This window comes from Streptomyces sp. MB09-01 (assembly GCF_033794505.1).
Taxonomy (GTDB): Bacteria; Actinomycetota; Actinomycetes; order Streptomycetales; family Streptomycetaceae; genus Streptomyces.
Genome location: NZ_JARAYQ010000001.1, coordinates 1 through 115,343, shown reverse-complemented (window position 1 = coordinate 115,343; position 115,343 = coordinate 1). Strand labels below are relative to the sequence as shown.

The following is a 115,343-nucleotide window of genomic DNA, read 5'->3' as shown; positions in this document are numbered from 1 at the left end:
GCCGGACGTCCTGGTCGTGGGCCACCCGTACATCGACGTCTGGCAGGCGGTGAAACCGTCCGCACTCGGCATCCGCGCGTGGCCGGTGGTCCCGCGGGGCCGCGACTGGAAGACGGGCGTCTGCCGGGCCCTGGGCTGGCCGGAGAACACGGGCGCCGCCTGGCAGCACGTCCTGTCCCGGGTGACGTCCTACAAGGACCTGGAGCCCACCCTGCTGGGCCGCGTCGAGGAGCTGATCGACTTCGTCACGGCCGGTGGTGCCGCCTGAGCACGGTCGTCTCAAGGGTCCCCCCACATCCGCCGCGCGCTGTCGGCGGCAGCCGCTCGGATGCACCCAGCCGAGAGCCGGGCGGCGATCAGTCCACCAGGTCCCGGACCACGGCGTCGGCCAGCAGCCGGCCCCGCAGGGTCAGGACGGCCCGCCCGGCCTCGTACGGCGCGGCGTCGAGCAGCCCGTCCGCGAGGGCCTTGCGGGAGGCCGCCAGCCCGGCCGGGGCGAGCAGGGACAGCGGGACGCCGTCCACGAGGCGCAGCTCCAGCAGGATCCGCTCGACCCGCCGGTCCTCCTCGGAGAGGAGCTCGCGCCCCGCGCCCGGGGAGCGGCCCTCGGCCAGGGCGGCCGCGTAGGCGCCCGGGTGCTTGACGTTCCACCACCGGACCCCGCCCACGTGCGAGTGCGCGCCGGGCCCCGCGCCCCACCAGTCGGCGCCGCGCCAGTACAGCTCGTTGTGCAGGCAGCGCCCGGCCTCCGAGGTGGCCCAGTTCGAGACCTCGTACCAGGAGTAGCCGGCCTCGGCCATGACCTCGTCCGCGATCAGATAGCGGTCGGCGTGCACGTCGTCGTCCGTCATGGGGACCTCGCCCCGGCGGATCCGGCGCGCCAGCTGCGTGCCCTCCTCCACGATGAGCGCGTACGCCGAGATGTGGTCCGGCCCGGCGCCGAGCGCGGCGGAGAGCGACGCCCGCCAGTCCTCGTCCGACTCCCCCGGCGTCCCGTAGATCAGGTCGAGGTTGACGTGCTCGAAGCCCGCGGCCCGCGCCTCCGCGACGCAGGCCTCCGGGCGGCCCGGGGTGTGGGTGCGGTCCAGCACCTTCAGGACGTGCTGCTTCGCGCTCTGCATGCCGAAGGAGATCCGGTTGAAGCCCCCGGCGCGCAGCTCGGCCAGATACTCCGGATTCACAGACTCCGGGTTGGCCTCGGTGGTGATCTCCGCGTCCTGCGCCAGGCCGAATTCGTCCCGGATCGCCGCGAGCATCCGTACGAGGTCCCCGGCCGGCAGCAGCGTGGGCGTACCGCCGCCCACGAAGACCGTCCGTACGGCCCTCGGGTCGCCCCCGAGGACCTTGCGCGCGAGGCGGACCTCGTCGATCAGGGTGTCGGCGTAGTTCTCCCGGGAGGCGAGCACGCCTCCGGTGCCCCGCAGCTCGGTGGCCGTGTAGGTGTTGAAGTCGCAGTACCCGCAGCGCGTGGCGCAGTACGGGACGTGCAGGTAGAACCCGAGCGGCCGCTCCCCCGCGCCCTCCAGGGCATGCGACGGCAGCGAGCCGTCTTCGGGCATGGGTTCACCGTCGGGCAGTGCGGAAGGCATGCCCCCATTCTCCCGCACCCCGGACACGCCTCAGCCCCGCCGCACGATCCCGACGCCCGGTCCGGCCCCGCCGGCACCATCCCGGCCCGGCCGGAGCCAATCCGGCCCGGCCGGAGCCAATCCGGCCCCACCGGCGTTCGAGGCGCGGGGACCGGGGCGGAGCCCCGGGAAGCAGCCCGCAGGGACGCACCTCCCAGCAGCCCCACTCCCGGCCCCGTCAGGCAGCGGCGAAGCTCCGCGGGGCGGCCCGGCCGCCTCGCCCCGCCGAGCCCGCGGCAGGCGTCACGCCTCGCGCGACCCCTCGTACATCTCCTCGATCAGGTGCTTGAACTCACGCTCGACCACCGGCCGCTTCAGCTTCAGGCTGGGCGTCAGGTCCCCGTGCTCGACGTCGAGGTCACGCGGCAGCAGTCGGAACTTCTTGACCGTCTGCCAGCGCTGGAGGCCCTCGTTCAGGGTCTGTACGTACGTCTCGATCAGGCGCTCCGTCTCCGGTGCGGCCAGGACCTGTCCGTACGTCTTGCCCTCCAGCCCGTTGTCGGCCGCCCAGGTGAGGATCGACGGCTCGTCGAGGGCGATCAGGGCCGAGCAGAAGTTCCGGTCGGCGCCGTGCACGACGATGGTCGACACGTACGGGCAGATCGCCTTGAACTGGCCCTCGATCTCCGCCGGGGCGACGTACTTGCCGCCCGAGGTCTTGATCAGGTCCTTCTTGCGGTCGGTGATGCGCAGGTAGCCGTCGGCCGACAGCTCGCCGATGTCGCCCGTGTGCAGCCAGCCGTCGGACTCCAGGACCTCCGCGGTCTTGTCCGGCTGCTGGTGGTAGCCCTGCATGATGCCGGGGCCGCGCAGCAGGACCTCGCCGTCGTCCGCGATGCGGACCTCGGTGCCGGGGAGCGGCTTGCCGACGGTGCCGGTGCGGTAGGCCTCGCCCGGGTTGACGAAGGAGGCCGCGCTGGACTCCGTCAGGCCGTAGCCCTCCAGGATGTGGATGCCCGCGCCGGAGAAGAAGTAGCCGATCTCGGGCGCCAGCGCGGAGGCGCCGGAGACGGCGGCGCGCAGGTTGCCGCCGAAGGCCTCGCGGAGCTTGGAGTAGACGAGCGCATCGGCGATCTTGTGCTTGGTGGTGAGGCCGAAGGGGGCGCTCGCCTGACCGGTGCGGCGGAAGTTGTCCTGGGTGACCTTGGCGTACTCGCGGGCGACGCCGGCCGACCACTGGAAGATCTTGTACTTGGCTCCGCCGGCGGCGCGGGCCTTGGCGGCCACGCCGTTGTAGACCTTCTCGAAGATGCGCGGAACGGCGGCCATGTACGTGGGCTGCACGATCGGCAGGTTCTCGATGATCTTGTCGATCCGGCCGTCGACGGCCGTCACGTGCCCGGCCTCGATCTGCCCGGAGGTCAGCACCTTGCCGAAGACGTGCGCCAGCGGCAGCCACAGGTACTGCACGTCCTCCCGGCCGATCAGGCCGGTGGCGACCATGGCCTTGGCCATGTACGACCAGTTGTCGTGCGGCAGCCGCACGCCCTTGGGGCGGCCGGTGGTGCCGGAGGTGTAGATGAGGGTGGCGAGCTGGTCGGAGGTGATGGCCGAGACCCGCTCCTTGACCGCCTCGGGGTGCTTGACGAGGTACTCCTTGCCGCGCGCCTCCAGTTCGGCGAGCGAGAGCACCCAGCCCTCGGGGTCGCCGTCGGCGGCGACCGCGTCCGCGGCCTCCAGGACCACGACGTGCGCCAGCTTCGGCAGGTCGGCGCGGCGCTCGCGCGCCTTCGCCAGCTGCTTGGCGTCCTCGGCGATGAGCACCCGGCTCTCGGAGTCGGCGAGGATGAAGGCCGACTCGTCCGCGTTGGTGCTGGGGTAGACGGTGGTGACCGCGCCGCCCGCGCACATCACGCCGAGGTCGGAGAGGATCCACTCGACCCGGGTGTTGGAGGCGAGCGCGACGCGCTCCTCCGTCTGCAGGCCGAGGGCGATCAGCCCGGCGGCGATGGCGAAGACCCGCTCGGCCGCTTGGCCCCAGCTGAGCGACTTCCAGTCGTCGGCGCCCTGGCCGCCGGCCGCGGGCACCGGGAACCGGTAGGCCTCCGCGTTCGGCGTCGCTGCGACGCGCTCAAGGAAGAGCACCGCCACGGTGGGCGGGCGGTTCTCGAGATAGGCCTGTGTGTCGCTCACGACATCCTCCGGACCGATCCACGCGGTAGTGCGTGGGCGTGGGGCGCTTGGGTGCGCTGGGGACTGGCGGGTTTGAGACGTACCAGCTAGTGACTGGCGAGTAACCATCGAGCAGTGATCAGACTAAAGCCCGTCCGGCGCCTGCGTAAGAGCTCGCGAGCGGCCGGTTCATAACGAAACAGGCCCCCACGCCGGTGCGTGGGGGCCTGATTCCGTCGAGTGGCGGGGCGGCGCTACTTCTTCTTGCCGCCGGACTCGTCGCTGGACAGGACGGCGATGAAGGCCTCCTGCGGGACCTCCACGGAGCCGACCATCTTCATCCGCTTCTTGCCTTCCTTCTGCTTCTCCAGCAGCTTCCGCTTACGGGAGATGTCACCGCCGTAGCACTTGGCGAGGACGTCCTTGCGGATGGCGCGGATGGTCTCGCGCGCGATGACGCGGGAGCCGATCGCGGCCTGGATCGGCACCTCGAAGGCCTGCCGCGGGATGAGCTCGCGCAGCTTGGCGACCAGGCGCACGCCGTAGGCGTAGGCGGCGTCCTTGTGCGTGACGGCGGAGAAGGCGTCGACCTTGTCGCCGTGCAGCAGGATGTCGACCTTGACCAGGCTGCCGGACTGCTCGCCGGTGGGTTCGTAGTCGAGGGAGGCGTAGCCGCGCGTCTTGGACTTCAGCTGGTCGAAGAAGTCGAAGACGATCTCCGCGAGCGGGAGGGTGTAGCGGATCTCGACCCGGTCCTCGGAGAGGTAGTCCATGCCGAGGAGGGTGCCGCGGCGCTGCTGGCACAGCTCCATGATCGCGCCGATGAACTCGGTCGGGGCGAGCACGGTGGCCCGTACGACCGGCTCGAACACGTCCGAGATCTTGCCCTCGGGGAACTCGCTCGGGTTGGTGACGGTGACTTCCTTGCCGTCCTCCATGACCACCCGGTAGACCACGTTGGGCGCGGTGGCGATCAGGTCGAGGCCGAACTCGCGCTCCAGGCGCTCGCGGACCACGTCCAGGTGGAGCAGGCCGAGGAAGCCGACGCGGAAGCCGAAGCCGAGCGCCGCCGAGGTCTCCGGCTCGTAGACGAGCGCGGCGTCGTTCAGCTGCAGCTTGTCGAGGGCTTCGCGCAGGTCCGGGTAGTCCGAGCCGTCGAGCGGGTACAGGCCCGAGAAGACCATCGGCCGCGGGTCCTTGTAGCCGCCGAGCGCCTCGGTGGCGCCGTTGTGCAGGCTGGTGATGGTGTCACCGACCTTGGACTGGCGGACGTCCTTCACGCCGGTGATGATGTAGCCCACCTCGCCGACGCCGATGCCGTCGGACGGGGTCATCTCCGGCGAGGAGACGCCGATCTCCAGCAGCTCGTGCGTGGCGCCGGTGGACATCATCCGGATGCGCTCGCGCTTGTTCAGCTGGCCGTCGACCACACGCACGTAGGTCACGACGCCGCGGTACGAGTCGTAGACCGAGTCGAAGATCATCGCGCGGGCCGGGGCGTCCTTGACGCCGACCGGGGCCGGGACGGTGGCGACGACCTTGTCGAGCAGCGCCTCGACGCCGAGACCGGTCTTCGCCGAGACGCGCAGTACGTCCTCGGGCTGGCAGCCGATGAGGTTCGCGAGCTCCTCCGCGAACTTCTCCGGCTGGGCCGCCGGCAGGTCGATCTTGTTCAGTACGGGAACGATCGCGAGGTCGTTCTCCATCGCCAGGTACAGGTTGGCGAGGGTCTGGGCCTCGATGCCCTGGGCGGCGTCCACCAGGAGGACCGTGCCCTCGCACGCGGCGAGGGAGCGCGAGACCTCGTAGGTGAAGTCGACGTGCCCGGGGGTGTCGATCATGTTGAGGATGTGGGTGTTGCCCTGACCCTCGCCCGTGGTGGGCGCCCAGGGCAGCCGGACCGCCTGGGACTTGATCGTGATGCCCCGCTCACGCTCGATGTCCATGCGGTCGAGGTACTGGGCGCGCATCTGCCGCTGGTCGACCACACCGGTGATCTGGAGCATCCGGTCGGCAAGCGTCGACTTGCCGTGGTCGATGTGCGCGATGATGCAGAAATTGCGGATCAACGCCGAGTCGGTACGGCTCGGCTCGGGCACGTGGCTGGGGATCGCGGGCACGCAGTGTCCTGATTCTCGGTCGCAGTCGGAACTCGGAACGGAGTCTGAGTCCTCCCATGGTCCCATGGACGGGGCAGTGCGCTCGGTTTGGGCCGCCAGGAGCGTGCCTGGTAGCCTGGGCAGCTGTGTCTCGTATGCCCTCTCAGCTGTCGAGGCACAATCCGAAGAACAAAACTCTGAACCTGAAAAGGCTCTTTCGTGGCGAACATCAAGTCCCAGATCAAGCGGAACAAGACGAACGAGAAGGCGCGCCTGCGTAACAAGGCCGTCAAGTCCTCGCTCAAGACCGCGATCCGCAAGGCCCGCGAGGCCGTCGTCGCCGGTGACGTCGAGAAGGCCACCGTGGCTTCTCGCGCCGCCGCGCGTGCGCTCGACAAGGCTGTCTCGAAGGGTGTCATCCACAAGAACGCCGCCGCCAACAAGAAGTCGGCGCTGGCGATCAAGGTTGCCTCCCTCCAGGGCTGAGCTCTCGATGTGAATCGCCGGTAAGGACCCAGCGGGCCCTCTCTTCCGCTCCTTCACCGGCACACCGCGCCGCACGCGGCCTGCGTTCGCCACGCGGGTGCGGCGCACCAATGCAGTGACCGAAGGCCCCGGCCTCCACCCTTCCCCAGGGTGGCGGCCGGGGCCTTCGCGTTGCCCGCGGACGGCGGCGGCACTTTGGTCGCGGTGCCCTCGTGCGGCGCCCTTCGCGCAGGGAAGCGGAGCGGCGCGGCGGGCTCTCGTGGGCCGCAATGTCGCTGGTCACGACGCTGGCGCTGTTCCCGAGCCCGGCCGCAGGCTCCCCGCCGGGCCGTCTGTTCGGGATCTAGTCCCAGAACTCGCCGTCGTGCGGCAGGGACGCGAAGTGACCGGGGTCGTGGGAGAGGAACACGGGGATGCCGGCCCGGGACAGCGCGCGCAGCCGGCCGTGGCTGAGCATCTTCTCCTCGATGTTCCAGTCGCTGGGCATGGGAACGTTCCGGTCCAGTCCCTCCTGCAGGTGCGCGGCGTCGCCCATCAGGCCGATCCGTCCGTAGTTCTCGAGATCCAGGACCACGCCCTGGTGACCGGGCGTGTGGCCGGCGGTGTGCAGGACGGTGAGCGTTCCGTCCTGGAACAGGTCCGTGTCGCCCCTGAGTTCCAGGAACTCGTAGTCCCGACTGCCCGCGTAGTCGTTGAACGCGTAGCCCCGGGCGGTCCAGCGGTCCGGCCACCAGGCGTGACGCAGCTCCTCGTGCTGGACCACGTGCACGGCGTGCGGGAAGTAGGTCATCCCTCCGGCGTGGTCGAGGTGCAGGTGGGAGTAGACGACGTACCTGACGTCTCCGAGCCGGTAGCCGAGGCGCTCCAGCTGCGCGTCGACGGCGTGCGCCCGGGTGAACCCCTCGGCCCCGTACGCCGCCCGCAGCCCCGGACCCCAGTGGGCCTCGGCGGCCTCGGGGTCCGCCACGCGGTGGTTGATCCCCGTGTCGAAGAGGACCAGCCCGTGGGTGGCGTGCTCCATGACGGCAACGGTCGAGGGCACGGTGACCATGCCGGCGGACCCGTACATGAGGCCGCTCTTCGGCATGGAGAAGGGCCCGGCGTCCACCGTCGTCACCCGCAGTCTGCCGGCCACGGCACCTTCCTCTCGCCCACCCGGACGCCGCTTCCGTCCCGTGGTGGAGGCGGCCTGACCGGCGGATTCCCCGTGTCCAGGCTAACCCTGGCGCGCCGGACCCACGCGCCGACGGCCGCGGGCCGGGAGGCCGTATCCGCGGCCCGACAGGATCCGGATGAGGAGCGACGGGCCTAGCGGCGCTGCGGGCGGGCCGCGCGGGCCACCGCGACGACCGCTTTCTCGAGGGCGTACTCGGGGTCGTCGCCGCCGCCTTTGACCCCCGCGTCGGCGGCGGCCACGGCGCGCAGCGCGTCCGCGACACCGTCCGCCGACCAGCCCCGCATCTGCTGGCGGACCCGGTCGATCTTCCACGGCGGCATGCCCAGGTCCCGGGCGAGGTCGCCGGGGCGGGCCCCGCGCGGGGCGGAGGCCAGCTTGCCGATCGCGCGCACCGCCTGGGCCAGGGCGCTGGTGATGAGGACCGGCGCCACCCCGGTGGACAGGGACCAGCGCAGGGCCTCCAGGGCCTCGGCCGCACGTCCCTCGACCGCCCGGTCGGCGACCGTGAAGCTGGAGGCCTCGGCTCGGCCGGTGTAGTAGCGGCCGACCACGGCCTCGTCGATGGTGCCCTCGACGTCCGCGCACAGCTGCGCCGCCGCACTCGCCAGCTCCCGTAGGTCGCTGCCGATCGCGTCGACCAGGGTCTGGCAGGCCTCCGGGGTCGCCGCCCGGCCCAGCGTGCGGAATTCGCCCCGTACGAACGAGAGCCGGTCGGCGGCCTTCGTCATCTTCGGGCAGGCGATCTCCCGCGCGCCGGCCTTCCGCGCCGCGTCCAGCAGGCCCTTGCCCTTGGCCCCGCCCGCGTGGAGGAGGACGAGGATGATCTCCTCGTAAGGCGCGTCGAGGTAGGCCTTGACCTCCTTGACCGAGTCCGCGGACAGGTCCTGCGCATCGCGCACGACCAGCACCTTGCGCTCGGAGAAGAGCGAGGGGCTCGTCAGCTCGGCCAGCGTGCCGGGCTGGAGCTGCTCGGAGGCGAGGTCGCGGACGTCCGTGTCGGCATCGGCGGCGCGGGCGGCCGCCACCACCTCCCGCACGGCGCGGTCGAGCAGCAGCTCCTCCTGTCCCACCGCGAGGGTGAGCGGGGCGAGCGGATCGTCGGTGGGGTTCTTCCTGGTGGCCATCGCCTCCAGCATCCCATGCCGCACTGACAGCCCCCCGCGCCACGGCCCCCCTCACCTCATACTCGAGAATGGTCGCGTGAACGTGCGACATGTACTCGTCCTGCCCGACCGCGACGCCGCCGAGGAAGTGGCGCAGGAGGCCGTGGACCGCTTCGGCCTCCCGGAGGAACCGCAGTTGGTCCGCGACGCGCTGGCGGGCGAGGACGACGCCGAGGACGCCCAGTGGCTGGTGGTCGTCGAGGATCCTCAGGAACGGCTCGACGCCACCTCGCTGGACGGCCTCGCCGCCGAGTACGAAGGCTGGCTGGAAGCCCCTTAGGGGAGCGTCCGGGATCAGGCCTTGTGCACGATCTGGACGTCCAGCGTCACGTCCACGCTCGGACCGATCGCCGCGATCCCGTGCGCCAGCACCGACTGCCAGTTCAAGGTGAAGTCCTCGCGGTTCAGTTCGGCGGTGGCCCGGCAGGCGGCCCGCGGCTCGCCCTCCAGGCCGGTGCCGAGACCCAGGTACTGCGTGTCCAGGGTGACGGAACGGCTGACCCCGTGGAGGGTCAGGGCGCCGGCCACGGCCCAGCGGCTGCCACTGCGGTGGATGAACCGTTCGCTGTAGAACTCCACCGTGGGGTACCGCACCGCGTCCAGGAAGTCCCCCGACCGCAAGTGGTCGTCGCGCAGCCGCACCCCGGTGTCGATGCTCGCCGCATCGATGATCACGTGCATGGAGGAGTCCTCCATGCGCTCGGCGATCCGTACCGCTCCGGCGAACGTGTTGAACCGGCCGCGGATCCGGGCCATCCCGATGTGCCGGGCCGTGAAGGCGATGGAGGAGTGCGTCGGGTCGAGCTCCCAGTGACCGGGCTGCGGCAGCAGCGGCGGCTCCACCGCGTCGAGGACGATCTCCCCCGTGCCCGGCTGCGCCGGGTCCCCCACGAGCGTCGCCCCGTGGAACGGCGTGTACCCCTCGGCGGTGACGGAGAGCCGGTACTCCCCCTCCGGCACGGCCGCCGTGAAACCGCCGAACGGATCGGTCTCGCCGCTGACGATCCGTCGCCCGATCGGGTCGGTCACCTCGAACGCGGCCTGCCGGATCGGCTGGTGGACCGTGTCGAGAACCCGGCAGCTGAGCAGACGTGCCGTCGGCGGCAGCGTCAGTGTCGCGGATGTGTGCGGGCTGGAACTTCCGGCCGTCTCCATCCCCCGCCTGCGACCGAACATGGCTGATGCACCCCCGTGCTGTGTGGACTTGGACCGTTCTGGCGAAGACGCATTCGATCATGCTGTCGGGTTGTGGGCAAACAGAGCGGTCGCGCCCGGTATGCCCGCGCCGGATCCGGCGCCGGTTGGCCGGAAACGCACGCATACGAACGCCGCTTCCGCTGACGGCGATCGCGCCGTCGGTGTCGGTGCGCAGCACCGTCGCCCTCACCGCCCGCAGGCGTGCGAGCGTACCCGGCGCGGGGTGCCCGTAGCGGTTTTTTGTGCCGACGGGAACAATCGCGAGGCGCGGCCGGACCCGGGCGGTCAGCTCGGGATCCTGGTGCGCGGAGCCGTGGTGGGCGACCTTGAGGACGTCCACCGGCCCCAACTGCGGATGCTCCCTCAGGAGCGCCTGCTGCGCGGGTGGTTCGAGGTCGCCGAGCAGGAGCAGGGTCAGGCCGGAACCGCGTACCAGCAGGGCGACGCTCGCGTCGTTGGGCCCCTCGGGCGGCGGCCCGGCCGCCGGCGGCCACAGCACCTGCCACTCCAGCGGGCCGGCCCGGCGGCGCTCCCCCTGGGCCGCCTGCACGACGGGCACACCTGCGGCCGCGGCCGTCCGGCGGACGAACTCCGCCTGCGCCGACGGCTCTTCCAGGGTGGTGGCCTGAATCACACCCACGGACCGCCCGCGCAGCACCCCGGACAGCCCTCCGACGTGGTCGGCGTGAAAGTGCGTCAGCAGCAGCATCGGCACCCGGTGCACACCCAGCGCGCGCAGGCACTGGTCCACCGGGCCGGGCTCCGGTCCGGCGTCCACCACCAGGGCCTCTCCCGGGCCGACCGCGAGGACGGCGGCGTCCCCCTGCCCCACCGCGCACTGGACGTAGCTCCAGTCCGGCGGAGGCCAGCCGGCGAGCGTACGGGTGAGCTGCGGCGGCCGCAGCACGGCGAGGAGCAGCAGCACCGCCAGCGCGGAGCAGAGCCACCGCCGGCGCCCGATCCTGCCCCCCACGGCAACGGCGGCCACGATGACCGCGGCCAGCAGCAGGCCGCCGGTGAGTCCGCCCGGCCAGGCCAGCTCCGCCCCCGGCACCCGCGCCCCCGTCCGGGCCACGGCCGCGATCCACCCGGCCGGCACGCCCGCACACCAGGCGAGCGCCTGCGCGGCGGGCATCCACAGCGGGGCCGCGGCGAGCGAGGCGAAGCCGAGGACCGTGGCCGGACCCGCCGCGAGCTCGGCCAGCAGGTTGCACGGCACCGCCACCAGGCTGACCCGGGCCGCGAGCACGGCCACCACCGGCGCGCACACCGCCTGGGCGGCCGCGGCGGCCCCGAGCGCGTCGGCGAGCCGGGGTCCCGTCCCGCGCCGCCGCAGGGCTTCGCTCCACCGGGGAGCGAGGGTGAGCAGCGCCCCGGTGGCCAGCACGGAGAGCAGGAAACCGTAACTGCGGGCCAGCCACGGGTCGTAGAGCACCAGCAGCAGTACGGCCGCGCCCAGGGCCGGGATCAGGGACCTGCGCCGCCCGGTGGCGATGGCCAGCAGGGTGACCGCCCCGCAGGCCGCGGCCCGCAGCACGCTGGGCTCCGGCCGGCACACCACCACGAACCCCAGCGTCAGGGCCGCCCCGCACAGGGCGGTCACCCGCAGCGAGAGCCCGAGCCGGGGCGCGAGCCCGCGCCGTTCGGCCTGCTGCGCGCGGGCCGGGGGCCCGATGAGCAGGAAGAGCACCACGGTCAGGTTGGACCCGGAGACGGCCAGCAGGTGCAGCAGGTCGGTGGCCCGGAAGGCCTCGTACAGATCGGGCGGCACCCTGGACGTGTCCCCGACGACCAGCCCCGGCAGCAGGGCCCTGGCGTCCGGTGCGAGCCCCTCGGTGGCCTCGCGCAGCCCGGCCCGCAGCTGCCCCGCGAGCCGCTGCGCGGTGTCCGGACCGCCGGTCACCCGGGGCGGGGTGTCAGCGGCCGGGCGGAGCAGCGCCACGGCCCGCTCCCCGTCCCGGGCCGGGGCCAGCCGGGCGACCACCGCCACCCGGGTCGACGGCTGCAGCCGGGCCCATGCCGCATGCCCTGCCAGCACCCGCACCGGGGTCTCGACCCGGGTGCTCGTACCGTCGGGCCCGGTCACCCGGGTCACCACCGCGTCCAGCGCCACCACCGGCGGCCCGCTCCCACCGCGGGCGGTCCGCGGATCGGAGCCGACGGTGAGCTCGGCGAGGACGCGGGCCTGCTCCCGCGCGAGCCCTGCGACCGGCCCGGCCCGCGCCTCGGCCCGCTGGAGCCCCGCCACCCCGGCCCCGGCCGCCGCACAGAGCAGGGCCGCCGCCACGGCCGGGGCGACCCTCCACCGCGGGCCCGGGCGCCGGCACCCGGCCAGGATCAGCAGGCCCGCGCAGACCACCCCCAGCCCCACCCCGAGGGCGGTCCGGCCGGCGGGCGCGTCCAGGGCGAGGGCGGCCGCCGCCCAAGCGGCCACGGCCGGCACCGCGAGGCGCAGATCCACCGGGCCCGGCGGCCCTTCGGAGCGGTTCACGGCCGCACCCGCGTACGCAGGTCGGCGAAGCGCCGCTCCCCGATGCCGTCGACCTGGCGGAGCTCTTCCACGGACCGGAAGCCGCCGCGGGCGGTGCGGAAGTCGACGATGTGCTGGGCCAGGACCGGCCCGACCCCCGGCAGACCGTCCAGCTGCGCGACCGTGGCCGAACCCAGACTGATCGGCCCCGGACCCGGACCCGGACCGGCGGCGGCCCCGGCCGGCGCGGGCTGCGCCGGGGCGCCCACCAGCACCTGCTCGCCGTCCACCAGCACCCGGGCCCGGTTCAGTCCGGTGGTGTCGGTACCCGGACGCACTCCCCCGGCGGCGGCCAGCGCGTCCTCCACCCGCGAACCGGCGGGCAGCCGGCGCACCCCGGGGTCCCGGACCTTGCCGCTGACGTCGACGACGATCCGCGCGCCGCCACCGGCGCCCCCGCCCCCACCCGCCGGCGGTGCGGCAGTCGGCGCCGTGGCCGCCGCCGGAACCACCCCGGGGGCGACCTGCGCCGGGACGGTCACCTCCCGCGGCCGGGCCGACCAGTACTGATGCCCGGCGAAGCCGACGGCGGCGGCCAGCACCACCGCGACGGCGGCCACCGTGCGCGGCTCCACCCCGCAGCGAGCCTGCAGCCACAGTGGCAGTCGCTCCCGCACGGCCAGCCTCCGCGCTGCCCCGGGAGGCAGCCCCGCCTCGAGCCCGGCGGCCCCGGACCCGGCGCCCTCGCCGGGCAGGGTCCCGGGATCCGCCTCGGCCGGCGGCGGTGCCTGCGGCGGACCGCTGCCACCGAGCAGGGCTTCGGCCCGCCGGCGCACCGCGCCGGGCTCCGCCTGGGAAACCCGGTGTCCCGGGCGCCCGGCGCGGCCACGGCGGTGGCGCAGACGACCGCCCGGGAAGCGACTGTCGGAGAGCCGGCCGTCAAAGACACGGCTGTCGGAAGGACGGGAGCGGCCCGGACCACTGGTGGCGCCGCCCGACGGATGCGAAGTACGCGTTCGAAGAGTCATGCCACGACGGTAGGGGCCCGCCCCGGCCCCCGTTCGGAGCCTTCAATTCCGGTGGATGGCCGGCCCGTTGTGGATAACCGGGCCACTCGTTCCGGTGACCAGCACGATGATGAGCGAGGGGAACGGCGAGGTGTTCAGCGAGGGGAGACGACCGCCGCCAGCAGCCCCGGCCCGGTGTGCGCGCCGATCACCGCACCGACCTCGCTGACGTGCAGCTCGACCAGTCCGGGGATGCGCTCACGGAGCCGCTGGGCGAGCTTCTCGGCCCGCTCCGGTGCCGCCAGGTGGTGCACGGCCACGTCGACGGCCGCGGACCCGGCCCGCTCTACGGCCAGCTCCTCCAGGCGGGCGATGGCCTTGGAGGCCGTACGCACCTTCTCCAGCGGCTCGATCCGCCCGCCCTCCAGCGTCAGCAGGGGCTTCACCGCCAGCGCCGAGCCGAGGAGGGCCTGCGCGGCCCCGATCCGGCCGCCACGACGCAGGTAGTCGAGGGTGTCGACGTAGAAGTACGCGGACATGTCCGCCGCCCGCTTCTCGGCGGCCGCCACGGCCTCGTCCACGGAACCGCCCGCCCCGGCAACCTCGGCGGCGGCCAGCGCGCAGAAGCCCAGGGCCATCGCGATCATGCCGGTGTCCACGACGCGCACCGGCACGGATGCGGTCTTCGCCGCGAGCACGGCGGCGTCGTACGTGCCGGACAGCTCGGCGGACAGGTGCAGGCTGACGATGCCGGTCGCCCCGGCGTCCGCGGCCGCCCGGTAGGCCCGGACGAACTCCTCCGGGCTGGGGCGCGACGTGGTCACCGACCGGCGCTTCTGCAGGGCCACGGCCAGGCTGCGCGCCGAGATCTCGGTGCCCTCCTCGAGCGCTTCGCCGCCGAGGACCACGGTCAGCGGGACGGAGGTGATTCCGTGCCGCGCCATGGCAGGTTGGGGCAGGTAGGCCGTGGAATCGGTGACGATGGCGACATGGCGGGACATGAGGCGGAGGTTACCGCCAGTGGGGGTGTGACGGCAGCCTGGGCCCCTTGCCGGGGCCTGCGTCCGGCTGTGCGGGGCTCGTCTCCCCGGCCCCTTCCGACATCGGGGCTCGCCCCAGACCCTGCGCCGCAAACGCCGGCGAGGCCGGATGCGTGCGGCGAGGCTCGAAGAACTGCCGGTCAGGTCGAGAACTGCCGATCAGGTCGTGCTCTCCGGTCGGCGTGTCTTCTGCCACGGGTATTCGGGCGCCGGAGCGGCAGGGTTCAGCGCCGCCTTCTGCGGCTGCTCACGCTGCTGCTGTGCCGGCTGCGGGTCCTGCGCCTGCTGCGCCGCGTCCCACTCCGCGGCCGCCGCCGCCAGGTGGTCCACCGACTCCCGCGACCAGTCCCGCAGCGCGCCGGACTCCATCTCGATCTGGGCCGACAGGGCGGACAGGTCGTCCTCCGCGAAACGGCTGGCACGGTCCCGCGCGGCCCAGCGCAGCGAATCCGCGGCCTGTGTGATCTTGGCCGTCCGCTCCCGCAGGTCGGGCATGCGCTCCGCGATCCGCGTGCGGTCCGGATCCTGCTCCAGCCGCTTCAGCTCGTCGTCCAGCTCGTGGCCGTGCGCGCTCAGCCGCTCGAACAGGGCGATCGACTCCCGCAGCGAGGCGTCGAGCCGGACCCCCTCGTGCAGCGCCTGCTGCGTGGACCGCATCGACGTCCGCAGGTCGAGCCGCAGCTGCGCCAGCGCTCCCGTGACCCCGACCTGGCCGAAGCTCTTGGCCCGCAGGGTGGTGTCCTCCACCGTCCGTCGCGCCTGGGTGATCGTCCGGTCCACTCCGCGCTTGGTCGCCTTCACCACCTTGACGGTCACGTACGCGCCCAAGCCCAGGAAGGCGAAAAGCACCATCAGCGCGAAGATGATCAACGCGGCCTCCATGAGTGTCCCTTCCCCAGTCCCCGCCGGCTTACTGCCGTCACCTCAACCGTAAACGCCACGGGCAGGCTGGGGGTTCCATTCGAACCCCCAACCTGCCCGTACGGGATCTCCCCCATACATGGGTGCCCCGTCCTACCGCGGTCAGATGACGATGTTCACCAGCTTCGGCGCACGCACGATCACCTTGCGGATCTCCGCGCCGCCCAGGGCCGCCACGACGCCCTCGTCGGTCACGGCCAGCTGCTCCAGCTCCGCCTCCGAGATCGCCGGCGACACCTCCAGCCGCGCCTTGACCTTGCCCTTGACCTGCACCACGCACGTCACGGTCTCGTCCACGACGTACGCCGGGTCCGCGACCGGGAAGTCCTGGTGGACCACCGATTCCCCGTGGCCCAGACGGCTCCACAGCTCCTCGGCGATGTGCGGCGCCAGCGGGGCGATCAGCAGCACCAGCCGCTCGGCGACCGAGCGCTCCAGCGGGCGGCCCGCCTTCGTCAGGGCGTTGTTCAGCTCGGTGATCTTCGCGATGGCGGTGTTGAAGCGCAGCCCGGCCATGTCCGCGCCGGCCCCGTCGATCGCCTTGTGCAGCGCGCGCAGGGTGTCCTCGGCCGGCTCCCCGTCCACGACGGTGACCAGGCCGGTCTCCTCGTCGACGATGTTGCGCCACAGGCGCTGCAGCAGGCGGTACTGGCCGACGACGGCACGGGTGTCCCACGGACGCGAGACGTCCAGCGGGCCCATCGCCATCTCGTACAGGCGCAGGGTGTCCGCGCCGTACTCCTCGCAGATCTCGTCGGGCGTGACGGCGTTCTTCAGGGACTTGCCCATCTTGCCGTGCTCACGCTTGACGGGCTGGCCCTGGTAGAAGTAGCCGCCGTCGCGCTCCTCGACCTCGGCCGCCGGGACGTAGACGCCGCGCGCGTCGGTGTACGCGTACGCCTGGATCATGCCCTGGTTGAACAGCTTGTGGAACGGCTCCGCCGAGGAGACGTAACCCAGGTCGAACAGCACCTTGGACCAGAAGCGCGCGTACAGCAGGTGCAGCACGGCGTGCTCGGCGCCGCCCACGTACAGGTCGACACCGCCGTGCGGCGCGCCCTCGCGCGGGCCCATCCAGTACTGCTCGATCTCCGGGTCCACCAGGGCCGACGCGTTGTTCGGGTCCAGGTAGCGCAGCTCGTACCAGCAGGAACCGGCCCAGTTCGGCATGGTGTTGGTCTCGCGCCGGAAGGAGCGGACACCACGGCCGTCGCCCAGGTCCAGCTGGACGTTGACCCATTCCTCGTTGCGCGACAGCGGGGTCTCCGGCTTGGAGGCCGCGTCGTCCGGCTCGAAGGTGCGCGGCGAGTAGTCCTCGACCTCCGGCAGCTCCAGGGGCAGCATCGACTCGGGCAGCGGGTGCGCGACGCCGTCCTCGTCGTAGACGATCGGGAAGGGCTCGCCCCAGTAGCGCTGCCGGCTGAACAGCCAGTCGCGCAGGCGGAAGTTGACGGTCCCCTCGCCGATGCCGCGCTCGGCCAGCCAGTCGGTGATCGCGGCCTTCGCCTCGACGACGCCCAGGCCGTCCAGGGAGATGCCCTCGCCCGTCGAGTTGACCAGCTTGGCGTCGTACGCGACGAAGGCGTCGTCCCACTCGGCCGGGTCGATGTCGCGCCCGTCGGTCGGCTCGACCACGCAGCGGACGGGCAGCTCGAAGGCGCGCGCGAACTCGAAGTCGCGGGCGTCGTGCGCCGGGACCGCCATGATCGCGCCGGTGCCGTAGCCCATCAGCACGTAGTCGGCGATGAAGACCGGGACCTTCTGACCGCTGACCGGGTTGACCGCGTACTCGCCGGTGAAGACACCGGTCTTGTCCTTGGCCTCGGCCTGCCGCTCGACGTCCGACTTGGCCGCGGCCTGCTTGCGGTACGCGGCGACGGCCTCGGCCGGGGTGGCGTATCCGCCGGTCCACACCGCGTGGGTGCCCTCGGGCCAGGCGGCCGGGATGAACTTCTCGACCAGCGGGTGCTCAGGCGCCAGCACCATGTAGGTGGCGCCGAACAGGGTGTCCGGGCGGGTGGTGAAGACGGTGATCGCCTCGTCGCCCAGCGCGAAGTCGACGCGCGCGCCCTCGCTGCGGCCGATCCAGTTGCGCTGCTGCAGCTTGATGGCCTCGGGCCAGTCCAGCGCGTCCAGGTCGTCCAGCAGCCGGTCCGCGTAGGCGGTGATCCGCATGTTCCACTGGCTCAGGCGCGACTTGAAGACAGGGAAGTTGCCTCGCTCGGACCGGCCGTCCGCGGTGACCTCTTCGTTGGCCAGTACGGTGCCCAGCCCGGGGCACCAGTTCACCGGCGCGTCGGAGGCGTAGGCCAGCCGGAAGCCGTTCAGCACGTCGGCGCGCTCGCCCGCGGTCAGCTCGGCCCAGGCACGGCCTCCGGGAACCTCACGGGAGCCGTCCTCGAAGGCGGCGACCAGCTCGGTGATCGGCCGGGCCTTGCCCGCGTCGGCGTCGTACCAGGAGTTGTAGATCTGCAGGAAGATCCACTGGGTCCACTTGTAGTAGTCCGGGTCGATGGTCGCGAAGGAGCGGCGCTTGTCGTGGCCCAGGCCCAGCCGGCGCAGCTGGACCTTCATGTTCTCGATGTTCGCCTCGGTCGACACCCGCGGGTGCGTGCCGGTCTGCACGGCGTACTGCTCGGCCGGCAGGCCGAAGGCGTCGAAGCCCAGGGTGTGCAGGACGTTGTGGCCGGTCATCCGCTGGTGGCGGGCGAAGACGTCGGTGGCGATGTACCCGAGCGGGTGACCGACGTGCAGCCCCGCCCCGGACGGGTACGGGAACATGTCCATGATGAACTTCTTGGGCCGTGCGACCACCGCGGGGTCCCCGGCCAGGTCACCGGTCGGGTTCGGGGCCTCGTACGTGCCCTGCGCGTCCCATACGTCCTGCCAGCGTGCCTCGATGTCGGCGGCCATGGCAGCCGTGTAGCGGTGCGCCTCGGCCGCCTCGGGGGCCGGGGTGTTCGTCTCGCTCATGATTTCTGAAGCTCCATCGATCGTCTTCGCCGTGTCTGCCTGCCCAAACGAAAAAACCCCTCACACAGGAGGGGACGCCGCGCCGATGCCGACCTTTCGAAGGTCGGCGCTGATCAGCGCGGCTCGGTAAGCAGAAGGCGTACGGCACGCATGGCGTCAGGGTACCGCAGCACCCGTGGCGCCCGCTCGGACGACCGCACAACGAGAAGCGGGCCACCCGATCCGGGTGGCCCGCTTCTTCACTGTGGAGCTAAGGAGAATTGAACTCCTGACCTCCTGCATGCCATGCAGGCGCTCTACCAACTGAGCTATAGCCCCTTGTTCTGCTTGCCGCTTCGGTGTCCCTTGCCGGTTCCCCTTGGCGACGTCCCAAACATTACACGGTCATGGCCCTGGTCCAAAAATCGGTTTCCACCGACCATGGGCCATGTCCGATTTAATCCAACTTGTCACGCTCTTGCGAACTGATAGAACCGCTTGAGCGTGCAGTGCTCGTCGAGCAGCCGGCCGTAGATCGGCTCCCCTTCCAGCTCGCGGTACGTCTCGATCGGGTCGCCTTTTATGATCAACGCCCGCGCGCATTCCTCGCACCAGTACTGGTAGTCGGGGTTGACCGGGTCCATGTCCCGCACGATCGGCGTGCCGTTGTTGCACCAGTCGCACCGGCGCCGGTGTGCACCCATCCGTCAGCGACTCCCTCCCGCGTCGGGCCGTCGTCTCCCCCCTCCGGCGGTCCGATTCTGCCATGCCGGTGCGGGCCAGGTCAGCAAACGCAAAGGGTACAAAAACAAGGATCCCGCCCCCTGTTGGGGACGGGATCCTGATTGTGGAGCTAAGGAGAATTGAACTCCTGACCTCCTGCATGCCATGCAGGCGCTCTACCAACTGAGCTATAGCCCCGCTCTCCGCCGCGCTCCCCCCGTCTCCGGTGTTCTGCGCTGCGAACAAGAAGAACTCTAGCCTGTGACCAGCCGGAAAGTGAAATCCGGATGGCAGCCCCGGCAGGGAGCGACAAGAAGCGGCAGGAAGCAGCTCAGTCGTCGTCGCCGAGCACCGGTTCCGGCAGGGTGCCGGCGTTGTGCTCCAACAGCCGCCAGCCGCGCGCGCCCTCGCCGAGGACGGACCAGCAGCAGTTGGAGAGCCCGCCCAGGCCCTCCCAGTCGTACGCGTTCAGGCCCAGTAGGCGCCCGATCGTCGTACGGATGGTGCCGCCGTGGCTGACCACGACCAGGGTGCCGCCCTGCGGCAGCCGGTCGGCGTGCGCCAGGACCACCGGCGCGGCGCGGTCGGCGACCTCGGTCTCCAGCTCACCGCCGCCGCGGCGGACCGGTTCGCCGCGCTTCCACGCGGCGTACTGCTCGCCGTACTTCTCGATGATCTCGTCGTGCGTGAGGCCCTGCCACTCGCCGGCGTACGTCTCGCGCAGCGCCGCGGTGTGTTGCACGGGCAGCCCCGTGACGGAGGCCAGTTCGGCCGCCGTGGCGGAGGCGCGCTGCAGGTCGGAGGCCACGATGGCATCCGGCTTCAGCGAGGCGAGCAGCCGTGCGGAGCGGCGCGCCTGCGCCACACCCGTCTCGGTCAGCTCGATGTCCGTGGAGCCCTGGAAGCGCCGCTCCAGGTTCCACGCGGTCTGGCCGTGCCGCCAGAGGACGATCTTGCGTCCGGACTTGCCCGAGGTGCTCGTGCTCAGAACAGATCACCGTCCAGGTCCTCGTCGCCCGCCGCCTCGCGCAGCTTGGCGTGCTCCTCGGCCTTGCCGATGGTGAGCTTGGCGTCCTCGGGCAGCTCGATCTCGGGGCAGTCCTTCCACAGGCGCTCCAGCGCGTAGAAGACACGCTCCTCGCTGTGCTGGACGTGGACGACGATGTCGACGTAGTCGAGCAGGATCCAGCGGGCGTCGCGGTCGCCCTCGCGGCGCACCGGCTTGGCGCCGAGCTCCTTGAGCAGGCGCTCCTCGATCTCGTCGACGATCGACTTGACCTGGCGGTCGTTGGGCGCCGAGGCGAGCAGGAAGGCGTCGGTGATCGACAGCACGTCGCTGACGTCGTACGCGATGATGTCGTGCGCGAGCCGGTCGGCCGCGGCCTGGGCGGCGGCGGTGATGAGCTCGATGGAGCGGTCCGTGGCGGTCACTGGCCATGCTTTCGGGTTGGCGGGCAGATCCTTACAAGGGTCTCATGTACCGCCGACACCGCCCGCGCGGAACGGCCCGCGCGGGCGAAAGCGCTCCTCGGGACCGGACCGGAGCCCCGTCAGGACGCCTTGTAGTCCTTGCCCAGGATCACCACGACCTCCGCGTTCACCACGTTCTCGGCCTTCTTCACTACCGTCTCGGGCAGCCCCAGCGTCTTGGCGACCTCGATCGCGCGGTCCCGCTGCGCGTCGTCCTGGTAGGTGATCTGGGAGGCGGCCGCGGTCTTGTCGGCCTTGCCGCCGTCCACGAAGGTGTAGCCGCCGTTCAACAGCGTCGCCTTGGCCGCGACCTGCGTCTTCTCGTCCCCTGTGGCGTCCTTGAGGCCGACGCGCGGGGAGGCGCCGGGCTGCGCCGCGGCGACGGAGCCGCCGAGCACCTCCTTGACGACCTTCTTGTTGGCCTCGTCCGTGAGGGTGCCGTCCGCCTTCACCGCGAGGAGGTCGGTGCGGTACGCGCCCACCTTGGCGTGCTCGCCGAGCCGGGCCAGCAGGGCGCCGAGGGTCTGCGCGTTCAGGGCGGGGTCGAGGATCTGGCCGATGCTCTCGACCGTCACGGCCGCGGCCTTCGGGTCGCTCGGAACCTTGCGCAGGACCGCCTGGAGCACCTTGCCCACGCGCTCGAGCTGCTTGGTCTCCGGTTCGCCCTGGCCGCGGTACGTGGCGTACGCGACGGCCATCGGGCCGCTCAGGCTCTGCTTCTGTCCCTGGGCCACGGCCGGGGTCTTGGCGGCGTCGTCGGCCGGGACCGCGGTGTCGGTGTCGACCTCGATGCCGCCGACCAGCTCGACCAGGTTCTCCAGGAAGGGGGTGTCCAGCCGCCAGGTGCCGCCGATCTGGGTGCCGAGCACCGAGTCGAGGGCCTCGCGCGTGCCGAGGCCGCCCTCCTCGACCGCCTTGCCGAGCGCCGTCGCGGAACCGTCCTGGTTGGTGACGCCGAGGGCGTTCGGGAGCAGGACGGTGGCGCCCTGCTTGGTGGTGACGTTGTCGACGAGCAGCGCCGAGGAGGTGCCGCCCTTCTTGGTGTTGTGCAGGTGGACGACGATCATGTCGCGCTTCTGCGCCCCGGCGGCGGCGGTCGCGCCGCTCTTGTCCTGGCCGGGTCGGTCGAGGAAGGGCAGCTTGCCCGCGTACCAGAGGTAGCCGAGGCCGCCGACGACGAACAGGGCGAGGACGACGATCAGCGCCACCACCCGGTTGCGGCCGCGGCGGCGGGCCTCCTCGCGGCGTTCGGTCCGGCTCTCGGTGAATTTGAGCCAGTCGATGACGTCCTCGGAGTCCTCGTCCGGCTGGTCGATGAAGGCGAACATCTCGGTGCGGTAGTCCCGGCCAGCCTCGGGCTCGCCGTCGGGGCGGCGCGGCTCGGGGACCTGGGCGGTCCGGCGCCCGGCCGGGGCCGGCGGCTCGGCGGCGGCCGGCTCCGGCGCGGCCTGCTCCGGGGCCTGCTGCGGGGCGACCTGCTGCGGGATCCACTGCTGGGTCTGCTGCGTGTCGTAGCCGTAGCCGGGGGCCTGCGCGTAGTCCTGCTGCCCGTACTCCTGGGCGGCCGGCTGCGGCGCGTAGTACTGCTGCTGCTGCGGCGGCTGCTGGCCGTAGCCCTGGTAGTCGCAGCCGTACTGCTGCTGTTCGTACTGCTGCGCGGGCGCAGCGGGCTGGACGGGCACCTGGCCGTACACCGGCCGCCCGTACGCGTCGTAGCCGATGAGCTGCTGCTCCTGCGCGGCATACGGGTCGTACGGATCCTGTCGCTCGTTCACCGCGGGGCCCCTCTCTCCGGAAGCTCAGGCTCCCCGGTACAGCTCACGCTTGTCGATGTAGCGCACGACGCCGTCCGGCACCAAGTACCAGACAGGATCCCCCTGGGCCACCCTCGCACGGCAGTCCGTGGACGAGATCGCCAGCGCGGGCACCTCGACCAGGGAGACGCCGCCCTCGGGCAGCCCGTCGTCGGTGAGGACGTGGCCCGGGCGGGTGACGCCGATGAAATGGGAGAGCGAGAAGAGCTCGTCGGCGTTCCGCCAGGTCAGGATCTGTGCGAGAGCGTCGGCACCCGTGATGAAGAACAGGTCGGCGTCGTCGTTCAGCGCCTTGAGGTCCCGCAGGGTGTCGATCGTGTACGTCGGCCCGCCGCGGTCGATGTCGATGCGGCTGACCGAGAACTGGGGGTTCGAAGCCGTGGCGATGACCGTCATCAGGTACCGGTCCTCGGCGGGCGAGACGGCCCCGTGCGACTTCTGCCACGGCTCGCCCGTGGGCACGAACACCACCTCGTCGAGGTGGAAAAGGGCGGCCACCTCGCTGGCGGCCACCAGGTGTCCGTGGTGGATCGGGTCGAATGTCCCGCCCATCACGCCGAGCCGGCGCTTGACCGGACCGGTAGGCATCTCCTGCTCTCCCATGAGCGCAGAGCCTACTGGCCCGGCGGACCGGTCGGTCTAGCGGTCGCGGTTCAGGCGCGTGGTGACCCAGAGCATCAGCATCAGGACGACGAAGGCACCGCCGCCGGTCAGGTACGGGTTCAGGCTGTCGTGGTTGCCGCTGTGCTGTTCGGCCCCCTCCGAGGCGAGGACGACCAGGTTGTGGGCGGTGGAGGCGAGGCTCATCAGGCAGGTACCTATCGAGTCGGGGAGCGGGCGGAGACTTCGCTCACATCGTATGCGGGGGCCTGGGGCACGCTCACGCCGACTCAGGCGTTGGAGAGGATAGACGCACGGCCAAGCAGGCCATTCCAGGGGAGGGCGCTATGACGGAGACGGGTTTCGAGAAGGCACCGGCGCGGGACCGCAGGCGGTTCCCCGGTATCTCCTCGCGGGCGTACGAGCATCCGGCGGACCGCTCGGCGCTGGTGGCGCTGCGCAAGCTGACCGGGTTCGACACCGTGTTCAAGGCCCTGAGCGGGCTGCTTCCGGAGCGGAGCCTACGGCTGCTGTTCCTGTCGGACTCCGTACGCGTGGGCGAGACGCAGTTCCCGCACCTGTACGCGATGCTGCGCGACGCCTGTTACATCCTGGACCTGGAGAAGGTCCCCCAGATGTACGTGCAGCAGGACCCGAAGCCCAATGCCATGTGCATCGGGCTGGACGAGCCGATCATCGTGGTGACCACGAGCCTCGTCGAGCTGCTCGACGAGGAGGAGATGCGGGCGGTGGTGGGCCACGAGGTGGGCCACGCCCTGTCGGGTCACTCCGTGTACCGCACGATCCTGCTGTTCCTGACGAACCTGGCGCTGAGGATCGCGTGGATCCCGCTGGGCAATGTGGCGATCACGGCGCTCGTGACCGCGCTGCGCGAGTGGTTCCGCAAGTCGGAGCTCTCGGCCGACCGGGCCGGGCTGCTGGTGGGGCAGGACGTGCACGCCTCGATGCGCGGTCTGATGAAGATCGCGGGCGGCAACCACCTCCACGAGATGAACGTGGACGCCTTCCTGGCCCAGGCCGAGGAGTACGAGTCGAGCGGTGACCTGCGCGACTCCGTCCTGAAGATCCTGAACGTGCTGCCCCGGACGCACCCCTTCACCACGGTGCGGGCCGCCGAGCTGAAGAAGTGGTCGGAGACCCGCGACTACCAGCGCATCATGGACGGCCACTACCCGCGGCGCGACGAGGACAAGGACACCTCGGTGACCGACTCCTTCCGCCAGTCCGCCGCGCACTACGCCGACTCGGTGCGCACCAGCAAGGACCCGCTGTTCAAGCTGGTCGGCGACATCGCGGGCGGCGCGGCCGACGTGGGCGGCAAGCTCCGCGACAAGTTCACGGGCGCCGGCAGCGGATCCGCCGCGGGCGCCGGGCCGGCGGGCAAGGGCGGGGCTACGGAGCAGGGCTGAGCGAGGCCTCCCCCGGGGTCGCGGAGGGCGCCAGTACGCCGCACAGCCCGGCCGCGCGCCGCGGCTGGCCGGTGGCGTACGGGTCGCTCGCGGCCGGGCCCACGGTGGTCGGGCCGGCTCCGGCCGGCACCGGACGGAAGCCACCGGCCGGGTCGCTGGAGCAGTCGTGCGGCCCGGCCATCACGTAGGCCGCGGCCAGCTCCAGCCGCCGGGCACCGAGGTCGTCCCGGTCGAAGCGCAGCCGCAGCTCCCGCCGGACGGTGAAGAGCGAGGCGCCGTCGGACGCGGCCGGGGCTCCGGTGGCCGGCCGCACGGCGTACACGAAGGTGTGGTCGGTGATCACTTCCAGTACGTCCGGGGAGACCTCCGCGAAGGCGAGGGTCCCGCTCACCCGGACCCGGGAGTCGGCCACGACGGCGGTGGCCGGGTCGAAGCGGACCAGCCAGCCGGTGACCGCGTGCCGGCCGTCGCCGGCGGGCGAGGTCATGCTGCGGTCGAACTGCGCCAGCTGGTCGGGGTCGAGCAGGACGCGCACCGGCCGGTTGGCGGCTCCGGCCAGGACGTCGGGGTCCAACGAGGAATTCACCAGGTAGTCCTTGGCGATGGACAGCGCGGTGACGATCTGGACGTCGGTGAAGTGCTGCGTGCGGCGCACGGCGGGCAGGGTGATGCCGGCCGCCCCGACGCGGTAATCGGCGGCGGGGCTCTGCGCGTACAGGTCGGCGGGCCGCCCGCCGGGCACGGCGGTCGTCGGCGCGAGCGGGACCACGGTGCTGCTGAGCGCCTGGGCGACGGACCCTCCGGGCGGGGGGTCGTAGGGGTTGCGCAGCCCCATGTAGACGGCGGCCGAGAAGGCCGTGGCGATGAGCAGCACGAGCAGCATCCCCTGGCGGGCGCCCCGGCCGGGGGTGGAAGTGCGGGGCCCGGAGCCGCCCGACCAGATGGAGCGACTGCGCACGGCCCTGGCGTGTTCGCCCATGCGTTCCTGGGCCGAGTACTCCTGGAGCCGGGCAGCCCGGACGAAGTCCTCGTCGAACACCACCGACCGGTACTCGTCCGACCGGAACTCGTCGTCGCCCCCGCCCATGCCTTCGGGCGTGCCGTGGGGCGGATCTCCTGGAACGGCCATCGCTTCTCCCCGCTGTCCCCGCTTCAGAGAAGCCCCCTACTCGGGCGTACGCGAGTGGGGTCGTACCTTCAGGGTTGGCGGACGGAGGGGTACGTAAACGCGCCGACGCCGGTGACTTCGCGCCTGGGGGTGCTGGCGGGCGCCGGGGCGGGGTCCGACTGGCCCGAGGCGCTGCGGTAGACGGCGCTGAAGGCGAGCGCGACCATGCCGAGGCCCATCACGAAGGCGAGCACCCAGGCGACCGGACGCAGCCAGGGCGACCGGCCGCGGTACGGGCGCAGGCTGCCGCCGTAGGCCCCGTACGGGCCGTAGGTGCCGTCGGGGTAGCCGGGGCCGCGGTCGTCCCAGCCGTGTTCGTCGCCCTCGTAGCCGTCGGGGTGGCCGTAGGCGTATCCGTCGTAGTCGTCGTCGCCCGTCCAGCCGCCGGCCACGGCGCGGGCGGCTTCCGCCTCCGCGCGAGCCCGGTCCGCCGCCCGCTGGCGCTCGGCGGCACTCGGTTCATGGATCTCGGCGTTCCGGACGAAGGCCTCGTCGAACACCACGGAGGCGAAGTCCTGATCCGCGCCTCCGCGGTCGTCGTCGGGCTCCCCGTCGTCCGGGAACGGCTTGCCCCCCACGTCGTCCGGCACAGGGCCAGCCTAGACCTGGGGGGCGCCTTTGGGCAGGGTGTCCGCCGAATTCCGGCCACCCCGCTCCCAGGGGGTGACTACCGAACGTGACCGTCACCGGTGACGATGTACTTCGTCGAGGTGAGCTCGGGAAGGCCCATCGGGCCCCGGGCGTGCAGCTTCTGGGTGGAGATGCCGATCTCGGCGCCGAATCCGAACTGGCCACCGTCCGTGAACCGAGTGGATGCATTCACGGCGACGGTGGTCGAGTCGACCAGCTGGGTGAAGCGGCGCGCGGCGGCCTGCGAGGTGGTCACGATCGCCTCGGTGTGGCCGGAGGTCCAGCGGCGGATGTGGGTGACGGCGTCGTCGAGGGAGTCCACGACGCCGGCGGCGATGTCGTAGGAGAGGTACTCGGCGGCCCAGTCCTCGTCGGTGGCGGGCAGGGCGGTGACCTTGCCTCCTTCGGCCGCGGCCAGGACCCGGGCGTCGCCGTGCACGGTGACGCCGGCGTCGGCGAGCGCGTCGAGGGCGCGTGGCAGGAAGGCGTCGGCGATGTCGCGGTGGACGAGGAGGGTCTCGGCGGAGTTGCAGACGGACGGCCGCTGGGCCTTGGAGTTGACCAGGATGTCCACGGCCATGTCCAGGTCGGCCTGGGCGTCGACGTAGACGTGGCAGTTGCCGGTACCGGTCTCGATGACCGGGACGGTGGACTCCTCGACCACGGTCTTGATGAGGGAGGCTCCGCCGCGCGGGATGAGCACGTCGACGAGGCCGCGGGCGCGCATCAGCTCGCGGACGGAGTCGCGGGACTCGCCGGGGACGAGCTGGATCGCGTCGGCGGGGAGGCCGGCCTCGGTGATGGCGTCGCGGAGGATGGCGACGAGCGCCGTGTTGGAGGCGTAGGCCGAGGAGCTGCCGCGCAGGAGGACCGCGTTGCCGGACTTGAGGCAGAGGGCCGCGGCGTCGACGGTGACGTTGGGGCGGGCCTCGTAGATGATCCCGACGACGCCGAGGGGGACGCGGATCTGCCGGAGGTCGATGCCGTTGGGGAGGGTGGAGCCGCGGACGACCTCGCCGACGGGGTCGGGGAGGGCGGCGACGTCGCGCACGTCGGAGGCGATGGCGGCGACGCGGTCCGGGGTCAGGGTGAGGCGGTCGATGACGGTCTCGCTGGTGCCGGCGGCGCGGGCCTTGTCGGTGTCCACGGCGTTGGCGGCGATGATCTCGGCCGTACGGGCCTCCAGCGCGTCCGCGATCGCCAGCAGGGCCGTGTCCTTGGCGGACCGCGGGAGTGGCGCGATGGCGGCGGCCGCGGTGCGGGCCGCTTGCGCGGTGGCGATGACGGGCGAGGTGGCGGTGGCGGCATCGAGCGAGGTCATGCCGCCCAGGGTAATCCCCCGCCGGTGCCCCGCCGATGGGGTTCCACCCCGCGAGACGCCGCCGCGGGCCGTCTACGGGGCCGCTGCGCGGGGCCTTCTCCCCGCCCCGCCCTTTCGCCGTTTCCCGGGCTCTGCCCGGACCCGGTCCTCAAGCGCCGGACGGGCTGAAAAGAACCTGGGGCTCCGCCCCGGACCCCGTGCCTCGAACGCCGGCGCGGCCGGACGGTCCCCGGCCGGCCGGATGCTCCCCAGCGGGGCCTGGACGGCCCCCGGCCGCGCCAGATGGTCCCCGGGCCGGGGCTGAACGGTCCCCGGCCGGCCGGATGGCCCGGATGGCCCCCGGCGGGCTGCGATGGGGGCCGGGTCAGTACGGGTGCACGCCGACCGGGTGGGCCGGGGGCGGGCCGTAGCCCTCGGCCACGCGTTGGTGGTAGGTGGCGCGGTCGATGACCTCCAGGCCGACGATCTCCCAGGGCGGGAGCTGCGCCGAGGAGCGGTGTTCGCCCCACAGGCGCAGGGCGACGGCCGCCGCGTCGTGGAGGTCGCGGGCCTCTTCCCAGTAGCGGATCTCCGCGTGGTCGTCGGCGTACCGGCTGGTCAGCAGGAACGGGTGGTCGTGGGCCAGCTGTTCCAGCCCGCGCCGGACCTCGGACAGCGGGGCCGGCCTGCCGGAGACGCTCAGGGTCACGTGCCACAGGCGGGAGGCGTGGTCCTGCTCCTCCCCGCCACCGCCGCCGTCACCGTCCCCCGGACCGACGCTGGTCAGCGCTCGTCTCACCAGCCGCCTCCTGTCTCCGCTGCGCGTGTCCGCCCGCCCCTCACAGTTGACCAGTCCCCGGCCCGCCGCGCTGCGCTTTTGCCGAACCTCAGCCCTGCAGCAGGACCAGATCGTCCCGGTGGACGACCTCCCGCTCGTACGCGGGTCCGAGTTCCCGTGCGAGCTCGCGAGTGGAGCGGCCGAGGAGCTGCGGGAGCTCCTTGGCGTCGAAGTTGACCAGGCCCCTGGCCACCGCGCGGCCGTCGGCCGCGCGCAGTTCCACGGGGTCCCCCGCGACGAAGTCGCCCTCGACCGCGGCGATGCCGGCCGGCAGGAGCGAGCTGCCGCGTTCGGTGACGGCGCGCACCGCGCCGTCGTCCAGGACCAGGTGGCCCTGGGGGGTCGAGGCGTGCTGGAGCCAGAGCAGCCGGTCCGCCGAGCGGCGCCCGGTGGCGTGGAAGAGCGTGCCGGTCCCCCGCCCGGCGAGGGCGTCGGCGGCCTGGCTCGCGGAGGTCAGCACCACCGGGATCCCTGCGGCGGCCGCGATCCGGGCCGCCTCGACCTTGGTGACCATGCCGCCGGTGCCCACGCCCGCCTTGCCGGCGCTGCCGATCGAGACGTGCGCGATGTCCTCGGGCCCGTGGACCTCGTCGATCCGGGTGGTGCCGGGCTGGGACGGGTCGCCGTCGTAGAGGCCGTCCACGTCGGAGAGGAGGACGAGGAGGTCGGCGCGGACGAGGTGGGCGACGAGGGCGGCCAGCCGGTCGTTGTCGCCGAAGCGGATCTCGTCCGTGGCGACGGTGTCGTTCTCGTTGACGACCGGGAGGGCGCCCATGGCGAGCAGCTGGTCGAGGGTGCGGTACGCGTTGCGGTAGTGGGCGCGGCGGCTGGTGTCGTCCGTGGTGAGCAGCACCTGGCCGACACGCACGCCGTAGCGGGCGAAGGAGGCGGTGTAGCGGGCGACGAGCAGGCCCTGGCCGACACTGGCGGCGGCTTGCTGGCGGGCCAGGTCCTTGGGGCGCCGGCGCAGGCCGAGCGGGGAGAGTCCCGCGGCGATGGCTCCGCTGGAGACGAGGACGATCTCCTTCTCCCCGCCGCTGCGGGCCTTGGCCAGGACGTCGACCAGCGCGTCCACCCGGTCGGCGTCGAGGCCGCCGGCCGCGGTGGTCAGGGAGGAGGAGCCGACCTTGACCACGATCCTGCGGGCGTCCACGACACCTTGCCTAGCCGCTGACACGTCTGTCCCCTTGCCCCTTGCCGAAATGCCTGCCACCTCAATCTACGGGGTGGGCCCGAAGGGCTGCTCGGGGGTTTCAGACCCTGGACGGGCCGTCGTGCGCGTGCTCCGGCTCGGGGGCCCGCGCGGCGCCCGGCACGAGGATCTTGCGGGAGAGGAGGAAGGTGAACGGGATGGCCACGATCGCCGCGACCAGCGGGGCGATCCGGGTGTCCATCCCGGACCAGGTCACCAGGGCGTAGAGGCCGGCCGACTGGATCACGTAGTTGGTGACGTTCGTCAGCGGGAAGAGGAGGAACTTCTTCCAGGTCGGCCGGGTCCGGTAGGTGAAGTAGGTGTTCATGAAGAACGAGCCGACCATCGCCAGCACGAAGGCGAGGGAGTAGGCCGCGAAGTACGGCATCCACGGGTGCAGCAGGAGGTAGATGCCGAAGAACGTGCCGGTGTTGACGCCGCCGACGAGGGCGAAGCGGAAGATCTGGCCGAGCTGGTCCCTGCGGCTCATCGGGCGCTGCGCTCCACGATGGGGGGCTCCGCCGCCGGCCCGGTCCGGCCGTCGCGCGGGGGCTGCTCCGAGCCGTGCGACTCCTTCACCAGGAAGTGCGGCCGGCGCTTGGTCTCGTAGTAGATGCGGCCGATGTACTCGCCGATGAGGCCGAGCATGATCAGCTGGACGCCGCCCAGTCCGGTGATGATCGCCACGAGGGTGACGTACCCCGGGGACTCGACGCCGTTGGTGATCGCCATGATCGTGATCCACAGCGCGTACAGGCCGGTCAGGGCGACCAGCGACACGCCGAACCAGATCCCGATGCGCAGCGGCCGGTTGTTGAAGGAGATCAGGCCGTCCATGCCGTAGTTCAGCAGGGAGCCGAACTTCCACTTCGTCTCACCGGCCTCGCGCTGCGCGTTGCGGTAGTCGAAGTGGACGGTGTCGAAGCCGATCCAGGAGAAGAGGCCCTTGGAGAAGCGGTTGTACTCCGGCAGCGACAGCAGGGCGTCCACGGCCGGGCGCGACAGCATGCGGAAGTCTCCGACGCCGTCGGTGAGCTCCACGTCGACCCAGCGGTTGACGCCCCGGTAGTAGAGGCGGCTGAGGGCGGAGCGGAGCTTCTTGTCGCCCTCGCGCGTGCGGCGGGCGATGATCTGGTCGTGGCCCTGCCGGTAGAGCTCCAGCATGCGCGCGATGAGCTCCGGCGGGTGCTGGAGGTCGGCGTCCATGATCACGACGGCGTCGCCGGTGGCCTCGCGCAGGCCGGCGAGCATGCCGGCCTCCTTGCCGAAGTTGCGGCTGAAGGAGACGAAGCGCGTCCGGTCGCCGTGCTCCGCGGCGATCTTCCGCAGCTTGCCGAGGGTGCCGTCGCGGCTGCCGTCGTCGACGTAGCAGATCTCGTACTCGACGGGGAGGGTGTCCAGGACCCTGCGGACCTCCGCGTCGAAGCTGTCGATGACGGCCTCTTCGTTGTAGCAAGGGACAACTACGGACAGCTTCGTCATGAACACTTCCTGCTGGGTCCGAACGGGTGATTGTCGGCGACCGGACCGACCTCTCACCTCTTCCTTAGAAGTATGCACGGCGAGGGTGGAGCGTCGGTCGGCCTGCCCTGAGCCGAGAGCGGTACACGGTAGCTTTGACGAGATAAGCGGAATGAGCTGAACGAAACGCAACGAAACGAAGGGATCGAGGTGCACGTGCCCGACGTCTCCGTGGTCGTCATCGTCTACAACGACGCAGAGCGTCTGTCGACAGCAGTCCAGTCGGTTCTGGACCAGACCCTGCACGGGGTCGAAGTCGTGATCGTCGACGACTGCAGCAAGGACCGCTCCTACGCGGTCGCCCAGGAACTGGAGGCCGCGCATCCGGGCAGAGTGCGCGCCTTCCAGCTGCCGGAGAACAGCGGTGGGTGCGGCGCGCCGCGCAACCACGGCATCCGGCAGGCCACCGGAACGTACGTGATGTTCCTCGACAGCGACGACGTCCTGGAGCGCAACGCCTGCCGGAACATGCTGCAGGCCGCCGAGCGGACCGGCTCCGACCTGGTGTCGGGCATGTGCGTACGCGTGCACCTCGACAACCGGTGGGGGAAGACCACCGAGTGGTACCCCTGGATCTACTCGCGCACGCGCACGCTGGAATCGATCACCGAGTTCCCCGACCTGCTGGTCTACGACACCCTCTCCACGAACAAGTGCTACCGGCGCGCGTTCCTGCTGGAGCAGGGCCTGGAGTTCCCGGTCGGCATCCACTACGAGGACCTGCTCTTCTCCGCGCAGGCGTACGTGGCGGCCCGCCGCATCACGCTGATCCCGAACCACGTCTACTTCTGGAACGTGGTCGAGAAGGCCTCCGCCAAGTCGATCAGCAACCGGCGCCACGAGATCGCGAACTTCGTCCACCGGATGGAGATCCACCGCCGCGTCGACCAGCTGCTGGCGGCGAAGGGGCACGCGGACATCAAGTCCGCGAAGGACGCCAAGTTCGTCAAGCACGACCTGGTGCTGCACCTGCGCGACCTGCCGCTGCTGAGCGACGAGTACCGCCAGGAGTTCGCCCGGCTGGCCAACGGCTACCTCGCGGGGATCGACCCGACCGCGTACGAGAACGTCACCTACCTCCAGGCGATCTGCGCCTACCTGCTGGGCAAGGAGGACTGGGACAACCTGCTCCCGGCCGCCGACGCCATGACCAACAAGGGCCGGCTCACCTCCCCGCTCGCCGAACGCGACGGCCGCGTCTACTGGTGCGCGCGGCACATCGACAGCCCCGACCCCGCCGAGGCCGCCGAGGCCCGGCGGATACTGGACGTCACCGAGCAGGCCTTCCACACCACGCCGCTCACCTCCCTCACCGTGGGCAACCGCCTCACCTCCTACGAGGACGACGGCCGCGGCACCGTCACGCTGTCCGGCTCCGTCGTGAATCCGCTGGGCCGGATCCCCGCCGACGCCGATCTGAAGGCCACGCTCGAATTCAGGGCCCGCCGGCAGGTCGGCGTGCGTTCCTTCGGCTTCCCGGTGACAACCGTGCGCCACGCCGGTGACACGATCGAGTGGACCGTCACCGCCGACGTCGCGAGCACCGTCCGCCCCCTCGGCATCATCGACGCCGTCTGGGACGTCCGCCTCAAGCTGACCGCGGGAGGCGAGCGGATCACCACCCGCGTCTCGGTCGGCGGGGTCGACCTCGACTCGGCGGCCCGGCTGCGCGTGCGCCCGCGGCTGACGCGGCTGGTCTCCGACCGCTTCGGGCCCGAGGTGACCAAGAAGGGCAACCTCAGCTACGTCCTGACCGCCGAGAGCGCCGCCGCCGTCCGCACCCAGTCGCTGATCAACAACGCCATACAGGGCAAGGCGGCCGGCGTGGTCAAGCGGGGCCTGCGCAAGGCGCTGCGGGCCCGCCGGAACATGGGCTCCGGCGAGCAGAAGGTGAAGCTGTACCACGAGGTCTTCTCGAAGCTGCCGGTCAAGAAGGGCACGGTCGTCTTCGAGAGCCACATGGGCAAGCAGTACAGCGACAGCCCCAAGGCGATCTACGAGGAGATGGTGCGCCAGGGCGTGCCGTTCGAGGCGATCTGGTCGTACGCGGGCGCCAAGCCCACCGGCTTCCCCAAGGAGGCCACCCTGGTGCGGCGCTGGAGCTGGCCCTACCTGCGGGCCCTGGCCCAGGCCGAGTACTGGGTCGACAACCAGGGCTTCCCGCTGGCGCTGGCCAAGCGCCCGGGCACCACGTACATCCAGACCTGGCACGGCTCCGCGCTCAAGCGGATGGGCTTCCACGAGCCCCGCACCAAGGCGCAGGGGCGGGCCGGCCAGAAGCGATTCCAGGAGGCGGTCGACCGCTTCGACCACTTCCTGATCCGCTCCGAGCACGACACCCGCACCCTCGCCAAGGGCTTCCGGCTGCGCGACGAGGTGCTGCTGCGCACGGGCTACCCGCGCAACGACGCCCTCGTGGAGGCGCACCGGACCGAGGTGCAGAGCGGTGAGCGGGTCCGCGGACCCCTGGCGGCCGAGCTCGGCATCGACCCGGACAAGAAGGTGCTGCTGTACGCGCCGACCTTCCGGGCGGGTGCGGACGGCGCGGTGGAGGGCTTCACCTTCCCCTTCGACGTGGAGGAGTTCGCGGACCGGCTCGGCGACCGCTTCACGCTGCTGGTGCGGACCCACTACCTCAACAGCGTCTCCCTGCCGCCGTCGGTCGCCGGCCGCGTCCTCGACGTGTCCCGGCACCACGACATCACCCCGCTGCTGGCCCTCGCCGACGGACTGATCACCGACTACTCGTCCGTGATGTTCGACTACGCGGTCCTGGACCGGCCGATGCTGTTCTTCGCGTACGACTACGAGAAGTACGCGACGGACATCCGCGGCACGTACTTCGACCTGAAGGAGAAGGCCCCGGGCCCGGTGGTGGCGACGGCGGACGAACTCCTGCAGGCGATCGCCGCCTTCGAGGAGGCGGACGCCAAGTACGCCCAGGCGCGCGAGCGCTTCCTCGCCGAGTTCGGCGAGTACGACCGCGGGGACGCGGCCCGCCAGATCGTCGAGAAGTTCTTCACCAGGAGCGGCAAGTGAGCCAGGAGACCACCACCCCGGGCGGCCGTGACATCTTCATCGTCTCCAACAACGTAGACGAGCTCGGCGGCGTGACCACCTGGTCGCACCAGATGGCCCGGCTGTTCACGGACCGCGGCCACCGGGTGCACATCGTCGGCATCGCCCCGGTCGCCGAGGAGATCCGGCAGAAGCTGCCGCAGGACCTGCCGTACGCGATGACCACGCTCTACGACGCCCACCCGCCGTCGGCCCGCCGGCTGCGCGGGATCAAGGGCCGGCTGAACGCGCCCGAGCGGCGCCGTCAGGCGGCCCGGCGGGCGAAGATGCGGGCCAAGGCGGAGCAGCTGAGCGAGCTGCTGCGCGCAGCCCGTCCCGGCGGTGTGGTCATCGTCACGCAGGTCTGGGCGATGGAGTGGGTGGCGCTCGCCGACACCAAGGGGCTCACCGTCATCGGCATGAGCCACGAGTCGTTCGAGGCCAGCCAGAAGTCCACCCGCGGCGAGCGGGTCCGCCGCTACTACCCGGAGGTCGACCGGCTGCTGGTGCTGACGGCCGAGGACGCGGACCTGTGGATCCGGGCGGGCATGGAGAACGTCGGCAGCATGCCGAACCCGCTGCCCTTCATGCCCGACACGCCCGCCCCGCGCACGGAGAAGGTCGTGGCGTGCGTCGGCCGCCTCGCCTTCGAGAAGGGCGTCGACCTGCTGCTCGACGCGTGGGCGGACGCCGCGCCGCACCACCCCGACTGGGTCCTGCGGATCTACGGGGCGGGCGCGGAGGAGCAGGCGCTGCGGGCGCACTGCACCTCGCTGGGCCTGGACGACTCCGTGGAGTGGATGGGCAGCACGGACGACGTGCTGGGTGCCCTGCGCGGGGCCTCGGTCTTCGCCCAGGCCTCGCGGGCCGAGGGCTTCCCGATCACGCTGCTGGAGGCGATGGCGGCGGGGGTTCCGGCGGCCGCCTTCGACTGCGCGCCGGGCGTGCGGGAGATCGTCGAGCACGGCGAGGACGGGCTGCTGGCCCGGCTCGGCAACACGATGGAGCTGGCCGGGCACCTGCACACGCTGATGTCCGACCGTGAACTGCGCGACCGGCTCGGCGACAACGCCTTCCACGCGGTGAAGCGGTACTCCAGCGCCGACATCACCGACCGGTGGGAAGAACTGTTCACCTTCCTGGAGCGCTGACCGGCCCCGCCGCGCACCACGAAGCCGCCCGCCCCGGATGCGATCCGGGGCGGGCGGCTTCGTGTTCCTGGCTCTTTACCGGGACTGCGCAGGCCGGTCAGGCCTTGTGGACGTCCTTGTGGCGGTCCGTGCGGGCGGCCTTGTTGGCCTCCCAGCCCGCCCAGGCGGAGGTGACCATCTCGCGGACGTCGTGGCGGGCCTTCCAGCCCAGCTCGCTGGTGATCTTGTCGGCCGAGGCCACGACCTTCGCCGGGTCGCCGGCGCGGCGGGGGCTGATCACCGGCGGGTGGTCGTGCCCGGTGTTCTTGTTCAGGAGCGCCACCATCTCGGCGACCGAGACTCCCTCGCCGCGCCCGATGTTGACGGTGAGGTCCTTGTACTCGCCGGCCGCGCCCCACTCGGCGAGCTTGCGGGCCGCCGCCACGTGGGCCTCCGCGAGGTCCTCCACGTGGATGTAGTCGCGGATGCAGGTGCCGTCCGGGGTCGGGTAGTCGTTACCGAAGATCTTGGCGCCCTCGCCGGCGTCGTAGCGCTCGAAGACCATCGGGACCAGGTTGAAGACGCCGGTGTCGGCGAGCTCGGGGGTCGCCGCGCCCGCCACGTTGAAGTAGCGCAGGCAGGCCGTGGAGATGCCGTGCGCCTTGCCTGCGGCGCGCACCAGCCACTCGCCGGCCAGCTTCGTCTCGCCGTAGGGGCTCAGCGGCGCGCAGGGGGTGTCCTCGGTGACCAGGTCCACGTCGGGCATGCCGTAGACGGAGGCGGAGGAGGAGAAGAGGAAGTTGCGGATGCCCGCGTCGGCCACGGCCTGGAGCAGGACCGTCAGGCCCTGCACGTTCTCGTGGTAGTAGTACAGCGGCTTCTCGACGGACTCGCCGACCTGCTTCTTGCCCGCGAGGTGCACCACGCCGGTGATCTTGTGCGCGCGGATGGTCTTGTCCAGCGTCAGCCGGTCCAGGACGGAGCCGACCACCAGCGGGACGCCCTCCGGGACGCGGTCCTCGTTGCCCGTGGAGAGGTCGTCGAGCACGACGACCTTCTCCCCCGCGAGCAGCATCGCGCGGACGACGTGCGCGCCGATGTAACCGGCGCCACCGGTGATCAGAAACGTCATGTGTATCTCCTTGGTCCTGTCCGACTTCGGTGGGGAAAAGCACAGCGGTGCGGAAGCGGCCGTCAGCCCGCCCCGCGGCCTGCCCGGGCCCGGTGGAGGCGGTTGCGCACGAGGTACAGCGCTCCCTCGGCGCCGGGCGCGAGGCGCAGCGCGAGGGCGCCGGCCCCCGTCCGGTAGGGCTGCGCCAGCAGAACACCGTACCGGCTGCTGGGCAGGGCCCGGCGGCGGAGCAGGCGGCCCCCGGGGCGCAGGGAGGTGAACACCGAGCTCCCGTCGGCGCACTCCACCCGCACCCCGACGTTCCAGGCCTGCATCCGGCGCAGCCCCTGGCGGCGGCCCGTGACGGCCAGGTCGGCCAGGCGGAAGGGCAGCACCGCGATCCAGCCGTCGTTGCGGTCGGGGCGCAGCTCGACCGGCTGGGCGAGGACCGGCTCGGCTCCCGCGCGCGGCATGAAGCTCAGCTGCACGGTCCGGGGCCTGGCCTTGGCGAGGCGGCCGTACAGGTCGTGCAGGCGGACGCGGACGGCGCCGCGTCCGGCCGGTTCGGCGTCGACGGTGACGGGCAGTTCGCCGACCGGAAGCCCGGCCAGGCCGTCCAGCTCCACCGGGAGCTCCTCGCTCCACACCGGGGCGCCGGTGGGGCCGACCGCGTACGGAGGCAGCAGCCGCGGCGGTTCGGCGGCCAGCCGGGTGAGCCGGCCGACGTCGGCGGGCGGGGTCGCGGTCGCGCGCAGCACCCGTACGATCCAGCGGGCATGGGCGGCGGTGGACTCAATGTCGGCCTCGTCGAAGGTGTCGAGGTACTCGCGGGTGAGGGTCCACCAGGCGGCCTGGTATCCGGGGTCCTTGCCGAGCTCGCGCAGGTACATGCGCAGGTCGTACTCCAGGAACTTCACCTGGCAGGCGCTGCCCAGCTCCGGGGAGGCGGCGGCGAGGGTCCGGGCGGCCGTGCGGTGGGCCTCGACACGGGCGCGCCAGTTCCCGACGTCCTTGCGGTCGAGGGAGATCGACACCTGGGCGGCGCTGCGCCGCACGTGCCACACGTAGACGAGGTCGCCGGTGACGGCGATGCGGGGAGCCGCGGCCAGTACGCGCGCGGTGAAGACGAAGTCCTCGTAGACGAACCGGCCGTCGGGGAAGCGCAGGCCGTGTTCCCGGAGGAAGGCGCGCTCGTAGAGCTTGTTGACGCAGAGGGTGTCGCGGACGAGCTCGGGCCGGTCCGCCGGCCGCTCGATGACGTCGCCGGGCGTGTAGAGCCCGGGCATCCACGGCACGTCGTGGTGCTGGGGCAGCTCGCGCCGGACCGCCGCACCGACGGTGACGGGGGCGCCGTGCTCCTCGGCGGTGCGCACCAGCGCGTCGGCCGCACCCGGCGGCAGGACGTCGTCGCTGTCCAGGAAGAGGACGTACTTCCCGGACGCGACCGCGATCCCGTCGTTGCGCGGGGTGCCGCACCCCCCGCTGTTCTCCGTGCGGTGCACGACCTTGAGGCGGGGGTGCGCGGCCGCCAGCTCGTCCAGCACCCGCGCGGTGCCGTCGGACGAGGCGTCGTTCACCGCGATGACCTCGGCGACCACCGGGCCCTGGGCGAGGGCCGAGGAGACGGCCTCGCCCACGAGCCCGGCGTCGTTGTACGCGATGACCACGACGGAGACCGTGGGGAGGTTGCTGCTGTTCACCCGAAGGATCCTAGGCGACCCACATAAAGACGCCTTCAAACCCTCCGGGTCGGATTCCCTCGGTAGGGGACTAGAACGGCCGGAATTCGTCGTACTCCTTCTGCGCCGAGTCCCCGCGCTGGGCTTCCTTGTCCTTGCGCCGGGTGGTGGCCGGACGCGGGGCGTCAAGACGGTGGTCCTCGCCGCGGCGGCCCAGCATCTCGGCGCCGGCCATCACGGTCGGCTCCCAGTCGAAGACGACCGCGTTCTCGTCGGAGCCGATGGCCACGCCGTCACCGGCGCGGGCGCCGGCCTTCTTGAGCGCCTCCTCGACGCCGAGGCGGTTGAGGCGGTCGGCGAGGTAGCCGACGGCCTCGTCGTTGTTGAAGTCGGTCTGACGGACCCAGCGCTCCGGCTTCTCGCCGCGCACGTTGTAGACGTCCTCGACCTCGTCGTAGGTGACGGTGAAGCCGGCGTCGTCCACGGCCTTCGGACGGATGACGATGCGGGTCGCCTCCTCCTTGGGCTTGCGGGCGCGGGCCTTGGCGATGACCTCGGCGAGGAAGTAGGAGAGCTCCTTCAGGCCCGTACGGGCGACCGCGGAGACCTCGAAGACCTTGTAGCCGCGCGCCTCCAGGTCCGGGCGGACCATGTCGGCGAGCTCCTGGCCGTCCGGGATGTCGACCTTGTTCAGGACGACGAGGCGCGGACGCTTCTCCAGGCCGCCGCCGTAGAGCTTGAGCTCCTCCTCGATGACGTCGAGGTCGGCGATCGGATCGCGGTCGGACTCCAGGGTGGCGGTGTCCAGGACGTGCACGAGCACCGAGCAGCGCTCGACGTGGCGCAGGAACTCCAGGCCCAGGCCACGGCCCTGGCTGGCGCCGGGGATCAGGCCGGGGACGTCGGCGATCGTGTAGACGGTCGAGCCGGCGGTGACGACGCCCAGGTTCGGGACGAGGGTGGTGAAGGGGTAGTCCGCGATCTTCGGCTTGGCCGAGGAGAGGACAGAGATCAGCGAGGACTTGCCGGCGCTGGGGAAGCCGACCAGCGCCACGTCGGCGACGGTCTTGAGCTCCAGGACGATGTCGCCGGTGGTGCCGGGGACGCCCAGGAGCGCGAAGCCGGGCGCCTTGCGGCGGGCGGAGGAGAGCGCGGCGTTGCCGAGACCGCCGCGGCCGCCCTCGGCCGCCACGTAGGTGGTGCCCTGACCGACGAGGTCGGCGAGGACGTTGCCCTCCTTGTCGAGGACGACGGTGCCGTCCGGCACGGGCAGGACCAGGTCCTGGCCGTCCTTGCCGGAGCGGTTGCCGCCCTCGCCGGGCTTGCCGTTGGTGGCCTTGCGGTGGGGGCTGTGGTGGTAGTCCAGCAGGGTCGTGATCGCCTGCTCCACCACCAGGATGACGTCGCCGCCACGGCCGCCGTTTCCGCCGTCGGGGCCGCCGAGCGGCTTGAACTTCTCCCGGTGAACGGAGGCGCAGCCGTGGCCCCCGTTACCCGCGGCGACGTGCAGCTCGACGCGGTCCACGAAGGTGGTCATGGTTGTTCCTCCAGTTACATGCGGGAATGTCCCGGACAGGCCTTGCTGTCCATTAAAACGTCTGTACGTACCAACGCGCCGAGGGCGGACCTCTCTTCCCGGCTGACGCCGGGAAGAGCTGAGATCCGCCCTCGGGAAGTTACGAACGCTCGATCAGCCGAAGCTGGATCAGGCGGCCGGAACGATGTTGACGACCTTGCGGCCACGGTGCGTGCCGAACTGCACGGCACCCGCCTGCAGCGCGAACAGCGTGTCGTCGCCACCACGGCCGACACCCGAACCCGGGTGGAAGTGGGTGCCACGCTGGCGGACGAGGATCTCGCCGGCGGAGACGACCTGACCGCCGAAGCGCTTCACGCCGAGCCGCTGGGCATTGGAGTCGCGCCCGTTCCGGGTGGACGATGCGCCCTTCTTGTGTGCCATGTCTCAGTCCCTCTTACTTCGCAGCCGCGGGGATACCGGTGACCTTGATCGCCGTGTACTGCTGGCGGTGACCCTGGCGACGGCGGTAGCCGGTCTTGTTCTTGTAGCGCAGGATGTCGATCTTGGCGCCCTTGTGGTGGTCCACGACCTCGGCCGTGACCTTGATACCGGCCAGCACCCACGGGTCGCTGGTCACGGCTTCGCCGTCGACAACGAGCAGGGTCGAGAGCTCGACCGTGTCGCCAACCTTGGCAGTGGAAATCTTGTCAACCTCAACGATGTCGCCGACAGCAACCTTGTGCTGGCGACCACCGCTGCGCACGATGGCGTACACGCGGATCTCTCTCTCACTCGGGACGGATGCTCCTGAAGCCAGCCGCTCAGGCGGGCCGGGGCCCACGCTGATCCGGATTGGACGAGCGGCCTCTCCCGTACAGCGCTTGCGCGCGGCATAGCGGGAGGAAGGTGCTCAGGAGCGCGGCGCACACTGGACGGATTCGTCCAAGACACGCCGACGGTCTAGGTTACGGGGCCGGTTCCGGAGGGTCAAACCGGGTCCCGCACGGCCGCGGGCCCGCCGCTCGGCGGGGCCCGCGGTCATGAGCGGATCAGGCTTCGGTCGGAGCCGACACGGAGGGCAGCGTCTGCTGCTCCGCCGCCGCGGTCTTCTTCGTCGCCCGCTTCGCCGCGGTCTTCTTGGTGGTGGCCGCCTTCTTGGCCACGGTCTTCTTGGCGGCCGCCGCCTTCTTGGCCGGGGCCTTCTTCGCCGTGGCCGCCTTCTTGGCCGGAGCCTTCTTGGCGGCCTTCTTCGCCGGTGCGGCCTCCTCGGCCGGTGCGGCCTCCTCGGCGGGCGCCGGGGCCTCGGTCACCGGGGCGGCCTCCACGACCACCACGGCGGCCTCTGCCGCGCCTGCCGGGGACCCGGCGGGCGCCGTGGCCTTACGGGTGGCACGCCGGCGCGGACGCGCCGGTGCGGCCTCCGCCACGGGGGCCTCCTCGACCACGGCCACGGGCTCGGGCTCGACGACGGCCGGCTCGGGCTCGACGACGGGCTCGGGCTCCGGCACGACGACCGGCTCCGGGGCCGCCTCGGCCGCGGGGGCCGGGGCGCCCGCCGGGGCGGTGGCCTTACGGGTCGCACGGCGACGGGTACGGCCCTTGGGGGCCTCCTCCGCCACGGCCTCGGCCACGGCTTCGACGACGGCCTCCGGCTCGGGCTCGGGCACCAGCACCGTGTCGGCCGGCTCGGTCACCGGCTCGGTCACCGGCTCGGTCTCGGCCACCGGGGCCGGGGCCTGCGCCGGAGCGACCGCACCGCGCGGGGCGCCCGCCGGAGCGGTCGCCTTGCGGGTGGCGCGGCGCCGGTTGCGGCGGCTGCTCAGGCCCGCAGCGGCCTCGGCCTCGGCCGGGCTGCTGTAGAGCTCCTCGTCCGCGACGAACTCCGGCTCGGGCAGCGCACGCGGGGCGGCGGCCTCGGCAGCCACCTCCGCCTCGGACTCGAAGCCCTCCACCTCGACCGTCTCGACCTCGTGGTCGTGCTGGTCGAACTCGCCGCGGCCACCGCGACGCTTCGAGCGCTTGCCGTTGCCACCGCCGCCGACCGCGGTCGGCGTCTCCATGTGCACGATGACACCGCGGCCGTTGCAGTGGACACAGGTCTCGGAGAAGGACTCCAGCAGGCCCTGGCCCACCCGCTTGCGGGTCATCTGGACCAGGCCCAGCGAGGTGACCTCGGCCACCTGGTGCTTCGTACGGTCGCGGCCCAGGCACTCCAGCATGCGCCGCAGGACCAGGTCGCGGTTGGACTCCAGGACCATGTCGATGAAGTCGATGACGACGATGCCGCCCAGGTCGCGCAGCCGCAGCTGGCGCACGATCTCCTCGGCCGCCTCCAGGTTGTTCCTGGTGACGGTCTCTTCGAGGTTGCCGCCCTGACCGGTGAACTTGCCGGTGTTGACGTCGATGACGATCATCGCCTCGGTTTTGTCGATCACAAGCGAGCCGCCCGAGGGCAGCCACACCTTGCGGTCGAGCGCCTTGGCGAGCTGCTCGTCGATCCGGTACGTCGCGAAGACGTCGACCTCGGAGGTCCAGCGCGACAGCCGGTCGGCCAGGTCCGGGGCCACGTGGTTCACGTAGCCGTGGATGGTCTCCCACGCGCCGTCACCGCTGACGATGACCTTCGAGAAGTCCTCGTTGAAGATGTCGCGCACGACGCGGACGGTCATGTCCGGCTCGCCGTACAGGAGGCTCGGCGAAGAGGTCGAGATCTGCTTCGACTTCTTCTGGATGTCCTCCCACTGGGCCTGCAGACGCTCGACGTCGCGGCGCAGCTCGTCCTCGCTCGCGCCCTCGGCGGCGGTGCGCACGATGACGCCCGCGTCCTCGGGGACGATCTTCTTGAGGATGGTCTTCAGGCGCGCGCGCTCGGTGTCGGGGAGCTTGCGGCTGATGCCGGTCATCGAGCCCTCGGGCACGTAGACCAGGTAGCGGCCGGGCAGCGAAACCTGGCTGGTCAGGCGGGCGCCCTTGTGGCCGATCGGGTCCTTGGTGACCTGCACGAGGACCGACTGGCCGGACTTGAGGGCGGACTCGATGCGGCGCGGCCCGTTGGCCATGCCGAGCGCCTCGAAGTTGACCTCACCGGCGTACAGGACCGCGTTGCGGCCCTTGCCGATGTCGATGAAGGCGGCCTCCATCGACGGCAGCACGTTCTGGACCTTGCCCAGGTAGACGTTGCCGACGTAGGAGGTGGCCTCCTCCTTGTTCACGTAGTGCTCGACGAGGACGTTGTCCTCCAGCACGCCGATCTGGGTGCGCTCGCCGGCCTGGCGGACGACCATGACGCGCTCGACGGCCTCGCGGCGGGCCAGGAACTCGGCCTCGGTGATGATCGGGACGCGGCGGCGGCCCTGCTCGCGGCCCTCGCGGCGGCGCTGCTTCTTCGCCTCCAGGCGGGTCGAGCCCTTGATGGACTGGACCTCGTCGGACGGCTCGGCCTTCTCACGGGCCGGGCGCGGCTCGCGGACCTTGACGACGGTGCGCACACCGTCCTCGTCGCCCGCTTCGGCGGCCTCGGCGGCGGTGTCGCCACTACGGCGACGGCGACGGCGGCGACGGCGGCTGGAGCTGGAGCCGAGTGCCTCCTCGGCCTCGTCCTCTTCCTCCTCGTCGGCCTCGTGCTCGGCGGACTCGGCCTCGGCCTCGGCCTCCTCCTCGGCGGACTCGTCGAGGTCGGCGGCCTCACCGCGGCGGCGGCGACGGCCACCACGGCGGCGGCGGCGCGACGGGCGCTCGCCCGACTCGTCGCCCTCTTCGAACTCCGCGGACTCCTCTTCGAGCTCCGCCTCGGGCTCCTCCTCGGCGAGAACCTCGGGCAGGGAGACCGGCGCGGACTCGGCGGCCGGGGCGGGCTCGGCGGCGCCGCGCCCACGGCGACGGCGGCGGCCGGCGGGCTGCGGGGCGGGGGTCTGGACGACCTCGGCCTCGACCTCCGTCTCCTCCTCCTCGAGCTCGTCGGCCGGGGCGGCGGCGCGGGCGGCCGCGGCGGCCATGGCGGCCGTCTCGGGGGTCTGGAACATCGGCTCGGCGAAGACCGGGGCCTGGAAGACGGCCACGGCGGGGCGCGCGGCGGCGGCCGCCGCGCTTCGGGGAGTCCAGGGCGTCGGCGACGGTGAAGGCGCGGGCGGCGGCCTTGGGGGCCTCCTCCACGACCGGCTCGGCCTCGGCGGCCGGAGCCTCGACGACGGCCGGCGGCGGCCTCGGCGGCCGGAGCGGCCACGGCGCGCGTGGCACGGCGACGGGCACGCGGGGCGGGAGCGGCCGGAGCCTCCTCCTCGACCACGGGCGCGACCTCGGCCGCGGGAGCCTCGACGACGGCGGCGGCCTCGGCGGCCGGAGCGGCCACGGCGCGCGTGGCACGGCGACGGGCACGCGGGGCGGGAGCGGCCGGAGCCTCCTCCTCGACCACGGGCGCGGCCTCGGCGGCCGGAGCCTCCGGAGCGGTCACGGCGCGCGTGGCGCGGCGACGGGCACGCGGGGCGGGAGCGGCGGCGGGCTCCTCGGCGACCGGGGCGGCGGGGGCCTCGACGACGACGGCCTCGGCCGGCGTCTCGGGAGCGGCCACGGCGCGGGTCGCGCGGCGGCGGGGACGTGCGGGGGCGGCGGCCGGAGCGGCCTCCGCCGCACTCGCCTGGGGGTCGGCCGGGGCGGCCTCCGTCACCGGGGTCACCTCTGCGGTGGCCCCGCCGGGCGGGCCGGCGGGCCGGGAAGCGGCGCGGCGACGCCTGCGCGGCGGCAGGTTGTCGCTGGGGCTGCCGCTGTCGGCGTTACCTGCGGTGGTGTCGTTTTCGTTGTTGAGCATTGCGGGCGGTTCTCCCGTCACGCTCCCGGGCGCCGCGGCTGACTTCCGGTCCGGCTCGGCTCCGCGTAATGAGCGCGGAACCGGCCTCCGGGGCGCGTTCGCCACACGGGAGCTGTAGTCCATGGCCGCCGGTTCCGTACGTGTTGTCCGTACGGCCTGGCGGAAGTCTTCAGGTCAGTGCGCGGCCCGACCCAGGTGGCTCCCGAGTGCCAGGGCTGCGCGACGACGACGATCCCTACGCGGCGGGACCTTCCGGCGCCTTCGCGTCGGCTGCTACGGCGGCCGTGGGTGGGGCGGCCGTGTCAGCCTCGCGGTCGGGCGCGAGCGGGTCGGTCACCGTGCCGGACTCCTCGTCGAAGAGCCCCTGCGCCAGCCTGGTCACCGCTGAGGGGACCGGCGGCGCCAGGTCGGCCACAGCTCGGAGACCGGACAGGACGTCGTCGGGTCGCACGGCAGGTGTCAAATGCCGAACAACCAGCCGCAGTATCGCACAGGCATTGTCCAGCGGCCTATCAGCCGGGGCAGGAAGGGCTTCGAGAGAGACGACGGCCCCGCGCGTGTCGAAGGTCCGCATCCCGTTCTTGGTACGGCGCTGCACCTCCACGGTCTCGGCGGCGAGGAAGGACGTCACGGCCCGCTCGGCCTCAGCGAGCTCCACGCCGTCCAGGCGCAGCTCCCACACGGAGGCGGTCAGCCGGTCCGCGAGGCCCGAGGTGCGGGCCTCGACGGCGTCGATGATGTCGAGCCCGGTCGGCATCGACTCGTCGAGCAGCTCGCGGAGCTTCTCGGGGTCGCGGGGCTCGGCGAGGCCGATCTCCAGGTATTCGGCCTCGCTGCCGGTCCCGGTCGGGGCGGCGTTGGCGTACGAGACCCGCGGGTGCGGGGTGAAGCCAGCCGAGTACGCCATCGGCACCTCGGCGCGGCGCAGGGCCCGCTCGAAGGCGCGCTGGAAGTCGCGGTGGCTGGTGAACCGGAGGCGGCCGCGCTTGGTGTAGCGCAGTCGGATGCGCTGCACCACCGGTGCGGGAGGCGGGCCTTCGGGCTGTCGCTTGCCCAGTGGTTCTTCTCCTTGTGCGGGGCTCCGCGGCTCGCGCGTCGCCCTGAGCGTCTGTGGGACCGGCCGGCCCCGCCCTGCCTCCGGCTCACCCCTGCCGTTCGTGGAGGGAGATCTCGGGAGCGGGCGTGTTGCCTGCGGCTGTCGTACTACCCAGAGTACGCGCCCGTGACCTCGCCGGTTCCACGGGAGGAGTACCGAACAGCGTCTGCCGTACGGCGGCCCGTGCCTCGCGGACGGCCGCGCGGCCGGTCCGCCAGACCTCGCGCACGGCGTGTCCGACCGGGGTGAGCACGTGCCGGTACACCCGGGAAGCGGGCCACCCGACCAGCACCCAGCCGACCCGCTTGAGCCCGCGCCACAGGGCGGCGGCGATCCGTCCGGCCACGTGCCAGGCCCATGCGAGGACCTGCCCGACCGGCGTGAGGACGTACCGGTAGAGGGCGGCGGCCAGCCACACCACGCCGAGCCCGACGGGCCGCAGCAGGTACCGGTACAGGGCGACCACGAGCCAGACGAAGCCCAGCCCGACCGGCCGCAGCAGGTACCGGAACACGGCGACGGCGAGCCAGACGAGCCCGTGCCCGACGGGGGTGAGGACGTACCGGTAGGCCGCCGCGGCCAGCCATGCGATCCCACGGCCGACGGGCGCGAGCAGGTACCGCCACAGCGCGACCCAGGGCCACACGAACAGCGTCATGCCGAGGGCCCACAAGGTCCAGGTCACGCCCTTGGCGAGGGGCGCGAGCAGGTAGCGCATGCCGCCCCGGCCGATCCATGCCAGCGCCTCCCCGAGCGGACGCAGCACGTAGGTGCCCAGGATCCGCCCGGCCGGCGCGAGCAGGTGGTCGTACGCGCCGCGGCACAGCCACGCCAGCCCCTGGCCGACCGGGGTGAGCACGTAGCGCCAGAGCCCGACCCACGGCCAGACGAAGACCAGCTTGAGCAGGGTGGTCAGCAGCCACCCGAGCGCACGGAGCAGCGGCTGGAGGACGTGGACGTACAGCGGTCCGAGGACGTGCCGGTGCGCGGCGCGGCCCGCGGCGGCCAGCAGTTCCCAGACCACTCGTACGGGCAGTACGACGAGTACGGCGACGATCTTCACGGGGATCCTGATGACGCCCACCAGGCACCCGTCACCGCCGTCGGCGGGAGGCCGTTTGTCCATTTCCATGCAGTGGAGGACACGGCGGAGGCCCCCACCCGTTGCGGGCAGGGGCCTCTCGTGACCCAAGGGTTACTTCGGCGGACTACTTCACGACCGACAGCGGCAGCAGCTTCTTGCCGGTCGGGCCGATCTGGATCTCGGTCTGCATCTGAGGACACACGCCGCAGTCGAAGCACGGCGTCCAGCGGCAGTCGTCGACCTCGGTCTCGTCGAGGGCGTCCTGCCAGTCCTCCCAGAGCCAGTCCTTGTCGAGACCGGAGTCCAGGTGGTCCCAGGGCAGGACCTCCTCGTAGGTGCGCTCGCGCGTGGTGTACCAGGCCACGTCGACGCCGTAGGCGGGCAGCGTCTTCTCCGCGGCCTCCATCCAGCGGTCGTACGAGAAGTGCTCGCGCCAGCCGTCGAAGCGGCCGCCCGACTCGTACACGGCGCGGATGACGTCGCCGATGCGGCGGTCGCCGCGGGAGAGGAGGCCCTCGACGATGCCCGGCTTGCCGTCGTGGTAGCGGAAGCCGATGGAGCGGCCGTACTTCTTGTCGCCGCGGATCTTGTCGCGGAGCTTGCCCAGGCGGGCGTCCGTCTCCTCGGCCGACAGCTGCGGCGCCCACTGGAAGGGGGTGTGCGGCTTCGGCACGAAACCGCCGATGGACACCGTGCAGCGGATGTCGTTCTGACCGGAGACCTCGCGGCCCTTGGCGATGACGTTGACCGCCATGTCGCCGATCTGGAGGACGTCCTCGTCGGTCTCGGTCGGCAGGCCGCACATGAAGTACAGCTTCACCTGGCGCCAGCCGTTGCCGTACGCGGTGGCGACGGTGCGGATCAGGTCCTCTTCCGAGACCATCTTGTTGATGACCTTGCGCATGCGCTCGGAGCCGCCCTCGGGGGCGAAGGTCAGGCCGGAGCGGCGTCCGTTGCGGGTCAGCTCGTTGGCCAGGTCCACGTTGAAGGCGTCCACGCGGGTCGACGGCAGGGACAGGCCCACCTTGTCGTCCGAGTAGCGGTCCGCGAGGCCCTTGGCGATGTCGGCGATCTCCGTGTGGTCCGCGGAGGACAGCGACAGGAGGCCGACCTCCTCGAAGCCGGTCGCCTTCAGTCCGCGCTCCACCATCTCGCCGATGCCGGTGATGCTTCGCTCCCGCACGGGGCGCGTGATCATGCCGGCCTGGCAGAAACGGCAGCCGCGGGTGCAGCCGCGGAAGATCTCCACGGACATGCGCTCGTGGACGGTCTCGGCGAGCGGGACCAGGGGCTGCTTGGGGTAGGGCCACTCGTCGAGGTCCATGACGGTGTGCTTGGACACCCGCCACGGCACGCCGGAGCGGTTGGGCACGACACGGCCGATGCGGCCGTCCGGCAGGTACTCCACGTCGTAGAAGCCCGGCACGTAGACGTTGCCGGTCTTCGCCAGGCGCAGCAGGACCTCCTCGCGCCCGCCCGGCCGCCCCTCGGCCTTCCAGGTGCGGATGATCTCGGTCATGTCGAGGACGGCCTGCTCGCCGTCGCCGATGACCGCGCAGTCGATGAACTCCGCGATCGGCTCGGGGTTGAAGGCCGCGTGGCCGCCCGCGAGGACGATGGGGTGGTCGACCGTACGGTTGCGGGCCTCCAGCGGGATGCCCGCGAGGTCCAGCGCCGTGAGCATGTTGGTGTAGCCCAGCTCCGTGGAGAAGGACAGGCCGAACACGTCGAAGGCGGAGACCGGGCGGTGGCTGTCCACGGTGAACTGCGGCACCTTGTGCTCGCGCATCAGTTCCTCGAGGTCGGGCCACACGCTGTACGTGCGCTCGGCGAGGACGCCCTCGCGCTCGTTCAGCACCTCGTAGAGGATCATGACGCCCTGGTTGGGCAGCCCGACTTCGTACGCGTCCGGGTACATGAGCGCCCAGCGGACGTCGCAGCTCTCCCACTCCTTGACCGTGGAGTTGAGTTCACCGCCGACGTACTGGATGGGCTTCTGCACATGCGGAAGCAGGGCCTCAAGCTGAGGGAAGACCGACTCGGTCATCACGCGACTTTCGTGAAGCGGGCAGGGGGCAGCTCTCAAGCGTACCTCGGCCCCCAGCCGCCCCCGCCCACATGATCATCCCAACGCCGTCCGCAGCGCGGGGTCCGAGGCCTTCGTCCAGATGCCCGGAAGTTCCCGTTCGCGCCGCTCGGCCAGGGCCTCCTCGCGGGCGTAGAGGACGCCCCAGGTGAACGCGGACTCGCCCGCGCCCGCCGCCTGGACCGCGAGGCCGCGCAGGGCCTCGCGGGCCACCACGCTGTCCTGGTGGTCGCCCAGCAGGCTCTGGACCTTCTTCCCCGCCTTGGTCAGGCGTTTCGCCGGCTTGCCCAGGCCCGGCTCGGCCGACTCCGCCGCGTACCGGAGGCGCTTGGCCGCCTTGCGGGCTTCGTGCAGGGCCACGTCCCGCTCCCCTCCCTCCGCGAGGGAGAGCGCGCCCTCGACCCGGACGGCGAGGCGCGCGTAGTCACGGAGCACCGCCTTCGGCAGGACCGCCCGCGGCTCCTTGTCGGCGCCCTTGAGCAGCGGCGGCGCCTCCAGCAGGGCGTCGAGGGAGTCCAGGAGGGAGACGTACCGCTCGCTGTCGAGGACGGCCAGGACGCGGCGCCGCGACGCGGAGCGCCGGGTGGTGTTCCACACCCGCAGCCGGCTGCGGACCGGGCCGATCACCAGGGTGCGCGGCAGCTCGCCGAGGCTGGTCTGGATCCGCTCCAGCAGGACCTCCTGGTCGCGGTCGACGCCGAGTTCGGCGGCCAGCCAGCGCAGCTCCTCGCCGATCGGGTCGGTGGCCGCCCGGTCGAGCACCTTGCGGTACGTCTTGAAGGCGCTGCGCAGGCGGCGCGTGGCGACCCGCATCTGGTGGACGGAGTCCGGCAGGCTCCGCCGCACGGCCGGGTCCTGGGCGATCAGGGCGTCGCGCTGTTCCCGCAGGTACGCCAGGACGTACGCGCCCGCCGTGCCCTCGGGTCCGCCGCCCTCGGGCCGGGCCGGGGGCACGGCGTCGGTCTCCTCGAGCGCCCGGGCGAGCTTCGAGGGGGCGTCGGAGACCCGGAGCCCGCCCTTGCGGAAGGTCTTCTCGACGGCGTCGAGCAGTTCGGGGTCCACTCCGTCGGCGAGTTCCACCTCGACCTCGGTCCAGGAGGCGCTGGCCTGGCCGCGCTCGGCCAGGACCTCGTCGGTGCTCAGTTCCGCGAGCAGGGCTCCGCCGGCGTCGAGCAGGTGACTGACGCGGCGTGAGGAGACCAGCCTGACCTGCGGCTGGAGTCCGGCGCCGCGCACCCGGGAGCGGACGAGGGCGGCGAGGGAGGGCGGGACGGTGTCACTGAGTGCGGCCGTCACCTCGTCGCGCACTCCCGGGGAGACGGGCAGTTTGAGGTGCCAGCCAGCGTCGGCGCCGCCCGTTCTGCGCCGCAGGGTGAGACCGTCTGCGGCGAGGCGTTGGTCGGGGGTGTCGTAGTACACGGCGTCGAGGTCGACGGTGCCCTGGTCGGAGACGGCCGCGATGGCGGCCGTGCCCGTCAGGTCCGGCACCCCGCGCCGGGCAGATTTGGCCTTGGAGAACTCGAATTTACGCTCGATTTCGCGCTTGGTGTCCGCCATAGACCGAACTTAGTCCTGAACGGATCACGACGGCAGGGTGAACAGGAGATCAGGCTGACAATGGCCGTTGAACCTTGATCGACTGCAGCAGTCCGATCGCCACCCACACCGCGAACATCGACGAGCCTCCGTAGGAGACGAACGGCAGCGGCAGCCCGGCCACCGGCATGATCCCGAGGGTCATCCCGATGTTCTCGAAGGACTGGAAGGCGAACCAGGCAATGATCCCGGCGCAGACGATCGTCCCGTACAGCTCGGTGGTCTCCCGGGCGATCATGCAGGCCCGCCACAGGATGACGGCCAGCAGGAACAGGATCAGCCCGGCCCCGAGGAAGCCCAGCTCCTCCCCCGCCACGGTGAAGACGAAGTCGGTCTGCTGCTCCGGCACGAACTGGCCGGTCGTCTGCGAGCCCTTGAACAGCCCCGAGCCGGTGAGACCGCCGGAGCCGATCGCGATGCGCGCCTGGTTGGTGTTGTAGCCGACGCCGGCGGGGTCCAGCTCGGGGTTGGCGAAGGCCGCGAAGCGGTTGATCTGGTACTCGTCGAGGACGCCGAGCTGCCAGATCAGGACGGCGCCGCCCGCGCCGGTGCCGAGGAGTCCGAGCACCCAGCGGTTGGAGGCGCCCGAGGCCAGCAGCACGCCGAGCACGATGACGATCATGACCATGACGGACCCGAGGTCGGGCATCAGCATGACGATGCCCATCGGGGCGGCGGCCAGGCAGAGCGCCTTGACGACCGTGCGGTGGTCCGGGTGGGTGAGGTCGCCCGCGTCCACCCGGGTGGCCAGCAGCATCGCCATGACCAGGATGATCGTGATCTTCACGAACTCGGAGGGCTGGAGGGAGAATCCGCCGCCGATCACGATCCACGCGTGGGCGCCGTTGATGGTGGCGCCGAGCGGGGTGAGCACGGCCAGGATGAGCACCAGCGAGAGCCCGTAGAGGACCGGCACCGCACCGCGCAGGGTGCGGTGGCCGAGCCAGACGGTGCCGATCATCAGGACGAGGCCGATGCCGGTGTTCAGGGCGTGCCGGGCCAGGAAGTAGTACGGGTCCCCCTGGTTCAGCTGGGTCCTGTTGCGGGTCGCCGACCACACCAGCAGGGCGCCCATGAAGGACAGGGCGAGCGCGGACAGGAGTATCGGCCAGTCGAGCCGGCGCACCACGGAGTCGCGGGCGGTGAGCCTGGCCATCCCCCCGCGCTCGGGCGCGTACCGGGAGACGGAGAACTTGTTGGCGGTCTGCATGTCTTTCGGTCCTCAGTCGTGCCGTGCGGGGGGCGGGGCGGGCGGCCCGGCGAGGGCGGGCGGTTCCAGTTCCTCCGGGGACGGCGGCACGTACGGCCGGATCTCCGGGGAGTCGATGGAACCGTCGGGGCGGATCTTGGGCAGCTTCGCCTCGGGCTGCAGCAGCAGGGCCTTCTTCACGTCCTGCTTGCCGGCCATGTCGAGACCGTAGATGGCGTTGTAGAGGTTGCGGACGGCGGGGCCGGAGGCTCCGGAGCCGGTGCCGCCCTGGGAGATCGTCATGACGATCGTGAAGTCCTTGGTGTAGGTCGCCAGCCAGGACGTGGTCTGCTTGCCGTACACCTGGGCGGTGCCGGTCTTGGCGTGCATCGGGATCTTGTCCATCGGCCAGCCGATGAACCGCCAGGCGGCGGTGCCGCCCGGCTCGGCGACCGAGCGCAGGCCCTTGTCGAGGTTGGCGATGGTCTTGGCGTCGACCGGCAGCCTGCCGTGGGACTGCGGCTTGATCATCTCGATGCGCTTGCCGTCAGGGCTGATCAGGGCCTTGCCGACCGTGGGGTTGTAGAGGGTGCCCCCGTTGCTGATGGCGGAGTACGCGGTGGCCATCTGGATGGGCGTGACGAGGACGTCTCCCTGGCCGATGGCGAAGTTGATGCTGTCGTAGGCCTTCAGCTGGTTGCCTTCGAGGCAGCTCTCGTAGGCGATCTGCTCGACGTAGGTGCCGCCCCGCTTGCCCTGCTTGCACCAGGAGTTCTTGTTGGCCGCCCAGAAGCTCTGCTTCCACTGCCGGTCGGGGATCCGGCCGGTGACCTCGTTCGGCAGGTCGATGTGGGTCTCGGAGCCGAGGCCGAATTCGCGGGCGGTCCGGTAGAACCAGTCGTGGGCGTCCTTCTTGGGCTTGAGGCCGCCGTCGCGCTGCCACTCCTTGTGGCCGAGGGCGTAGAAGACAGTGTTGCAGGAGAACTTGAGCGCGTCGCCGAGGGTGATGGGGCCGTGCCCCTTGGACTCGAAGTTCGCGAAGCTCCGGCCGCCGAGGCTGTAGGAGCTGCTGCAGTTGTACTTGTCGTTGAAGTCGTAGCCGGCCCGCACGGCCGCGCTCGCGGAGACCACCTTGAAGATGGAGCCCGCGGGGGCCTGGCCCTGGATGGCCCGGTTGAGCAGCGGGTAGTTGGAGTTCTTGCTGGTGAGCCTGGCGTAGTCCTTGCCGGAGATGCCGCCGACCCAGGCGTTGGGGTCGTAGTCGGGCTGGGAGGCCATCGCGACGACGCGGCCGGTCTTGGCCTCCATGACGACGACGGCGCCCGAGTCGGCCTCGTACTTGCGGCCGGTGATGTTGTCGGTCTCGTGCCGGACGACCTTCATCGCCTGCTGGAGCTCGTACTCGGCCACGGCCTGGACCCGGGCGTCGATGCTGGTGATGAGGGTGGACCCGGCGACGCCGGGATCGGACTTGGTCTGGCCCATGACCCGGCCGAGGTTGTCGACCTCGTACGAGGTGACCTCCGCCTTGCCGCGCAGCTGGCGGTCATAGGTGCGTTCGATTCCGGAGCGGCCGACCTGATCGGACCTCAGGTGCGGCGAGTCGGTGTCCTTGGCCTTCTGGATCTCGTCGTCGGTGACCGGCGAGAGGTAGCCGAGCACCTGGGAGGTGCGGGCCCCGCCGGGGGCCGGGTAGCGGCGGACGGCGGTGGGCTCCGCGGTGATGCCGGGGAATTCCTCGGGGCGCTCGCGCAACTGGAGCGCCTGCTGCGTGGTGGCTTCGAGGGTCACCGGGATCGGCTGGTACGGGGAACCGTTCCAGCAGGGCGCAGGGGTCTGGGAGTCGCAGAGGCGGACCTTCTCCATGACCTCCTTGGGGGTCATGTCCAGGACGTCGGCGAGGCGGGTCATGACGCCCTTGCCCCGGTCCTTCATCTTCATCAGCGCGGTCCGGCTGGCGGAGACGACCAGCCGGGTCTCGTTGTCGGCGAGGGGGACCCCGCGGGCGTCGAGGATCGAACCGCGCACGGCGGGCTGGACCACCCGCTGGACGTGGTTGCTCTTGGCCTCGTGGTAGTACTCCGCGCCGTTGCGGATCTGCAGAAACCAGAGCCGGCCGCCGAGGGTGACCAGCATCGAGACGATGAGCACCTGCATGATGACGAGCCTGATCTGCACCCGGGAGGTGCGGCCGGTCTCCGGAACGTTCGTCATGCCCGCTCCTCCCTCACAGCTTCTTGACGCTCTTCACACCCTTGACTGCCTTGACGCCCTTTATGCGGACGGCCTTGTTGGCGCGGGAGCGCGCGGTCTTCAGCCGCAGGCCGCCGCGCTGGCTGCCGATGCGCAGGCCCGTACCGCCGGCCAGCCAGCCGGCGGAGACGTCGGCGGCCTTGTTGGCGGGGCCGCCGCCGGCGTCGACGGCCATCGGGTCGTTCTCGGCGCGCCGGGCCAGGGCCATGATGAACGGCACCGTGAACGGCGCGAGCAGCAGGTCGTAGAGGGTCGCGGTGAACAGCAGCCCGGTCAGGCCCACGTGGCGTGCGGCGGTGTCGCCGACGAGGGCGCCCACGCCCGCGTAGAGGAGGGTGGAGCCGATCGCGGCGGCGACGACGGTGAGCATCGGGCCCCAGGCGGAGCGGAAGCGCCCGCCGTCGGGGCGGACCAGCCCGCAGAGGTATCCGATGACGCACAGCACGAGCGCGTACCGCCCGGCGGCGTGGTCGGCGGGCGGGGCCAGGTCGGCGAGGAGACCGGCGGCGAAGCCGATCAGGGCTCCGCTGACGTGCCCGTACACGAGTGCGAGGGCGACGACGGTGAGGAGCAGCAGGTCGGGTACCGCGCCGGGCAGTTGGAGCCGGCCCAGGACGGTGACCTGGACGACGAGGGCGACCACGACGAGCGTGGCCGAGAGCAGGATCCGGTTGAAGCGCATGGGCGGTCTGCTCCTACTCGTCGGCCGGCTTGCCGGGCACGCTGGCGGACCCGGACGGGGTCACCGTGACGGTGACCGTCGGGGTGGGCTTGGGGGCCTCGGGCTTGGGCGGCAGCACGGCGTCACGGGGGTCCTCGCGCGGCGGCATGACGACGACGCCGACGATGTCCAGGCGCGAGAAGGCGACGGCCGGGTTGACCCAGACGGTGCGGGTCAGGTCGCCGCGCGAGGGGTCGACCTTGACCACCTCGCCGATCGGCACGCCGGGCACGAAGGGCTTGTTGCCGCGCGAGCCGAAGGTGACGAGCCGGTCGCCGGGGTTGATCTTGGCCTTGCCGTTGAGCATCTGGACGGACATCGGGCGGTCGCCCTGGCCGGTGGCGAAGCCGAGTTCGCCGGTCTTCTCCAGCCGGGTGCCGACGGTGAAGTCGGGGTCGTTGGCGAGGACGACGGTGGCGGTGTCGGGGCCGACGGTGCTAACCCGGCCCACGAGCCCGTCCCCGTTGAGGACGGTCATGTCGCGTTCGATGCCGTCCTTGCTGCCGGCGTCGATGGTGACGGTCCAGGAGAAGCCCTGGGCCGCTCCTATCGCGATGACCTCGGCGCCCTTGATGCCGTACTGCCCGGCGCCCGCCCGCTTGAGCATCTCGTCGAGCTCGTGGATGCGGCTGCGGGTCTGCTCGTCGCTGCCGAGCTTGGCCTTCAGGGCCGCGTTCTCGCGCTCCAGCACGGCGACGCGGTTGTGCCGCTCGCCCGAGTCCCGTACCGCCCCTATGGCGTTGGCAACCGGATCGACAGCGGTCGCCACACCCTTCTCGACCGGCCCGAAGACCGCTGCCGCGGCCTGCCGGGCACCGTCGACCGGCGACTCCTCGCCTGCCCTGATGTCCACCGTGATCAACGCGAACGCGATGGCGATCAGAAGCACCAGGAGCAGCCGGCTTTCTCGTGTGTCCCTCACGTGCGGCGGCCGTGCCTTCCTCGTCGGAATTCTCTTTTGCCTGTATATCAACGATCCGCCGCACGGGCCCGGTAGCACCCGTACGGCGGATCCTTGTGTTCCGCATAGCCCCTCCGGCAGGGAGGGGTGTCTGTCAGCGACGGGGCTGGGCGTCCAGGACCTGCTGGAGCGCCTCGAACTCCTCGACGCACTTGCCGGAACCGAGCGCCACGGAGTCGAGCGGGTCCTCGGCGATGTGGATCGGCATGCCGGTCTCCCGGCGCAGCCGCTCGTCGAGGCCGCGCAGCAGGGCGCCGCCGCCGGTCAGGACGATGCCGCGGTCCATGATGTCGCCGGAGAGCTCCGGCGGACACTTGTCGAGCGTGGTCTTGACCGCGTCGACGATGGCGTTGACCGGCTCCTCGATGGCCTTGCGCACCTCGGCGGCCGAGATGACGACCGTCTTGGGCAGGCCGGAGACCAGGTCGCGCCCACGGATCTCGGTGTGCTCGTCCTTGTCGAGGTCGTACGCCGAACCGATGGTGATCTTGATCTGCTCGGCCGTGCGCTCACCGAGGAGGAGCGAGTACTCCTTCTTGATGTGCTGGATGATGGCGTTGTCGAGCTCGTCGCCGGCCACCCGGATGGACTGTGCCGTGACGATTCCGCCGAGGGAGATGACGGCGACCTCGGTGGTGCCGCCGCCGATGTCCACGACCATGTTGCCGGTGGCCTCGTGGACGGGCAGGCCCGAGCCGATGGCGGCGGCCATGGGCTCCTCGATGATGTGCACCTGGCGGGCGCCGGCCTGCGTGGACGCCTCGATGACGGCGCGTCGCTCCACTCCGGTGATGCCGGAGGGGACACAGACCACGACGCGCGGACGTGCCAGGTACCGTCGCTTGTGGATCTTGAGGATGAAGTACCGGAGCATACGCTCGGTGATCTCGAAGTCGGCGATGACGCCGTCCTTGAGGGGTCGTACGGCGACGATGTTGCCGGGCGTGCGCCCGATCATCTTCTTCGCCTCCGAGCCGACCGCCAGAATGCCGCCGGTGTTCGTGTTGATGGCGACCACGGACGGCTCGTTCAGGACGATCCCCCGGCCCCTCACGTACACCAGCGTGTTGGCGGTCCCGAGGTCGATCGCCATGTCACGGCCGATGAACGACATGTTGTTCCCCTTGTTCCCCATGAGGAGCGTCTGGCCTTCCAGTTGATAGCGGCTGCTGTCAGGTCGGCGAGGTGGGTGTGTGGGTGGAGGCCCCATCGTAGTGCCGGAGGTGCGGACACCGCGCGACGGGACTCCGGCAATCCCGCCGGAATGGATACCCGCCCCCTTAGTGGTGACGACGTGTCCTGCCCAGGCGTTCCCGCTCACGCCGGGAAATACCGAGGGGCGACCGAAATTACTTCGGTCGCCCCAGGTCATGAGCGCTATTTGGCTGATGTCTCGTCAGGAAAGAGTGCTCCGAAAGAGTCAGAGAGCCGGGAAGAACAGCTTCAGCTCGCGCTCCGCGGACTCCTCCGAGTCCGAGGCGTGGATCAGGTTCTCCCGGGTGACGGTGCCGAAGTCGCCCCGGATGGAGCCGGGCGCCGCGGCGATCGGGTCGGTGGGTCCGGCCAGCTGGCGGACACCCTCGATGACGCGTTCCCCTTCGACGACCAGGGCGACCACGGGACCGCTCGCCATGAAGCCCATGAGGGGCTCGTAGAACGGCTTGCCCTTGTGCTCGCCGTAGTGCGTCTCCAGGGTCTCCTGGTCCAGCGTGCGCAGCTCCAGTGCGGGAATGGTCCAGCCGGCCTTCCGCTCGATGCGGCCGATGATCTCGCCGACCAGACCGCGACGGACGGCGTCGGGCTTGAGCAGGACGAGGGTGCGCTGGGTCATGTTTCGGCTCCTTGCGGCAAACGGGTGCGGTGGGACGAATCTACAGGGCCATCAGGGGCCGTCCGGCCGGTCGCCGGCCGGGCCCGGAGGGGACCCGTCACGCGGTGTCGGGCGCCGTGGACGCGGTGGACGCCGTGGACGCGGTGGACGCCGTGGACGCCGTGGACGCCGTGGACGCCGTGGACGCCTCCTGTGCGGCCGCCCAGCGCTCCTTGATCGTGTCGATCTTCCGGCCGTAGTGCACCGAGCACCACCACAGGCCGGCGAACACCGCGCCGAGGAAGAACATCGTCGGGACGACGAACCCGCTCGCGATCAGGCCGATCTGCAGGGCCCAGCCCAGCGGGACCGCCCCGGGACGCGACAGCATCCCGCACAGCAGCACCGAGAGCAGCATCGTGACCCCGCACACCGTCCAGACCGCGGCCTGGGTCAGGTCGGGGTCCTTCATCGCCACCAGCCCCGCGAAGCCGATCACGAAGAACTCGCCGATCAGCGTGCTCGCACACAGCGTGCGCATCCCTCAGCCCCTCTTCAGCAGCAGGCGGGCCTCGCCCACCGTGATCACGGAACCGGTCACCAGGACCCCGGCCCCTCCGTACTCGGCCTCTTCCTCCGCCAGGGTGATCGCCGCCTCCAGGGCGTCGTCCAGCCGCGGCTCCACCTGCACCCGGTCCACGCCGAAGACCTCGACCGCGACGGCGGCCAGCTCGTCCGCGCCCATCGACCGGTGGCTGGAGTTCTCCGTGACCACCACTTCCGCGAAGATCGGCTCGAAGGCCTCCAGCACCCCGCGGACGTCCTTGCCCTCGCTCGCCGCCACGACCCCGATCAGCCGGCTGAAGCCGAACGACTCGGTCACCGCCTCCGCCGTGGCCGCGGCGCCCGCCGGGTTGTGCGCCGCGTCCAGGACCACCGTCGGACTGCGCCGCACGACCTCCATGCGGCCCGGCGAGGTCACCGAGGCGAAGGCCCGCTGCACGGTCTCCAGGTCCAGCACCCGCGCGCGCTCCTGGCCGATCCCGAAGAAGGCCTCGACCGCCGCCAGCGCCACCGCCGCGTTGTGCGCCATGTGGGCGCCGTACAGCGGCAGGAAGATGCCGTCGTACTCCCCGCCCACACCGCGCAGCGTCAGCTGCTGGCCGCCGACCGCGACCTCGCGCGAGACCACGCCGAACTCCATGCCCTCGCGGGCCACCGTGGCGTCGACCTCCACGGCCTTCTTCAGCAGCACCTGCGCCGCGTCCACCGGCTGCTGCGCCAGGATCACGGTCGCGTCCTGCTTGATGACGCCGCCCTTCTCCACGGCGATCTCGCCGGGCGTGGAGCCGAGCCGGTCGGTGTGGTCCAGGCTGATCGGGGTGACCACCGCGACCGAGGCGTCGATGACGTTGGTGGCGTCCCAGCTGCCGCCCATGCCCACCTCGACCACGGCCACGTCCACGGGCGCGTCCGCGAAGGCCGCATAGGCCATTCCGGTGAGCACCTCGAAGAACGACAGCCGGAACTCCTCGGCGGCGTCGACCATCTCCACGTACGGCTTGATGTCCTGGTACGTCTCGACGAACCGCTCGGCGCTGATCGGCGCCCCGTCGAGGCTGATCCGCTCGGTGATCGACTGCACGTGCGGGCTGGTGTAGCGCCCGGTGCGCAGCTCGAAGGCGTTCAGCAGGCACTCGATCATGCGGGCCGTGCTCGTCTTGCCGTTGGTGCCGGTGACGTGGATGGAGGGGTACGCGCGCTGCGGCTCGCCCAGCACGTCCATCAGCGCCGCGATCCGCGACACCGACGGCTCCAGCTTGGTCTCGCCCCAGCGGTCGGAAAGCTCCTGCTCCACCTCCAGCAGTGCCTTCGCGACCTCCGGGTCGACGGGCGGCGCGGGTACCGGGTCGCCCTGGGGCGGTCCGGCCTGGGCGCGCAGGGTGCGGCTGCCGGCCTCGATCACCGCCAGGTCGGGGTCGCGGTCGGACTCTTCCGCCACGATCTGGTCGAACTCGTCGAAGGTACCGGCGAGGTCGTCGTTGTCGTCGCGGTCGTGGCTCTCGGGCTGCTGCTCACTCACAGGGCCAGTCTACGGACGGGGACCCGCAGGACTTTCGGCCCGGCCGTTCGGGAACCTTCGGCGGCAAGAGCGACCGGATCGTTATGCAAGCCTGGCGAGCAGCAGATAGGGGAACAAATGCCGCAGGCCAGCACCAACAAGACCCCTGGGCGGCCTGCTGGTCCCGGCGAAAACCTAGGCACTGGCGGAGCCGGGCGCCCTCAGCCGCGCGGTAGCGTGGCCACGACCTCGTACGCGTCCCGCGTGCGCCTCGCCGTCAGGGTCCCGCCCAGGCTGCGCACGCGCTCGGACATGCTCGCCGTGCCGGAGCCCGCCGAGACGGGGGCCCGGCCCGGGGTCCGGGCCGGCAGCGCGTTGCTGACGGCGATCCGCAGCTGCGGGCCGTCCGTCGCGATCGACACGTCGATGGTTTCTCCGTGCGCGTGCTTGGCGGCGTTGGTCAGGCACTCCTGCACCACCCGGTAGACCGCCGCCTGCCGCAGCGGAGACAGCCCGTGCACCTCCCGGTCCATGGCGAGCCGCACCGGCGACCCCGCCCGCCCGCTCTCCTCGGCCAGCGCGGACAGCCCGTCCACGCCCGGGGTCGAGGCCCGCTCCCCGCGCTGCACGATGATCTCGTTGAGCACCAGGTGGGCCCGGCGCGCGGTGTCGGCCAGCTCCTCGAAGTCCTTCGCGTGCGCCGTCTCGCGCGCCCGCACGGACAGCACTTCGGAGCGCACCGTCAGCAGGGTCAGTTCCCGCCCGACGAAGTCGTGGACGTCGCGGGCGACGGAGGTGCGCTCCTGCTGTACGGCCTGCAGCACGGCGGACTCGGCCCGCCGGGCGGTGAGCTCCCCCACCAGGTCGTGCCGGTAGGCGGCGATGCCCACCGCCGAGGCGAGCACCCCGATGGGCACGAACAGGCCGAGGAGGCCGCTGAGCGTCCCGGCCTTGTCCGCCGCCCAGCCCGGCACGCCGCAGAACAGGAGCAGCGCGAAGCCGACGTACCCGATCGTGGCCAGGACCGCGGCCCGGCGGCCCCGGTAGCGGCCCACCGAGTACAGCGCGAACTGGATCAGGGTCAGCTCGTGCAGCCACCCGATGAACAGCAGCGCGGCCAGGTACGAGATCCAGGGCGTACGGCGGCGCACCAGCAGGCTCGCGCACCCCACGGCGAGCACGACGGCGGCCGCGGGCCCGCTCAGCGAGTTGTCGGCGGCGGCGAGTCCCGGCAGGTCGAGGGCCATCAGGCCGAGGCAGCTCAGCCCCGTGAGCACGTCCAGTGCGCGCGGCGACCCGGCCCAGCCCTCGGCGAGCCGGCGGCCGGAGGCCACCCACCGGTGGTACGCCGGGACGACGGGCTGGACGCGCATGCCCTCCATCTTCCGGGGTCGGCGGATCGGATCGGATCAGCCGGGACCGAAGACTGAGTGATTTAGGGCACTTCGGACAGGCTGGAGGTCCCGGCATCCCTCGTCGCGCAGCACCTGGCGGAGTTCGGCACCCGCCTCCTGTGAGACCGTCCCCCGCACGGGGAACGCATGAGGCGAAGGCCCCCGCACCGACCGACGGTGCGGGGGCCTTCGCCTTCTTGCCTTCGCCTACGGACCGCTAGGCGGCGGGCAGCGCGTCCAGCTGGGCCTGGAGCCGCGCGATGTCCGCCTCGGCCTTGGCGAGCCGGCCCTTGATCTTGTCCACGACGTTGTCGGGGGCCTTGGCGATGAACGCCTCGTTCCCGAGCTTCGCCTCGGCCTGCTGCTTCTCCTTCTCCGCGGCCGCGAGGTCCTTGGAGAGGCGCTTGCGCTCGGCGGCCACGTCGATCGTGCCCGACAGGTCGAGCGCGACCGTGGCGCCGGCGACCGGCAGGGTCGCGGTGGCGCTGAAGTCATCGCCCTCGGGCTGCAGGCGCAGCAGCTGGCGGATGGCGCCCTCGTGGGCGGCCAGCGCCGTACCGGTCAGGTCCAGGCGGGCCGGGACCTTCTGGCCGTCCTGCAGGCCCTGCTCCTTGCGGAACCGGCGGACCTCGGTGACGACGGCCTTGACGAGTTCGATCTCGGCCTCGGCCGCCTCGTCGCGGAAGCCGCTGTCGTTCGGCCAGTCGGCGATCACCAGGGACTCACGGCCGGTGAGGGTGGTCCACAGCGTCTCGGTGACGAACGGGACCACCGGGTGCAGCAGCCGCAGCATGACGTCGAGGACCTCGCCGAGGACCCGGCCGGAGACCTGGGCCTGCTCGCCGCCCGCGAAGAACGTCGTCTTCGACAGCTCGACGTACCAGCTGAAGACCTCGTCCCACGCGAAGTGGTACAGGGAGTCCGACAGCTTCGAGAACTGGTAGTCCTCGTAGAAGGCGTCGACCTCGGCCACGGTCTTGTTGAGCTGCGACAGGATCCAGCGGTCGGTCGCCGACATCTGCTCGGGGGCCGGCAGCTCGCCCTCGATGGTGGCGCCGTTCATCAGCGCGAAGCGGGTGGCGTTCCAGATCTTGTTGGCGAAGTTCCGGGAGGCCTGGACCCAGTCCTCGCCGATCGGGACGTCGACGCCCGGGTTCGCGCCGCGGGCCAGCGTGAAGCGGACCGCGTCGGAGCCGTAGGTGTCCATCCAGTCCAGCGGGTTGACCGCGTTGCCGAAGGACTTCGACATCTTCTTGCCGAACTGGTCGCGGACCATGCCGTGCAGGGCGATGGTGTGGAACGGCGGGACGCCGTCCATCGCGTACAGGCCGAACATCATCATCCGGGCGACCCAGAAGAAGAGGATGTCGTAGCCGGTGACCAGGACGGAGTTCGGGTAGAACTTCGCGAGGCTCTCGGTCTGCTGCGGCCAGCCGAGGGTGGAGAAGGGCCACAGGCCGGAGGAGAACCAGGTGTCGAGGACGTCGGTGTCCTGGTGCCAGCCCTCGCCCGTCGGCGGCTGCTCGTCCGGTCCGACGCAGACGACCTCGCCGTTCGGGCCGTACCAGACGGGGATGCGGTGGCCCCACCACAGCTGGCGCGAGATGCACCAGTCGTGGAGGTTGTCGACCCAGTCGAAGTACCGCTTCTCCATCTCCTGCGGGTGGATCTTGACCTTGCCGTCGCGGACCGCGTCACCGGCGGCCTTGGCGAGCGGACCGACCTTGACCCACCACTGCATGGACAGGCGCGGCTCGATGGTGGTCTTGCAGCGCGAGCAGTGGCCGACGGAGTGGGTGTACGGACGCTTCTCGGCGACGATCCGGCCCTCGGCGCGCAGCGCGGCGACGATGGCGGAGCGGGCCTCCAGGCGGTCCAGTCCCTGGAAGGGGCCGTGCGCCGTGATGATGGCGTGCTCGTCCATGACGGCGAGGTTCGGCAGGTTGTGGCGCTGGCCGATCTCGAAGTCGTTCGGGTCGTGCGCCGGGGTCACCTTGACGGCGCCGGTGCCGAACTCCGGGTCGACGTGCTCGTCCGCGACGACCGGGATGCGGCGGCCGGTCAGCGGCAGCTCGATCTCGGTGCCGACGAGGTGCTTGTAGCGCTCGTCCTCCGGGTGGACGGCGACGGCGGTGTCGCCGAGCATCGTCTCGGCGCGGGTGGTCGCGACGACGATGGACGCGTCGCCCTCGCCGTAGCGGATCGAGACGAGCTCGCCCTCGTCGTCCTGGTACTCGACCTCGATGTCGGAGATCGCGGTGAGGCACCGCGGGCACCAGTTGATGATGCGCTCGGCGCGGTAGATCAGCTCGTCGTCGTAGAGCTTCTTGAAGATGGTCTGGACGGCCTCGGAGAGGCCCTCGTCCATCGTGAAGCGCTCGCGCGACCAGTCGACACCGTCACCGAGGCGGCGCATCTGGCCGGAGATCTGCCCGCCGGACTCGCCCTTCCACTGCCAGACGCGCTCGACGAACGCCTCGCGGCCCAGGTCGTGGCGGGACTTGCCCTCCTTGGCGAGCTCGCGCTCGACGACGTTCTGGGTGGCGATGCCGGCGTGGTCCATGCCGGGCTGCCACAGCGTCTCGAAGCCCTGCATGCGCTTGCGGCGGGTCAGCGCGTCGATCAGCGTGTGCTCGAAGGCGTGGCCCAGGTGGAGCGAGCCCGTGACGTTCGGCGGCGGGATGACGATGGTGTACGCCGGCTTCTCGCTCTTCGCGTCGGCCTCGAAGTACCCACGCTCTACCCAGCGCTCGTAGAGCTTCCCCTCTACCTCGGCCGGCGCGTACTGGGTCGGCAGTTCGGAGTTGGGGCTGCTGGGTGTCTGCGTGTTCTCGGTCACGGAGCACAGTTTAGGGCCGTAACAGTCCAGTCATGAAACCGGTAATGAGGGGGCCCGCCGCCCCGGGCGCCACCGGCTTCCGCCAGGATGTGTGGAACGGATAAGCAGACAGAGAAGCAACCTCATTGGGGGACGCGGGATGAGCTACAACCAGCCAGGGCCCTACGGGCAGCAGCCTCAGCAGCCGGGACCGTACGGGCAGCAGCCCCAGCAGCCCGGTCCGTACGGGCAGCAGCCCCCGCCGCCGGGTCCGTACGGCCAGCCCGCCCCCCAGCCCGGTTACGGCTACCCGCAGCAGCCGGGCGTCCCGCCGCAGGGCTACCCGCAGCAGCAGCCGACGCCGGCGTACGGCTACCCGCAGCAGGCCCCGTACGGCGGCCAGCCGCCGAAGAAGTCCAAGGCCGGCGTGATCATCGGCGTGGTCGTGGCGGTCGCGGTCGTCGCGGGCGCCGGCTGGTACTTCACGCAGGGCGACGGCGCGGGCAGCGCCATCGCGGCCGACACCAAGGGCTACAAGCTGGCCTACCCCGCCTCGGTCGACAGCTACCAGAAGGCTCCGGACGCCTCCGGCGCTCCCTCTGCGGACGCCCCCGTCACCGGTGAGGGGAAGGCCAGGGCCGAGGCACTCGGCGTGAAGAACCCGCACAATGCGACCGTCAAGTACCAGATCGGCAAGGACGGCAAGGGCAAGCAGCTCGCAGCCAACGGTCTGTGGGGCGATATCTCGGACCCGGAGAAGGCCATCGACGGCTACTACGCCGGCATCGGCCACAACAACAATGAGACCGAGAAGTTCGGCTTCAAGTACGAACTGGTCGGCTCCCCCAAGGAGTTCACCCCGGCCGGTTTCAAGGGCGCCGTGATGAAGTGCGCCAACATCAAGATGATCAGTACCAAGCCGGGCGCCAGCACGGGGCCCAAGGACGTCGAGGTCCCCTCCTGCGCCTGGAGCGACCACTCGACGCTGGTCGGCATCAACGCCGTCGATCCGGCCGCAGCCGTGCTCGGCGGGAGCAGCGGCACTCTTGACGAGGTGGCCGCGCTGACTGCGAAGCTGTACAACACCAGCCGCACCAAGGCCTGATACGGCAAGGGCCCAGCACGCGCTGGGCCCTTGGGCCATAACGTCAGTCACGCGCCGCCTGGTAGCACGCCTCACGAGCGTCGTCGTACTTCACACCCAGCTGGATCATCCGGGCGAAACAGCCCTGCTCGCCGATGAAACCCCCCTCGCCGAGATCGCAAGCGCCGATGACACCGGATCCCACGTTGTAGCCCAGGTTCCGCATGTAGTTCTGGCAGTCCCCGGACGTGGCCTGCGCGGGCGACGCAGCGAGCAGAGGAAGCGCACCTGCCATCGCCGCCGCGGCCGCCATCCCGATGATCCGTCGCGCCTTGCTCATGTACCTACTCCTTGCGGTTCGTTTCCTACCGACCGGTAGTCAACTCGCCGAAGAGCACGGGCTCAACGAATGATCGAACTTACGACCGACTTTCGTATTTTCTTGGCTGATATCACACGCCAGGAGGGCCGATCCCAGTCGACTGGGATCGGCCCTCCTGTGTAATGCCTGGTGCCGCTACGCCGACTTCTCGTGCGGGCCCTGGTCCTTCGGGACGATCCTCGGGACCAGCGTCGGGTTGACGTTGGAGCGGACCACGTCCGAGGTGATGACCACGCGGGCGACGTCCTTGCGGGACGGGACCTCGTACATCACCGACATGAGGACCTCTTCCATGATGGCGCGCAGGCCGCGCGCGCCCGTCTGGCGGAGGATGGCCTGGTCGGCGATGGCCTCGAGGGCCTCGCGCTCGAAGTCCAGCTCGACACCGTCGAGTTCGAACAGCCGCTGATACTGCTTCACCAGGGCGTTGCGCGGCTCGATCAGGATCTGGAGCAGGGCCTCGCGGTCCAGGTTGTGGACGGAGGTCAGCACGGGGAGGCGGCCGATGAACTCGGGGATCATCCCGAACTTCACCAGGTCCTCCGGCATGACCTCCTGGAACTGGTCGCTGGCCTCGATCTCGCGCTTCGAGCGGATCGTCGCCCCGAAGCCGATGCCCTTGGCGCCCGCACGCGACTCGATGATCTTCTCGAGGCCGGCGAAGGCGCCGCCCACGATGAAGAGCACGTTCGTCGTGTCGATCTGGATGAACTCCTGGTGCGGGTGCTTCCGGCCGCCCTGCGGCGGGACGGAGGCGGTCGTGCCTTCCAGGATCTTCAGGAGCGCCTGCTGGACGCCCTCGCCCGAGACGTCGCGCGTGATCGACGGGTTCTCGCTCTTGCGGGCCACCTTGTCGATCTCGTCGATGTAGATGATCCCGGTCTCGGCTTTCTTGACGTCGTAGTCGGCGGCCTGGATCAGCTTCAGCAGGATGTTCTCGACGTCCTCGCCGACGTACCCGGCCTCCGTCAGCGCCGTCGCGTCGGCGATGGCGAACGGGACGTTCAGCATGCGGGCGAGGGTCTGCGCGAGCAGCGTCTTGCCGGAGCCCGTGGGACCCAGCAGCAGGATGTTGGACTTCGCGAGCTCGATCGCGTCGTCCCGGCCCTGCGCGCCGCCGTTCTCGCCGGCCTGGACGCGCTTGTAGTGGTTGTAGACCGCTACCGAGAGGGCCTTCTTCGCCGGCTCCTGGCCGACGACGTAGCTCTCCAGGAACTCGTAGATCTCACGGGGCTTGGGGAGTTCCTCCCACCGGACCTCGGAGGTCTCCGCGAGCTCCTCTTCGATGATCTCGTTGCAGAGGTCGATGCACTCGTCGCAGATGTACACACCGGGTCCTGCGATGAGCTTCTTCACCTGCTTCTGGCTCTTTCCGCAGAACGAGCACTTGAGCAGGTCGCCGCCGTCACCGATGCGTGCCACGAGGTGCTTCCCCTTCGCCTGGGAGACGCCTGGTTCAGCGCTCCTGGTGCCTCATATCCGACGGTACCTTGCCGGGGGCCCCGTGCGGGGCCCCCTTGACGTGGTTCACATCGCCGAATCCGGCGGCGGTTCCACGCCAACTGACAGCAAGGATCAGTGGGAGTTCTTGCGGGTCGAGACGATCTGGTCGATCAGGCCGTACGCGAGCGCGTCCTCGGCCGTGAGGATCTTGTCGCGCTCGATGTCGTCGCGGATCTTCTCGATCGGCGTCGTGGAGTGCTTGGCCAGCATGGTCTCCAGCTGGTCGCGCATGCGCAGGATCTCGTTGGCCGCGATCTCAAGGTCCGAGAGCTGCTCACGGCCGGTGCCGCCGGACGGCTGGTGGATCAGCACGCGGGCGTTCGGGAGGGCCATGCGCTTGCCGGGGGTGCCGGCGGCGAGCAGGACCGCGGCGGCGGACGCCGCCTGGCCCATGCAGACCGTCTGGATGTCCGGCTTCACGAACTGCATCGTGTCGTAGATCGCCGTCAGCGCGGTGAAGGAGCCGCCGGGGCTGTTGATGTAGATCGAGATGTCGCGGTCCGGGTCCATCGACTCCAGGCACAGCAGCTGGGCCATGACGTCGTTGGCGGAGGCGTCGTCGATCTGCACGCCGAGGAAGATCACGCGCTCCTCGAAGAGCTTCGCGTACGGGTCGTACTCGCGCACGCCCTGCGAGGTGCGTTCGACGAAGCGCGGGATGACGTAGCGGTTGTCCACCTGCGGGCCGGTGTAGAGGCCGCTCGCGGAGAAGTTGTTCTGCATCTGGGTGTTCACCATCCTGGTGGCGTTCTGCGGGCTGTCGGCTGCTGTGTACTGACGGGGGTGCCGGGATCAGGCCCCGGTGCCGCCGCCGCCCGGAACGTTGGACGCGGCCGAGATGATCTCGTCGATGAGGCCGTACTCCTTGGCCTCCTCCGAGGTGAACCAGCGGTCGCGGTCACCGTCGCGGATGATCGCCTCGACGGTCTGGCCCGAGTGGAACGCGGTGATCTCGGCCATCCGCTGCTTGGTGCGCAGCAGGTACTGGGCCTGGATCTTGATGTCCGACGCGGTGCCACCGATGCCGGCGGAGCCCTGGTGCATCAGGATGTCGGTGTTCGGCAGGGCGAAGCGCTTGCCCTTGGCGCCACCGGTGAGCAGGAACTGCCCCATCGAGGCCGCCATGCCCATGCCGATGGTCACGACGTCGTTGGGGATGTACTGCATGGTGTCGTAGACGGCCATGCCGGCCGTCACCGAGCCACCGGGGCTGTTGATGTAGAGGTAGATGTCCTTCTCCGGCTCGGCGGCCAGGAGCAGGAGCTGCGCGGTGATCTTGTTGGCGATGTCGTCGTCGACCTGCTGGCCGAGGAAGATGATGCGCTCGCCGAGCAGCCGGTTGTAGACATGGTCGCCGAGGCCGCCACCGATGGACGGCTCACCCGCGGCGTAAGGCTTCAGATTCGTCACGTATCCACCTGCTCGTCTCCGACGGCCATGTGCCGTCTCAGCGTCTCGTTCTGGGGCGCGGTCCGGCCGGGGCGGACGAGTCCGCCGGCGCCCGGGTACTCACGTGCCCTCGTATTCATGGACCCTAACGCGCAGGTCGGACAACGCCATCCCGCTTCCCGAACTGTTCGCTCGGAGCGCAAGCTCCCGGGGCCTTTCGGGCACCGTGCCGAAGGGCCCGGACGCGGCTGCGTCCGGGCCCTTCGGGGCACTGCTCGGTGGGCTTCGCCCGGGGTGTTACTTGGCCTCGTCGGCCTTGACCTCGTCGTCACCGTCGACGGCGGCCTCGACGGCCTCGGCGGCCTGCTCGACCTCGTCCTCGTCGTCGGACAGGTCCACGACGTCACCGTTGGTGTCGACGACCTTGGCGGCCTCGACGACGACCGCGAGGGCCTTGCCGCGGGCGACCTCGCCGACCAGCATCGGAACCTGGCCACCCTCGACGACCGCCTGGGCGAACTGGTCGGGGGACATGCCGGAGGACTGGGCACGGCGCATGAGGTGCTCGGTGAGCTCCTCCTGGTTGACGCCCAGCTTCTCCTTGTTGACCAGCGCGTCGAGGACGAACTGGGTCTTGATGCCCTTGATCGCCTGCTCGGAGGTCTCGGCGTCGAACTCCTCGACCGTCTTGCCCTGGAACTCCAGGTACTTCTCGATGGTCAGACCCATCTGGCCGAGCTGGTGGTGCTCCAGGTTGTGCTTGCGGGTCTGGACCTCGTCCGCGAGGAGCTTCTCGGGGATCGGGACCTCGACGAGCTCCAGCAGCTTCTCCAGGACGCGCTCCTGGGCCTGCGTGGCCTGGTCGTACTGCTTCATGTTCTCGAGGCGCTTGCGGCTGTCCGCCTTGAGGTCCTCGAGGGTGTCGAACTCGCTCGCCATCTGCGCGAACTCGTCGTCCAGCTCCGGGAGCTCCTTGGCGGAGACCTTGGTGACCTTGACGGTGACCTCGGCGTCCTTGCCCTCGGCGGAGCCGCCCTTCAGCTGGGAGGTGAAGGTGGCCTCGCCACCGGCCTCCAGGCCGGTGACGGCCTCGTCGATGCCCTCGAGGAGCTCGCCCGAGCCGATGGTGTACGAGACGTCGGAGGCGACGCCGTCGGGCAGCACCTCGCCGTCGACCTTGGCCTCCAGGTCGATGGTGACGACGTCACCCTCGGCGGCGGCGCGCTCGACGTCCTTGGTGGAGCCGAAGCGGCCGCGCAGCTGCTCGACCGACTTCTCGACGTCCTCGTCGGAGACCTCGACGGCGTCGACCTCGACCTCGATGCCGGAGTAGTCCGGGATCTCGATCTCGGGACGGACGTCGACCTCGGCGGTGAAGGCCAGCAGTTCGCCGTCCTTCAGCTCCGTGATGTCCACCTCGGGCTGGCCCAGCGGGTTCAGGTCGGCCTCGTTGACGGCCTCGGTGTAGAACTTCGGGAGGGCGTCGTTGACGGCCTCCTCCAGCACCGCACCGCGGCCGAAGCGCTGGTCGATGACGCGGGCCGGGATCTTGCCCTTGCGGAAGCCCTTCACCGTGACCTGCTGGTTGATCTTCTTGTACGCCGCGTCGAGGCTGTCCTTGAGCTCCTCGAAGGGCACCTCAACAGTGAGCCGAACCCGAGTCGGGTTCAGGGTCTCCACGGCGCTCTTCACGGTTCGGTCTCCTTGTGGCTGACTTCTGGGGGATCTGCCGTCTCGCTGCGATTCAGCGGTTCAGCGGACTTCGGCCCGGTACATCAGACACACGGGCACGCAGCTTGCATAGTAGCCGCAAGCGGCAATCAGCCCACAACGCGATCTTGCGGTCGCCCTCGAAAGATCCGAGGGGACACTGATGGTGGTCGGGGTGGCCGGATTCGAACCGACGACCTTCCGCTCCCAAAGCGGACGCGCTACCAAGCTGCGCCACACCCCGTCGGTGCGACACGTAGGGTACATGCCCGGAGACCCTCTGATGTGCGGGGTTTCCCGATACGTTTCGGGCCGGTCCCGGGCGTGGGCGCGAGATGTGGTGTGCGCTCCGCCTCTACGACCCGCTAGGATGCTGTCCGTGCCGCGGTCCTCGACTACGGCGCGCGCGTTGCGGGTGTAGCTCAATGGTAGAGCACTAGTCTTCCAAACTAGCTACGCGGGTTCGATTCCCGTCACCCGCTCTGAAGACGGAAGGGCCAGGTCAGAGGATGTTTCCTCGATCTGGCCCTCCGTCGTTCCCGGGGCCTGCAGGCCGCGAACCCAGAGGTGGGAGAACGTGGGCAAGACGAGGAGCGGGGCCGCGTGGGCGGCTGCCGCGGGGGTCGCTGTGCTGGCGGGCGTCCTCGCCGTCGGCGGGGCCGTCCTGGCTCCGCCGAGGAGGGCTACGCGGACGGCTGGATCCGCGAACCTGCGGGCGCGAAGGTCCCGGCTCGCGGCGGGGGCGACCCCTCGCGCGGCACGGTCGCGGCCGAACTCGCGGCCGCCGCCACCGCGGCCGGGCTCACCCCGGGTGCCGCGTCCCCCGCCGAGGAGGGGGAGCTCGCCGACTGCATCGCGGACTGGACGGGCGACGGCCCCGCCGACGACGGCCGGCTCGCGGCCCTCGAAACCGCCCTGGAGGAACGCGGCTGGCAGGTCACGGCCCGCCAGGGCGGGCCCGCTCCGACGGTGGCCCTGACCAGCGGTTCCTGGCGGCTGCAGTTCACCAACGGCGGGCTCCTCGACACCCTTTCCCTGGTGGCCACCCGCTCCGGCCGAACCTGCGACGAGGCCTTCCGCCGCGCCAAGGCGACCCGGGGCCCGCTGGGCTGACCCCACGCCGCCCGCACCTCGGGCGGCCGGGGCCGTTCAGAGCTTGATGTTCGCGATCATCGTCGCGAGGGAGTTGAGGAAACGGTTCACGTCGTCCGCGATGGAGCTGGACGCCAGGAAGAAACCGAAGAGGGCCGCGACGATGGCGGGACCTGTCTTGATGTGGTTGCCGCGGATCAGCACCACCAGGATGACCGCCAACAGAACCACCACTGACAGCGAAATGGCCACTACTGATCACACCTTCGGTCGTCCCCTGGTCGGCCCGGGGCGCACGGCCAGGCACACCCCCATATGGACCATCCTCCCACCAACGGGCCCCGGCTATCCGTCCCGTGACGAATCGCCCGGGTTCCGTTTCCTCCAACCACATGTGCGCCGGGCATGTTTCGGGCGCGGCGCCCGGGTCATGGAGCGGTGAGGCCCAGCAGGGAACGGACATACGCATACTTCGCGGACAGCCGCTCGCGCGTGGGGCCGTCCAGTACGGAAAGGCGTACGGGGTCGGCGTTGTGCGCGAGGTCGGCCTCCTTGACGAGGAGGGCGCCGGGGGTGCCGAGGATGCGGGCCGTGTACTGCTCGACCGGTTCGCCGGGGCGCTTGGTGACCGCGAGGACGATGTCCTTCACCGACTGGGGCAGGGCGGCGGAATCCAGCCAGGTGAGGCTGAGGGCCTCGTCCTCGATGGAGTCGTGGAGCCAGGCCGCCGCCTGCTGTTCGGGGGTGCCGCCGCGCAGGCGGACCCCTTCTGCGACGGCCGCGAGGTGCTCGGCGTAGGGCCGGCCGGCTTTGTCGGTCTGGCCTTCGTGCGCGGTGCGCGCGAGGGCCTCCACCTCGATGAGGGTCAGGGGGCTGTCCGTCATGCGATCTCCCTTGCCGCTGCGCCGAGGGCTTCCGCGGCCCGGCGTGCATCCGCTTCCGTCGTACGCCAGTTGGAGAACGCGGCGCGCAGGCCCGCGGTTCCCCCGTACACGGTAGGAGTGACGAAGACCTCGGCGCCCGCCGCCTCGCGCAGGGCGGTCAGCCGGGCCGCGGTGGGGGCCTCGGCGAGGGTGAAGCAGACGACGTTGAGGCGGACCGGGGCGAGGAGGGTGAAGGCGGGGTCCGCCTCCAGTGCGGCGCCCAGCGCGCGGGCGCAGGCGATGTCGCGTTCGACGATCTCCCGGTGACCCTCGCGGCCGTACGCGCGGAGCGTGAACCAGGCGGCCAGCGCGCGCAGCCGGTGGGAGTTCTCCGGGGTGAGGTGGACGAGGTCGGGGTGGTCACCGAGGGGGCCGAGGTAGGCGGCGGAGTTCTGGAAGACGCGGGCCTGCAGATCGCGCCGGCGGCTGAACTGGACGGCGCTGTCGTAGGGGACGTTGAGCCACTTGTGCAGGTCGACGCAGACGGAGTCGGAGGCGTCGAGTCCGGCGGCGAGGTGGGCGTGGTCCGGGGAGAGGGCGGCGAAGGCGCCGAAGGCGGCGTCGGTGTGCAGCCAGAAGTCGTGCCGGTCGCGGAGGGCGTTGACGGCCGGGAGGTCGTCGAAGTCGACGGTGTTGACGGTGCCCGCGTTGGCGACGACGACGGCCGGGCCGGGCGTGTCGGCCAGCGCGCGGTCCAGGGCGGCCGGGTCCACGGCCTCGCGACCGGGCAGGGTCGGGACCGTGACGAGGGAGCTCCGGCCCAGGCCGAGGACTGAGAGGGCCTTGCCGATCGAGGAGTGCGGGGCGCCGGACAGTACGCGGACCGTGCCCAGGGCGGCGACGCCGTCCTCGGCCGGCGAGACGCCGAGGCGTTCGCCGAGCCATTCGCGGGCGATGGCGAGGCCGGTGGTGTTGGACATGGTGGCGCCGGAGACGAAGGTGCCGGTGTGGGCGGCGGAGAGGCCGAAGAGGTCGCGGAGCCATCCGGTGGTCTCGCGTTCGAGGTCCTGGCCGGCGCCGTCGAGGGCGGAGTTGGAGTTCTGGTCGTGGGCGGCGGTGAGCCAGTCCCCGGCGAGGGCGGCGGGAGTGGCTCCGCCGGTGACGAAGCCGAGGTAGCGGGGGCCGGCGGAGGCCGACAGCCGCGGCTCCCAGCGCTCGCGGAAGGCGGCGAGGGCGGCGTCCGCGCCGGTGCCGTGCTCCGGGAGCGGCTCGGGGTCGAGGGGCTTGCCTGCGGGCGGTACGACGGGCCGCTCGTCCAGGGACGCGAGGGTGTCGGCGGCGGCGCGGCGGGTGGCGTCGAGGAGGTCGGGAAGCCGGGCGAGGTCGGCGGCGAGCGTGCGGTCCATGGGGGCACGGTAGGCGGGCCACGCCCTGCCGGGGCGGGCCAATCCGCGCGGATTGGCCCACGTGTCGCCGCCGGGCCGGCCGAACGCGGGGAACTGCCCGCCTGCCGTGACCTGGCGGGGCCCGCCGGGTCACGGGTGCGACCCACGTGCCGGCGGCGCGGACGGGCCGACCGGCCGGGTGGCCCGCTCCCGCCCCCGATGGCGGCACGCACCGTCGTAGGCTCGGCGGATGATCGCGAAGCGGTGGACGGGTGGCGTTGTCAGGGGCGTGGTCGTCGCGGGGGTGCTGGCGGGCGTGGCGGGGTGCAGTACGCCGCCGGCGCCGCGGGCCGCGCCGGGGCCGGCCTTCGGGCCGCGGGCCGGGTCCGCGCAGCCGGGCGCGGAACCGGACGCCACGCCGGGCACGGGGGCGCGGCCGAACCGGAACTCGCCCGCCCCGGAGGCGAAGCCGGACGAGAAGTGCCCCGAGGGCGGGGTCAGGCTCGTCGAGACGGGCGGGGACGCGGCGATGGGGCTGCGGGTGGAAGGCTTCCAGCTGGTCAACTGCGGTACGGAGCCGTATGCGCTGGAGGGCTACCCGGAGGTGTCGCTGCGGGACGGCCTCAACGATCCGCTGGAGGTCACGGTGGAGCACGGCGCGGCGGGAATCACCACGGGCGTGCCGAACATCGACGCGGCCCCGCGGCGGATGACGCTCGCGCCCGGACAGGCCGCGTCGTGGTCGGTGGTGTGGCGCAACCTCGTCACCGACGCGACGGTGCCGGCCACGACGGTGCCGGTCCTGGAGATCGCACCCCGCCCCGGAGCGCCCCGGCTGTGGCTGCGGCTGGCCCGGCCGTTCGACCTCGGGAACACCAGGAAGCTGGGGATCGGCCCGTGGACGGCGGCGGCCCGGTGATCGTCTGGCTCAACGGGCCCTTCGGGGGCGGCAAGACGCAGACGGCGTACGAGATGCACCGGCGGCTGCCGGGCAGCGTCGTGTGCGATCCCGAGCACGTCGGGTTCGGGCTGCACCGGACGCTGCCGCCCGCGCTGCGCGGCGATTTCCAGGACCTGACGGCCTGGCGCCAGGGAGTGTTCGAGGTGCTGGACCTCGCGGCGCGGCGGCGTCCGGGCGTGGTGCTGGTGCCGATGACGGTCACCGAGCCGGCCCATTTCACGCAGACCGGGGGGCGGCTGCGGGAACACGGACACGACGTACGGCATTTCGCGCTGCTGGCGCAGCGGGAGACGGTGCTGCGGCGGCTGCGCGAGCGGGGGCTGGGCCGCGGGCTGAAGCGGGAGAGTTTCGCGGTGTCCCGGCTGGACGGGTGCCTGGAGGCACTGCGCGCGCTGGAGTTCGCGCAGCACCTGGCCACCGACCGGCTGACCGTGTCCGAGGTCGCCGACCGGGTGGCCGCCTCCACGGGGCCCGGTCAGGCGGAGCGGCGGATGAGCAGCAGGGCGCGGTCGTCGTTGACGTCCTTGGCGACCTTTTCGATGAGGTGCCAGGCGGCGCCCTCCCAGCCGGAGGCGACGTAGCGGTCGGCCTCGCCGGTGAGGCGGTCGATGCCCTCGCTGATCTCGCGGTCGGAGGTCTCGACGAGGCCGTCGGTGAAGAGCATCAGGACGTCGCCGGGGCGGAGGTTCCCGCGGGCGGGGGTGAATTCGGCGCCGTCGTAGACGCCGAGCAGCGGGCCCTCGCCGGACTTCTCCTGCCAGCGGCCGGAGCCCGCGCAGAGCTGGAGGGCGGGGAGGTGGCCGGCCGAGAGGAGTTCGTAGTCGCCGGTCTCCAGGTCGAGGACGAGGTGGATGGAGGTGGCGAAGCCCTCGTCCCAGTCCTGGCGGAGCAGGTAGCCGTTGGCGGCGGGCAGGAAGCCGTGCGGGGGCAGGGCGCCGAGCAGTCCGCCGAAGGCTCCGGACAGCAGCAGGGCCCGGGAGCCGGCCTCCATGCCCTTGCCGGAGACGTCGGTCAGGACGATCTCCAGGGTGCGGCCGCCGTTGGTGCGGGCCGCGACGACGAAGTCGCCGGAGAAGGACTGGCCGCCGGCCGGGCGCAGGGCCATCTCGCGGTGCCAGCCGCGCGGCAGGGCGGGCAGTTTGCTCTGGACGCGGATCCGCTCGCGCAGGTCGAAGAGCATGGTGCCGCCGCGCCGCCAGGGAACGCCGACGCGGCTGCGGAACTGGGCGATGACCAGTCCGAAGAACCCGCAGGCGGCGACGACGAGGACGGTTCCGGGGGTGACGCGCGCCGGGCCCTGGGTGTAGGGGCCGAGCACGAGGGCCTCGACGATCAGTGCGGCCGCGGAGGCGGCGTACAGGCCGAGCAGGCTGGCGGGGCGCAGCAGCAGCCCGCCGGCCACGATCGGCAGGACGAGCGCCGAGGGCGAGAACCAGACCGGCAGCATCATCGTGCCGCAGGCGATGGCGGGCACGGTCAGGAGCAGCCCGGCGAAGGCGAGCCAGTCGGAGGCGTCGCCGCGGAAGTAGTCGACCGCGGATTTGCGCAGGGCGGTGCGGCCCCGGTGCGACAGCATGCGCATCCGGGCCATGAGGGTCTCCACGCGTGCTCCGGCCATTGCTTCGGGACCCTATCCATCCTGGCTGTGGATGCGCAGGGGTACCCCGGGACCTGGGGTCCCCGGGCGCCCGAAAACACTTCGACTCGCACGGAATGCCCTGATAGGGATGGCCGTATGGCTCTTGAGATGCGCGTATTACAGGCTGATGAGTGGGATGTCTGGTACGACCACCTGGAACTGGCGTTCGGTGGGGTGCCCGACTCCTCCGAGGAGCGGAAGCTCTACAAGTCGCTGACGGAAGCGGAACGCTCCCTCGGCGTCTGGGACGGCGCCGCGTGCGTCGGTTCGGCCGCCGCCTTCAGCTTCCGGCTCTCCGTGCCGGGCGGGGCGATCGTCCCCGCCGCCGGCGTCACGATGGTGGGCGTCTCCCCCACCCACCGCCGGCGCGGGGTGCTCAGCTCCCTGATGCGCCGGCAGCTGGACGACGTCCGGGCGGGTGGTGAACCGCTCGCCGTGCTGACGGCCTCGGATCCGGCGATCTACGGGCGGTTCGGCTACGGCACGGCGACGTACGCCCTGGAAGTGGACATGGACAAGACGCGGGTACGGCTCTCCGTGCCGCCGGGGACGGAGGAGGTGCGGCTGCGCCTCGCCGACCCGCGGGAGGCGCTGGCCGACTGCGAGCGGGTGTACGCGGCGCTGGTCCCGCGGCGGCCGGGCATGCCGGCCCGGCAGCCGGGGTGGGAGGGGCAGCCGCTGCTGGACCCGGCCGAACAGCGCTCCGGTTCGTCACCGCTGAAGTGCGTGGTCGCCGAGCGGGCGGACGGCGAGGTGGTCGGGTACGCCCGCTACCGGGTGAGGGCGGACTGGGACCGGTCCGGCTCGGACGGCAAGGTCGAGGTGAGCGACCTCGACGCGCTGGACCCGGCGGCGTGCGCGGCGCTGTGGCGCTTCCTCTTCTCGATCGACCTGACCTGGAGCGTACGGGCGTCCCGGCGGCCGGTGGACGATCCGGTGCTGCACCTGGTCACGGACATACGGAGGTCGCAGCCGCGGGTGCGGGACTCGCTGCACGTACGGCTGGTGGACCTGGCGGCGGCGCTGGAGGCGCGGACGTACGGGGCTCCCATGGACGTGGTCCTGGAGGTCGAGGACCTCTTCTGCCCGTGGAACGCGGGGCGGTGGCGGCTGTTCGCCGACGGCAAGGGCGCCGCGCGCTGCACGCGGACCGAGGAGCCGGCGGACCTGGAGCTGTCGGTCCGGGAGCTCGGGTCGGCGTACCTGGGCGGGTCGACCCTCACCTCGCTCGCCGCGGCGGGGTTCGTGCGCGAACTGCGCCCGGGCGCCCTGACGGAGGCCTCGCGCGCCTTCGCCGGGGACGTGGCCCCGTGGCTCCCGCACGGCTTCTAGTGCGGGGGCCGGGGCGGGCCTAGCGCTGCTGGCAGGCCGGGCACCAGAAGAGGTTGCGGGCGGCGAGATCGGCGGTGCGGATCTCGCTCCCGCAGATGTGGCAGGGCAGGTTCGCCCTGCGGTAGACGTACACCTCGCCGCCGTGGTCGTCCACCCGCGGCGGCCGGCCCATGACCTCGGGCAGGTGCTCGTCGCGGACGGTGTCGATGCGGTTGTTGCGCACGCCCTCGCGCATCAGCGCGGCCAGGTCCGCCCACATGGCGTCCCATTCGGCGCGGGTGAGGTCCTTGCCGAGCCGGTACGGGTCGATGCCGTGCCGGAAGAGAACCTCGGCGCGGTAGACGTTGCCGATGCCCGCGACGATCTTCTGGTCCATCAGCAGGGCGGCGATGGTGGTGCGGGACCGCGAGATCCGGGCCCAGGCCCGGTCGGGGTCGTCGTCCGGCCGCAGCGGGTCGGGGCCGAGCCGTTCGTGTATCGCCTTCTTCTCGCCCTCACCGATCAGTGCGCAGGCGGTGGGTCCGCGCAGGTCGGCGTAGTGCTCCTCGTTCAGCAGCCGCAGCCGGACCGTGTCGGTCGCGGGCGGCGCCGGCGCGGGGCCGAAGCCGAGCTTGCCGAAGAGTCCGAGGTGGATGTGGATCCAGGCGTCGCCCAGTTCGAGGAAGAGGTGCTTGCCGTGCGCCTCCGCGCCCTCCAGTGCGCGCCCGTCGAGCAGGGCCGCGCTCTCGGCGAAGCGGCCCTGGGGGCTGCTCACGCGGACCGGGCGTGCGGCGAACCGCTCGGTGTGGTCCTGGGCGAGGCGGTGGATCGTATGCCCCTCGGGCACGGCGGACTCCTGAGAAGAATGAAAACGGCCGTGCCACCCCCGGAGGGAGCGGCACGGCCGGGAGCGGGATCAGCCCTGCGGGTGGTGGGCCGGGATCGGGGGGAGCTCGCCGGTCTGCTCGTAGGCGGAGAGCATCTCGATGCGGCGGGTGTGCCGCTCCTCGTCGGAGTACGGCGTCTTCAGGAAGGCGTCGATGAAGCTGACGACCTCGTCCCGGGTGTGCATGCGGCCGCCGACGGAGATGACGTTGGCGTTGTTGTGCTCGCGGCCCAGCTCGGCGGTCTGGACGCTCCACGCGAGGATGGCGCGGATGCCCTTGACCTTGTTCGCGGCGATCTGCTCGCCGTTGCCGGAGCCGCCGATCACGATGCCGAGGCTGCCGGCGTCCGCGGCGGTCTTCTGCGCCGCGCGGAGGCAGAACGGCGGGTAGTCGTCCACCGCGTCGTAGATGTGGGGCCCACAGTCGACGGGCTCGTGGCCGTTGTTCTTGAGCCAGTCCACCAGGTGGTTCTTGAGCTCAAAGCCGGCATGGTCGGATCCGAGGTACACGCGCATGGGACGAGTGTGGCACGAAGCGGCCGGGCGGCCCGCAGGGGGTGTCGCGTAAATCACTTCTAAAGCTCAAGTAAACCCAAAGAGCCCAGATGGGACACGGCAGGACCTCGGTCCGGGGCGTTCGTCCAAACACAACGATCCGGATTGAGGTCTTCCGTCCTGCGTTCTTCTCAGGTTTGAATGCCGGGGCTCGCAACCCGAGAACCTAAGGATCCGTCCATGAGCTCCACGACGACCCTCCAGAAAGAAGGCAACCCCACCGGTAACCCCGGTGAGGGACAGCCCTCCGATGGTCTGAAGGCCGGTCTCAAGAACCGCCACCTGTCCATGATCGCCATCGGCGGCGTCATCGGCGCCGGCCTCTTCGTCGGCTCCGGTGGCGGTATCGCCAAGGCCGGTCCCGCCATCCTGATCTCCTACGCGCTGGTCGGCGCGATGGTCGTCTTCGTGATGCGGATGCTGGGCGAGATGGCCGCCGCCAGCCCGAACTCGGGCTCCTTCTCCGCCTACGCCGACCGGGCGCTCGGCCGCTGGGCCGGCTTCTCCATCGGCTGGCTCTACTGGTTCTTCTGGGTCGTCGTGCTCGCCGTGGAGGCCACCGCCGGTGCCGCCATCCTGGAGAGCTGGATCCCGGCCGTCCCGCAGTGGGGCTGGGCGCTGATCGTGATGGCGGTGCTGACCGTCACCAACCTCGGCTCGGTCGCCTCCTACGGTGAGTTCGAGTTCTGGTTCGCGGGCATCAAGGTCGTCGCCATCGGCGCCTTCGTGATCGTCGGCATGCTGGCCGTCTTCGGTCTGCTGCCGGGCTCGGACAACCCGGGCGCGGGCTTCGCGCACCTGACCGACGCGGGCGGCTTCTTCCCCAACGGCTACGGCGCGGTCCTCACCGGCGTGCTGATGGTCGTCTTCTCCTTCATGGGCAGCGAGATCGTCACCCTGGCGGCCGGCGAGTCGGAGAACCCCCGCAAGGCGGTCACCCAGGCCACCAACTCCGTCATCTGGCGGATCGGCGTCTTCTACCTCGGCTCGATCTTCATCGTGCTGACCCTGCTCCCGTGGAACGACAAGTCGATCACCGAGAAGGGCTCGTACGTCGCCGCCCTGGACTCGATCGGCATCGCGCACGCCGGCACGATCATGGAGGTCATCGTCCTGACCGCCGTGCTGTCCTGCCTGAACTCGGGCCTCTACACCGCCTCCCGCATGGCCTTCTCGCTCGGTGAGCGCGGCGACGCCCCCAAGGCGTTCGCCAAGGTCAACTCCCGCGGCGTGCCGGTGGCCGCGATCCTGGGCTCCACGGTCTTCGGCTTCGTCGCCGTCTACTTCAACTACGCCTTCAAGGACACGGTCTTCAACTTCCTGCTGAACTCCTCGGGTGCCATCGCGCTCTTCGTCTGGCTGGTGATCTGCTTCACCCAGCTGAAGATGCGCGGGATCCTCGTCCGCGAGGCCCCGGAGAAGCTGACCGTGAAGATGTGGCTCTTCCCGTGGCTGACCTGGGCCACCGCCGCACTGATCATGTTCGTGATCGGCTACATGTTCGTGGACGACGCCAACCGCGAGGTCGTCACCCTGTCCACCCTGGTGGCCGGCGTGGTCGTGCTCGTCGGCGTGGTGCTGGACTTCCGCCGCAAGCGGGCGCTGCAGGGCTGACCCCTTGGACCCGTACGTACGCCGGAGCCCGGCCCGCCAGTGATGGCGGGCCGGGCTCCGGCACGTTGTGCAGACTGCTCAGCCGGGGACCGTCCGGTCAGCCGCGGCGGCCGATCAGCTTCCAGACGGCCGGCAGGGCGCCCATGGCCAGCGCGGCCTTGAGGGCGTCGCCGATCAGGAACGGGACCAGGCCCTTCGCGACGGCGACACCGAGGGACATCCCGGTGGCGGCCATCAGGTACGGCACTCCCACCGCGTAGATCACGGCCGAGCCCAGCACCATCGCGCCGGCCATGCGCAGGACCGAGCGGTCGGCGCCGCGCCGGGCGAGGGCGCCGACGACGGTGGCGGCGAGCAGCATGCCGAGCACGTAGCCGAAGGAAGCACCGCCCGCGCCGGAGGTCCCGCCCGCGAACCACGGCACGCCGGCCATGCCGACGAGGGCGTACAGCGCCAGCGAGAGGAAGCCGCGGCGGGCACCGAACGCGGTACCGACGAGCAGCGCGGCGAAGGTCTGGCCGGTGACGGGAACCGGGGAGCCTGGAACGGGAACGGCGATCTGGGCGGCCAGCCCGGTGAGCGCGGCGCCGCCGACGACGAGCGCGATGTCGCGGACGCGGCTCGCGGGCAGCAGATCGGCGAGGACGGCGCCGGGCCGGAGGGAGACGGAGGCAGTGCTCATCGGGAGGCTCCACGGGGTGGGGGTGGCAGGACGATCACCGACGCTAGTGCGCGCCCTCCCGCTGCCCCACCGCCGCCCGAGACAAAGCGGCACTCCCTGCTTTGGTGGGGATTTCACAAACCCGATGCTTCACACCCGAGTCGGAGTGATCCTCATCACGAGGAACATCAGATAGCACGTCCGTTTTGCACGAATGACCGCTGCTCAGCCAGACTGTAGGATCCCGCCAATTCTGACGCGGGGCTCCCACCGCCGCTGGGCCCGAACGAGAGCACGAGCACCCTTCATGCGTGAGCGCCTGGAAGAAGCACCTCACCCCACGGGCGACCTGCCCGCGGAACCACTGAGCCACAGCCTCAAGCAGCGCCACCTGACCATGCTGGGCCTGGGCGGCGTGATCGGCGCCGGGCTCTTCGTCGGCTCCGGAGCCGGCATCGGCATCGCCGGTCCCGCGATCATCTGCTCCTACCTGCTCGCGGGCGTCCTCGCGATGCTCGTGATGCGGGCGCTCGGCGAGATGTCGGCCGCGATGCCCGCCTCCGGCTCCTTCTCGGTCTACGCGGAGAAGGCGCTCGGCCGCTGGGCCGGCTTCTCGGCGGGCTGGCTGTACTGGTTCCTGCTGGTCGTGGTGCTGGCCGTGGAGGCCACCGGCGCGGCGAAGATCGCGAACGGCTGGGTGCCCTCGATCGACCAGTGGGTCTGGGTGCTGCTGTTCATGGTGGTCTTCACCGTGAGCAACCTGGCCGCGGTGAAGAACTTCGGCGAGTTCGAGTTCTGGTTCGCCGCCCTCAAGGTCGGCGCGATCGTGCTCTTCCTGATCCTCGGCACCCTCGCGATCTTCGGCGTGCTCCCGGACACGGATCCGGTCGGCACGGCCAACCTCACCGGTCAGGGCGGCTTCTTCCCCGAGGGCTTCGGCGGCGTGGTCGCGGGCATGCTCGCCGTCATCTTCGCCTTCGGCGGCCTGGAGGTCGTCACCATCGCGGCCGCCGAGTCCGACGACCCGGCCCGGTCGGTGTCCCGCGCGGTGCGCAGCGCGGTGTGGCGCATCCTGTTCTTCTACGTCGGCTCGATGGTGGTCATCGTGACCCTGCTGCCGTGGGACTCGCTGGAGCCGGGTCAGAGCCCGTACGTCGCCGTCCTCGACTCCATCGGTATCCCGGCAGCCGGCCAGATCATGAACATCGTGGTGTTCGTGGCCCTGCTGTCGGCGCTCAACGCGAACCTGTACGGCTCCTCGCGCATGGTCTTCTCGCTGGCCGAGCGCGGCGAGGCGCCGAAGTCGCTGCTGAAGGTCTCGGGCGGCGGCGTGCCGCGGCGCGCGGTGTTCGCGTCGGTGGCCTTCGGCTTCGTGTCGGTGGTGCTGAACCTGCTGTGGCCGGACACGATCTTCCTCTACATGCTCAACGCGGTCGGCGCGGTGCTGCTGTTCGTGTGGGCGCTGATCGCGGTCTCCCAGCTGAAGCTGCGCCGGATCATCGAGCGGGACATGCCGGAGAGGCTGACCCTGCCGATGTGGCTGTTCCCGTACGCGACCTGGGCGGCGCTGATCGGGATGGCGGCGGTGCTGGTCCTGATGCTGTTCGACGACTCGGCCCGGCCGCAGCTGCTGTGGTCCACGGGTGCGGCGGCCCTCGTCCTCGTGGTGGCCTTCGTACGGGAGCGGCGCATCCAGAAGTCCTGACCGGCCACCGGCCCGAGGCCGTCCGAAGGCCCCCCGCGCACCCGGCGCGGGGGGCCTTCGCGCGTCAGGTGCGCAGGTACGAGGCTCCGTTGACGTCGAGCACGGTGCCCGAGCTCCAGCGCGCGGCGGGCGAGGCCAGGTGCAGCACGGCGGCGGCGACCTCCTGCGGGGTGCCGACCCGGCCGAAGGGGCTCTGCGACCGGATCCGCTCGCCCTCCTCCCCTTCCAGCGTCGCGGCGACCCGCTCGGTGGCCACGAAGCCGGGCGCCACGGAAGCCACGGCGATGCCGTGCGGGGCCAGGGAGACGGCGAGGGACTGGCCGAGTGCGTGCAGGGCCGCCTTGGTGGCGCCGTAGGCGGGGTGGTCGGGCTCGCCGCGGAACGCCCCGCGCGAGCCGATGTTGACGACGCGGCCCTCCCGCCGACCGGCGATCATGCGGCGGGCGACGCAGTGGGTGAGGTTGGCCGGGGCGAAGAGGTTCACGGCGGCCGTCTGCCGCCAGGCCTCCTGCCAGTCGGCGTACGAGGTGGTGGCCAGCGGGTGCGCGAGCATCACGGCGGCGTTGTTCACGAGGACGTCGATGCCGTCGAGCGCCTCCTCGGTCTCGGCCGCGACGGCTTCCACCCGGGCCGGGTCGGTGAGGTCGCCGCTGACGAGGACGTGGCCTCCGCCCGGCAGTTCCGCGAGGGTCCGCTCGGCGTCCGCCTGCCGGACCGTGCAGTGCACCGCCACCCGGTCGCCCCGCTCGGCGAAGGCCGTGGCGATGGCCCGACCGATGCCCCGCGAGGCCCCGGTGACGAGCACCCCCCGGCCCGTGGCTGCCAGTTCCCGTATGCCGTGGTCCATGCGTTCGTCCACCGGGTCCCCCTGTCGTCGTGTCACCGCGTCCTGTCGGCAGCGTACGGGGATGATCACGGCCGGTCATCCGGCCGTCCGCATATCGGACATCAACCATCCGAAGATCGGACAGAGGTGAGACTGGGGCACCTCATCACGTCCCCCCGCACACCGGACAGGCACACCCCAATGAGCCAGAGCACCCTGACACCCCTCGAACCGCCGCAGACCGGCGCCGGCTCCCCGCTCGGCAACGGGCTCAAGCAGCGCCACCTCTCGATGATCGCCCTCGGCGGGGTCATCGGCGCCGGGCTCTTCGTGGGCTCCGGCGCCGGCATCGCCGCCGCGGGCCCCTCGATCGTGCTCGCGTACGCCGCGTCCGGGCTGCTCGTGATGTTCGTGATGCGGATGCTCGGCGAGATGTCCGCCGCCAACCCCGCCTCCGGATCCTTCTCGGTCCACGCGGAGCGGGCGATCGGCCCCTGGGCGGGATTCACCGCCGGCTGGATGTTCTGGACGCTGCTCTGCGTGGGCGTGGCCATCGAGGGCATCGGCGCGGCGCACATCATGACGGGCTGGTTCCCGGGCACTCCCTCCTGGATGTGGGTGCTGGTCTTCATGGCGGTGTTCTGCGGCTCCAACCTGGCCGCCGTCTCGAACTTCGGCGAGTTCGAGTTCTGGTTCGCCGCCCTCAAGATCGGCGCGATCGCACTCTTCCTGGGCCTGGGCGTCCTGGCCGTCCTCGGCCTGCTGCCCGGCACCGCCTCCCCCGGTACCGCCAACCTGCTCCACGACGGCGGCCTGCTGCCCCACGGGGTGGACGGGCTGCTGGTCGGACTGCTGGCCTCGGTCGTCGCGTACGGCGGGCTGGAGACGGTGACCATCGCGGCCGCCGAGTCCGAGAACCCCGTCGCGGGCGTGGCCAAGGCCGTGCGGACCACCATGTGGCGGATCGCGATCGTCTACGTCGGCTCCATGCTGGTCATCGTCACCCTGCTGCCGTGGAACGACCCGGCGGTCACGGCGGACGGCCCGTACGCCGCCACCCTGGACCACCTGGGCATCCCGGCCGCCGGCGAGATCATGAACGTGGTCATCCTGATCGCCCTGATGTCCGCGATGAACGCCAACATCTACGGCTCCTCGCGCATGGCCTACTCCCTCGTCTCCCGCGGCCAGGGCCCCGAGGGGCTGGGCAAGGTCTCCGGCGGGGTGCCGCGCCGGGCGGTGCTCGCCTCCTGCGGCTTCGGCTTCGTCACCGTGCTGCTGTCCTACTGGTACCCGGACACCCTGTTCGCCTGGCTGCTCAACATGGTCGGCGGGGTCATCCTCGTCGTCTGGGGCTTCATCGCCGTCTCCCAGTTGATGCTGCGCCGGCGGCTGGAGCGGGAGGCCCCCGAGAAGCTCGTCGTGAAGATGTGGGGCTTCCCCCACCTCACCTGGGTGGCGCTGGCCGGGGTGGCTGGGGTCCTGGTGCTGATGGCACTGGGCGAGGACACCCGGGTCCAGGTGGTCTTCACCGGCGGACTGACCGTCGCCCTCGCGGTGACCGGATACCTCGTGCAGCGCCGCGCGGCGGCCGCGCGCTGACCCACGCTCCACCGCAGGCGGGCCCCGTGCGTGCGCACGGGGCCCGCCTGCGTTCCACAGAGGCGACCCTTACGTGTGAGTCGGAATAGATACTGCTAGCGTGCAGTTGCGCATTGATTGCAATAAGCAGTTGGCACGCTGAGGGGACCGGATAACACGCATGGCCATCTACACGCTTCCTGAACTTCCCTACGACTACGCGGCGCTGGAGCCGGTGATCAACCCGCAGATCATCGAGCTGCACCACGACAAGCACCACGCGGCCTACGTCACGGGCGCCAACAACACGCTGGAGCAGCTGGCAGAGGCGCGCGACAAGGAGAACTGGGGCGCCCTCAACGGCCTCGAGAAGAACCTCGCGTTCCACCTCTCCGGCCACATCCTGCACAGCATCTACTGGCACAACATGGCCAGCCCGAAGACCGGTGAGGGCGGCGGCGAGCCCACCGCCGCGGACGGCCTGGGCGACCTGGCCGACGCGATCACCGAGTCCTTCGGCTCCTTCGCGAAGTTCAAGAAGCAGCTGACCTTCGCCTCCTCCGCCACCCAGGGCTCCGGCTGGGGCGTGCTCGCGTACGAGCCCGTCAGCGGCCGTCTGGTCGTCGAGCAGGTCTACGACCACCAGGGCAACGTGGGCGTGGCCAGCACCCCGATCCTGGTCTTCGACGCCTGGGAGCACGCCTTCTACCTGCAGTACAAGAACCAGAAGGTGGACTTCATCGAGGCGATGTGGAACGTCGTCAACTGGCAGGACGTGTCCAGGCGCTACGCCGACGCCAAGGCGAACACCCCGCTGCTGATCCCCGCCAAGGGCTGATCGCAGCACAAGCCCGTCCGCCTCGTGATCGTCTTCTCAACCTTCACCGGCGGGCGTGTCCAGCAGAAGACCCCCGCGAGGACGTGACTCGCGGGGGTCTTCTGTGTGCAACGGTCCGGACCGACGGACTACTCGAAGGACGGGCCCTTCGTACGGGTCCGCTTGATCTCGTAGAAGCCGGGCGTGGAGGCGACGAGCAGGGTGCCGTCCCACAGCCGGGCCGCGGCGTCGCCGCGCGGGGTCGGGGTCACGACCGGGCCGAAGAAGGCGACGTCGCCCTCGGCGCCCGGAACCGAGATCACCGGAGTGCCGACCTCCTGGCCCACGCGGTCGATGCCGTCGTTGTGGGAGGCCCGCAGCACCTCGTCGTACTCGTTCGAGTCGGCGTACGCGAGCAGCTCGGCCGGCAGGCCGACCTCGGCCAGCGCCTCGGCGATCACCTCGCGGGTCGGGCCCTTCTCGTCGTTGTGGATGCGGGTGCCGAGCGCGGTGTAGAGCTTGCCGGTGATCTCCTCACCGTGCTTCTGCTGGGCCGCTATGACCACGCGGACCGGAGCCCAGCCCTTGGGGCCGAGCAGCTCGCGGTAGGTCTCGGGCAGCTCGTCGAGCTTGTTCTCGTTCAGGACGGCGAGGCTCATCACGTGCCAGCGGACCTCGACGTCGCGGACCTTCTCGACCTCGACCATCCAACGGGACGTCATCCAGGCCCAAGGGCAGAGCGGGTCGAACCAGAAATCGACCGGGGTCTTCTCGCGCACCTGGGTCTCGGTCATGTCTCTCCTCGGTCTCGTCTCAGTCGAAAAAAGGGCATCACTGGCGCATGTTCTCCGTGGCCAACCAGTACGCCGTCGCACGCATTCCCCTCGTGCGAGGATTCGACTCAAGAACGCGATCACGCACGAAGGAGTGCACGTGCCCGGTGAGAATCTGTCCCGCGACGAGGCCCGCGAGCGGGCCGAACTGCTGTCCGTCGACGGGTACGAGGTGGTCCTCGACATCAGGTCCGCGGTGGACGAGGCCGAACCGGCCGAGGGCCCCCGGACCTTCCGTTCGGTGACGACGATCCGCTTCCGGGCCGCGGGCACCGGCGGCTCCACCTTCGCGGACCTGATCGCCCCCTCGGTGAACGCCGTGACCCTGAACGGGCGGGCGCTGGACGTGGCCGCCGTCTTCGACGGCGCACGGATCACCCTGGACGGCCTGGACGCCGAGAACGTCCTGGTGGTCGACGCGAACTGCGCGTACAGCCGGACCGGCGAGGGCCTGCACCGCTTCGTGGACCCGGAGGACGGCGAGGTCTACCTCTACACCCAGTACGAGCCGGCCGATGCGCGGCGGGTGTACGCGAACTTCGAGCAGCCGGACCTGAAGGCGCCGTACCGCTTCGAGGTGACCGCCCCCGAGGGCTGGCAGGTGTGGAGCAACGGCGCGGAGGAGTCGCGCGAGGGCGGGGTCTGGCGGTTCGCCGAGACCCGGCCGATCTCCACGTACATCACGTGCGTGGTGGCGGGCCCCTACCACTACGTCACGGACACCTACACGCGCGGGGACCTGACCATCCCGCTGGGCGCGATGTGCCGCAAGGGCCTGGCGAAGCACTTCGACGCGGACGACGTCTTCCTGGTCACCAAGCAGGGCTTCGACCTCTTCCACGAGATCTTCGACTACCCGTACCCCTTCGGGAAGTACGACCAGGCCTTCGTGCCGGAGTACAACCTGGGCGCGATGGAGAACCCGGGGATGGTGACCTTCCGGGAGGAGTACATCTTCCGCGGCAAGGTCACGCAGGCCTCGTACGAGCGGCGCGCGAACGTCATCCTCCACGAGATGGCGCACATGTGGTTCGGCGACCTCGTCACCATGAAGTGGTGGGACGACCTGTGGCTGAAGGAGTCCTTCGCGGACTTCATGGGCTCCTTCGGGCTCGTCGAGGCCACCCGCTTCGACCAGGCGTGGGTCACCTTCGCCAACAACCGCAAGGCGTGGGCCTACCGCGCCGACCAGCTGCCGTCCACGCACCCGATCACGGCCGACATCCGTGACCTGGAGGACGCGAAGCTGAACTTCGACGGCATCACCTACGCCAAGGGCGCGGCGGTGCTGAAGCAGCTCGTGGCGTACGTGGGCCGGGAGGCGTTCCTGGAGGGCGCGCGGCGCTACTTCAAGGCCAACGCGTACGGGAACACCACCCTGGACGACCTGCTGTCGGTGCTCGCGGAGGTCTCCGGGCGGGACATGGCCGAGTGGTCGCGGGCCTGGCTGCAGACGGCCGGCGTGAACGTGCTCACCCCGGCGGTGACGTACGACGCCAGCGGGCGCGTCACGGAGCTGGCGGTCGTCCAGGAGGGCGAGGAGCTGCGGCCGCACCGGGTCGCGGTGGGCCTCTACCGGCTGGAGTCCGACGGGACCCTGGTCCGTTACGCGCGGGCCGGAGCGGACGTGTCGGGCGCGCGCACCGTGGTCGCGGAGCTGGCGGGCGCCGAGCGGCCCGACCTGGTCCTGGTCAACGACGAGGACCTCACCTACTGCAAGATCCGCTTCGACGAGGGCTCGCTGGCCACGCTGCGAGCCCACCTGGGCGACCTGACGGACCCCCTCGCCCGGGCCCTGAGCTGGTCGGCGCTGTGGAACCTGACGCGGGACGGCCTGATGCCGGCGCGCGACTTCGTCTCGCTGGTCCTGGCGCACGCGGGCCGGGAGACGGACGTCGGCGTCCTGCAGATGCTGCACGCGCAGGCCCTGAGCTCGGTCACCCACTACGCGGCACCGGACTGGCGCGAGCAGGGCGGCCGGGACCTCGCGGCGGGCGCGCTGCACGAACTGCGGCTGGCGGCGCCGGGGTCGGAGCACCAGCTGACCTGGGCCCGCTTCTTCGCGGCGAGCGCGGCGACGGAGGGCGACTTCCAGCTGCTGCTGGGGCTGCTGGAGGGCTCCGCGCGGATCGACGGGCTGGACGTGGACCAGGAGCTGCGCTGGGACTTCCTGCTGCCGCTGGCCGCGCACGGGGCGGTGGACGAGGCCGTGCTCACCGCCGAACTGGCGCGGGACGACACGGCGTCGGGCAAGCGGCACCAGGTGCGGTGCCTGGCGGCGCGGCCGTCGGAGGCCGTGAAGGACCAGGCGTGGGCGGCGGTCGTCGAATCGGACGCGCTGTCCAACGCGCTGGTGGAGGCGACGATCGCCGGCATGCAGCAGTCCTCGCAGCGGGGCCTGCTGGCGCCTTACGCGGGGCGCTACTTCGAGGTGATCGAGCGGGTGTGGGCGGACCGGTCGATCCAGATCGCGATGGATGTGGTGAAGGGCCTGTTCCCGTCGCTGCAGAGCGACGAGGCCACGCTGGAGGCCACCGACGCGTGGCTCGCCGCGCACGCCGGTGCGGCTCCGGCCCTGCGCCGCCTGGTGCTGGAGTCCCGCGACGACCTGGCTCGGGCCCTTGCCGCGCAGCGGTGCGACGCGACGGCGGGCTGATCTGAGACCGGGCTCCGCCCGGACCCGGTCCTCACACGCCGGACGGGCTGGAAGATTCAGCCCCGCCGGCGTTTGAGATGGGTCTGGGGCGGAGCCCCCGGGCTGCGACGGCGCACCCCATCGGCAGTCGAACGCCCGTACTTTAGCCCCAGCTTGTCCGGATTTGTCGACGGGCGTGTAACAGGGGTTAGCAAGGCCATGGCCTGAGGGAATCACCGCGTCATGAACCACAACGCACCCCTCCCCCTCGCCCACCTCACCGGTAGCCGCCCCCGCGTGCTCACCCTCGCCCAGCTGCGCGAGCACGGCGTCACCGCCTCCGACGCCGCCGAGCGGCCCTGGCAGCAGATCCTGCCGGGGGTGTTCCTGCTCCACTCCGGGCCCGCGACCAGCGAGGAGCGGCTGCACGCCGCCCTGCTGTACGCGGGGCGGCGCGGGGCGGGCGAGGCCATGATCACCGGGCTGGCGGCGCTGGCCCTGTACCGGTTCGCCTCCGCGCCCGCACTGCTCGCCCTCTCGCACATCGACGTACTGGTGCCCGGGACCCGGCGGCTGCGGTCCACCGGGGACGTGCGGATCGTGCGGGCGCACACCCCGCCCCGCTCCCAGGAGGTGACCGGCCTGCCGGTCGCGCCCGTCGCGCGGGCCCTCGCCGACGCCGTCGCCCAGCTCTCCGACGCCGGCACCGTACGCCGCCTGCTCAGCGAGGCCGTCCGCGGCGGGCACTGCGAACCGGCCGCCGTCGTACGGGAGCTGACGGTGGCCCGGGTGCTGAACCGGCCGCACGTGGTCGACGCGGTCGAGTCGCTCCTCGCCGAGGGGCGCGCCATCGCCGAGGACCGGCTGTACCACCTCGTACGGGGTTACGAGCTGCCCGAGCCCGTGTGGAACGTGGACCTGCGGCTGCCCGGCGGCCCGCACCTCGGCGGAGTGGACGCGTTCTGGCCCGAGCAGTCCGTGGCGCTGGAGATCGACACGCGCGCCCCGCGCCAGGGCGAGGACGAGGAGTGGTCGGAGTCCGTCCGCAAGCGGGAGACGCTGGAGCGGCTCGGGGTGACCGTCATCCACATCACCCCGCGCAAGCTCCGCGACTGGCCCGAGCAGCAGGCCGCGGTCGTCCGGACCGCCCTGACGGCGTCCGGCGACCGCGAGCCCGCCGCCTATCTGGTGGTGCTCCCCAGGTGAGGCGAGTACTCCGGGGTGCTCCAGAGCAGCCGCCCCGGATGCAGGCTCTCCACCACCGACTCCACCCGGAAGCGGGTGCGGCGGCTCCCGTCGGCCCCGAACTCCGTCTCGGCCCGGCCGCTCAGCTGGAGGACCGCCCCGCTCTCCCAGTCCGGGAAGAGCAGCCCCGCCCTCGGGTCGGCCGTCAGGTTCCCCAGGGTCAGGAACATGGCGTTGCCCGCGTAGTCCGGCCAGGCCAGCTCGGTGGGCGAGAGGACCTCGACGAAGCCGGGCAGCCCGCCGCGGTGGCTCGCGTCGACTCCGTCCGTCTCCGCGGTGGTGGCGACGAAGAAGGTGTCGGCGGCGCGGACGGCCCGTTCCTGGCCGGGGGTGAGCGCGGGCCCGCGCCCCAGGACACCGGCTCCTTGCGCGGCGAGCTCCAAGGGCTGCCGTTTCTGCAGGTACTTGGGGCAGTTGGCGAAGACCTGCTCGGCCCGGACGGCGAATCCGCGACCGGTCGTCTCCAGGGTCCCGTTCAGCCTCATCCGGCGCCGGGTGCGCGGGTCGAGCGCGATGGTGCCGACCCGGGTCCCGTCCGTGGCCAGCGCGTCGGCGAGCGGATCGCCCGCGGGCAGTCCGCCGGCGACCGTGATCCGGTCCGGCCCGGTGGCCCGCACGAAACCCGGCGGACCGGTGAGCAGGGAGGCCCACATCCGCCCCGAGGCGTCGGCCGCGCCGACGACGAGGTGCGGCTGGAGCCCGAGGAAGGCCGCGGCGACGTCCCGGACTCCCGCGCCGATCGAGCGGCCGACGTGTTCGGCGAGCTCGCGCACACCGACCCGCTCCTGCACGGCCCGCGCGCCCCAGTGGTAGGCCGGCGCCCCGGACATCAGAAGAAGCCGCAGGTCGGTGCGGATTCCACGGGGGCGGGTGCGCCCTCGGCCCCGGCCGGTACGGAGATCTCCAGGCGGGTCCCGTCGGGGTCGTGGAAGAAGATGCCGCCGGACGCCGCCCCCTCGCCGTGGGCGACGACCCCCTCGTACGCGAACTCGACGCCCAGGTCGCGCAGCCGCGCCTCGTACTCCCTCACCTCCCCGATCGCACCGGCGGAGAGCGCCAGGTGGTGCAGTCCGGCCGCGGCCGGGGCGTACGCCCCGTCGGCCTGCTGCCACAGGGTGAGGACGAGCTCGCCGTCCTGGCCGAGGAAGGCGAAGCGACGGTCCTGTTCCTTGCCCTCGCCCAGCACCTGGAAGTCGAGCACGTCCCGGTAGAAGGCGAGCGAACGGTCCAGATCGGTGACGTTGAGGCCTACGTGTCCGGTGCGGAGCCTGCTGATGGCGGTCGTCATGACGGGTCCTTCCCCGAGGGCGGCATGCGGAGTTCTAACCTTCTAAATCGAGATTAGAGGTTAGAGTCGAAGGCGTCAACCGCTCACGTACTCTTGAGGGGTTAGCGACCTGCCCAGGAGACGAGACGGACATGACGGCGGCGGACCCACGACCCCTGACCGGGGAGCCGGTCGCGCTCGACCTGCTCAACACCCGCTGGATGATCGACGGCGAGCCGCAGGACCTCTTCGCCGGAGCGGCCGGGCTGACCCGGGTGCAGGGGCTCGCGGTCTGGCTGGAGAGCACCGGCCTGGCCGGCCGCTTCCGCGCCGACGCCGCCACCCTCGTCCACCTGCTGACCGCGCGCGAGGCGCTGGCCCGCGCGGTCGCGGACCCGGCCGACGAGAGCGCCTGCACGCTGGTCGACGCCGTACTGGACCACGGCCGGATCCGCGCCACCCTGACCGCCGAAGGCCCCGGCGAGCGCGCCGAGTTCGACGACCCGACCTGGGGTCCGGCCTGGACGGCGGCCCGGGACTACCTGGAACTGCTCGTCGGCGCACCCGACCGGATCCGCAAGTGCGCATCCGAGACCTGCGTCCTGCACTTCCACGACACCTCGCGCAACGGCACCCGTCGCTGGTGCTCGATGGCCGCCTGCGGAAACCGGGCGAAGGCCTCGCGCCACTACGCGCGCACGCGCGAGCGCTGAGCGGGCGAAATCTGTCACACCCGGACCGGGGCGCGACCGCGCTCCGGGACTGCCACATGGCCGCCAAGTCGATAAATCAACTCACCAGCCCCTGAGGTTCGCACCACTGTGCCCCGGTACGGCCGCGCTGGCGCATACTCCGCAGTGGCGAGAGTCCGCCATGGCAGGTCTCGGTCAATGACAACTCTCCCCAAAGAGCTGTCGCGTGAGGAAAGCTGACCGGTCATCCGGCACCGAAATCCGGACCGTATCTTTCACTTACCAGGGATGCTGATGACCCTCGAATCCCCCAGCTCCATACCCGGGGCCAGACGCGTCGCACGCGTCGCGGCCGCGGCCGGCCTGGTCGCCGCCCTCGCGGCCACCGGCGCCGGGCCCGTGTTCGCGGCGACCGCCGCGGACAACCCGGGCACCACCCCGGCGGTCAAGTCCGCCGACCAGAAGCTCGGTTCGGCCGACGCCGAGCTGCTCCAGGAGGCCAAGGCCAAGGGTGACGCGAACGTCACCGTCATGGTCGCGACCGCCCCCGGCCAGACCAAGCAGGTGGCCGAACAGCTCGACGCCGTACAGGGCGCCTCGGTGGGCCAGACGTACGACAACCTCGGTTACGTGCGCGCCACCCTGCCCACCGGCAAGGCGGAGGCCGCGCTGAAGGCGGCTGCCAAGCTGTCCTCGGTGCACGGAATCGACCTGCGGCACGAGATCCAGCTGCCGGACCCCCGTCCCGACGCCAAGGGCGAGTCGGGCGCGGTCAAGAAGACCGCCGCCGAGACGTACCCGGCGCCGGACAAGAACACCCCGGCGAAGAACCCGTACAACCCGTCCTTCGAGACGGGCGCGGTCGATTTCGTCAAGAACAACCCGCAGGCCGACGGCCGCGGCGTGACCATCGGCATCATGGACTCGGGCGTCGACCTCGGCCACCCGGCCCTGCAGAAGACCACCACCGGCGAGCGCAAGATCGTCGACTGGGTGACGGCCACCGACCCGATCACCGACGGCGACGCCACCTGGCGCGCCCAGATCACCCCGGTCACCTCTGCCGGCGGCACCTTCACCGCGGGCGGCCAGAGCTGGAAGGCGCCCGAGGGCAACTTCCAGTGGAGCCGCTTCAGCGAGTCGATCACCGCCAACGGCGACATGAAGGGCGACGTCAACCGGGACGGGGACACCACCGACCGGTTCGGCCTGCTCTACGACGTCGCCGCCGGCACCGTCCGCGTCGACACCGACCAGGACGGCGACTTCACGAACAACGAGCCGATGAAGCCGTACAAGGACGGCTACCAGATCGGCTACTTCGGCACGGACAACCCGGCGACCGACGTCGCCGAGCGCATCCCGTTCGTGATCGAGATCCGCAAGGACGTCCCGATGGACCCGCTGGGCGGTGACTGGGTCGGCAAGAAGGCCGACTTCGTCAACGTCGGCATCATCGAGTCCGAGCACGGCACGCACGTCGCCGGCATCACCGCCGCCAACAGCCTCTTCGGCGGCAAGATGAACGGCGAGGCGCCCGGCGCGAAGCTCGTCTCCTCGCGCGCCTGCTCCTGGTCCGGCGGCTGCACCAACATCGCGCTGACCGAGGGCATGATCGACCTGGTCGTCAACCGCGGCGTGGACATCGTCAACATGTCCATCGGCGGTCTGCCGGCGCTGAACGACGGCAACAACGCCCGCTCCGAGCTCTACAAGAACCTCATCGACACCTACGGTGTCCAGCTCGTCATCTCGGCGGGCAACGAGGGCCCCGGTGTCAACACCATCGGCGACCCCGGTCTCGCGGACAAGGTCATCTCCGTGGGCGCCGCGGTCTCCAAGGAGACCTGGGCGGCCAACTACGGCTCCGGCGTGGCCAAGAAGTACAACATGTTCCCCTTCTCCTCGCGCGGTCCGCGTGAGGACGGCGGCTTCACGCCGACCATCACCGCCCCCGGCGCGGCCATCAACACCATCCAGACCTGGCTGCCCGGCGCGCCCGTGAAGGAGGCCGGCTACACCCTGCCGGCCGGTTACGGCATGCTCCAGGGCACCTCGATGTCCTCGCCGCAGGCGGCGGGCGCCAGCGCCCTGCTGATCTCGGCCGCCAAGCAGCAGAACATCAAGCTGACCCCGGCGAGCCTGCGCGTGGCGCTCACCAGCACCGCGAAGAAGATCGACGACGTCCCGGCGCACGCCCAGGGCTCCGGCCTGATCAACGTCCCCGGCGCGTGGGAGTCCATCCAGCGCGACGCGAAGGCCAACGAGTTCACCGTCAAGGCGCCGGTCGACACCGCGATCGACCAGTTCCTGAAGACCCCGGGCTTCGGCACCGGCCTCTACGACCGCGAGGGCGGCCTCAAGGTCGGCCAGAAGAAGGTCTACGACGTCGTCGTCACCCGCACCACGGGCGTGAAGTACGGCACCCGGCACAACCTGAGCTGGCGCAACAACGACGGCACCTTCAAGGTCATCGGCGGCTACGACTACGTCACGCTGCCGCTGAACAAGCCCGTCACCATCAAGGTCGAGGCCAAGGCCACGTCGGGCGGCGTCCACAGCGGCATCCTGCAGCTGGACGACGAGACCACCGAGGGCATCGACAAGCAGATCCTGACGACCGTCGTCGCGGCCGGCCCGCTGACCGCGCCGGCGTACACGCTGTCGGACACCTCCTCCGTGCAGCGCAACAGCCACAAGTCGTACTTCGTCACCGTGCCGCAGGGCGCGAAGACGCTGGAGGTCGCCCTCGGCGGTCTCCAGCCGGGCAGCCAGACGCGCTTCATCTCGATCCACCCGTACGGTGTGGGCGTCGAGGACAGCGCGACCACCCAGTGCTACCCGAACTACGACAACCCGGCCAACACCTGCCGCCCCGACCTGCGTTCGTACGCCGACCCGCAGCCGGGCGTCTGGGAGATCGAGGTCGAGTCGCGCCGTACGTCGCCGCTGCTCGACAACCCGTTCAAGCTGGACGTCTCCGTCCTCGGCGCGGGCTTCGACCCCGCGGTCAAGGTCCTGCCCGAGGTCAAGCAGGGCACCCCGGCGCCGGTCCAGTGGACCGTCAAGAACGACGCCGCGGCCATCTCCGGCGGCAAGCTCAAGGGCGGACCGCTCGGCTCCGCGAAGGTCGCCAAGCCGACCATCGCGAACGGTGAGACCCAGACCTCCGAGGTCACGATCGGCGAGGGCGTCTCCCGCCTCGACGTCGCCATCGGCAAGGTCTCCGACACCGGTGCGGACCTCGACCTCGAGGTCTACAAGGACGGCGTCAAGGTCGGCTCCTCCGCCGACGGCGACTCCGAGGAGGCCGTGAGCCTGGTCAACCCGGGCGCCGGCACCTACAGCATCAAGGTCATCGGCTACGCGATCCCGGCCGGCACCACCACGTACGACTACCGCGACGTGTTCTTCTCGGCCGCCCTGGGCTCCGTCCAGGTCGACGAGGCCGCCGCGGTGAACCTCGCCAACGGCGCCACGGCGTCCGTCTCGGCGAACGTCCTGGTCAACAGCGCGGCCCCCGAGGGCCGTCAGTTCTTCGGCCAGGTCCAGCTGCTCAACGCCCGCGGCACCGCCGCCGGCACCGGCAGCGTGCAGATCGAGAAGGTCCTCCCGTAACCCGGTAGGAACCTGCGACGACAGCGGGGGCGGTGCTCGTACGAGCACCGCCCCCGCCCGTTTCCCCCGGCCGCGCCGCGGGCCTACGTGCCCAGCGAGCGCAGCGACTCGGCGTAGGTGCCGACCGCGTGCGCGATCACGTCCAGGTTGGTGTCGAAGGCCTTGAGGTCCAGGTTCTTCAGGTTGTCGCCCGCCCCGTGGTAGTTCGGGTCGTACGGGGCGCCCGCGGTGCCGCCGTGGCGCTCGGCCTGCTCGGCGGTCTTGATGCCCTCGGCGCCGGTGAAGGTGCCGCCGGCCGGGATGCCGTTCGCGATGAAGGGGCCGTAGTCGGAGCGGCCGTCGAAGTCGCTGCCCTCGTGCGGCTTGCCCTTCTTGTCGAGGAAGCCGTTGATCAGCGCCTCGATCTGCGCCGAGCCCGCCGGGCCGGCGCCCGCGCCCGTCTTGTCGGAGTCGTCGCCGTCGTAGACGAACTGGACCGGGTTCGGCGAGGCGATCATGTCGAAGTTCAGGTAGAGCGCGATGTCCTTCTTCTGCTTCTCGGACAGCTGCGCGACGTAGTGCTCCGAGCCCAGCAGGCCCAGCTCCTCCGCCGACCACCAGGCGAAGCGGACCTTGTTGGCGGGCCCCCTGCCCTTCTTGTTGGCGCCCTCGCCGGCCAGCTCCAGCGCCACCTCCAGCAGACCGGCCGAGCCTGAGCCGTTGTCGTTGATGCCCGGGCCCTCGGGGACCGAGTCCAGGTGCGCGCCGACGGTCACCACCCGGTCGGAACGGCCGCCCCTGGTCTCGGCGATCACGTTGCGGGTGGTCTTCTTCACCTGCTCCTGGTCCAGGTCCAGGCGTACGGTCACCTCGCCCCGGTCCGCTGCCGCGGTCAGCGCCTCGCCGTCGGCCAGCGTGATGCCGGCGCTCGGGATGATCCCCTCGTCGGGCGAGGAGAACCCGCCGCGCACCGGGGTGGTGCCGCTGTGGTTGTAGACGATGATGCCGAGGGCGCCGGCCGCGGCGGCCGCCCGCTGCTTCTCCACGAAGGTGCAGGCACCCCGCTTGACCAGGGCGATCTTCCCGGTGAAGGCGCCGGCCCGGTAGTCGTCCGCCGTGCAGCCGGGGGTCTCGTCGACCCGTGCGAGGGCGAGCGGGGCGGCGAGGCCGCCGGCAGGGGTGGACCTGGTGAAGGTGAAGGCGGCGGTGGCCAGCTCGCGGCCCCCGGCGCCCTCGGCGCCGCCGAAGACGAAGGCCTTCTCCGTCTTCGTGTGCGCCTCGTAGATGTCGAAGTCCTGGTACGAGACCTGGTAACCGGCCTTCTTCAGCGTGTCGTGCACGTAGGCGGCGGAGGCCGCGTGGCCGGGCGTACCGGCGGCGCGGTTGCCGCCGTTGGCGTCGGCGATCTGCTGGAACTTCGCCAGGTGGCGGTGGGCGCCGCGGACGGTGACCTCCTCCACCAGCTCCTTGGCGAGCCGGCCCTCCCGCGGGTGGGCGGCCGCCGGAGCGGCGGTCAGCAGGACGGGTGCGGCGACGGCGGCGGCCGCGAGGGCGGCGAGCGCCGGTATGGACCGGCGGCGGTGGCGGATGACGCGCACGGTGGATCTCCCCGAGTCGGATGTTCGTTCTACGGTCGGCCATGTCCGGAATGCGGTCATGACAGATCGGACGCTAACCGGCTCCGACCTGGCAAAAGGGATGTTCAGAGGCCCTGCAACACGCCCGCCACGGACTCGTCACACACGTTCACGTTCAGGACACCGTCCGTTCCTCGGACAATGGATTGGACAAGGCTCGTGGGGTCGAACGCATGATGGCTCCACGCGCGCCCGCGTCGTACGTACCAAAGGAGTCACCGTGAGGGTCGGAATCGTCGGAGCCACCGGACAGGTCGGCGGAGTCATGCGCGGCATCCTCGCCGAGCGGAAGTTCCCGGTGGACGAGCTGCGGCTGTTCGCCTCGGCCCGTTCCGCGGGCTCCACCCTCCAGTGGGAGGGCCGGGAGATCACCATCGAGGACGCCTCCACGGCCGACTACTCGGGCCTGGACATCGTGCTGTTCTCCGCGGGCGGCGCGACCTCCCGGGCGCTGGCCGAGAAGGTCGCCTCCCAGGGCGCCGTCGTGATCGACAACTCCTCCGCCTGGCGCCGCGACCCGGAGGTGCCCCTCGTGGTCTCCGAGGTCAACCCGCACGCGATCAAGAACCGCCCCAAGGGCATCATCGCGAACCCGAACTGCACCACCATGGCCGCGATGCCGGTGCTGCGCCCGCTGCACGACGAGGCCGGCCTGTCCGCGCTGATCGCCACCACCTACCAGGCCGTGTCCGGCTCGGGCCTGGCCGGCGTGGCCGAGCTCAAGGGCCAGGCCTGCGCGGTCTCCGAGGCCGCCGACCAGCTGACCTTCGACGGCGGCGCGGTGGACTTCCCGGAGCCGGCCGTCTACAAGCGCCCCATCGCCTACAACGTCGTCCCGCTCGCGGGCTCGATCGTCGACGACGGCTCCTTCGAGACCGACGAGGAGCAGAAGCTCCGCAACGAGTCCCGCAAGATCCTGGAGATCCCGGAGCTCAAGGTCTCGGGCACCTGCGTGCGCGTGCCGGTCTTCTCCGGCCACTCCCTCCAGATCAACGCCCGCTTCGACCGCCCGATCAGCGTCGAGCGCGCGTACGAGCTCCTGAAGGACGCCCCGGGCGTCGAGCTGTCGGAGATCCCGACCCCCCTCCAGGCCGCCGGCAAGGACGCCTCGTACGTGGGCCGCATCCGCTCCGACGAGACGGTGGAGAACGGCCTCGCGCTGTTCCTCTCGAACGACAACCTCCGCAAGGGCGCGGCCCTGAACGCGGTCCAGATCGCGGAGCTCGTCGCGGAGGAGCTCCGCGGCTGACGCCGCCCGCACGACGAAGGGGAGGAGGCCCGCGCGGCTTCCTCCCCTTTCGCCGTATCCGGCCTGTTTCCGCCGCCGTGTTCGCCGGTGGATTACTCCGCGCCGGTGGCGTCCCCCTCGTGGAAGGATGACGGGGCAACGTCACCATCAAAGGAGATGACCGCGTGCCAGGCACGAATCTCACCCGTGAAGAGGCCCAGCAGCGGGCAAAGCTGCTCACCGTCGACTCCTACGAGATCGAACTCGATCTCAGCGGAGCGCAGGAGGGCGGCACCTACCCGTCCGTGACCACCGTGCGCTTCCAGTCGGCCGAGGCCGGGGCCGAGACCTTCATCGACCTGGTCGCACCGGCCGTGCACGAGGTCGTCCTCAACGGCAGGTCGCTGGACGTCGCGGCGGTCTTCCGGGACTCCCGCATCGCCCTGGACCACCTGGCGGCCGGGGCCAACGAGCTCCGGGTCGTCGCGGACTGCGCGTACACGAACACCGGTGAGGGCCTGCACCGCTTCGTGGACCCGGTCGACCAGCAGGCCTACCTCTACACCCAGTTCGAGGTGCCGGACGCGCGGCGGGTCTTCGCCAGCTTCGAGCAGCCCGACCTGAAGGCCACGTTCCAGTTCACCGTGACGGCGCCCGAGGGCTGGACGGTCATCTCGAACTCGCCCACGCCGGAGGCCGCGGACGTCAAGGACAACGTCTGGCGCTTCGAGCCGACCCCGCGCATCTCCTCGTACATCACGGCGCTGATCGTCGGGCCCTACCACGCGGTGCACAGCTCGTACGAGGGCAAGGACGGCCAGTCCGTCCCGCTCGGCATCTACTGCCGTCCCTCGCTCGCCGAGTTCCTCGACGCGGACGCGATCTTCGACGTGACCCGGCAGGGCTTCGACTGGTTCCAGGAGAAGTTCGCCTACGACTACCCCTTCGCCAAGTACGACCAGCTCTTCGTCCCCGAGTTCAACGCGGGCGCCATGGAGAACGCGGGCGCGGTCACCATCCGCGACCAGTACGTCTTCCGCTCGAAGGTGACGGACGCGGCGTACGAGGTGCGCGCGGAGACCATCCTCCACGAGCTCGCCCACATGTGGTTCGGCGACCTCGTCACCATGGAGTGGTGGAACGACCTGTGGCTGAACGAGTCCTTCGCCACCTACACGTCGATCGCCTGCCAGGCGTACGCGGAGGGCTCGAAGTGGCCGCACGCGTGGACCACGTTCGCCAACTCCATGAAGACGTGGGCCTACCGGCAGGACCAGCTGCCGTCCACGCACCCGATCATGGCGGACATCCGTGACCTCGACGACGTCATGGTCAACTTCGACGGCATCACGTACGCCAAGGGCGCCTCGGTGCTCAAGCAGCTCGTCGCCTACGTCGGCATGGAGGCCTTCTTCAAGGGCGTGCAGGCGTACTTCAAGGCGCACGCCTTCGGGAACACGCGCCTGTCGGACCTGCTGGGCGCCCTGGAGGAGACCTCGGGCCGCGACCTGACCGCCTGGTCGAAGGCCTGGCTGGAGACGGCCGGCATCAACATCCTGCGCCCCGAGATCACCACTGACGCGGACGGCCTGATCACGGCCTTCGGCATCCGCCAGGAGGCGCCCGCGCTGCCCGCCGGCGCCAAGGGCGAGTCCACCCTGCGCCCGCACCGCATCGCGGTCGGCCTGTACGAGCTCCAGGACGGCGCCCTCGTGCGCACCGACCGGATCGAGCTGGACATCGACGGCGCGCTCACCACGGTGCCGGAGCTCGTCGGCCGGGCCCGCCCGGCGGTCGTCCTGCTGAACGACGACGACCTGTCGTACGCGAAGGTCCGCCTCGACGAGGAGTCCCTCGCCACGGTCACGGCGCACATCGGCGACTTCGCGGAGTCCCTGCCGCGCGCGCTGTGCTGGGCCTCCGCCTGGGACATGACGCGGGACGGCGAGCTCGCCACCCGCGACTACCTCGCGCTGGTCCTCTCCGGCATCGGCAAGGAGTCCGACATCGGCGTCGTCCAGTCGCTGCACCGCCAGGTGAAGCTGGCCGTGGACCTGTACGCCGACCCGGCGTGGCGGGAGCAGGGCCTGGCGGCCTGGACCGAGGCCACGCTGGAGCACCTGCGTGCGGCGGCGCCGGGCAGCGACCACCAGCTGGCGTGGGCGCGGGCCTTCGCGGCCACCGCCCGTACCGAGGGGCAGCTGACCTACCTGTCGGCGCTGCTCGACGGCGCGGCGGAGGTCGAGGGCCTGGCCGTCGACACCGAGCTGCGGTGGACGTTCCTGGAGCGGCTCGCCGCGACGGGCGTTGCCGAGGAGGCGGCCATCGCGGCGGAGCTGGACCGGGACCCCACGGCCGCCGGTGAGCGCCACGCGGCGACCGCGCGCGCGGCGCGGCCGACGGCGGAGGCCAAGGCCCAGGCGTGGGCCTCGGTGGTGGAGTCCGCGGACCTCCCCAACGCCGTGCAGGAGGCCGTGATCGGCGGCTTCGTCCAGACCGACCAGCGCGAGCTGCTGGCCCCGTACACCGCGAAGTACTTCGCGGCGGTCAAGGAGGTCTGGGACACCCGCAGCCACGAGATCGCGCAGCAGATCGCGGTGGGTCTGTACCCGACGCTCCAGGTCTCTGCGGACACCCTGGACGCGACGGACGCGTGGCTGGCCTCGGCCGAGCCGAACGCGGCCCTGCGCCGCCTGGTCTCGGAGTCCCGCGCGGGCGTCGAGCGCGCGCTGAAGGCCCAGGCGGCCGACGCCGCTGCCGCTGCCGCTCAGGTCTAGAGGCCTCCGGGCTCCGCCCGCACCCGCGGAAGCAACGTCTCCCGCGGGTGCGGCGCCGTTCCCGGGGACCAGCCCCCGGGCCCCCGCGCCTCAAACGCCGGCGGGGCTGGATCTTCCAGCCGTCCGACGTTCGAGGACCGGGTCCGGGCGGAGCCCGGGTATTTCAGCCCGCCCGGCGTTTGAGGGCACGGGCGCGCAGCGCACGTACGGGGTCCGGGGCACAGCCCTGGGAAACGGTGAAGGGGCGGGGCGGGGAGACGGCTCCGCGCAGCGGCCCATCCGCGGCCTGCGGTCAGCGCTCCGCGGCGACGGCGCGCAGGGCGGCCAGCACGTGGGACAGGGCGGGCGCGGATTCGGCGCCCCGCCGGACCGCGGCGATCACGTGCCGCGTCGGCCGGTCCTGCGACAGCACCCGCACCGCCACCCCCGAGGCCCGGCTCGACACCATGCGCGGGACCAGCGCCACCCCCATCCCCGCCTCGACCATGGCCAGGATCGCCGTCCAGCCGGAGGCCGAGTGCGCCTGCTCCGGGACGAAGCCCGCCGCCTCGCACGCGGTGCGGGTGATCTCCGACCAGGGGCCGCTGCCCCCGTAGATCCACCGGTCGCCGGACAGGTCCGCCAGCCGCAGGCCGGCCGCGGCCGCCAGCGGATGCCCCGGCGGGAGCGCCACGTCCAGCGGGTCCTCCAGGAGCGTCACCCGGGTGAACCGGGCGTCGCGCGCGGTCGGCGCGTGGGCCGCCAGCGACAGCGCCAGGTCCACTCCCCCGGCCGACAGGAGCTCGTACGACTCCGCCGCCTCGGCCTCCCGGACCCGTACCTCCACCCCCGGACGGGTCGTGCGCAGCGCCGCCACGGCCGGGACCACGAGCGCGGGCACGGCCGTGGAGAAGGCACCGACCCGTACCTCCCCCGCGTCCCCGGCCAGATAGCCGGCCAGTTCCGCGTCGGCCGCCTCCAGCTGTGCGAACACCGCCTCCGCGTGCCGCAGGACGAGGTGGGCCGCGTCGGTGAGGCGGACCCGCCGGCCCTCGGCCTCCAGCAGGGTCACCCCCAGCTGCCGCGCGAGGTTCGTCAGCTGCTGCGAAACGGCCGAGGGCGTCATGTGCAGCGCCTCGGCCGTCGCGGTCACGGTCCCCTGTTCGGCGAGGGCCCGCAGGATCCGCAGCTTCTTGATGTCCCACTCGGTCATGGGCCCGAACCTACCGCCGGGCACCGAGCCCGACACCGCCCAGGATCAGCGCCATGCAGAGCAGTTGCGCGGGTCCGGTCTGCTCGCCCAGGAGCAGGAAGCCGAGCCCGGCCACGCACACCGGCTGGAGGTAGTAGACGACGCCGGCGCGGGCCGCCCCGATGATCGAGATCGCCTTGTTCCAGGCGAAGAAGGCGACGGCCGAGGAGAACACCCCGACGTACAGCAGCGGACCGACGGTCCCCGTGGTGATCTCGAAGCCTCCCTGGACGGAGACGGAGACGGCGTAGACGGGTGCCAGCATCAGCGCGCCCAGGACGAAGGTGGTGATCAGGAAGGCGAGTCCGCCCAGTTCGGCGGGCTTGCGCCGCAGCAGGGCGCTGTACGTGGCGAAGGAGAGGGCGGCGCCGAACATCCACAGGTCGCCCGCGCCGAAGTCGAATCCGAGGGAGCCGTCGCCGACGAGCAGCAGCACGCCGAAGGCGGCGAGCAGCATCCCGAAGGTCCGCCGGGGGCCGAGCCGTTCGCCGCCGAGGCGGGCGTAGAGCGCCATGATGACGGGCGAGGCGGCCATGATCATGCCCATGTTGGAGGCGGAGGTGGTCAGTCCGGCCTGGTGCACGAGCGTGTTGTAGAGGGCGACGCCGAACAGCGAGGCGAGGGCGATGTGGCCGAAGTGCCGCCGGATCAGGGCCCGCTGCTGCCAGGCCTGGCGGGCGGCGAAGGGGGCGACGGCGATCAGGGCGATGATCCAGCGCCAGAAGACCGCCTGCACGGGCGGGACGGTCTCGGCCATTCCCCGGGTGGCCACGAAGCTGCCGGACCAGACGAGCGTCGCGGTCAGGGCGAGGAGGACGCCGAGTCCGGCGGCCCCCTTCTTCCCCGTGCGGCCGGGCTCGGCGTGCGAAACGGTACGGACGCGGTCGCGGTCGCGGTCCATGACGGCCACTGTGTGTCTCCCCCTCGGAGTCGGTCCGGCTCTTTGTCGTCGGACTACCGTCGCATCCCGTCATCGGTCAGGTCCATCGAAATGTTTCGATCGTTCTTTTCAGTAGAACTGAACGGTTGGGGGGTGCGGGCGGCCGCCAGCTGACCGGCGACGGTGGCTCCGAAGGCGATCGCCATGCCCACGAGCTGTACGGGCGACAGCGCCTGGCCCAGGGCGGCCCAGCCGATGACGGCGGCGGTGAGCGGGGAGAGCGGTCCGAGCAGGGTGACCGAGGTGGCGGTGAGCTGTCCGATGCCGCGGAACCAGAGCCAGTACGCGATACCGGTGTTGATCAGCATCATGTAGCCGTAGCCGAGGAAGGCCTTGCCGTCGAGCGCGGGCGGGGCTCCCTCGACGAGGGCGGCGACCGGGATGATGAACAGCCCGCCGGCGGTGAGCTGCCAGCCGGTCATCGCCAGCGGGCCGACTCCTTCGGGACGGCCCCAGCGCTTGGTCATGACGGTGCCCGCACCCATCGAGGCGGAGGAGATCACGCCGGCGACGACGCCGACGGCGTCGAGTCTCGCCTCGGCGGTGAGGACGACCATGCTCACGCCGAACGCTCCCACGACGGCCGCCAGTACGGTGCGCAGGCTCGCCCGCTCCCCGAGGACGAGGGCGGCGAGTCCTACGACGAACAGCGGGCCGACGGCGCCCAGTACGGCGGCGACACCGCCGGGGAGCCGGTAGGCGGAGAGGAAGAGGAGCGGGAAGAAGGCGCCGATGTTGAGGATGCCGAGGACGGCGGACTTCCACCACCACTCGCCCTTGGGCAGGGTGCGGGCCAGGGCGGTCAGCAGCAGGCCGGCGGGCAGGGCCCGCATGACCCCGGTGAACAGCGGCCGGTCGGGCGGCAGCAGTTCGGTGGCCACGGCATAGGTGGAGCCCCAGGAGACGGGGGCGAGGGCGGTCAGGGCGACGGTGGCGAAGCGCTTCATGGCGGGTGGCTCCTCGATCGGGTGAGGAAGGCGGGACCGGGCGGGAGGGTTCAGGCGGCGACGGTCGGCCGGCGCTCGGGGTCCGCGCCACCGCCGGCGGCACCGGCGGCGACCGGCGGCTCGGCGTGCACGGCCTCGGCCGGCAGGTGCCGCTCCAGCCGGAGCAGCGCCAGGGCGGCGCCGAGTGCGGCGACGGTGAGGACGGCCCAGGGCAGGCGGCCGTCGACGGCGAGCAGGGCGGTGAAGAGGGAGGGGGCGAGCGCGCCGGCCAGCGAGTAGGACAGCTGGTAGGTGGCCAGGTAGCGGCCGCGGACGGCCTCGGGGGCGGCGGAGACCGACAGGGCGCCGCCGGAGGGGCTGTGCACCAGTTCGCCGAGGGTGTAGACGACGACGATGGCCAGCAGGGCGACCAGGGTCACGGTCTGCCCCGGGCGCAGGGTGCCGAGGACGATCTGCCCGACGAAGGCGGCGGCGAAGAGCAGGGCGCCGAGGGCGGCCGAGCGGGTGCGGCGGGCGCCGGAGCGGCGGACCCGGCCCGCGATCAGCACGCCGATCCCGGCGCACAGGACGGTGTTGACGGTGAAGGCGGCTCCGGTGAGGGAGTCGGGGGCAGCCAGCCAGGTGGAGAGGTAGAGCGGGAAGAGGACGGAGAGGGCGGAGTAGCCGAGCGCGGTGAGGAAGTTGGCGGCGGTGAGTCCGAGGAAGGGGCGGTCGCGCAGGACCATCCGGTACCCGGCAGCCGCCCGCTTGGCGGAGCCGGCCGCGCCGTCGCGGAGCGGGCGGACCCGGCTGACGAGCAGTCCGGCGAGGACGAAGGCCAGCGAGTTGCCCCAGGCGGTGTACGTGAATCCGCCGGTCCCCCACAGCGCCAGCACTCCGGAGACGAGCAGGGCGCCCGCGCCCATCCCGGCATTCTGCAGGGCCCGGGTGGACGCCTGGAGCCGGTCGCGGGCGGCGCCCTGCGCCACCTCTCCGATCAGGGACTGCTGGACGACGCTGAAAGAGCGGTCGGCGAGCGCGGTGACGAGGGCGACGGCCGCGAAGGCGGGCAGGGAGCTCGCGAAGGGGAAGAGGGCGAAGCCGAGCGCCCGGATCCCGTAGAGCAGCAGGTTGACCTTCTTGGCGCCGAGGCGGTCGACGGCCGAGCCGGCCAGCGGCATGAACGCCAGTCCGGCCAGCCCCGTGACCGTCATGACGAGGCCGACGAGGGTGAGGGAGAGGCCGGTGACGTGGTGGAAGAAGACGAGCGAGAACGGGACGTACATGCCGATCCCGATCGCACTGATGCCGATGCCGAGGAGCAGCGACCGCTCCCCCGCGACCTTCGCCTCCCCGGCTGTCGCTGTCCTGCTCCTGAACACTGCCATGACGGCCCCTCCCCCAGATTCGGTTGCTCGTAAGTAGCTTAGCGCTAAGCTACTTTCCGTCAAGCAACTTTCTTGCGAACAATCTCAGGGAAGCGGAATACTGCACTCATGAGTGAGGACAAGGACGCCGTCGACGCGATCACGGCCCAGTGGTTCGCCGTGCGCCCGGACCTGGACACGGCCCCCATGGCCGTCTTCGGACGCATCTACCGGATCGCCAAGGCCATGGGCGACGCGATGGAAGAGCGCTACTCGCGCTTCGGGATCTCGCGCGGGGAGTTCGACGTCGTCGCCACCCTGCGCCGTTCGGGCGCCCCGTACACCCTCTCGCCCCGCCAGCTCTCGGCCACGCTCATGCTCACCACGGGCGGCATGACCGGGCGGCTGGACAAGCTGGAGAAGGCCGGGCTGCTCTGCCGCAAGCCCGATCCGCACGACCGGCGGGGGCTCCAGGTGACGATCACCGACCGCGGCCTCGCGCTCATCGACGAGGCGGTCGCCGCCGGCCTGGAGGTGCAGCGCGACGCGCTGAGCGGGCTGAGCGACGAGGAGGTCGGCGTACTCACCGGCCTGCTGCGCAAGCTACTGGCCGGCATCTGAGGCGTCTGCGGACACGACGAGGCGCCGGGGGTCGCCACACGGCCGAGACGAATCGGCGGTGCGGACCCCCGGCGCCCGGAAAGTCCTGCGGTCCCGACCCCGGGGGGGTCGGACCTGTTCAGGCCTGCTTCTGCTGCCGGTCCGACTTGTCGAGGATCATCACGAGACCCGCGATGACCAGGAACAGCACGATCGGCAGGGCCACGTACAGGCCGAGCGTCTCGCCGACGCTCAGGCCCGGGCCCGGGTCGTCACCGTCGTCGCGGGTCAGCGCGAGGGCGGGAGACGTCATCAGCAGCATCATCAGCGTCGTTCCGGCCGTGACGGCGCCGGCGCGCAGAGCGTTCTTCTTGTCCACGGTGCAAACGTAGCGAACACCTAAACGGGGCGCGCGCCCGGGGGTGCCGTACGAGGTCGCACGCCCTCTGCCAGCGCCCCCAGCAGGCCGTTCGCCCGGGGCGAGGCGACCAGCTCCTCCAGCGTCAGCGGCCGCCCCCCGGCATCGGCCACCGGAAGCCGCCAATTGGGGTACTGGTCCCAGGTGCCGGGCAGGTTCTGCGGCCGCCGGTCCCCCACCGCATCCGGCAGCCATACGCCGACCAGCCGCGCGGGGGTGCGCAGCAGGAACTCGTACAGCGCCCGTACGGCGGCCTCCTCGCCCTTGGTCTCCAGGCCGAGCCGGTCCAGCAGTTCCAGCCACTCGGCGGTGTCGGCGGCGTCCTCGGCCCGTTCCTGCGCGGCCGGGCGGGTCAGCAGGCCGAGCCGGTCGCGCAGTTCCACATGCGCCCCGGCGAGCTTGGCGGCCGTGGGCGGCAGGTCGTGGGTGGTGGCGGTGGCCAGGCAGTCGGCCCGCCAGGCCTGCGGCGGGAGCGGGCTCCCGGTGCCGGCCCAGTCCCGCTCGAACCAGAGCACCGAGGTGCCGAGCACCCCGCGGCGGGCCAGCTCCTGACGCACCCGCGGCTCCACCGTCCCGAGGTCCTCGCCGATGACCAGGGCGCCGGCCCGGTGGGCCTCCAGGACCAGGATGGCCAGCATGGCCTCGCCGTCGTAGCCGACGTAGGTGCCCTCGGCGGGCGGGGTCCCCTCCGGGATCCACCACAGCCGGAACAGGCCCATGACGTGGTCGATCCGCAGCGCGCCGGCGTAGCGGAACACCGCGCGCAGCAGGGCCCGGAAGGGGGCGTAGGCGGTGGCGGCCAGCCGGTCCGGGCGCCACGGCGGCAGCCCCCAGTCCTGGCCGCGCGCGTTGAAGGCGTCCGGCGGGGCCCCGACCGAGATGTGCCCGGCGTAGCAGGGCGACCCGAAGACGTCGGAGCCCTGCGGGTGCACCCCGACGGCCAGATCGTGCACGATGCCGACCGTCATGCCCGCCTCCCTGGCGGCCCGCTGGGCGGCGGCGAGCTGGCCGTCCGTCAGCCAGACCAGCCAGCGGTGGAAGTCGCGGCGCTCCTCCGGGTCCTCCCCCGCGTGCCCGGCGCACCAGGCGGCGTGCACGTCCAGCGGAGCGCCCTGCTCGGCGAGGAACGCGCGGTAGGCCGCCTCGCGCTCGGGCGTGCGCGGGACGGCGTACAACAGCTCCAGGGCCTGCCGCTTGAGGTCCCACACGGCGTCCCGGTCGATGAGCGCACCCTTCTCCAGCACCTCGCGGCGCAGTTGCGCACCCTGCCCGGCGAGTTCGGCGAGGGCCGCGCGGTCGGGGCAGTCGGCGTACTCCGGGACGTCCTCGATCCGCAGGTGGACCGGATCCGGGAAGCGGCGCGAGGACGGCCGGTACGGGGAGGGGTCGGTCGGGGTGCCGGGCACGGCCGCGTGCAGCGGGTTGACCTGGATGAAGCCGGCGCCGTGGGTGCGGCCGGCCCAGCGGGCGAGCGCCGCGAGGTCGCCGAGGTCGCCCATGCCCCAGGAGCGCTCGGACAGCAGGGAGTAGAGCTGGACGAGCAGCCCGTGGGCCCGCGCGGTCGCGGCGGGGGCCCGCTCCGGGGCCACGACCAGGGTGGCCCCGGTGGTCCGCCCGTCGGCTGCCCGCGCGGTGAGCCGGTGGACACCCAGGGGCAGTCCGGGGCCCCACGCGAGCTCCTCCCCCGTCTCCTCGGCCACCACGCGGACCCGGGTGCCCGGCGGGAGGGCGGCGGGCACCGGCGGCACGGGCTCCCCCTGCCAGAGCACCACCGTCGGCGGCAGGAGCCGCGCGGCCGCCTCCCGCGACTCCTCCTCGGCGGACACCCGGATGCTCTCGGCGTCGTCCGTGACCACCCCGAGCAGCCCGAGGACGGCCTTGACGGTGGCCTCCGGCACCTGGACGGTGACGTCCTCGGCGGGCTGGTAGGCGGTGGCGATGCCGTACAGGGCAGCGAGCCGGGCCAGGTCGTCCATCAACGGGCGCTCCTTCGTGCGTGCGGGCATGACGGCATGAGGGTGAGTCAGAAGCGTGGTGCAGAAGGGCGGGGCGCCGCCGGGGAACACGGCAGCCATACCCACTCGGAGGGACCGCATTCCTGGCACATACGGGTCAGATCACCCACCCGCATTGACACTCCAGCCGCACGGGTGGTGGGCTCGGGCTCATTCGTGCGAGTGGGGAACGTCTCGGGACGAGGAGGCTCTGTGCAGCTCAGGGGCAGGAAACGGTCGACGGCCGCCGCCATCGCGGTGATCGGGTCGCTGCTCGGCGGCGCCGTGGCCGCCGCGCCGCCCGGCACCCTCACGGCGCCCTCCGCCCCGGACACGCCGACCCGCACGCCGGCCGGCGGCGGCGCCGCGGTCGGTGCCAACGGCACCGTCGGCCCCGTGCTCGACCCCGGCGCCGACACCCCCAGGGCGGCCTCCGAGGGGCCCGCCGTGTGGCCGCGCCCGCAGTCGATGACCGCCGATCCGGCGCGCGAGGTGCCGCTGGGCGCGGAGGCCGTGCTGGTGGCGCCGGCCGACGCCGATCCGTACGCGCTCCAGGTGGTGCGGGACGCCCTGCGCCGGGCGGGCGTACGCACCCTCCACGAGCCCGCCCCGGGGGCGCCGGTGCCCGAGCGGGGCACCGTCGTGCGGCTCGACGACGCAGGTGCCGAGCAGGCGCTGCGGGCGCTGGGCGCGGCCGCGGCGAAGGACCTGCCGAGCGGGGGCTACCGGCTGGCGGTGGGGCGGCCCGGCGGCCGGGACACGGTCGCGCTGGCCGGCGTGGGGGACGCGGGGCTGTTCCACGCGGCGCAGACGCTGCGCCAGCTGCTCGCGGCGGGCCGCGGGAAGGTGCCCGGGGTACTGGTGCGGGACTGGCCGATCGCGCCGGTGCGCGGGATCACCGAGGGCTTCTACGGGCAGCCGTGGACCAACGAACAGCGCCTCGCGCAAGTGGACTTCATGGGGCGCACCAAGCAGAACCGGCTGTTGGTCGCGCCCGGGGACGACCCGTACCGGACGACGGGCTGGCGCACGGACTACCCGCAGGCGCAGCAGGAGGAGTTCCGCGCGCTGGCCGAACGGGCCCGCGCCAACCAGGTGGTCCTGGCCTGGGCGGTGACCCCCGGCCAGTCGATGTGCCTGTCCTCGGCGGCCGACCGGGCGGCGCTCGCGCGCAAGCTGGACGCGATGTGGGACCTGGGCTTCCGCGCGTTCCAGGTGCAGTTCCAGGACGTCAGCTACTCGGAATGGGGCTGCCGCGCGGACCGGGAGCGGTACGGGAAGGGCCCGGCGGCGGCCGCGAAGGCGCACGCGGAGGTCGCGAACGAGCTGGCCGCGCACCTGGCAGCCCGGTATCCGGGCGGGCCCGCCCTGTCGCTGCTGCCGACGGAGTACTACCAGGAGGGCGCCACCTCCTACCGGACGGCCCTGGCGGGCGCGCTGGACGCGCGGGTGGAGGTGGCCTGGACGGGCGTCGGCGTGGTGCCGCGCACGATCACGGGCAGGGAACTGGCCGGGGCGCGCTCCGCCCTGGGGCAGCAGCCCCTGATCACCATGGACAACTACCCGGTCAACGACTGGGATCCGGGCCGCATCTTCCTCGGCCCGTACGCGGGCCGCGATCCCGCGGTGGCGGGCGGCTCGGCGGCGCTGCTGGCCAACGCGATGCAGCAGCCGATCCTGTCGCGGATCCCGCTCTTCACGGCCGCGGACTTCGCCTGGAACCCGCGCGGCTACCGGGCCGGCGAGTCCTGGCAGGCGGCGGTGCGCGATCTCGCGGGCTCCGACCCGCGGGAGCGCGAGGCGGTGGCGGCGCTGGCCGGGAACACCGCGTCGTCGGGTCTGAAGCAGGAGGAGTCCGCCTATCTGAAGCCGCTGGTCGAGCAGTTCTGGAAGGCCCGCGCCACGGGCGACCCGGCGGCCGGGGCCGAGCTGCGCAAGGCGTTCACGGTCCTGCGCGAGGCCCCCGGCCGGCTGCCGGCCCTGTCGGACGAGGCGGGGCCCTGGCTGGAGCGGCTGGCGCGCTACGGAAAGGCCGGCGAACTGGCCGTGGACGTCCTGCAGGCCCAGGCCCGCGGGGACGGGGCCGCCGCCTGGCAGGCCTCCCGGGCCCTGGCCGAGGCCCGCAAGGCGCTGGCGGAACCGGGGCCGGCCCGGGTGGACAAGGCCGTCCTGGAGCCCTTCCTGACGAAGGCTGCGGCGGAGGCGGACGCCTGGACCGGCGCCGCCCGCACCACGGGCACGGTGACGAAGGAACCGGAGGCCTGGACGGTCCGGCTGAACACCGCGCGCCCGGTGTCGGCGGTGACCGTGATGACGGAGCCGTTCCCGGCGGGGACGCGGGGCGCGGCGGTGGAGGCGCACGTACCGGGCGAGGGCTGGCGCAAGGTCGCCGACGCCGCGGCCTCGGGCTGGACCCAGGTGGACACGGCCGGACTGAGCGCGGACGCGGTACGGCTGTCCTGGGCCGGAACGGGCGCCGCGCCCGTGGTGCACCGGGTGGTCCCGTGGTTCGGGGACGGCCCGCGCGCCCGCTTCGAACTGACGGACGGGGCCGCGGCCGACGCCGAGATCGGCGGCGCCCCGCGGCGGGTTTCGGCGCAGCTGGTCGCGCTGGGCCCCGGCGAGGTCCGCGGGCAGCTGTCGGCGCGGCCGCCGGCGGGCATAGAGGTCCGCCTCCCGGAGGCCGCGGTGGCGCCGCGCGGCGGGCAGGTGTCGATCCCGCTGGAGGTCGTGGTGGCGCCGACCACCGCGCCGGGCACCTACCAGGTCCCGGTCACCTTCGACGGCGAGACCCGGATCCTGACCGTACGGGCCGTGCCCCGCACCGGCGGCCCGGACCTGCTGCGCACCGCGCGGGCGAGCTCCTCGGCGGACGAGACCCCCGATTTCCCGGCCTCGGCGGCCGTGGACGGCTCCGCGACCACCCGCTGGTCCTCACCGCCGGTGGACGGAGCCTGGTGGCAGGCACAGCTGCCCGCCCCCGCCCGTGTCGGCCGGCTGGAGCTGCACTGGCAGGACGCGTACCCGTCCGCCTACCGGGTGGAGACCTCCGCGGACGGTGTCACCTGGCGCCCGGCGGCGTCCGTCACCGCCTCCGCGGGCGGCCACGAGTCGATCCGCCTGGACGCGCCCGACACCCGCTTCCTCCGCATCACGTGCGACCGCCGCGCCACCCGCTACGGCTGCTCCCTCTGGTCGGCGGAGGCCTACGCGGTCACGCCGTAGCCCCGGCCGGGGCTACGGCCGGGGCTGGATTCCAGCCTCGCCGGCGTTGGGGGCGCGGGGCCGGGGCCCGGGGAGGCCGGGCCGCGGCCGGCCGACGGGCGCAACCCGGCGGGGTCCCGCTGCGAAGCCCCCGGCGGGGGCCCGTCAAGACGCCGCGACCCCGATGCGCTCCAGCGCGTCCTCGGCGCCGTACGGCTGGAGGTACGGCATCCAGCGGGGGTCCCGGTGCCCGGTCCCGATGATCCGCCAGGCCAGCCCGGAGGGGGGCGCCGGCTGGTGGCGCAGGCGCCAGCCCAGCTCCAGCAGGTGCCGGTCGGCCTTGACGTGGTTGCAGCGGCGGCACGCGGCGACGACGTTGTCCCAGGCGTGCTGTCCGCCCCGGCTGCGCGGGATGACGTGGTCGACGCTGGTGGCGACGGCGCCGCAGTACATGCAGCGGCCGCCGTCCCGCGCGAACAGGGCGCGCCGGGTGAGTGGAACGGGCCCCCGGTAGGGGACCCGCACGAAGCGCTTGAGCCGTACCACGCTGGGAGCGGGGACGACCCTCGTCGCGCTGTGCAGATAGGCGCCGGATTCCTCCAGGGAGACCGCTTTGTTCTCCAGGACGAGGACGAGCGCGCGGCGGAGCGGTACGACGCCGAGGGGCTCGTACGACGCATTGAGGACCAGGACGTGCGGCACGGACTGCCTCCTTGTACGTCGGCGGCGCGTGGCTCGCGCCGGGACGATCTGCTCTCCAGTCTCTCCTTACGGCTGGTCGAAGCGCCACCACGCGCCCGTAACGGGTCCGAGGTGTTTTCAACCACAGTCAGTCATCCCCAGGTGAGTCTGGTCTCTCCCTCGAACACGGCACCAAGGTGAAGGGATTGCCCCGTTAGTGTGGTTGGTCTGGCCCGCACGACTTCCCCCGGGCTCCGTCCGGGGGGACCCCCAGCGGGCAGACCGCTATACATGGAGGTTCCCGTCGTGCCCTGGCCCGCCGCTCTGCTGCCGTTGGCAGCCGACGTTCCGGACGCGCCCGCCTCGGTCAAGGAGGCGCAGGCCAGCGTCACCGAGGCCGCGAGCTTCATCGAGCAGAACTGGGCCACCTGGCTGAGCATCGGCCTGCGCATCCTGCTGATCGTGGTGATCGCGGCGGTCATACGCTCGGCGGTCCGCAAGGCCCTGACCAAGCTGATCAACCGGATGAACACCAGCGCCGAGGCGGTCGAGGGCACCGCGCTCGGCGGGCTGCTCGTCAATGCCGAGCGGCGGCGCCAGCGTTCGGAGGCGATCGGCTCGGTCCTGCGGTCGGTGGCCTCGTTCCTGATCCTCGGCACGGCCGCGCTGATGGTGCTGGCCGCACTGAAGATCGATCTGGCCCCGCTCCTGGCGAGTGCCGGTGTGGCCGGTGTGGCCATCGGTTTCGGCGCGCGGAACCTGGTCACGGACTTCCTGTCCGGCGTCTTCATGATCATGGAGGACCAGTACGGCGTCGGCGACAAGATCGACGCGGGCGTGGCCTCGGGCGAGGTCATCGAGGTCGGGCTGCGCGTGACCAAGCTGCGCGGGGACAACGGCGAGATCTGGTACGTGCGCAACGGCGAGATCAAGCGGATCGGCAACCTCAGCCAGGGCTGGGCGACCGCGGGCGTGGACGTCCAGGTCAAGCCCACGGAGAATTTGTCGCGGATCCGCGAGGTGGTCCAGGAGGTCGCCGACACCCTGGTGAAGGCCTCCCCGTGGGACGAGCGCCTGTGGGGTCCGGTAGAGGTCCTCGGCCTGGACGAGGTGCTGCTCGCCTCGATGACGGTGAAGGTGTCGGCGAAGACCATGCCGGGCCAGCAGTTCGCGGTGGAGCGGGAACTGCGCTGGCGGATCAAGGAGGCCTTCGACGCCGCGGGCATCCGGATCATCGGCGGCCCGCCGGCCGGGGAGGACGAGGACGAGGCCCCTGCGGACCCCTCGGCCTCCGTCGCCGCGCCGTCGGCACTGGCGAACCCGGCCTCCCCGCAGTCGCTGGCCACCGCCCCGATCCCGTCGCCGGCCGGTCCGCGGATCACGAAGTAGCCGCCCCCGTTCCGCCCCCGCTGCCCCGCAGGTCATTCGCGAATGACCTGCGGGGCAGCGGCATTGACACGGATCACACGGTGATAGGAAACTTACCTAACAGATCGCCTCGGTGAGGGAGACCCGCTCGATGCCCGCCGCCACGCCCGGAACGCCCAGTCTGTTGCGCGCCATGAACGACCGGGCCGCGCTCGAACTCCTCCTGACGCACGGCCCGCTGTCGCGGACCCGCATCGGGCACCTGACCGGACTGTCCAAACCCACCGCCTCCCAGCTGCTGGCCCGCCTGGAAGCCGCCGGACTCGTCCTGGCCACCGGCACCGACGGCGGCCGCCCCGGCCCCAGCGCCCAGCTGTACGCGCTCAACCCCCGCGCCGCGTACGTCGGCGGGCTCGACGTCACCCCGGGGCGCGTGCTGGCGGCCGTCGCCGACCTCGCCGGGACGGTGATCGCCTCCCACGAGGTCCCGTACACCGAGGGCGCCCAGGCCGTGGACCAGGTGACCGAGGCCCTCGGCGGGGCCGTCAAGGCCGCCGGGCTGCACCGCTCCGACCTGCACCGGGTGGTCATCGCCACCCCGGGCGCCTTCGATCCGCAGAGCGGCCGGCTGCGCTACGCGAGCCACCTGCCCGGCTGGCACTCCCCCACCCTGCTCGAAGACCTGGCGGCGGCCCTGCCGATGCCCGTGGAGTACGAGAACGACGTCAACCTCGCCGCCGTCGCCGAGCAGCGCCTCGGCGCGGCCCGCGGCCACGAGGACTTCGTACTGCTCTGGAACGAGGAAGGCCTCGGCGCCGCGCTGGTGCTCGGCGGCAGGCTGCACCGCGGCTGGACCGGCGGCGCGGGCGAGGTGGGCTTCCTGCCCGTGCCCGGCCGCCCCCTGGTCCGGCAGGTCACCCGGGCCAACTCGGGCGGTTACCAGGAGCTGGCCGGCGTGGAGGGACTGCCCCGGCTCGCCGCGGAACTGGGCATGGAGGCCGCGCCCGGGCCCGCCTCCGACGGCCATCACGGCCCGCACAGCCCCGAGGTCGCCGCCGCCGTCGCCCTGCTCGGGCAGGCGGCCGCCGCTCCCGAGGGCGCGCACCTGAGCTTCCTCCAGTCCTACGCCACGGCCCTCGCCACCGGTCTCGCCTCGCTCGTCGCCGTGCTGGACCCGGAGATCGTGGTCCTGTCCGGGGCCGCGATCAGCGCGGGCGGCGAGCCGCTGCGCGCGCTGCTGGAGGCCGAGCTCGCCGAACTGGCTCCCTCCCGGCCCCTGCTGGTCCCCGGCGAGGTACGGGAACGGCCGGTCCTGCACGGCGCTCGCTGCGGCCGACCTAAAAGGGTTAGACTTGCGTGGTCGCGGAAGCATCAAAAACAACAAAGCTGACCGGCAGCAGAATGGCAGTATGGAGACACAGCACATTTGAG

At 71.7% G+C, this 115,343-nt stretch carries 91 protein-coding genes, 4 tRNA genes and 2 pseudogenes (1 of these 97 running past the window's edge); 26 read left to right on the top strand and 71 right to left on the bottom strand.

Going from position 1 to position 115,343, the window contains the following annotated elements:
* Positions 1-268: the final stretch of a DUF3097 domain-containing protein gene (locus tag PV721_RS00485; RefSeq protein WP_319720712.1), read on the top strand. It extends 542 nt beyond the left edge of the window; the window shows 268 of its 810 coding nt (coding positions 543-810); its start codon lies beyond the left edge, outside the window; it ends in the stop codon at positions 266-268.
* Between the two features lie 88 nt (positions 269-356).
* Here the strand turns inward: PV721_RS00485 and hemW are convergent, their stop codons facing one another.
* From hemW to lepA, 3 genes are all read right to left on the bottom strand, one after another.
* On the bottom strand, positions 357-1,589 hold the full coding sequence (gene hemW, locus PV721_RS00480) for a radical SAM family heme chaperone HemW (protein WP_319720711.1): 1,233 nt from the start codon (positions 1,587-1,589) through the stop codon (positions 357-359).
* A gap of 282 nt (positions 1,590-1,871) precedes the next feature.
* Complete coding sequence (locus PV721_RS00475) at positions 1,872-3,761, bottom strand: AMP-dependent synthetase/ligase (protein WP_319720710.1); 1,890 nt, start codon at positions 3,759-3,761, stop codon at positions 1,872-1,874.
* A 233-nt stretch (positions 3,762-3,994) separates the two neighbouring features.
* Positions 3,995-5,860: a translation elongation factor 4 gene (lepA, locus tag PV721_RS00470; RefSeq protein WP_030384650.1), complete on the bottom strand. Its 1,866-nt coding sequence runs from the start codon at positions 5,858-5,860 to the stop codon at positions 3,995-3,997.
* Positions 5,861-6,058: 198 nt separating this feature from the next.
* Between lepA and rpsT the strand changes: the two genes are divergently transcribed.
* Positions 6,059-6,325: a 30S ribosomal protein S20 gene (gene rpsT, locus PV721_RS00465; protein ID WP_319720709.1), complete on the top strand. Its 267-nt coding sequence runs from the start codon at positions 6,059-6,061 to the stop codon at positions 6,323-6,325.
* Between the two features lie 343 nt (positions 6,326-6,668).
* Here rpsT and PV721_RS00460 read toward each other — a convergent pair whose 3' ends face one another.
* Positions 6,669-7,460 carry an N-acyl homoserine lactonase family protein gene (locus PV721_RS00460; RefSeq protein ID WP_319720708.1) on the bottom strand — a complete coding sequence of 264 codons (792 nt, stop codon included), beginning with the start codon at positions 7,458-7,460 and terminating at the stop codon, positions 6,669-6,671.
* A 173-nt stretch (positions 7,461-7,633) separates the two neighbouring features.
* Positions 7,634-8,626, bottom strand: coding sequence for a DNA polymerase III subunit delta (gene holA / locus PV721_RS00455; RefSeq protein WP_319720707.1), 993 nt, complete (start codon positions 8,624-8,626; stop codon positions 7,634-7,636).
* Between the two features lie 76 nt (positions 8,627-8,702).
* Between holA and PV721_RS00450 the strand changes: the two genes are divergently transcribed.
* Positions 8,703-8,945, top strand: coding sequence for a hypothetical protein (locus PV721_RS00450; RefSeq protein WP_319720706.1), 243 nt, complete (start codon positions 8,703-8,705; stop codon positions 8,943-8,945).
* A gap of 14 nt (positions 8,946-8,959) precedes the next feature.
* Here the strand turns inward: PV721_RS00450 and PV721_RS00445 are convergent, their stop codons facing one another.
* The 14 genes and pseudogenes from PV721_RS00445 to PV721_RS00380 all read right to left on the bottom strand — a co-directional run bounded on the left by PV721_RS00445 (position 8,960) and on the right by PV721_RS00380 (position 23,066).
* On the bottom strand, positions 8,960-9,841 hold the full coding sequence (locus PV721_RS00445) for a YceI family protein (protein WP_416370992.1): 882 nt from the start codon (positions 9,839-9,841) through the stop codon (positions 8,960-8,962).
* Positions 9,842-9,977: 136 nt separating this feature from the next.
* A pseudogene (locus tag PV721_RS00440) lies at positions 9,978-12,353 on the bottom strand (ComEC/Rec2 family competence protein); the annotation flags it as partial.
* On the bottom strand, positions 12,350-13,168 hold the full coding sequence (locus PV721_RS00435; protein WP_416370991.1) for a helix-hairpin-helix domain-containing protein: 819 nt from the start codon (positions 13,166-13,168) through the stop codon (positions 12,350-12,352). The gene PV721_RS00435 and the pseudogene PV721_RS00440, both read right to left, overlap by 4 nt.
* Positions 13,169-13,494: 326 nt before the next feature.
* Complete coding sequence (locus PV721_RS00430) at positions 13,495-14,340, bottom strand: DegV family protein (protein WP_319720704.1); 846 nt, start codon at positions 14,338-14,340, stop codon at positions 13,495-13,497.
* Between the two features lie 198 nt (positions 14,341-14,538).
* Positions 14,539-15,261, bottom strand: coding sequence for a hypothetical protein (locus tag PV721_RS00425; protein ID WP_319720703.1), 723 nt, complete (start codon positions 15,259-15,261; stop codon positions 14,539-14,541).
* A 141-nt stretch (positions 15,262-15,402) separates the two neighbouring features.
* Positions 15,403-18,273 carry a leucine--tRNA ligase gene (leuS, locus tag PV721_RS00420; RefSeq protein ID WP_319720702.1) on the bottom strand — a complete coding sequence of 957 codons (2,871 nt, stop codon included), beginning with the start codon at positions 18,271-18,273 and terminating at the stop codon, positions 15,403-15,405.
* A gap of 245 nt (positions 18,274-18,518) precedes the next feature.
* Positions 18,519-18,591: transfer RNA gene (locus tag PV721_RS00415), tRNA-Ala, on the bottom strand.
* Between the two features lie 131 nt (positions 18,592-18,722).
* On the bottom strand, positions 18,723-18,956 hold the full coding sequence (locus PV721_RS00410; RefSeq protein ID WP_008738908.1) for a hypothetical protein: 234 nt from the start codon (positions 18,954-18,956) through the stop codon (positions 18,723-18,725).
* A gap of 144 nt (positions 18,957-19,100) precedes the next feature.
* Positions 19,101-19,173: transfer RNA gene (locus PV721_RS00405), tRNA-Ala, on the bottom strand.
* Between the two features lie 133 nt (positions 19,174-19,306).
* On the bottom strand, positions 19,307-19,963 hold the full coding sequence (locus tag PV721_RS00400) for a histidine phosphatase family protein (protein WP_319720730.1): 657 nt from the start codon (positions 19,961-19,963) through the stop codon (positions 19,307-19,309).
* Positions 19,960-20,406, bottom strand: a complete 447-nt coding sequence (rsfS, locus tag PV721_RS00395) for a ribosome silencing factor (protein WP_319720701.1) — start codon at positions 20,404-20,406, stop codon at positions 19,960-19,962. The genes PV721_RS00400 and rsfS overlap by 4 nt, the downstream gene beginning before the upstream one ends.
* A gap of 119 nt (positions 20,407-20,525) precedes the next feature.
* On the bottom strand, positions 20,526-22,220 hold the full coding sequence (locus tag PV721_RS00390; RefSeq protein WP_319720700.1) for an LCP family protein: 1,695 nt from the start codon (positions 22,218-22,220) through the stop codon (positions 20,526-20,528).
* 24 nt (positions 22,221-22,244) lie between these two features.
* Positions 22,245-22,862 carry a nicotinate-nucleotide adenylyltransferase gene (nadD, locus tag PV721_RS00385; protein WP_319720699.1) on the bottom strand — a complete coding sequence of 206 codons (618 nt, stop codon included), beginning with the start codon at positions 22,860-22,862 and terminating at the stop codon, positions 22,245-22,247.
* 36 nt (positions 22,863-22,898) lie between these two features.
* Positions 22,899-23,066 carry a hypothetical protein gene (locus tag PV721_RS00380; RefSeq protein ID WP_319720698.1) on the bottom strand — a complete coding sequence of 56 codons (168 nt, stop codon included), beginning with the start codon at positions 23,064-23,066 and terminating at the stop codon, positions 22,899-22,901.
* 140 nt (positions 23,067-23,206) lie between these two features.
* Here PV721_RS00380 and PV721_RS00375 point away from each other — a divergent pair, with 140 nt between their 5' ends.
* Positions 23,207-24,289 (top strand): M48 family metallopeptidase, encoded by a 1,083-nt coding sequence (locus tag PV721_RS00375; RefSeq protein ID WP_319720697.1) that lies wholly within the window; start codon positions 23,207-23,209, stop codon positions 24,287-24,289.
* Here PV721_RS00375 and PV721_RS00370 read toward each other — a convergent pair.
* The 7 genes from PV721_RS00370 to PV721_RS00340 all read right to left on the bottom strand — a co-directional run bounded on the left by PV721_RS00370 (position 24,273) and on the right by PV721_RS00340 (position 30,899).
* A complete protein-coding gene (locus PV721_RS00370; RefSeq protein ID WP_319720696.1) occupies positions 24,273-25,418 on the bottom strand; it encodes a hypothetical protein in 1,146 nt (381 codons plus the stop codon). The two genes, PV721_RS00375 and PV721_RS00370, sit on opposite strands and share 17 nt — an antisense overlap.
* Before the next feature lie 68 nt (positions 25,419-25,486).
* Positions 25,487-26,047, bottom strand: coding sequence for a hypothetical protein (locus PV721_RS00365; protein ID WP_319720695.1), 561 nt, complete (start codon positions 26,045-26,047; stop codon positions 25,487-25,489).
* A 77-nt stretch (positions 26,048-26,124) separates the two neighbouring features.
* Positions 26,125-27,408, bottom strand: a complete 1,284-nt coding sequence (locus PV721_RS00360; protein ID WP_319720694.1) for a glutamate-5-semialdehyde dehydrogenase — start codon at positions 27,406-27,408, stop codon at positions 26,125-26,127.
* Between the two features lie 364 nt (positions 27,409-27,772).
* Positions 27,773-28,240 (bottom strand): hypothetical protein, encoded by a 468-nt coding sequence (locus PV721_RS00355; protein WP_319720729.1) that lies wholly within the window; start codon positions 28,238-28,240, stop codon positions 27,773-27,775.
* Between the two features lie 34 nt (positions 28,241-28,274).
* On the bottom strand, positions 28,275-29,402 hold the full coding sequence (proB, locus tag PV721_RS00350) for a glutamate 5-kinase (protein ID WP_319720693.1): 1,128 nt from the start codon (positions 29,400-29,402) through the stop codon (positions 28,275-28,277).
* 76 nt (positions 29,403-29,478) lie between these two features.
* Positions 29,479-29,907, bottom strand: coding sequence for a GtrA family protein (locus PV721_RS00345; RefSeq protein WP_319720692.1), 429 nt, complete (start codon positions 29,905-29,907; stop codon positions 29,479-29,481).
* Positions 29,904-30,899, bottom strand: coding sequence for a glycosyltransferase family 2 protein (locus tag PV721_RS00340; protein ID WP_319720690.1), 996 nt, complete (start codon positions 30,897-30,899; stop codon positions 29,904-29,906). The genes PV721_RS00345 and PV721_RS00340 overlap by 4 nt, the downstream gene beginning before the upstream one ends.
* A 189-nt stretch (positions 30,900-31,088) precedes the next feature.
* Between PV721_RS00340 and PV721_RS00335 the strand changes: the two genes are divergently transcribed.
* Positions 31,089-33,977 (top strand): bifunctional glycosyltransferase family 2 protein/CDP-glycerol:glycerophosphate glycerophosphotransferase, encoded by a 2,889-nt coding sequence (locus PV721_RS00335; protein ID WP_319720689.1) that lies wholly within the window; start codon positions 31,089-31,091, stop codon positions 33,975-33,977.
* A complete protein-coding gene (locus tag PV721_RS00330; RefSeq protein WP_319720688.1) occupies positions 33,974-35,146 on the top strand; it encodes a glycosyltransferase in 1,173 nt (390 codons plus the stop codon). Before PV721_RS00335 ends, PV721_RS00330 begins: the two co-directional genes overlap by 4 nt.
* Before the next feature lie 97 nt (positions 35,147-35,243).
* Here PV721_RS00330 and galE read toward each other — a convergent pair whose 3' ends face one another.
* From galE to PV721_RS00230, 20 genes and pseudogenes are all read right to left on the bottom strand, one after another.
* Positions 35,244-36,257: a UDP-glucose 4-epimerase GalE gene (gene galE / locus PV721_RS00325; RefSeq protein ID WP_319720687.1), complete on the bottom strand. Its 1,014-nt coding sequence runs from the start codon at positions 36,255-36,257 to the stop codon at positions 35,244-35,246.
* 62 nt (positions 36,258-36,319) lie between these two features.
* Positions 36,320-37,936 carry a glycosyltransferase family 2 protein gene (locus PV721_RS00320; RefSeq protein WP_319720686.1) on the bottom strand — a complete coding sequence of 539 codons (1,617 nt, stop codon included), beginning with the start codon at positions 37,934-37,936 and terminating at the stop codon, positions 36,320-36,322.
* Positions 37,937-38,006: 70 nt separating this feature from the next.
* Positions 38,007-39,452, bottom strand: a complete 1,446-nt coding sequence (gene obgE / locus PV721_RS00315; RefSeq protein ID WP_319720685.1) for a GTPase ObgE — start codon at positions 39,450-39,452, stop codon at positions 38,007-38,009.
* A gap of 168 nt (positions 39,453-39,620) precedes the next feature.
* A complete protein-coding gene (gene rpmA, locus PV721_RS00310) occupies positions 39,621-39,875 on the bottom strand; it encodes a 50S ribosomal protein L27 (protein WP_030027134.1) in 255 nt (84 codons plus the stop codon).
* 13 nt (positions 39,876-39,888) lie between these two features.
* Positions 39,889-40,209, bottom strand: coding sequence for a 50S ribosomal protein L21 (gene rplU, locus PV721_RS00305; RefSeq protein WP_030013082.1), 321 nt, complete (start codon positions 40,207-40,209; stop codon positions 39,889-39,891).
* Between the two features lie 274 nt (positions 40,210-40,483).
* Positions 40,484-44,238: pseudogene (locus tag PV721_RS00300) on the bottom strand (Rne/Rng family ribonuclease).
* A gap of 235 nt (positions 44,239-44,473) precedes the next feature.
* The gene (locus PV721_RS00295) at positions 44,474-45,253 is read right to left on the bottom strand and encodes a TIGR03936 family radical SAM-associated protein (protein WP_319720683.1); all 780 of its coding nucleotides are present in this window, start codon (positions 45,251-45,253) and stop codon (positions 44,474-44,476) included.
* Between the two features lie 127 nt (positions 45,254-45,380).
* Positions 45,381-46,466 carry a hypothetical protein gene (locus tag PV721_RS00290; RefSeq protein WP_319720682.1) on the bottom strand — a complete coding sequence of 362 codons (1,086 nt, stop codon included), beginning with the start codon at positions 46,464-46,466 and terminating at the stop codon, positions 45,381-45,383.
* A 76-nt stretch (positions 46,467-46,542) separates the two neighbouring features.
* On the bottom strand, positions 46,543-48,468 hold the full coding sequence (locus tag PV721_RS00285; RefSeq protein WP_319720681.1) for a TIGR03960 family B12-binding radical SAM protein: 1,926 nt from the start codon (positions 48,466-48,468) through the stop codon (positions 46,543-46,545).
* 72 nt (positions 48,469-48,540) lie between these two features.
* Positions 48,541-50,061: a CYTH and CHAD domain-containing protein gene (locus PV721_RS00280; protein WP_319720680.1), complete on the bottom strand. Its 1,521-nt coding sequence runs from the start codon at positions 50,059-50,061 to the stop codon at positions 48,541-48,543.
* A gap of 49 nt (positions 50,062-50,110) precedes the next feature.
* Positions 50,111-51,310: a rod shape-determining protein RodA gene (gene rodA / locus PV721_RS00275; RefSeq protein ID WP_319720679.1), complete on the bottom strand. Its 1,200-nt coding sequence runs from the start codon at positions 51,308-51,310 to the stop codon at positions 50,111-50,113.
* 12 nt (positions 51,311-51,322) lie between these two features.
* Positions 51,323-53,503: a penicillin-binding protein 2 gene (mrdA, locus tag PV721_RS00270; RefSeq protein WP_319720678.1), complete on the bottom strand. Its 2,181-nt coding sequence runs from the start codon at positions 53,501-53,503 to the stop codon at positions 51,323-51,325.
* A gap of 13 nt (positions 53,504-53,516) precedes the next feature.
* Positions 53,517-54,224, bottom strand: a complete 708-nt coding sequence (gene mreD, locus PV721_RS00265) for a rod shape-determining protein MreD (protein ID WP_319720677.1) — start codon at positions 54,222-54,224, stop codon at positions 53,517-53,519.
* A gap of 13 nt (positions 54,225-54,237) precedes the next feature.
* Positions 54,238-55,185: a rod shape-determining protein MreC gene (gene mreC, locus PV721_RS00260; protein ID WP_319720676.1), complete on the bottom strand. Its 948-nt coding sequence runs from the start codon at positions 55,183-55,185 to the stop codon at positions 54,238-54,240.
* Positions 55,186-55,318: 133 nt separating this feature from the next.
* Positions 55,319-56,338: a rod shape-determining protein gene (locus tag PV721_RS00255; RefSeq protein WP_008738981.1), complete on the bottom strand. Its 1,020-nt coding sequence runs from the start codon at positions 56,336-56,338 to the stop codon at positions 55,319-55,321.
* Between the two features lie 306 nt (positions 56,339-56,644).
* Positions 56,645-57,055: a nucleoside-diphosphate kinase gene (ndk, locus tag PV721_RS00250; RefSeq protein WP_030710854.1), complete on the bottom strand. Its 411-nt coding sequence runs from the start codon at positions 57,053-57,055 to the stop codon at positions 56,645-56,647.
* Between the two features lie 97 nt (positions 57,056-57,152).
* The gene (locus PV721_RS00245; protein ID WP_319720675.1) at positions 57,153-57,575 is read right to left on the bottom strand and encodes a DUF4233 domain-containing protein; all 423 of its coding nucleotides are present in this window, start codon (positions 57,573-57,575) and stop codon (positions 57,153-57,155) included.
* A gap of 3 nt (positions 57,576-57,578) precedes the next feature.
* On the bottom strand, positions 57,579-59,117 hold the full coding sequence (folC, locus tag PV721_RS00240; RefSeq protein ID WP_416370990.1) for a bifunctional tetrahydrofolate synthase/dihydrofolate synthase: 1,539 nt from the start codon (positions 59,115-59,117) through the stop codon (positions 57,579-57,581).
* A gap of 200 nt (positions 59,118-59,317) precedes the next feature.
* On the bottom strand, positions 59,318-60,469 hold the full coding sequence (locus tag PV721_RS00235) for a sensor histidine kinase (protein WP_319720673.1): 1,152 nt from the start codon (positions 60,467-60,469) through the stop codon (positions 59,318-59,320).
* Positions 60,470-60,707: 238 nt separating this feature from the next.
* A complete protein-coding gene (locus tag PV721_RS00230; protein ID WP_319720672.1) occupies positions 60,708-63,329 on the bottom strand; it encodes a valine--tRNA ligase in 2,622 nt (873 codons plus the stop codon).
* 139 nt (positions 63,330-63,468) lie between these two features.
* On the opposite strand from PV721_RS00230, the gene PV721_RS00225 reads away from it, so the two are divergent.
* A complete protein-coding gene (locus PV721_RS00225) occupies positions 63,469-64,413 on the top strand; it encodes a hypothetical protein (RefSeq protein WP_319720671.1) in 945 nt (314 codons plus the stop codon).
* Between the two features lie 43 nt (positions 64,414-64,456).
* On the opposite strand, the gene PV721_RS00220 is transcribed toward PV721_RS00225, so the two are convergent.
* From PV721_RS00220 to PV721_RS00195, 6 genes are all read right to left on the bottom strand, one after another.
* On the bottom strand, positions 64,457-64,732 hold the full coding sequence (locus PV721_RS00220; RefSeq protein ID WP_319720670.1) for a hypothetical protein: 276 nt from the start codon (positions 64,730-64,732) through the stop codon (positions 64,457-64,459).
* Between the two features lie 177 nt (positions 64,733-64,909).
* The gene (gene clpX, locus PV721_RS00215) at positions 64,910-66,196 is read right to left on the bottom strand and encodes an ATP-dependent Clp protease ATP-binding subunit ClpX (RefSeq protein WP_301371147.1); all 1,287 of its coding nucleotides are present in this window, start codon (positions 66,194-66,196) and stop codon (positions 64,910-64,912) included.
* A 153-nt stretch (positions 66,197-66,349) separates the two neighbouring features.
* Entirely contained in the window at positions 66,350-67,015 is a 666-nt protein-coding gene (locus tag PV721_RS00210) for an ATP-dependent Clp protease proteolytic subunit (protein ID WP_150257432.1), read from the bottom strand.
* A gap of 54 nt (positions 67,016-67,069) precedes the next feature.
* On the bottom strand, positions 67,070-67,687 hold the full coding sequence (locus PV721_RS00205) for an ATP-dependent Clp protease proteolytic subunit (RefSeq protein ID WP_030649990.1): 618 nt from the start codon (positions 67,685-67,687) through the stop codon (positions 67,070-67,072).
* 276 nt (positions 67,688-67,963) lie between these two features.
* A complete protein-coding gene (gene tig, locus PV721_RS00200) occupies positions 67,964-69,358 on the bottom strand; it encodes a trigger factor (RefSeq protein ID WP_319720668.1) in 1,395 nt (464 codons plus the stop codon).
* Between the two features lie 185 nt (positions 69,359-69,543).
* Positions 69,544-69,620: transfer RNA gene (locus tag PV721_RS00195), tRNA-Pro, on the bottom strand.
* Between the two features lie 167 nt (positions 69,621-69,787).
* On the opposite strand from PV721_RS00195, the gene PV721_RS00190 reads away from it, so the two are divergent.
* Together PV721_RS00190 and PV721_RS00185 are read left to right on the top strand one after the other, a co-directional pair.
* A tRNA-Gly gene (locus tag PV721_RS00190) sits at positions 69,788-69,858 on the top strand.
* Positions 69,859-69,979: 121 nt separating this feature from the next.
* Entirely contained in the window at positions 69,980-70,489 is a 510-nt protein-coding gene (locus tag PV721_RS00185; protein WP_319720667.1) for a hypothetical protein, read from the top strand.
* A 36-nt stretch (positions 70,490-70,525) separates the two neighbouring features.
* Here PV721_RS00185 and PV721_RS00180 read toward each other — a convergent pair whose 3' ends face one another.
* The 3 genes from PV721_RS00180 to PV721_RS00170 all read right to left on the bottom strand — a co-directional run bounded on the left by PV721_RS00180 (position 70,526) and on the right by PV721_RS00170 (position 72,737).
* On the bottom strand, positions 70,526-70,720 hold the full coding sequence (locus PV721_RS00180; protein WP_030008564.1) for a membrane protein: 195 nt from the start codon (positions 70,718-70,720) through the stop codon (positions 70,526-70,528).
* 176 nt (positions 70,721-70,896) lie between these two features.
* Positions 70,897-71,352: an HD domain-containing protein gene (locus tag PV721_RS00175; RefSeq protein ID WP_319720666.1), complete on the bottom strand. Its 456-nt coding sequence runs from the start codon at positions 71,350-71,352 to the stop codon at positions 70,897-70,899.
* Positions 71,349-72,737, bottom strand: coding sequence for a pyridoxal phosphate-dependent decarboxylase family protein (locus PV721_RS00170; protein WP_319720665.1), 1,389 nt, complete (start codon positions 72,735-72,737; stop codon positions 71,349-71,351). The genes PV721_RS00175 and PV721_RS00170 overlap by 4 nt, the downstream gene beginning before the upstream one ends.
* A gap of 229 nt (positions 72,738-72,966) precedes the next feature.
* On the opposite strand from PV721_RS00170, the gene PV721_RS00165 reads away from it, so the two are divergent.
* Positions 72,967-73,635: a DUF4232 domain-containing protein gene (locus PV721_RS00165; protein WP_319720664.1), complete on the top strand. Its 669-nt coding sequence runs from the start codon at positions 72,967-72,969 to the stop codon at positions 73,633-73,635.
* Positions 73,632-74,258, top strand: coding sequence for an AAA family ATPase (locus tag PV721_RS00160; RefSeq protein WP_319720727.1), 627 nt, complete (start codon positions 73,632-73,634; stop codon positions 74,256-74,258). The genes PV721_RS00165 and PV721_RS00160 overlap by 4 nt, the downstream gene beginning before the upstream one ends.
* On the opposite strand, the gene PV721_RS00155 is transcribed toward PV721_RS00160, so the two are convergent.
* Positions 74,153-75,295: a PP2C family protein-serine/threonine phosphatase gene (locus PV721_RS00155; RefSeq protein ID WP_319720663.1), complete on the bottom strand. Its 1,143-nt coding sequence runs from the start codon at positions 75,293-75,295 to the stop codon at positions 74,153-74,155. The genes PV721_RS00160 and PV721_RS00155 overlap by 106 nt on opposite strands.
* 117 nt (positions 75,296-75,412) lie before the next feature.
* Here PV721_RS00155 and PV721_RS00150 point away from each other — a divergent pair, with 117 nt between their 5' ends.
* The gene (locus tag PV721_RS00150) at positions 75,413-76,648 is read left to right on the top strand and encodes a GNAT family N-acetyltransferase (RefSeq protein WP_319720662.1); all 1,236 of its coding nucleotides are present in this window, start codon (positions 75,413-75,415) and stop codon (positions 76,646-76,648) included.
* A 19-nt stretch (positions 76,649-76,667) separates the two neighbouring features.
* Here PV721_RS00150 and PV721_RS00145 read toward each other — a convergent pair whose 3' ends face one another.
* Positions 76,668-77,474, bottom strand: a complete 807-nt coding sequence (locus PV721_RS00145) for an Fpg/Nei family DNA glycosylase (RefSeq protein WP_319720661.1) — start codon at positions 77,472-77,474, stop codon at positions 76,668-76,670.
* Between the two features lie 69 nt (positions 77,475-77,543).
* Positions 77,544-78,029, bottom strand: coding sequence for a ribose-5-phosphate isomerase (locus tag PV721_RS00140; protein ID WP_319720660.1), 486 nt, complete (start codon positions 78,027-78,029; stop codon positions 77,544-77,546).
* A gap of 219 nt (positions 78,030-78,248) precedes the next feature.
* On the opposite strand from PV721_RS00140, the gene PV721_RS00135 reads away from it, so the two are divergent.
* A complete protein-coding gene (locus PV721_RS00135) occupies positions 78,249-79,682 on the top strand; it encodes an amino acid permease (RefSeq protein ID WP_319720659.1) in 1,434 nt (477 codons plus the stop codon).
* Positions 79,683-79,779: 97 nt separating this feature from the next.
* Here the strand turns inward: PV721_RS00135 and PV721_RS00130 are convergent, their stop codons facing one another.
* Positions 79,780-80,364: a biotin transporter BioY gene (locus PV721_RS00130; RefSeq protein WP_319720658.1), complete on the bottom strand. Its 585-nt coding sequence runs from the start codon at positions 80,362-80,364 to the stop codon at positions 79,780-79,782.
* A gap of 286 nt (positions 80,365-80,650) precedes the next feature.
* On the opposite strand from PV721_RS00130, the gene PV721_RS00125 reads away from it, so the two are divergent.
* On the top strand, positions 80,651-82,048 hold the full coding sequence (locus tag PV721_RS00125) for an amino acid permease (protein WP_319720657.1): 1,398 nt from the start codon (positions 80,651-80,653) through the stop codon (positions 82,046-82,048).
* A gap of 64 nt (positions 82,049-82,112) precedes the next feature.
* On the opposite strand, the gene PV721_RS00120 is transcribed toward PV721_RS00125, so the two are convergent.
* Positions 82,113-82,895 (bottom strand): SDR family oxidoreductase, encoded by a 783-nt coding sequence (locus PV721_RS00120; protein ID WP_319720726.1) that lies wholly within the window; start codon positions 82,893-82,895, stop codon positions 82,113-82,115.
* 180 nt (positions 82,896-83,075) lie between these two features.
* On the opposite strand from PV721_RS00120, the gene PV721_RS00115 reads away from it, so the two are divergent.
* Together PV721_RS00115 and PV721_RS00110 are read left to right on the top strand one after the other, a co-directional pair.
* A complete protein-coding gene (locus tag PV721_RS00115) occupies positions 83,076-84,476 on the top strand; it encodes an amino acid permease (RefSeq protein ID WP_319720656.1) in 1,401 nt (466 codons plus the stop codon).
* 160 nt (positions 84,477-84,636) lie between these two features.
* The gene (locus tag PV721_RS00110; protein ID WP_030384709.1) at positions 84,637-85,293 is read left to right on the top strand and encodes a superoxide dismutase; all 657 of its coding nucleotides are present in this window, start codon (positions 84,637-84,639) and stop codon (positions 85,291-85,293) included.
* A gap of 128 nt (positions 85,294-85,421) precedes the next feature.
* Here PV721_RS00110 and PV721_RS00105 read toward each other — a convergent pair whose 3' ends face one another.
* Entirely contained in the window at positions 85,422-86,066 is a 645-nt protein-coding gene (locus tag PV721_RS00105) for a DsbA family protein (protein ID WP_319720655.1), read from the bottom strand.
* Between the two features lie 139 nt (positions 86,067-86,205).
* Between PV721_RS00105 and pepN (PV721_RS00100) the strand changes: the two genes are divergently transcribed.
* Both pepN (PV721_RS00100) and PV721_RS00095 read left to right on the top strand, forming a co-directional pair.
* Positions 86,206-88,761, top strand: a complete 2,556-nt coding sequence (gene pepN / locus PV721_RS00100) for an aminopeptidase N (protein WP_319720654.1) — start codon at positions 86,206-86,208, stop codon at positions 88,759-88,761.
* Positions 88,762-88,983: 222 nt separating this feature from the next.
* Complete coding sequence (locus PV721_RS00095; RefSeq protein ID WP_319720653.1) at positions 88,984-89,946, top strand: hypothetical protein; 963 nt, start codon at positions 88,984-88,986, stop codon at positions 89,944-89,946.
* Here the strand turns inward: PV721_RS00095 and PV721_RS00090 are convergent.
* Together PV721_RS00090 and PV721_RS00085 are read right to left on the bottom strand one after the other, a co-directional pair.
* Positions 89,922-90,815 carry a pyridoxamine 5'-phosphate oxidase family protein gene (locus PV721_RS00090; protein WP_319720652.1) on the bottom strand — a complete coding sequence of 298 codons (894 nt, stop codon included), beginning with the start codon at positions 90,813-90,815 and terminating at the stop codon, positions 89,922-89,924. The genes PV721_RS00095 and PV721_RS00090 overlap by 25 nt on opposite strands.
* Positions 90,815-91,273 carry a VOC family protein gene (locus PV721_RS00085; protein WP_319720651.1) on the bottom strand — a complete coding sequence of 153 codons (459 nt, stop codon included), beginning with the start codon at positions 91,271-91,273 and terminating at the stop codon, positions 90,815-90,817. Before PV721_RS00085 ends, PV721_RS00090 begins: the two co-directional genes overlap by 1 nt.
* A gap of 131 nt (positions 91,274-91,404) precedes the next feature.
* Between PV721_RS00085 and PV721_RS00080 the strand changes: the two genes are divergently transcribed.
* Both PV721_RS00080 and PV721_RS00075 read left to right on the top strand, forming a co-directional pair.
* Positions 91,405-91,965 carry a CGNR zinc finger domain-containing protein gene (locus PV721_RS00080; protein WP_319720650.1) on the top strand — a complete coding sequence of 187 codons (561 nt, stop codon included), beginning with the start codon at positions 91,405-91,407 and terminating at the stop codon, positions 91,963-91,965.
* A gap of 273 nt (positions 91,966-92,238) precedes the next feature.
* Positions 92,239-95,562: a S8 family serine peptidase gene (locus tag PV721_RS00075; RefSeq protein ID WP_319720649.1), complete on the top strand. Its 3,324-nt coding sequence runs from the start codon at positions 92,239-92,241 to the stop codon at positions 95,560-95,562.
* 83 nt (positions 95,563-95,645) lie between these two features.
* Here the strand turns inward: PV721_RS00075 and PV721_RS00070 are convergent, their stop codons facing one another.
* Positions 95,646-97,139 carry a M28 family metallopeptidase gene (locus PV721_RS00070; protein ID WP_319720648.1) on the bottom strand — a complete coding sequence of 498 codons (1,494 nt, stop codon included), beginning with the start codon at positions 97,137-97,139 and terminating at the stop codon, positions 95,646-95,648.
* A 259-nt stretch (positions 97,140-97,398) separates the two neighbouring features.
* On the opposite strand from PV721_RS00070, the gene PV721_RS00065 reads away from it, so the two are divergent.
* Positions 97,399-98,427 (top strand): aspartate-semialdehyde dehydrogenase, encoded by a 1,029-nt coding sequence (locus tag PV721_RS00065; protein ID WP_319720647.1) that lies wholly within the window; start codon positions 97,399-97,401, stop codon positions 98,425-98,427.
* A gap of 164 nt (positions 98,428-98,591) precedes the next feature.
* Positions 98,592-101,183 carry an aminopeptidase N gene (pepN, locus tag PV721_RS00060; protein ID WP_319720646.1) on the top strand — a complete coding sequence of 864 codons (2,592 nt, stop codon included), beginning with the start codon at positions 98,592-98,594 and terminating at the stop codon, positions 101,181-101,183.
* 292 nt (positions 101,184-101,475) lie between these two features.
* On the opposite strand, the gene PV721_RS00055 is transcribed toward pepN (PV721_RS00060), so the two are convergent.
* Genes PV721_RS00055 through PV721_RS00040 form a run of 4 tightly spaced genes read right to left on the bottom strand, consistent with a single transcriptional unit; the run spans position 101,476 to position 105,668 of the window.
* A complete protein-coding gene (locus PV721_RS00055; RefSeq protein ID WP_319720645.1) occupies positions 101,476-102,375 on the bottom strand; it encodes a LysR family transcriptional regulator in 900 nt (299 codons plus the stop codon).
* Positions 102,376-102,385: 10 nt separating this feature from the next.
* Entirely contained in the window at positions 102,386-103,315 is a 930-nt protein-coding gene (locus PV721_RS00050) for a DMT family transporter (RefSeq protein WP_319720644.1), read from the bottom strand.
* A 53-nt stretch (positions 103,316-103,368) separates the two neighbouring features.
* Complete coding sequence (locus tag PV721_RS00045; RefSeq protein WP_319720642.1) at positions 103,369-104,301, bottom strand: EamA family transporter; 933 nt, start codon at positions 104,299-104,301, stop codon at positions 103,369-103,371.
* A gap of 50 nt (positions 104,302-104,351) precedes the next feature.
* Positions 104,352-105,668: an MFS transporter gene (locus tag PV721_RS00040; protein ID WP_319720641.1), complete on the bottom strand. Its 1,317-nt coding sequence runs from the start codon at positions 105,666-105,668 to the stop codon at positions 104,352-104,354.
* 108 nt (positions 105,669-105,776) lie between these two features.
* Here PV721_RS00040 and PV721_RS00035 point away from each other — a divergent pair, with 108 nt between their 5' ends.
* Positions 105,777-106,268 carry a MarR family transcriptional regulator gene (locus PV721_RS00035; protein ID WP_319720640.1) on the top strand — a complete coding sequence of 164 codons (492 nt, stop codon included), beginning with the start codon at positions 105,777-105,779 and terminating at the stop codon, positions 106,266-106,268.
* A 118-nt stretch (positions 106,269-106,386) separates the two neighbouring features.
* On the opposite strand, the gene PV721_RS00030 is transcribed toward PV721_RS00035, so the two are convergent.
* Together PV721_RS00030 and PV721_RS00025 are read right to left on the bottom strand one after the other, a co-directional pair.
* Complete coding sequence (locus PV721_RS00030) at positions 106,387-106,626, bottom strand: hypothetical protein (RefSeq protein ID WP_319720639.1); 240 nt, start codon at positions 106,624-106,626, stop codon at positions 106,387-106,389.
* 20 nt (positions 106,627-106,646) lie between these two features.
* Positions 106,647-108,671, bottom strand: a complete 2,025-nt coding sequence (locus tag PV721_RS00025; RefSeq protein ID WP_319720638.1) for a 4-alpha-glucanotransferase — start codon at positions 108,669-108,671, stop codon at positions 106,647-106,649.
* A 201-nt stretch (positions 108,672-108,872) separates the two neighbouring features.
* Here PV721_RS00025 and PV721_RS00020 point away from each other — a divergent pair, with 201 nt between their 5' ends.
* Positions 108,873-111,884: a beta-N-acetylglucosaminidase domain-containing protein gene (locus PV721_RS00020; RefSeq protein ID WP_319720637.1), complete on the top strand. Its 3,012-nt coding sequence runs from the start codon at positions 108,873-108,875 to the stop codon at positions 111,882-111,884.
* 144 nt (positions 111,885-112,028) lie between these two features.
* Here the strand turns inward: PV721_RS00020 and PV721_RS00015 are convergent, their stop codons facing one another.
* Complete coding sequence (locus PV721_RS00015) at positions 112,029-112,565, bottom strand: HNH endonuclease (RefSeq protein WP_189737015.1); 537 nt, start codon at positions 112,563-112,565, stop codon at positions 112,029-112,031.
* Positions 112,566-112,835: 270 nt separating this feature from the next.
* Between PV721_RS00015 and PV721_RS00010 the strand changes: the two genes are divergently transcribed.
* Both PV721_RS00010 and PV721_RS00005 read left to right on the top strand, forming a co-directional pair.
* The gene (locus PV721_RS00010; RefSeq protein ID WP_319720636.1) at positions 112,836-113,933 is read left to right on the top strand and encodes a mechanosensitive ion channel family protein; all 1,098 of its coding nucleotides are present in this window, start codon (positions 112,836-112,838) and stop codon (positions 113,931-113,933) included.
* Positions 113,934-114,063: 130 nt separating this feature from the next.
* Entirely contained in the window at positions 114,064-115,302 is a 1,239-nt protein-coding gene (locus PV721_RS00005; RefSeq protein ID WP_319720635.1) for an ROK family transcriptional regulator, read from the top strand.
* Positions 115,303-115,343 lie beyond the last annotated feature (41 nt).

Bases quoted from the DNA above. Each gene is read 5' to 3' on its own strand.
- PV721_RS00165 (WP_319720664.1), top strand. From the start codon at position 72,967: ATGATCGCGAAGCGGTGGACGGGTGGCGTTGTCAGGGGCGTGGTCGTC.
- PV721_RS00005 (WP_319720635.1), top strand. From the start codon at position 114,064: ATGCCCGCCGCCACGCCCGGAACGCCCAGTCTGTTGCGCGCCATGAAC.
- PV721_RS00110 (WP_030384709.1), top strand. From the start codon at position 84,637: ATGGCCATCTACACGCTTCCTGAACTTCCCTACGACTACGCGGCGCTG.
- PV721_RS00140 (WP_319720660.1), bottom strand. From the start codon at position 78,029: ATGCGCGTGTACCTCGGATCCGACCATGCCGGCTTTGAGCTCAAGAAC.
- PV721_RS00090 (WP_319720652.1), bottom strand. From the start codon at position 90,815: ATGTCCGGGGCGCCGGCCTACCACTGGGGCGCGCGGGCCGTGCAGGAG.
- PV721_RS00105 (WP_319720655.1), bottom strand. From the start codon at position 86,066: ATGACCGAGACCCAGGTGCGCGAGAAGACCCCGGTCGATTTCTGGTTC.
- PV721_RS00130 (WP_319720658.1), bottom strand. From the start codon at position 80,364: ATGAGCACTGCCTCCGTCTCCCTCCGGCCCGGCGCCGTCCTCGCCGAT.
- PV721_RS00290 (WP_319720682.1), bottom strand. From the start codon at position 46,466: ATGGAAATGGACAAACGGCCTCCCGCCGACGGCGGTGACGGGTGCCTG.
- PV721_RS00345 (WP_319720692.1), bottom strand. From the start codon at position 29,907: ATGAGCCGCAGGGACCAGCTCGGCCAGATCTTCCGCTTCGCCCTCGTC.
- PV721_RS00235 (WP_319720673.1), bottom strand. From the start codon at position 60,469: ATGCGCGTCCAGCCCGTCGTCCCGGCGTACCACCGGTGGGTGGCCTCC.
- PV721_RS00075 (WP_319720649.1), top strand. From the start codon at position 92,239: ATGACCCTCGAATCCCCCAGCTCCATACCCGGGGCCAGACGCGTCGCA.
- PV721_RS00245 (WP_319720675.1), bottom strand. From the start codon at position 57,575: ATGCGCACGCTGTGTGCGAGCACGCTGATCGGCGAGTTCTTCGTGATC.
- PV721_RS00210 (WP_150257432.1), bottom strand. From the start codon at position 67,015: ATGGTGAACACCCAGATGCAGAACAACTTCTCCGCGAGCGGCCTCTAC.
- galE (WP_319720687.1), bottom strand. From the start codon at position 36,257: ATGACGTTTCTGATCACCGGTGGCGCCGGTTACATCGGCGCGCACGTC.
- PV721_RS00125 (WP_319720657.1), top strand. From the start codon at position 80,651: ATGCGTGAGCGCCTGGAAGAAGCACCTCACCCCACGGGCGACCTGCCC.
- PV721_RS00375 (WP_319720697.1), top strand. From the start codon at position 23,207: ATGACGGAGACGGGTTTCGAGAAGGCACCGGCGCGGGACCGCAGGCGG.
- PV721_RS00115 (WP_319720656.1), top strand. From the start codon at position 83,076: ATGAGCCAGAGCACCCTGACACCCCTCGAACCGCCGCAGACCGGCGCC.
- PV721_RS00370 (WP_319720696.1), bottom strand. From the start codon at position 25,418: ATGGCCGTTCCAGGAGATCCGCCCCACGGCACGCCCGAAGGCATGGGC.
- PV721_RS00080 (WP_319720650.1), top strand. From the start codon at position 91,405: ATGACGGCGGCGGACCCACGACCCCTGACCGGGGAGCCGGTCGCGCTC.
- ndk (WP_030710854.1), bottom strand. From the start codon at position 57,055: ATGACCCAGCGCACCCTCGTCCTGCTCAAGCCCGACGCCGTCCGTCGC.
- PV721_RS00425 (WP_319720703.1), bottom strand. From the start codon at position 15,261: ATGGAGGCCGCGTTGATCATCTTCGCGCTGATGGTGCTTTTCGCCTTC.
- PV721_RS00135 (WP_319720659.1), top strand. From the start codon at position 78,249: ATGAGCTCCACGACGACCCTCCAGAAAGAAGGCAACCCCACCGGTAAC.
- rodA (WP_319720679.1), bottom strand. From the start codon at position 51,310: ATGCAGACCGCCAACAAGTTCTCCGTCTCCCGGTACGCGCCCGAGCGC.
- leuS (WP_319720702.1), bottom strand. From the start codon at position 18,273: ATGAGCGAGACGAACACCCCGGCCCCCGAGGCGGCCGAGGCGCACCGC.
- PV721_RS00220 (WP_319720670.1), bottom strand. From the start codon at position 64,732: ATGAGCAAGGCGCGACGGATCATCGGGATGGCGGCCGCGGCGGCGATG.
- mreD (WP_319720677.1), bottom strand. From the start codon at position 54,224: ATGCGCTTCAACCGGATCCTGCTCTCGGCCACGCTCGTCGTGGTCGCC.
- hemW (WP_319720711.1), bottom strand. From the start codon at position 1,589: ATGCCTTCCGCACTGCCCGACGGTGAACCCATGCCCGAAGACGGCTCG.
- PV721_RS00255 (WP_008738981.1), bottom strand. From the start codon at position 56,338: ATGTCGTTCATCGGCCGTGACATGGCGATCGACCTCGGGACCGCCAAC.
- PV721_RS00040 (WP_319720641.1), bottom strand. From the start codon at position 105,668: ATGGCAGTGTTCAGGAGCAGGACAGCGACAGCCGGGGAGGCGAAGGTC.
- nadD (WP_319720699.1), bottom strand. From the start codon at position 22,862: ATGGGAGAGCAGGAGATGCCTACCGGTCCGGTCAAGCGCCGGCTCGGC.
- PV721_RS00225 (WP_319720671.1), top strand. From the start codon at position 63,469: ATGAGCTACAACCAGCCAGGGCCCTACGGGCAGCAGCCTCAGCAGCCG.
- PV721_RS00280 (WP_319720680.1), bottom strand. From the start codon at position 50,061: ATGGCGGACACCAAGCGCGAAATCGAGCGTAAATTCGAGTTCTCCAAG.
- PV721_RS00360 (WP_319720694.1), bottom strand. From the start codon at position 27,408: ATGACCTCGCTCGATGCCGCCACCGCCACCTCGCCCGTCATCGCCACC.
- obgE (WP_319720685.1), bottom strand. From the start codon at position 39,452: ATGACCACCTTCGTGGACCGCGTCGAGCTGCACGTCGCCGCGGGTAAC.
- PV721_RS00150 (WP_319720662.1), top strand. From the start codon at position 75,413: ATGGCTCTTGAGATGCGCGTATTACAGGCTGATGAGTGGGATGTCTGG.
- PV721_RS00095 (WP_319720653.1), top strand. From the start codon at position 88,984: ATGAACCACAACGCACCCCTCCCCCTCGCCCACCTCACCGGTAGCCGC.
- PV721_RS00035 (WP_319720640.1), top strand. From the start codon at position 105,777: ATGAGTGAGGACAAGGACGCCGTCGACGCGATCACGGCCCAGTGGTTC.
- holA (WP_319720707.1), bottom strand. From the start codon at position 8,626: ATGGCCACCAGGAAGAACCCCACCGACGATCCGCTCGCCCCGCTCACC.
- PV721_RS00430 (WP_319720704.1), bottom strand. From the start codon at position 14,340: ATGTCCCGCCATGTCGCCATCGTCACCGATTCCACGGCCTACCTGCCC.
- PV721_RS00085 (WP_319720651.1), bottom strand. From the start codon at position 91,273: ATGACGACCGCCATCAGCAGGCTCCGCACCGGACACGTAGGCCTCAAC.
- PV721_RS00170 (WP_319720665.1), bottom strand. From the start codon at position 72,737: ATGGACCGCACGCTCGCCGCCGACCTCGCCCGGCTTCCCGACCTCCTC.
- PV721_RS00155 (WP_319720663.1), bottom strand. From the start codon at position 75,295: ATGGCCGGAGCACGCGTGGAGACCCTCATGGCCCGGATGCGCATGCTG.
- PV721_RS00445 (WP_416370992.1), bottom strand. From the start codon at position 9,841: ATGTTCGGTCGCAGGCGGGGGATGGAGACGGCCGGAAGTTCCAGCCCG.
- rpmA (WP_030027134.1), bottom strand. From the start codon at position 39,875: ATGGCACACAAGAAGGGCGCATCGTCCACCCGGAACGGGCGCGACTCC.
- PV721_RS00025 (WP_319720638.1), bottom strand. From the start codon at position 108,671: ATGCCCGCACGCACGAAGGAGCGCCCGTTGATGGACGACCTGGCCCGG.
- PV721_RS00055 (WP_319720645.1), bottom strand. From the start codon at position 102,375: ATGACCGAGTGGGACATCAAGAAGCTGCGGATCCTGCGGGCCCTCGCC.
- mrdA (WP_319720678.1), bottom strand. From the start codon at position 53,503: ATGACGAACGTTCCGGAGACCGGCCGCACCTCCCGGGTGCAGATCAGG.
- PV721_RS00380 (WP_319720698.1), bottom strand. From the start codon at position 23,066: ATGAGCCTCGCCTCCACCGCCCACAACCTGGTCGTCCTCGCCTCGGAG.
- PV721_RS00410 (WP_008738908.1), bottom strand. From the start codon at position 18,956: ATGGGTGCACACCGGCGCCGGTGCGACTGGTGCAACAACGGCACGCCG.
- PV721_RS00045 (WP_319720642.1), bottom strand. From the start codon at position 104,301: ATGAAGCGCTTCGCCACCGTCGCCCTGACCGCCCTCGCCCCCGTCTCC.
- PV721_RS00010 (WP_319720636.1), top strand. From the start codon at position 112,836: ATGGAGGTTCCCGTCGTGCCCTGGCCCGCCGCTCTGCTGCCGTTGGCA.
- PV721_RS00175 (WP_319720666.1), bottom strand. From the start codon at position 71,352: ATGACGGACAGCCCCCTGACCCTCATCGAGGTGGAGGCCCTCGCGCGC.
- PV721_RS00050 (WP_319720644.1), bottom strand. From the start codon at position 103,315: ATGGACCGCGACCGCGACCGCGTCCGTACCGTTTCGCACGCCGAGCCC.
- PV721_RS00120 (WP_319720726.1), bottom strand. From the start codon at position 82,895: ATGGACCACGGCATACGGGAACTGGCAGCCACGGGCCGGGGGGTGCTC.
- PV721_RS00340 (WP_319720690.1), bottom strand. From the start codon at position 30,899: ATGACGAAGCTGTCCGTAGTTGTCCCTTGCTACAACGAAGAGGCCGTC.